This is a genomic window from Tenacibaculum lutimaris (genome assembly GCF_003610735.1).
Taxonomy (GTDB): Bacteria; Bacteroidota; Bacteroidia; order Flavobacteriales; family Flavobacteriaceae; genus Polaribacter; species Polaribacter lutimaris.
Genome location: NZ_RAQM01000008.1, coordinates 1 through 115,343 on the forward strand (window position 1 = coordinate 1; position 115,343 = coordinate 115,343).

Annotated in this window: 88 protein-coding genes (1 of these 88 running past the window's edge); 37 read left to right on the plus strand and 51 right to left on the minus strand. The window is 31.2% G+C overall.

The annotated features are described in order from the left end of the window. The 3 genes from C8N26_RS06470 to C8N26_RS06480 form a co-directional block, all read left to right on the plus strand. On the plus strand, positions 1-3,042 hold a 3,042-nt coding region (locus tag C8N26_RS06470; protein WP_147418487.1), incomplete at its 5' end, for a gliding motility-associated C-terminal domain-containing protein. An 11-nt stretch (positions 3,043-3,053) separates the two neighbouring features. Next, complete coding sequence (locus tag C8N26_RS06475; RefSeq protein WP_120186550.1) at positions 3,054-3,992, plus strand: PorP/SprF family type IX secretion system membrane protein; 939 nt, start codon at positions 3,054-3,056, stop codon at positions 3,990-3,992. An 11-nt stretch (positions 3,993-4,003) separates the two neighbouring features. Beyond that, positions 4,004-5,893 carry an OmpA family protein gene (locus C8N26_RS06480; RefSeq protein ID WP_120186551.1) on the plus strand — a complete coding sequence of 630 codons (1,890 nt, stop codon included), beginning with the start codon at positions 4,004-4,006 and terminating at the stop codon, positions 5,891-5,893. 189 nt (positions 5,894-6,082) lie between these two features. On the opposite strand, the gene C8N26_RS06485 is transcribed toward C8N26_RS06480, so the two are convergent. The 3 genes from C8N26_RS06485 to miaE all read right to left on the minus strand — a co-directional run bounded on the left by C8N26_RS06485 (position 6,083) and on the right by miaE (position 7,745). Then, on the minus strand, positions 6,083-6,526 hold the full coding sequence (locus C8N26_RS06485) for a CAP domain-containing protein (protein ID WP_245962533.1): 444 nt from the start codon (positions 6,524-6,526) through the stop codon (positions 6,083-6,085). A gap of 158 nt (positions 6,527-6,684) precedes the next feature. After that, positions 6,685-7,122: a DUF4268 domain-containing protein gene (locus C8N26_RS06490; RefSeq protein ID WP_028892724.1), complete on the minus strand. Its 438-nt coding sequence runs from the start codon at positions 7,120-7,122 to the stop codon at positions 6,685-6,687. 41 nt (positions 7,123-7,163) lie between these two features. Continuing rightward, positions 7,164-7,745 (minus strand): tRNA-(ms[2]io[6]A)-hydroxylase, encoded by a 582-nt coding sequence (miaE, locus tag C8N26_RS06495; protein ID WP_120186553.1) that lies wholly within the window; start codon positions 7,743-7,745, stop codon positions 7,164-7,166. A 253-nt stretch (positions 7,746-7,998) separates the two neighbouring features. Here miaE and C8N26_RS06500 point away from each other — a divergent pair, with 253 nt between their 5' ends. Next, complete coding sequence (locus C8N26_RS06500; RefSeq protein ID WP_120186896.1) at positions 7,999-13,494, plus strand: alpha-2-macroglobulin family protein; 5,496 nt, start codon at positions 7,999-8,001, stop codon at positions 13,492-13,494. 138 nt (positions 13,495-13,632) lie between these two features. Next, complete coding sequence (locus C8N26_RS06505; RefSeq protein ID WP_120186555.1) at positions 13,633-14,946, plus strand: DEAD/DEAH box helicase; 1,314 nt, start codon at positions 13,633-13,635, stop codon at positions 14,944-14,946. 52 nt (positions 14,947-14,998) lie between these two features. Here the strand turns inward: C8N26_RS06505 and C8N26_RS06510 are convergent, their stop codons facing one another. Continuing rightward, positions 14,999-15,946, minus strand: coding sequence for a tRNA dihydrouridine synthase (locus C8N26_RS06510; protein ID WP_120186557.1), 948 nt, complete (start codon positions 15,944-15,946; stop codon positions 14,999-15,001). A 228-nt stretch (positions 15,947-16,174) separates the two neighbouring features. Here C8N26_RS06510 and C8N26_RS06515 point away from each other — a divergent pair, with 228 nt between their 5' ends. From C8N26_RS06515 to C8N26_RS06535, 5 genes are all read left to right on the plus strand, one after another. Continuing rightward, entirely contained in the window at positions 16,175-16,570 is a 396-nt protein-coding gene (locus C8N26_RS06515; protein WP_120186558.1) for a hypothetical protein, read from the plus strand. An 83-nt stretch (positions 16,571-16,653) separates the two neighbouring features. After that, on the plus strand, positions 16,654-20,976 hold the full coding sequence (locus C8N26_RS06520) for a CusA/CzcA family heavy metal efflux RND transporter (protein WP_120186560.1): 4,323 nt from the start codon (positions 16,654-16,656) through the stop codon (positions 20,974-20,976). Between the two features lie 10 nt (positions 20,977-20,986). Continuing rightward, positions 20,987-22,111 carry an efflux RND transporter periplasmic adaptor subunit gene (locus tag C8N26_RS06525; protein ID WP_120186562.1) on the plus strand — a complete coding sequence of 375 codons (1,125 nt, stop codon included), beginning with the start codon at positions 20,987-20,989 and terminating at the stop codon, positions 22,109-22,111. 103 nt (positions 22,112-22,214) lie between these two features. After that, on the plus strand, positions 22,215-24,554 hold the full coding sequence (gene pbpC, locus C8N26_RS06530; RefSeq protein ID WP_120186563.1) for a penicillin-binding protein 1C: 2,340 nt from the start codon (positions 22,215-22,217) through the stop codon (positions 24,552-24,554). Positions 24,555-24,611: 57 nt separating this feature from the next. Further along, positions 24,612-26,438 carry a cation:proton antiporter gene (locus tag C8N26_RS06535; RefSeq protein ID WP_028892715.1) on the plus strand — a complete coding sequence of 609 codons (1,827 nt, stop codon included), beginning with the start codon at positions 24,612-24,614 and terminating at the stop codon, positions 26,436-26,438. Here the strand turns inward: C8N26_RS06535 and dnaX are convergent. Continuing rightward, positions 26,427-28,124 carry a DNA polymerase III subunit gamma/tau gene (gene dnaX, locus C8N26_RS06540; protein ID WP_120186565.1) on the minus strand — a complete coding sequence of 566 codons (1,698 nt, stop codon included), beginning with the start codon at positions 28,122-28,124 and terminating at the stop codon, positions 26,427-26,429. The two genes, C8N26_RS06535 and dnaX, sit on opposite strands and share 12 nt — an antisense overlap. Before the next feature lie 146 nt (positions 28,125-28,270). On the opposite strand from dnaX, the gene msrA reads away from it, so the two are divergent. Further along, entirely contained in the window at positions 28,271-28,930 is a 660-nt protein-coding gene (gene msrA, locus C8N26_RS06545) for a peptide-methionine (S)-S-oxide reductase MsrA (protein ID WP_028892713.1), read from the plus strand. 70 nt (positions 28,931-29,000) lie between these two features. Here the strand turns inward: msrA and C8N26_RS06550 are convergent, their stop codons facing one another. The 8 genes from C8N26_RS06550 to C8N26_RS06585 all read right to left on the minus strand — a co-directional run bounded on the left by C8N26_RS06550 (position 29,001) and on the right by C8N26_RS06585 (position 38,108). Beyond that, positions 29,001-31,262, minus strand: coding sequence for a TonB-dependent receptor (locus tag C8N26_RS06550; protein ID WP_120186567.1), 2,262 nt, complete (start codon positions 31,260-31,262; stop codon positions 29,001-29,003). A 56-nt stretch (positions 31,263-31,318) separates the two neighbouring features. Then, positions 31,319-31,600, minus strand: a complete 282-nt coding sequence (locus tag C8N26_RS06555; RefSeq protein ID WP_170141632.1) for a hypothetical protein — start codon at positions 31,598-31,600, stop codon at positions 31,319-31,321. A gap of 122 nt (positions 31,601-31,722) precedes the next feature. Beyond that, positions 31,723-32,502, minus strand: a complete 780-nt coding sequence (locus C8N26_RS06560) for a TerC family protein (RefSeq protein WP_120186570.1) — start codon at positions 32,500-32,502, stop codon at positions 31,723-31,725. Positions 32,503-32,504: 2 nt separating this feature from the next. Then, positions 32,505-32,921, minus strand: coding sequence for a hypothetical protein (locus C8N26_RS06565; protein WP_120186572.1), 417 nt, complete (start codon positions 32,919-32,921; stop codon positions 32,505-32,507). Then, positions 32,921-34,264 carry an adenylosuccinate lyase gene (purB, locus tag C8N26_RS06570; protein WP_120186573.1) on the minus strand — a complete coding sequence of 448 codons (1,344 nt, stop codon included), beginning with the start codon at positions 34,262-34,264 and terminating at the stop codon, positions 32,921-32,923. Before purB ends, C8N26_RS06565 begins: the two co-directional genes overlap by 1 nt. 298 nt (positions 34,265-34,562) lie before the next feature. Continuing rightward, positions 34,563-36,245 (minus strand): ATP-binding protein, encoded by a 1,683-nt coding sequence (locus tag C8N26_RS06575; protein ID WP_170141633.1) that lies wholly within the window; start codon positions 36,243-36,245, stop codon positions 34,563-34,565. Between the two features lie 3 nt (positions 36,246-36,248). Continuing rightward, positions 36,249-37,214, minus strand: a complete 966-nt coding sequence (locus tag C8N26_RS06580; protein ID WP_170141634.1) for an SIR2 family protein — start codon at positions 37,212-37,214, stop codon at positions 36,249-36,251. 297 nt (positions 37,215-37,511) lie between these two features. Continuing rightward, positions 37,512-38,108 (minus strand): Crp/Fnr family transcriptional regulator, encoded by a 597-nt coding sequence (locus tag C8N26_RS06585; RefSeq protein WP_120186575.1) that lies wholly within the window; start codon positions 38,106-38,108, stop codon positions 37,512-37,514. Between the two features lie 71 nt (positions 38,109-38,179). Here C8N26_RS06585 and C8N26_RS06590 point away from each other — a divergent pair, with 71 nt between their 5' ends. The 8 genes from C8N26_RS06590 to C8N26_RS06620 all read left to right on the plus strand — a co-directional run bounded on the left by C8N26_RS06590 (position 38,180) and on the right by C8N26_RS06620 (position 45,730). Next, positions 38,180-38,587 carry a group III truncated hemoglobin gene (locus tag C8N26_RS06590; RefSeq protein WP_120186577.1) on the plus strand — a complete coding sequence of 136 codons (408 nt, stop codon included), beginning with the start codon at positions 38,180-38,182 and terminating at the stop codon, positions 38,585-38,587. 187 nt (positions 38,588-38,774) lie between these two features. Continuing rightward, positions 38,775-40,793 (plus strand): VWA domain-containing protein, encoded by a 2,019-nt coding sequence (locus C8N26_RS06595; RefSeq protein WP_120186578.1) that lies wholly within the window; start codon positions 38,775-38,777, stop codon positions 40,791-40,793. Positions 40,794-40,859: 66 nt separating this feature from the next. Further along, complete coding sequence (locus C8N26_RS06600) at positions 40,860-41,252, plus strand: acyl-CoA thioesterase (protein WP_028892125.1); 393 nt, start codon at positions 40,860-40,862, stop codon at positions 41,250-41,252. 43 nt (positions 41,253-41,295) lie between these two features. After that, on the plus strand, positions 41,296-41,634 hold the full coding sequence (locus C8N26_RS06605) for a hypothetical protein (protein ID WP_147418488.1): 339 nt from the start codon (positions 41,296-41,298) through the stop codon (positions 41,632-41,634). Positions 41,635-41,732: 98 nt separating this feature from the next. Next, positions 41,733-42,668, plus strand: a complete 936-nt coding sequence (locus C8N26_RS13600) for a TonB-dependent receptor (RefSeq protein WP_245962534.1) — start codon at positions 41,733-41,735, stop codon at positions 42,666-42,668. A gap of 3 nt (positions 42,669-42,671) precedes the next feature. After that, entirely contained in the window at positions 42,672-43,886 is a 1,215-nt protein-coding gene (locus C8N26_RS13605; RefSeq protein ID WP_245962535.1) for a TonB-dependent receptor plug domain-containing protein, read from the plus strand. A gap of 69 nt (positions 43,887-43,955) precedes the next feature. Continuing rightward, positions 43,956-44,864 (plus strand): cation diffusion facilitator family transporter, encoded by a 909-nt coding sequence (locus C8N26_RS06615; protein WP_120186580.1) that lies wholly within the window; start codon positions 43,956-43,958, stop codon positions 44,862-44,864. A gap of 35 nt (positions 44,865-44,899) precedes the next feature. Then, complete coding sequence (locus C8N26_RS06620) at positions 44,900-45,730, plus strand: prohibitin family protein (protein ID WP_211327790.1); 831 nt, start codon at positions 44,900-44,902, stop codon at positions 45,728-45,730. Positions 45,731-45,801: 71 nt separating this feature from the next. On the opposite strand, the gene C8N26_RS06625 is transcribed toward C8N26_RS06620, so the two are convergent. Together C8N26_RS06625 and C8N26_RS06630 are read right to left on the minus strand one after the other, a co-directional pair. Further along, positions 45,802-47,610, minus strand: coding sequence for a DEAD/DEAH box helicase (locus C8N26_RS06625; protein WP_028892120.1), 1,809 nt, complete (start codon positions 47,608-47,610; stop codon positions 45,802-45,804). Between the two features lie 124 nt (positions 47,611-47,734). Then, a complete protein-coding gene (locus C8N26_RS06630; RefSeq protein WP_120186582.1) occupies positions 47,735-49,096 on the minus strand; it encodes a hypothetical protein in 1,362 nt (453 codons plus the stop codon). A gap of 177 nt (positions 49,097-49,273) precedes the next feature. On the opposite strand from C8N26_RS06630, the gene C8N26_RS06635 reads away from it, so the two are divergent. After that, positions 49,274-50,896, plus strand: coding sequence for an ABC-F family ATP-binding cassette domain-containing protein (locus tag C8N26_RS06635; RefSeq protein WP_028892118.1), 1,623 nt, complete (start codon positions 49,274-49,276; stop codon positions 50,894-50,896). A 31-nt stretch (positions 50,897-50,927) separates the two neighbouring features. On the opposite strand, the gene C8N26_RS06640 is transcribed toward C8N26_RS06635, so the two are convergent. Further along, positions 50,928-53,051 (minus strand): response regulator, encoded by a 2,124-nt coding sequence (locus C8N26_RS06640; protein WP_120186584.1) that lies wholly within the window; start codon positions 53,049-53,051, stop codon positions 50,928-50,930. A 209-nt stretch (positions 53,052-53,260) separates the two neighbouring features. On the opposite strand from C8N26_RS06640, the gene C8N26_RS06645 reads away from it, so the two are divergent. Both C8N26_RS06645 and C8N26_RS06650 read left to right on the plus strand, forming a co-directional pair. Then, positions 53,261-56,077, plus strand: a complete 2,817-nt coding sequence (locus C8N26_RS06645; RefSeq protein ID WP_120186586.1) for a PKD domain-containing protein — start codon at positions 53,261-53,263, stop codon at positions 56,075-56,077. 9 nt (positions 56,078-56,086) lie between these two features. After that, positions 56,087-57,022 (plus strand): PorP/SprF family type IX secretion system membrane protein, encoded by a 936-nt coding sequence (locus C8N26_RS06650; protein ID WP_120186587.1) that lies wholly within the window; start codon positions 56,087-56,089, stop codon positions 57,020-57,022. Positions 57,023-57,083: 61 nt separating this feature from the next. Here the strand turns inward: C8N26_RS06650 and C8N26_RS06655 are convergent, their stop codons facing one another. The 3 genes from C8N26_RS06655 to C8N26_RS06665 are packed head-to-tail and all read right to left on the minus strand — an operon-like array spanning position 57,084 to position 59,174. Further along, complete coding sequence (locus C8N26_RS06655; protein ID WP_120186589.1) at positions 57,084-57,635, minus strand: RsmD family RNA methyltransferase; 552 nt, start codon at positions 57,633-57,635, stop codon at positions 57,084-57,086. Then, positions 57,635-58,465, minus strand: coding sequence for a DUF3822 family protein (locus tag C8N26_RS06660; RefSeq protein WP_245962543.1), 831 nt, complete (start codon positions 58,463-58,465; stop codon positions 57,635-57,637). The genes C8N26_RS06655 and C8N26_RS06660 overlap by 1 nt, the downstream gene beginning before the upstream one ends. Further along, complete coding sequence (locus C8N26_RS06665) at positions 58,440-59,174, minus strand: hypothetical protein (RefSeq protein WP_120186591.1); 735 nt, start codon at positions 59,172-59,174, stop codon at positions 58,440-58,442. The genes C8N26_RS06660 and C8N26_RS06665 overlap by 26 nt, the downstream gene beginning before the upstream one ends. A 103-nt stretch (positions 59,175-59,277) precedes the next feature. Between C8N26_RS06665 and C8N26_RS06670 the strand changes: the two genes are divergently transcribed. From C8N26_RS06670 to C8N26_RS06680, 3 genes are all read left to right on the plus strand, one after another. Then, positions 59,278-60,705: an ATP-dependent DNA helicase gene (locus tag C8N26_RS06670; RefSeq protein ID WP_120186593.1), complete on the plus strand. Its 1,428-nt coding sequence runs from the start codon at positions 59,278-59,280 to the stop codon at positions 60,703-60,705. A 100-nt stretch (positions 60,706-60,805) separates the two neighbouring features. After that, a complete protein-coding gene (locus C8N26_RS06675) occupies positions 60,806-63,310 on the plus strand; it encodes a PIG-L family deacetylase (protein ID WP_120186595.1) in 2,505 nt (834 codons plus the stop codon). Next, the gene (locus C8N26_RS06680; RefSeq protein ID WP_120186596.1) at positions 63,300-63,971 is read left to right on the plus strand and encodes a DUF6624 domain-containing protein; all 672 of its coding nucleotides are present in this window, start codon (positions 63,300-63,302) and stop codon (positions 63,969-63,971) included. Before C8N26_RS06675 ends, C8N26_RS06680 begins: the two co-directional genes overlap by 11 nt. Positions 63,972-63,973: 2 nt before the next feature. Here the strand turns inward: C8N26_RS06680 and C8N26_RS06685 are convergent, their stop codons facing one another. From C8N26_RS06685 to C8N26_RS06705, 5 genes are all read right to left on the minus strand, one after another. Beyond that, complete coding sequence (locus C8N26_RS06685) at positions 63,974-65,584, minus strand: class I SAM-dependent methyltransferase (protein ID WP_120186598.1); 1,611 nt, start codon at positions 65,582-65,584, stop codon at positions 63,974-63,976. 76 nt (positions 65,585-65,660) lie between these two features. Continuing rightward, a complete protein-coding gene (locus C8N26_RS06690) occupies positions 65,661-66,203 on the minus strand; it encodes an NUDIX hydrolase (protein ID WP_120186600.1) in 543 nt (180 codons plus the stop codon). 57 nt (positions 66,204-66,260) lie between these two features. Continuing rightward, on the minus strand, positions 66,261-67,349 hold the full coding sequence (locus C8N26_RS06695) for a M42 family metallopeptidase (RefSeq protein WP_028892105.1): 1,089 nt from the start codon (positions 67,347-67,349) through the stop codon (positions 66,261-66,263). Positions 67,350-67,380: 31 nt separating this feature from the next. Beyond that, positions 67,381-68,184, minus strand: coding sequence for a lysophospholipid acyltransferase family protein (locus C8N26_RS06700; RefSeq protein ID WP_120186601.1), 804 nt, complete (start codon positions 68,182-68,184; stop codon positions 67,381-67,383). Positions 68,185-68,245: 61 nt separating this feature from the next. Then, positions 68,246-68,872, minus strand: coding sequence for an NUDIX hydrolase (locus C8N26_RS06705; RefSeq protein ID WP_120186603.1), 627 nt, complete (start codon positions 68,870-68,872; stop codon positions 68,246-68,248). Positions 68,873-68,973: 101 nt separating this feature from the next. Here C8N26_RS06705 and C8N26_RS06710 point away from each other — a divergent pair, with 101 nt between their 5' ends. Continuing rightward, complete coding sequence (locus C8N26_RS06710; protein ID WP_120186605.1) at positions 68,974-69,267, plus strand: hypothetical protein; 294 nt, start codon at positions 68,974-68,976, stop codon at positions 69,265-69,267. A gap of 45 nt (positions 69,268-69,312) precedes the next feature. Here C8N26_RS06710 and C8N26_RS06715 read toward each other — a convergent pair whose 3' ends face one another. Beyond that, entirely contained in the window at positions 69,313-71,883 is a 2,571-nt protein-coding gene (locus tag C8N26_RS06715; protein ID WP_120186607.1) for an endonuclease, read from the minus strand. Positions 71,884-72,053: 170 nt separating this feature from the next. Here C8N26_RS06715 and pheT point away from each other — a divergent pair, with 170 nt between their 5' ends. The 3 genes from pheT to C8N26_RS06730 all read left to right on the plus strand — a co-directional run bounded on the left by pheT (position 72,054) and on the right by C8N26_RS06730 (position 76,197). Next, positions 72,054-74,480, plus strand: a complete 2,427-nt coding sequence (pheT, locus tag C8N26_RS06720; protein ID WP_120186609.1) for a phenylalanine--tRNA ligase subunit beta — start codon at positions 72,054-72,056, stop codon at positions 74,478-74,480. Between the two features lie 64 nt (positions 74,481-74,544). Continuing rightward, the gene (locus C8N26_RS06725) at positions 74,545-75,579 is read left to right on the plus strand and encodes a quinone-dependent dihydroorotate dehydrogenase (RefSeq protein ID WP_120186610.1); all 1,035 of its coding nucleotides are present in this window, start codon (positions 74,545-74,547) and stop codon (positions 75,577-75,579) included. Between the two features lie 3 nt (positions 75,580-75,582). Then, positions 75,583-76,197: a LysE family translocator gene (locus tag C8N26_RS06730; protein WP_120186612.1), complete on the plus strand. Its 615-nt coding sequence runs from the start codon at positions 75,583-75,585 to the stop codon at positions 76,195-76,197. On the opposite strand, the gene C8N26_RS06735 is transcribed toward C8N26_RS06730, so the two are convergent. Together C8N26_RS06735 and C8N26_RS06740 are read right to left on the minus strand one after the other, a co-directional pair. Beyond that, a complete protein-coding gene (locus C8N26_RS06735) occupies positions 76,194-76,724 on the minus strand; it encodes a YfiT family bacillithiol transferase (RefSeq protein WP_120186614.1) in 531 nt (176 codons plus the stop codon). The genes C8N26_RS06730 and C8N26_RS06735 overlap by 4 nt on opposite strands. Next, entirely contained in the window at positions 76,724-77,410 is a 687-nt protein-coding gene (locus tag C8N26_RS06740; RefSeq protein WP_120186615.1) for a tetratricopeptide repeat protein, read from the minus strand. The genes C8N26_RS06735 and C8N26_RS06740 overlap by 1 nt, the downstream gene beginning before the upstream one ends. A gap of 227 nt (positions 77,411-77,637) precedes the next feature. Here C8N26_RS06740 and lon point away from each other — a divergent pair, with 227 nt between their 5' ends. Then, positions 77,638-80,094, plus strand: a complete 2,457-nt coding sequence (lon, locus tag C8N26_RS06745) for an endopeptidase La (RefSeq protein WP_120186617.1) — start codon at positions 77,638-77,640, stop codon at positions 80,092-80,094. 83 nt (positions 80,095-80,177) lie between these two features. Here the strand turns inward: lon and C8N26_RS13490 are convergent, their stop codons facing one another. Together C8N26_RS13490 and C8N26_RS13495 are read right to left on the minus strand one after the other, a co-directional pair. Then, positions 80,178-80,327: a hypothetical protein gene (locus tag C8N26_RS13490; protein ID WP_170141635.1), complete on the minus strand. Its 150-nt coding sequence runs from the start codon at positions 80,325-80,327 to the stop codon at positions 80,178-80,180. A 53-nt stretch (positions 80,328-80,380) separates the two neighbouring features. Then, entirely contained in the window at positions 80,381-80,551 is a 171-nt protein-coding gene (locus tag C8N26_RS13495) for a hypothetical protein (RefSeq protein ID WP_156025583.1), read from the minus strand. 280 nt (positions 80,552-80,831) lie between these two features. Between C8N26_RS13495 and C8N26_RS06755 the strand changes: the two genes are divergently transcribed. Then, positions 80,832-81,038, plus strand: coding sequence for a hypothetical protein (locus C8N26_RS06755; RefSeq protein ID WP_120186620.1), 207 nt, complete (start codon positions 80,832-80,834; stop codon positions 81,036-81,038). A gap of 19 nt (positions 81,039-81,057) precedes the next feature. Here C8N26_RS06755 and C8N26_RS06760 read toward each other — a convergent pair whose 3' ends face one another. Beyond that, complete coding sequence (locus C8N26_RS06760) at positions 81,058-82,767, minus strand: helix-turn-helix domain-containing protein (protein WP_120186622.1); 1,710 nt, start codon at positions 82,765-82,767, stop codon at positions 81,058-81,060. A 239-nt stretch (positions 82,768-83,006) separates the two neighbouring features. Between C8N26_RS06760 and C8N26_RS06765 the strand changes: the two genes are divergently transcribed. Continuing rightward, positions 83,007-83,441 carry a hypothetical protein gene (locus C8N26_RS06765; RefSeq protein WP_051435880.1) on the plus strand — a complete coding sequence of 145 codons (435 nt, stop codon included), beginning with the start codon at positions 83,007-83,009 and terminating at the stop codon, positions 83,439-83,441. A 66-nt stretch (positions 83,442-83,507) separates the two neighbouring features. On the opposite strand, the gene C8N26_RS06770 is transcribed toward C8N26_RS06765, so the two are convergent. The 6 genes from C8N26_RS06770 to C8N26_RS06795 all read right to left on the minus strand — a co-directional run bounded on the left by C8N26_RS06770 (position 83,508) and on the right by C8N26_RS06795 (position 89,608). Then, positions 83,508-85,736, minus strand: a complete 2,229-nt coding sequence (locus C8N26_RS06770) for a M1 family metallopeptidase (RefSeq protein WP_120186624.1) — start codon at positions 85,734-85,736, stop codon at positions 83,508-83,510. A 71-nt stretch (positions 85,737-85,807) separates the two neighbouring features. Beyond that, entirely contained in the window at positions 85,808-86,299 is a 492-nt protein-coding gene (locus tag C8N26_RS06775; protein WP_120186626.1) for a DUF6702 family protein, read from the minus strand. A gap of 30 nt (positions 86,300-86,329) precedes the next feature. Continuing rightward, the gene (locus tag C8N26_RS06780) at positions 86,330-87,127 is read right to left on the minus strand and encodes a peptidase associated/transthyretin-like domain-containing protein (RefSeq protein ID WP_120186628.1); all 798 of its coding nucleotides are present in this window, start codon (positions 87,125-87,127) and stop codon (positions 86,330-86,332) included. Positions 87,128-87,211: 84 nt separating this feature from the next. Continuing rightward, positions 87,212-88,015, minus strand: coding sequence for a carboxypeptidase-like regulatory domain-containing protein (locus C8N26_RS06785; protein ID WP_120186630.1), 804 nt, complete (start codon positions 88,013-88,015; stop codon positions 87,212-87,214). Beyond that, entirely contained in the window at positions 88,012-88,830 is an 819-nt protein-coding gene (locus C8N26_RS06790; protein ID WP_120186632.1) for a carboxypeptidase-like regulatory domain-containing protein, read from the minus strand. Before C8N26_RS06790 ends, C8N26_RS06785 begins: the two co-directional genes overlap by 4 nt. A gap of 4 nt (positions 88,831-88,834) precedes the next feature. After that, positions 88,835-89,608, minus strand: a complete 774-nt coding sequence (locus C8N26_RS06795; protein ID WP_120186634.1) for a carboxypeptidase-like regulatory domain-containing protein — start codon at positions 89,606-89,608, stop codon at positions 88,835-88,837. A gap of 135 nt (positions 89,609-89,743) precedes the next feature. On the opposite strand from C8N26_RS06795, the gene pepE reads away from it, so the two are divergent. Next, positions 89,744-90,454, plus strand: coding sequence for a dipeptidase PepE (pepE, locus tag C8N26_RS06800; protein WP_120186636.1), 711 nt, complete (start codon positions 89,744-89,746; stop codon positions 90,452-90,454). Between the two features lie 52 nt (positions 90,455-90,506). On the opposite strand, the gene C8N26_RS06805 is transcribed toward pepE, so the two are convergent. From C8N26_RS06805 to C8N26_RS06850, 10 genes are all read right to left on the minus strand, one after another. After that, positions 90,507-90,974 carry a hypothetical protein gene (locus tag C8N26_RS06805; RefSeq protein WP_120186638.1) on the minus strand — a complete coding sequence of 156 codons (468 nt, stop codon included), beginning with the start codon at positions 90,972-90,974 and terminating at the stop codon, positions 90,507-90,509. Between the two features lie 126 nt (positions 90,975-91,100). Continuing rightward, positions 91,101-92,318 carry an alpha/beta hydrolase-fold protein gene (locus tag C8N26_RS06810; protein ID WP_120186640.1) on the minus strand — a complete coding sequence of 406 codons (1,218 nt, stop codon included), beginning with the start codon at positions 92,316-92,318 and terminating at the stop codon, positions 91,101-91,103. Positions 92,319-92,471: 153 nt separating this feature from the next. After that, positions 92,472-93,920, minus strand: coding sequence for a toll/interleukin-1 receptor domain-containing protein (locus C8N26_RS06815; protein ID WP_120186642.1), 1,449 nt, complete (start codon positions 93,918-93,920; stop codon positions 92,472-92,474). Positions 93,921-94,205: 285 nt separating this feature from the next. Beyond that, the gene (locus tag C8N26_RS06820; RefSeq protein ID WP_120186644.1) at positions 94,206-95,678 is read right to left on the minus strand and encodes a serine hydrolase; all 1,473 of its coding nucleotides are present in this window, start codon (positions 95,676-95,678) and stop codon (positions 94,206-94,208) included. Between the two features lie 118 nt (positions 95,679-95,796). Continuing rightward, on the minus strand, positions 95,797-96,891 hold the full coding sequence (locus tag C8N26_RS06825) for a helix-turn-helix domain-containing protein (protein ID WP_147418489.1): 1,095 nt from the start codon (positions 96,889-96,891) through the stop codon (positions 95,797-95,799). A gap of 184 nt (positions 96,892-97,075) precedes the next feature. Further along, positions 97,076-97,705, minus strand: coding sequence for a cation transporter (locus C8N26_RS06830; protein WP_120186648.1), 630 nt, complete (start codon positions 97,703-97,705; stop codon positions 97,076-97,078). Positions 97,706-97,880: 175 nt separating this feature from the next. Then, on the minus strand, positions 97,881-98,765 hold the full coding sequence (folD, locus tag C8N26_RS06835; RefSeq protein WP_120186649.1) for a bifunctional methylenetetrahydrofolate dehydrogenase/methenyltetrahydrofolate cyclohydrolase FolD: 885 nt from the start codon (positions 98,763-98,765) through the stop codon (positions 97,881-97,883). Between the two features lie 86 nt (positions 98,766-98,851). Beyond that, complete coding sequence (gene ffh / locus C8N26_RS06840; RefSeq protein WP_028892076.1) at positions 98,852-100,180, minus strand: signal recognition particle protein; 1,329 nt, start codon at positions 100,178-100,180, stop codon at positions 98,852-98,854. A 262-nt stretch (positions 100,181-100,442) separates the two neighbouring features. Next, positions 100,443-100,910, minus strand: coding sequence for a peptide-methionine (R)-S-oxide reductase MsrB (gene msrB / locus C8N26_RS06845; RefSeq protein WP_120186651.1), 468 nt, complete (start codon positions 100,908-100,910; stop codon positions 100,443-100,445). Beyond that, positions 100,907-101,779 (minus strand): alpha/beta hydrolase, encoded by an 873-nt coding sequence (locus C8N26_RS06850; protein WP_120186653.1) that lies wholly within the window; start codon positions 101,777-101,779, stop codon positions 100,907-100,909. The genes msrB and C8N26_RS06850 overlap by 4 nt, the downstream gene beginning before the upstream one ends. A gap of 132 nt (positions 101,780-101,911) precedes the next feature. On the opposite strand from C8N26_RS06850, the gene C8N26_RS06855 reads away from it, so the two are divergent. Further along, positions 101,912-102,721: a M48 family metallopeptidase gene (locus tag C8N26_RS06855; protein WP_028892073.1), complete on the plus strand. Its 810-nt coding sequence runs from the start codon at positions 101,912-101,914 to the stop codon at positions 102,719-102,721. A 66-nt stretch (positions 102,722-102,787) separates the two neighbouring features. Beyond that, positions 102,788-104,083 carry an MFS transporter gene (locus tag C8N26_RS06860; protein WP_120186655.1) on the plus strand — a complete coding sequence of 432 codons (1,296 nt, stop codon included), beginning with the start codon at positions 102,788-102,790 and terminating at the stop codon, positions 104,081-104,083. 83 nt (positions 104,084-104,166) lie between these two features. Here C8N26_RS06860 and C8N26_RS06865 read toward each other — a convergent pair whose 3' ends face one another. From C8N26_RS06865 to C8N26_RS06885, 5 genes are all read right to left on the minus strand, one after another. After that, positions 104,167-105,789 (minus strand): pseudouridine synthase, encoded by a 1,623-nt coding sequence (locus tag C8N26_RS06865; RefSeq protein ID WP_120186657.1) that lies wholly within the window; start codon positions 105,787-105,789, stop codon positions 104,167-104,169. Positions 105,790-105,831: 42 nt separating this feature from the next. Beyond that, complete coding sequence (locus C8N26_RS06870) at positions 105,832-107,604, minus strand: AMP-dependent synthetase/ligase (RefSeq protein ID WP_120186659.1); 1,773 nt, start codon at positions 107,602-107,604, stop codon at positions 105,832-105,834. Positions 107,605-107,676: 72 nt separating this feature from the next. Then, positions 107,677-109,449 carry an AMP-dependent synthetase/ligase gene (locus C8N26_RS06875; RefSeq protein ID WP_120186660.1) on the minus strand — a complete coding sequence of 591 codons (1,773 nt, stop codon included), beginning with the start codon at positions 109,447-109,449 and terminating at the stop codon, positions 107,677-107,679. Positions 109,450-109,516: 67 nt separating this feature from the next. Beyond that, positions 109,517-110,218, minus strand: a complete 702-nt coding sequence (locus C8N26_RS06880) for a LytR/AlgR family response regulator transcription factor (RefSeq protein ID WP_120186661.1) — start codon at positions 110,216-110,218, stop codon at positions 109,517-109,519. Beyond that, complete coding sequence (locus C8N26_RS06885) at positions 110,211-111,341, minus strand: sensor histidine kinase (protein WP_120186662.1); 1,131 nt, start codon at positions 111,339-111,341, stop codon at positions 110,211-110,213. Before C8N26_RS06885 ends, C8N26_RS06880 begins: the two co-directional genes overlap by 8 nt. Positions 111,342-111,546: 205 nt before the next feature. On the opposite strand from C8N26_RS06885, the gene C8N26_RS06890 reads away from it, so the two are divergent. Next, the gene (locus C8N26_RS06890; protein WP_120186663.1) at positions 111,547-112,428 is read left to right on the plus strand and encodes an ABC transporter ATP-binding protein; all 882 of its coding nucleotides are present in this window, start codon (positions 111,547-111,549) and stop codon (positions 112,426-112,428) included. A 3-nt stretch (positions 112,429-112,431) separates the two neighbouring features. Next, positions 112,432-115,343, plus strand: partial view of an ABC transporter permease/M1 family aminopeptidase gene (locus C8N26_RS06895; protein WP_120186664.1) — the 5' portion only. 646 nt of this gene lie beyond the right edge of the window; the window shows 2,912 of its 3,558 coding nt (coding positions 1-2,912); it begins with the start codon at positions 112,432-112,434; its stop codon lies off the right edge, out of view.

The window sequence follows — 115,343 nt, forward strand, 5'->3', positions numbered from 1 at the left end:
AGTGTAGAGTGTGATCCATCGACAAATGCACAAGCATTTAGTGATTGGTTAACAAGCTTTAGTGGAAGTGATAGTTGTGGAACAGCTATAGTAACTCATAACAGTACCGGTTTAAGTGATTTATGTGGAGGAACAGGCTCAGAAACTGTAACCTTTACGTTAACGGACGAGTGTGGAAATGATATTACGAAAGATGCAACCTTTACGATAATAGATAATACAGCACCAGTTATTGATGAAACCAATAAAAATAATATAGACATAGAATGTGGAGTAGGAGATACAGAAACTACTTTACAAGATTGGTTAGATAGTAATGCAGGAGCAACAGCAACAGATAACTGTAGTAGTGTTACGTGGACTAATAATTATGGGGATGATACCTCTGTGAAATGTGACGGAAGTTATATCACAGTAACATTTACAGCTACAGATGATTGTGGAAACTTTAGTACTACAACAGCGGGATATTTAATTAAAGATGAAACACCACCAACAATAACTCAGCAACCATCTGATAAGACTGTTGAGTGTGATGGGTCAGGAAATACAACAGAATTAAATAATTGGTTAGCTAGTAATGGAGGAGCAACAGCTACAGATGATTGTAGTATTGTAACATGGAGTAATAATTATACAGATTTAACATACACATGTAGTTTTACAGGAGAGGTAGAGGTAATTTTTACAGCAAAAGATGCCTGTGGAAATACTATTAATACTACTGCTGCTAAATTTACTATAGAAGACACAGTAGCACCAGAATTTGTGGAAACATTACCAGCAGCGGAAATCACAGTAAGTTGTGATAACATTCCAGTAATGGAGACTTTAACAGCAACCGATAATTGTGATGCCTCTGTAACAGTAATTCCGAGTGAAGTAACCAGTGGAGATGATGACGCATGTGGATCAGAATACTTAATAACTAGAAAGTGGACAGTATCAGATTGTTCAGGAAATACGACAACACATATTCAGGTAATTACAGTAGAAGACACTACAGCACCAGAATTTGTGGAAACATTACCAGCAGCAGAAATCACAGTAAGTTGTGATAACATTCCAGTAATGGAAACCTTAACAGCAACCGATAATTGTGATACTTCTGTAACAGTAATTCCGAGTGAAGTAACCAGTGGAGATGATGACGCATGTGGATCAGAATACTTAATTACTAGAAAATGGACAGTATCAGATTGTTCAGGAAATACTACAACACATATTCAGGTAATTACAGTAGAAGACACTACAGCACCAGAATTTGTGGAGACTTTACCAGCAGCAGAAATCACAGTAAGTTGTGATAACATTCCAGTGATGGAAACCTTAACAGCAACCGATAATTGTGATGCTTTTGTAACTGTAATTCCAAGTGAAGTAACCAGTGGTGATGATGACGCATGTGGATCAGAATACTTAATAACTAGAAAATGGACAGTATCAGATTGTTCAGGAAACACGACAACACATATTCAGGTAATTACAGTAGAAGACACTACAGCACCAGAATTTGTGGAGACTTTACCAGCAGCAGAAATCACAGTAAGTTGTGATAACATTCCAGTAATGGAGACTTTAACAGCAACCGATAACTGTGATGCTTCTGTAACAGTAATTCCGAGTGAAGTAACTAGTGGAGATGATGACGCATGTGGATCAGAATACTTAATAACTAGAAAGTGGACAGTATCAGATTGTTCAGGAAACACGACAACACATATTCAGGTAGTGACAGTAGAAGATACTACAGCACCAGAATTTGTAGAGGAATTACCAGCAGATGTAACAGTAAGTTGTGATGCAGTTCCAGCAGCAGTGGTTTTAACAGCAACCGATAATTGTGATACTTCCGTAACAGTAAATTACTCAGAAGAATTTACAGGACAGGACGATGAATGTGTATCAGTATATGCAATTACAAGAACATGGACAGTACAAGATTGTGCGGGTAATACTACATCACATACTCAGGTAGTGACAATAGAAGATACAACAGCACCAGAATTTGTAGAGGAATTACCAGCAGATGTAACAGTAAGTTGTGATGCAGTTCCAGCAGCAGTAGTTTTAACAGCAACCGATAATTGTGATACTTCTGTAACAGTAAATTACTCAGAAGAATTTACAGGACAGGATGATGAATGTGCATCAGTATATGCAATCACAAGAACATGGGAAGTACAAGATTGTGCAGGTAACAGTACATCACATACTCAAGTTATAACAATAGAAGATAACGAAGCACCAACTTTGGTATCAACATTAGAAGATATAACAGTAGAGTGTGATAATGTTCCTGAGGTTCCAACTCTAGAGTTTACAGATAATTGTTCAGCAAACGTAACACAAACAAACTTTGAAGAAACAAGCACATTTGATGGAAGCGATAGTGACTATACAATAACTAGAACATGGACAGTTACAGATGACTGTGGGAATGTAGCAGACTTTACACAATATATTACAGTAACAGTTAATACATCGGTAACAGAAATAGCCGATTCTAAATGTATAGACGATGGTGAAATCAATTTAAATGATTATGTAGCTAACCCAAGTGAAGAAGGTAGTTGGGAAGTAATTCAAGGAAGTGTAAGATTATCTGATGATGGAAGTTTCGATCCATCAGGTTTAAGTTTAGGAGATTATGTATTTACCTATACAGCACCAAATAATGGATGTTTAACGTCAACAAAAGTTACAATTAATATAAACGACGATTGTATAGTATTACCATGTGGACAAGAAGATGTGGTAATATCTAAAGCAGTAACCCCTAATGGAGATTCATGGAATGAATTCTTTGAAGTAACAGGAGTAGAATCTTGTGGATTTATAGTAAATGTGAAAATATTTAACCGTTGGGGAGCACAAGTCTTTGAGTCTAACAATTATGCCAATAATTGGAATGGAGTTTCTGATGGAACTACGTTTGGAGGGGCTAAAAGATTACCAGCTGGTACATATTACTACATTGTAATATTAGAAAATAGTGGTTTAAAACCATTTACAGGAGCAATTTATTTAGGAACCAAATAATATTATTAGCTATGAACCATAATTACAGAATATTACAAGCAATTGTTGTGTTACTATTTGCAGGTATTTTTACCGTACAATCACAACAGTTACCGCAATTTACTCAATACATGTATAACACAATTTCCATAAACCCCGCTTATGCAGGTAGTAGAGAAGTGTTAAGTATTGTTGGGTTGCATAGAAGTCAGTGGGCAGGATTAGATAGAGCACCAGAAACGCAAACCTTATCTGTTCACTCACCTCTAAGGAATGATAAAATCGGTCTAGGCTTATCGTTTATTAACGATAAGCTTGGATACGAAAAGTTTACCTATTTGTACGGAGATTTTTCTTACACTATTAAACTAAATAGTACCGTAAAATTAGCCTTTGGTCTTAAAGCAGGTTTTACTCAATATAATATTGATGATGCTTTAATAGCTGCTGAACCATCTGATCCGGGTATCTCAGGAATTCAAAATAGGTGGGAACCTAATATAGGTAGTGGGGTACTGATGCACACCAACAAATGGTATGTGGGATTATCAGCTCCTAGATTATTAAATATTGACCATAATGACTTAGAAATTAATGGAGTGAATTATGGAGTTGTAGATAAGGTGAGTTATTACTTAACAGGAGGTTATGTGTTTGATTTAAGCGATAATGTAAAATTTAAACCAGCAACTTTAATTAAAGCAACAAACGGAGCTCCTTTATCGTATGATATTACAGCAAACTTTTTATTCAATGAAAAATTTTGGTTAGGAGGTTCGTATAGAATTAATGAAGATACAGGAGCTTTAGGAGCATTAGTAGATTTTCAAGTATCACGACAGTTCCGAGTAGGTTATGCGTATGAATACCCATTATCAGATATTAATCAGTATTCAAATGGAACACACGAAATACTATTGATGTTTGAATTGCATAAAGTAAATAGAGTTAAATCTCCTAGATATTTTTAAAAAGCATAGTTATGAAGACAAAAATTACACTTTTAATCTTAATTTTTTCATTCTCTTATTCATTTTCTCAGAAAAGAGTAGCAGATAAGTTCTTTAGGGATTATGCTTATGTAAAAGCAGCTGAATTTTATGAAAGCGCAGTGAAAAAAGGAGATAGTACTACATATACGTTAGCAAGACTTGGTGATTGCTATTATAACAATTCAGATTCAAAAAAAGCAGCTCATTGGTATCAATTAGCATCAGAAAGTGAAGAAGGGTTGAGTAATGAAAATATTCATAGATACGTACAAGTATTAAGAAGTATTGGTGAATATGAAAAAGCAGATGAATGGTTACAAAAATTACCTGACGCTAAAGGGAGTTTATCAAAAGAAGATTATGAAAAACTCATAACCTTAAATAATGATACGATTAATATCTATAATCTAGAGGTAAATACTAAAAACTCGGATTTTGGACCTTATGTAACAGGAAATAAATTTGTTTTTTCATCAGCAAAAAACAATGAAGGCAAAATTTATGAATGGAATAATGAGCCTTATTTAGATTTATATGAAGCGAAAATAAATGTAGAGAATGGAATAAAAACTATAGAAGATGTAGTGCCAATTACATCCTCAAAAATTAACACAAGTTTTCATGAATCAAGTGTAGCTATTACAAAAGATGGTACCACAATGTACTTTACCAGAAATAACTTAAACAAAAGAGATAAGTTAGATTATGATAAAGAAGGAACATCTCACTTAAAAATATATAAAGCTACATTGATTAATGGGCAATGGGATAATATTGAAGAACCATCATTTAATGATGAAGTATATTCAAGCGGACACCCTGCATTAAGTCCAGATGAAAAAACACTGTATTTTACGTCAGATAGACCTGGAGGATATGGTTTTACTGATATTTATAAAGTTGCTATTTTATCAGATGGAACTTATGGAGATCCAGTAAATATGGGTAATAAAATTAATACTATTGGTAGAGAAATGTTTCCTTTTGTAGCAAAAGATTACACACTATATTTTTCTTCAGATGGATATGCAAATTTAGGACTGTTAGATATTTATAAGTCTAGCTTATTAAATAATAACTCATCAGAAGTAAAAAACTTAGGAGCACCTTTTAATAGTGGTTATGACGACTTTGCCTTCTTTTTAAATGAAGATAATAAAACAGGATATTTTTCATCAAACAGACCAGGAGGTAAAGGACATGATGATATATATAGCTTCGAAAAATGTAAGCAGTTTATTTCAGGAAAAGTATTTGATAAAAAAACAAATGAGCTATTGGCAGATGCGTTAGTAGAACTAGTTGATGCTACAGGAAAAGTGTTAGAAAAAATTACAACACAAGCAGATGGATCTTACTTTTTTGAAGTTAATTGTGGAAAGAAATATGTTCTCAGAGGATCAAAAAATGATTATAAAGATGATTTAAAAGACGTATTAACGACAAATGAAGATAATAAGAATATAGAGCTAGATTTGTATTTAACACCTTTAATCATAGGTAATGAAATAGTAATTGATCCTATCTTCTTTGATTTTGATAAATGGAATATCAGACCAGATGCTGCTTATGAGTTAGAGCATATAGTAAGAGTGTTAAAAAATAATCCGAAAATGATTATTAAGATAGAAGCTCATACCGATAGTCGGGGAAGTGATAGTTATAACGAAATTTTATCAGATAAGAGAGCTAAATCTACTAGAGATTATATTTTCTCAAGAGATATAGACACCAATAGAATAGAAAGTGCTATTGGTTATGGAGAAAAGCAATTAGTAAACAAATGTTCTAACGGTGTTTCTTGTACAGAAGAGGAACATCAAGAAAATAGACGATCAAAGTTTATAATCATTAATGATTATAAAAGTGAAAATAAGTAATTAGTCTCCCGTAGAGTAGTTTTCTTTTGCCCTGATTCAATCTCGCACATTGAATTGGGGTTTTTTTATTTTTTTTCACTATTATCTTAATGATTATAAAAGTGAAAATAAGTAATTAGTCTTCCGTATAGTAGTTTTCTTTTGCTCTGATTCAATCTCGCACATTGAATTGAGGTTTTATTTTCTTCACTATTGTTTTACAAAGATGTTGGTAAAATACCATTTACCATCAACACTTTTTTCAGCAGTAATGTCAAAATGAGTGAAGTCACCTTCAATATTTTTCTTGTGACCATCACTTTTAACCCATGCATTTACAACAGATTCAGCTGTTGAATAACCGTAAGCTACATTTTCAGCAACACTTACAGCGCTAGCATTTTGCGTTAAGTACTCTTTGCGTTGGTAAAAAAAGTCATGAGAAACCTCATTCTTTTCAATCATATAGTTGGTATGATTGTTAGTTTGTGATTTAATAACTTCTAATTTACTTAATGAAGAAAAACCATTATTAACTCTATAGTTATTAATAAGGGTCAAAATGTCCGATTCTATTGATTTTTCACTTACTGTAATTGACATTTCAGGGTTGTTGTCAACTATTTCAGTTTCATTAGACGAACAAGACGTCAATATTAGTGCACAACAAAGCACTAATAACTTGAGGGGGTAGTTATTCATGATTAGGGGGTTAAGGGGTTAATCAAAAAACTTGCTAAATATATGTTAAAAAACCAATTAAAAGCAAATTTCAGGTGCTTTAAGTAAATAAAAAGGGTGTTTTTCCTGTGTTATATAGCTTGCTTGATAAAGTCTTCATACTCATAAAAAAACAGTTCAAACTGTGTCATAGTTTCAACATAAAATTCATAGCAATCTCGCCAAGTATCTTTATTATGGATGCTAAATTTTTTATCAAAAGGAACGTAAATTCTTCGGATAATTTTATGATTGTCTAACTCAAAATTATCATCGTAGATTACTTCTGGTAAATACTCACTTTCTAGTATTTTTTTTAAAGAAAGTAATTGATCATAAAGTAGTTCATTAGCAACATCTTCAGGGTGTTCAAAATCTAAACATACTGAAGCTTTTTTTCTGTCAGCTTGAAATTTAAAAGCAAACCCTTTTATTTTAGTATTATACAACAACCATTTTCTTGGAAAAGATTTTCCAAAGCTTGTCCAAAATTCTTTACGTAACCGGGCAGATTCTTCTTTACTAAACACTTACTTAAGATATTTATTTAAAATTGTTTGCAGTTTATTTATTATCCGTGAACTCTTGCTTCTTTTCCTCTTTCGCACATCATTTTAGCTTCAAAAGCTAATAAATTGTTCCATTTTTCATCAACAAGCTCACGATCCATATATTGACGGGCATATCCTAAAAATAAGGTGTAGTGATTTGCTTCTGAAACCATCAAATCTAAATAAAACTTAGAAAGCTCTTCATCTTCCATATTATCTGCAAAAACCTTAAAACGTTCACAGCTACGAGCTTCAATTAATGCAGCAACTAACAAGCGTTGTATTAGGGCTTCAGTTCTGTCTTTAGTATGTGGAAAAAACTTTTGTAATCGTTGAGCGTAATCATTTTTACTTGCTTGCCCTAAAACCATTCCTCGTTCAACCATTAAATTGTGTACCATTCTAAAATGTTCCATTTCTTCAATGGCAATATCACTCATATCTTTAACAAGTTCAGTTTCCTCTGAATAGTTGATGATAATTGACACAGCATTAGAAGCAGCTTTTTGTTCAGCAAAAGCATGATCGGTTAATAATTGTTCTAATCCGTTTTTAGCAACTTCAACCCATGAAGTTTTTGTGTCAAATTGTAGTCCAAGCATAATGTTTTATTGAGACTGTAAAAGTAAAAAATATAAAAACGAATTGTGTAATAAATAGCTTAAAAATAGCTAGCTTTGTTATTAAAAAATTCTCTTAGAAAATTGCTGATTAATACCGATTCTAATTACGGATACTAAACAAATTGCTACAAATTCTAAATAGATCATCTTTTAAAAAGATTTTTCAGTAGTTTTATAAAGAATAGAGAAAGTTAAAACTTCAAAAAAAATGAAATTACAGCTACTAAAAAAAATGAGAAAAACTTTAGGTTCTCTAGCATTAATCTTCTTAGTGCTTATTGCTAATTCGTGTAAAAAATCAGTTACTACAGAAAGTAATGTTAATGAATTTAGTGAGTATATTAGTGTGTTTCCTGATAAATTAATATCGGTAACACCAAATTTAAAATTTGTATTAAAAAGGAAAGCCGCTACAAATTTTGATGCGAATGAAGTTATAACAGTTTCACCAGATATTAAAGGTGAGGTTGCTGTAAACGAAAACGAAATTACTTTTATACCGGCAGAAAAGCTAAAAAGTAATCAAGAGTATTTGGTAACACTTCACTTATCAAAGTTATATGAAGATATTGATGATGAGTTGAAAGACTTTACCGTTAAGTTAAAAACCAAAGAACTACTTTTTAATGTTTCATTACAATCGCCAACTGTATATACTAAAGATTTGTATGCTGTAGAAGGTGAAATTATAGCTAGTGATGTTGTAGAAACAGCTAAATTAACTGATTTAGTAAAAGCAACTTATAACGGTAAGTCAAAGAGAATAAAATTTAGTGAAGTAGGTGAACTTAGTTCAAAAATATATTTTAAAGTTGATAGTATTCAACGTTATGATGACGATAAATCATTATCTGTAACTTGGAATGGGAGTTCTATTCAATCAGAGTCAAAAGGTAAAAGAGAACTTACTATTATAGGAAAAAATAACTTTAAAGTGTTAGATATTGATGTTGTAGATACAGATAAGCAACATATAGAAATAAGTTTTTCAGACCCATTACAGAAATCTCAAAATTTAAAAGGTCTTATTCAGTTTTTAAATACTCAAAAAAGAGAGTTTACATACAAGGTAAATAACAACAAAGTTACTTTATATCCAAAATCATCTTATACAGAAAAAATAGATATAGAAGTTTTTAAAGGAATTAAAAGTGCAGATGGATATACTTTAAAAGAAAATATTATTAAAACAGTATATTTTGAAGAGTTAAAGCCTGCTATTAGCTTTATTAAAAGTGGATCAATATTACCAAACTCAAGTAATTTAAAAATTAATTTTAAAGCGGTTAACTTAAAGGCAGTTGATGCAACTATTTATAAAATTTACAAGGATAATGTATTACAATTTTTACAATACAATAATTTAAGTAACCAAGGTAATTTACGTTATGTAGGTCGCCCAATTGCAAAATATACTGTAAATCTTGGTAATCAAGGAGTCGATTTAAGTAAGGAAAATGCTTTTGCTATCGATTTAGCTGAAATTGTAACTGTTGAAGATGGAGTAATGTATAGAGTAGAATTTTCGTTCAATAAAGATTATTCTACTTATTCATGTGCTGAAGGAACAGAAACAAAAACAATTGTTTTTGGGAAAAAAGAGATAAACACAAAAAGTTATGATAATCCACATTATTATGAAGATTATTATGACGATTATAGCTGGAGAGATAGAGATAATCCATGTACTAACTCTTATTATTACAATAAACAAATTAGCACTAATATTTTAGCAACAAATATTGGTGTAATTGTAAAGAAAGGAAATAATAATAAAACGTTGGTTGCAGTAACTGATATACTTACTACAAATGCAATTGAAGCTGCAAATGTGACTTTGTATAGTTTACAAATGCAACCAATAGAATCAGCTTCTACAAATAAAGATGGAGTTACTACTTTCAATAATGTTTCTAACGCGTTTTTTGCTGTAGTAACTAAAAATAAAAACACAACATACATTAAATTAAATGATGGTGAAGCATTGTCGATGAGTAAGTTTGATGTATCAGGAGTTAAATTACAAGAGGGAATTAAAGGCTACATTTACGGAGAGCGTGGGGTTTGGAGACCTGGAGATCAGTTATTTTTAACTTTTGTTTTGAATGATAATGCAAATCCAATTCCAAATGACCACCCAATAAAGTTTGAGCTGATTAATCCGCAAGGAAAAATTATCGATAGAAGTGTACTTCCGAAGAAATCAAACAACGTGTATGCGTATACACCTACAACAAATCCCGAAGCAATTACAGGAAATTGGAAATTACGTGTAAGTGTAGGTGGAGCAGTTTTTAATAAAGATTTGAAAATTGAAACTATAAAACCTAACCGATTAAAAATTAAACTTAACACCACAGAAGAGTTTATCAAAGCTAATTCTGAAATTACAGGAAATGTAGAAGTTAAGTGGTTGCATGGTGCTATTGCAAGAGGTTTAAAGTTAGATATCAACGGAAAATTTTCACAAACTAACACAGAGTTCCCAAAATTTAAAAATTACAGTTTTGATGATGTTACTCGCCGTTTCGGAACTGAAGAATTTAAGGTTTTAAAGGGCAGTTTAAATAATGAAGGAACGACAAGTTTTTCTGTAAAACCTAAGCTTGATAATAAAGCTCCAGGAATGTTAAAAGCGAGTTTCGTAACTAAAGTTTATGAGAACGGAGGAGATTTTAGTACCGATGTATTTTCTAATAAAGTATCTCCATATGTTTCATATGCGGGATTACAAGATGCTGAAGAACCTCAATCTAAAAATTACTTATTTACTGATGAAGAATATACATTTAATGTTGCTTCAGTAAATGAAGATGGGGTAGGAGTAACAAATAATTTAGAAGTAAACGTATATAAATTATCATGGCGTTGGTGGTGGAATACCTCTGATAATGGTTTGTCTAGTTATGACGGAACACGTTATCACGAACCTTATAAAAAATTAAAAGTAGGTACGAATGCAGGAGGTAAAGGAACTTTCAAATTAAAAGTTGATGAAAATGATTGGGGACGCTACTTAATTAAAGTAACCGATTTAAAAAGTAAGCACGTAACTTCTAATGTAGTGTATTTTGATTGGCCTTCTTGGTATGCAAAGAAAAAAGGAAATCAAGATAAAAGTAATGCTACCATGTTGGTATTTACTACCGATAAAGAATCGTATGAAGTAAACGAAACAGCAACGGTTAAATTTCCTTCTTCAGAAGGAGGAAAAGCTTTCATTACTATTGAAAATGGAACTGAGGTGTTAGATCACTTTTGGGTGCCAACACAAGCACAACAAACATCGTTTAGTTTTCCAGTAAAAGCGAGTTATACACCTAATGTTTTTGTAAATATTTCTTTATTACAAAAACATAGTCAAACGGTAAATGATTTACCGATTCGTATGTATGGCTCTATTCCTATGTTGGTAAATAACCCTGATACTAAACTAGCACCTAAAATTCAATTAGCAGACGAGTTAAGACCAGAGTCTACAGCTACCATTCGTGTTAAAGAAGAAAAAGGAAGACCAATGACCTATACTATTGCACTAGTAGATGAAGGTTTGTTAGATTTAACTCGTTTTAAAACTCCGAATCCTTGGGGAGTATTCTACGCACGTCAATCGTTAGGAGTAAGAACATGGGATATTTTTGACGATGTTATTGGAGCTTATGGTGGAAAAGTAAGTCAAATATTAAGTATTGGAGGAGATGAATCGGAAGCAGGAAGTAAAAACAGAAAAGCCAACCGATTTAAACCAATGGTTACTTATTTAGGTCCATTCGATTTAGAAATGGGAGATATTAAGGAACATAAGATTAAAATCCCTAAATATGTAGGATCTGTTCGTGCAATGGTAGTGGCTACTGATACTAAAAAAGATGCGTATGGTAGTGACGAGAAAACAGCTTTTGTCCGTAAACCAGTTATGATTTTAGCTTCACTACCACGTAAAATAACTCCACAAGAAACTGTTACCTTACCAGTTACTGTTTTTGCAATGAAACCAAATATCAAAAATGTAAAAGTTACAGTACAACCAAACGAGGCATACACAATTGTAGGAAATCGAACACAAACTGTTTCGTTTGATCAGCCAGATGAAAAAATGGCGTATTTCACGTTAAAAGTAAACGATTTCAAAGGAATTGGTAAAGTGAAAATAGATGCAAGTTCAGGAAGTGAAAACGCATCTTACGAAGTAGAAATAGATGTGCTGAATCCGAATCCTGTTACTACTGAGGTAAAAGATTTAGTATTGAAATCTAACGAACAAGGAGAAATTGATTTTACTAGTTTTGGAACTAGAGGAACTAATGAAGCTACGTTAGAGTTATCAACCTTACCACCTATGAATTTTACGAAGCGTTTAGGGTATTTAATTCGTTATCCACACGGTTGTGTAGAGCAAACAACTTCTGGTGCTTTTCCACAGCTATATTTACCTGAATTATTCGAGTTATCAAAAGATAAGATAGCTTCAACAGAAAGAAATATAAAGGTAGCTATTCAACGATTATCAGATTTTCAGTTATCAAATGGAGGACTTTCTTATTGGCAAGGAAATAGCAATGCAGATAGTTGGGGAACATCGTATGCAGGTCATTTTATGTTAGAAGCAGAAAAGAAAGGATATGTATTACCGATTGGTTTCAAATCAAAATGGATAGGGTATCAAAAGCAGCAAGCGCGTAATTGGAGAAATACTTCAAGCTATTACAATAACTCTCTTTCACAAGCATACCGATTGTATACATTGTGTTTAGCAAATAGCCCAGATTTAGCTTCAATGAACCGTTTACGTGAATCAATGGGGGTTTCAGATGAAGCTAAAACAAGATTGGCAAGTGCGTATGCTTTAATTGGTAAAAAATCGATAGCACAATCTATTTTAAAAGGTTTAACGGGGTACAGTTCTGCTAAGAGATATTACTCAAACTATGGATCAGAAACCAGAAACAAAGCAATGGCTTTAGAAACGTATACTTTGTTAGATGATGAAACTAAGGCAATAAAGTTAGCTAAAGAAGTTGCTGAAGATTTGTCTAGTAATAATTGGATGAGTACGCAAACTACAGCATATAGTTTGTTATCAATGAGTCAATATGCTTTAAAAAATGGCGGGGTTGATGGAATTAACACCAACTATATTTTCAATAAAGTTTCTGGAGAAGCAAGTACTTCAAAATCGATGTTAGCAAAAGATTTAATAGCTATCCAAAAGGAGAATTCATTAAAAATAACAAACAAAAATAACGGAGTTTTATATGTACGTGTACTAAACAAAGGAATCTTACCAGTAGGTGAAGAAAAAGTATTCCAAAAGAACTTAGAAGCGTCTATCGTATATAAAACAAAAGATGGTGCTCGTATAGAACCTGATAATTTATCACAAGGAACTAACTTTGTAGCTGAAGTTACAGTAAAGAATCCAACGAGTGAAACGATTGACAATGTAGCATTAACACAATATATTCCTTCAGGATGGGAAATTGTAAATACTCGTTTTACTGATTTTGGTAACAATACAACGTCTTCAAAAGTAGATTATACAGATATAAGAGATGCAAGTATTAGTAATTATTTTACATTAAAAAAATACGAGACAAAAACATTCCGAGTATTGTTAAATGCGTCGTATTTAGGTGAGTATTATTTGCCAGGAGTACAAGTAGAAGCGATGTATGATAACGATTACATTGCACGTACGAAAGGTGAATGGATTAAAGTGGTGAAGTAGTTTATAAATAATTAAAAGAGATAAATAAAGCTTACTGATTTCAGTAAGCTTTATTTATTTCTAAAATACTTAATCTTTCCTTCTGTAAGACTACCTATCTTTGCCCATCAATATAAAATTCATAGATATAAAAAGATTATGGTAAATACAGTTAAAACACAAGAAGATATTTTAGCAAAGCTAAATATCTATGAATTAAATGAAATGCAACAAAAAGCCATTTCAACTATTGATAAAACAACCAATATAGTAATATTATCACCTACAGGAACAGGTAAAACATTAGGATTTTTATTACCAACATTAAAGTTAATAGATCCTAATAATAAAGAGGTTCAGGTTTTAATTTTAGTACCCTCAAGAGAATTGGCTATTCAAATAGAACAGGTGATTCGTGAAATGGGAACAGGTTTAAAAGTGAATGCCGTATATGGTGGTCGTTCAATGGTAAAAGATAAGATAGAACTAAAACATACACCAAGTATATTAATAGGCACACCTGGTAGAATCTCTGATCATTTTGCGAACGATCGTTTTTCTAAAGAAAGTATTAAAACCTTAATTTTAGATGAGTTTGATAAATCGCTAGAAGTTGGCTTTGAGTATGAAATGCGCGGAATTATTAATCAGTTACCTAACATTAACAAACGTATTTTAACTTCAGCAACCCAAGAAGCTGAAATTCCAGATTTTGTACGTTTAAACAATCCTACTGTATTAAACTATTTAACAGATAAGAAACCAAAGAAATTAACTTTAAAAACGGTTGTTTCTCCATCAAAAAATAAAATTCAAACCTTAGTTGAGTTATTACATCACATAGGAAACCAACAAGGAATTATTTTTTGTAATTTAAAAGATAGTATTGCTAACGTAAGCGAGTTTTTAACGAAGAACAAAATAGCACATAGTTGTTTTTCTGGTGGAATGGAGCAAAGAGATCGCGAACGTTCTTTAATAAAGTTCAGAAACGGAACAAGTCAAGTACTATTAGCTACTGATTTGGCTGCAAGAGGAATTGATATTCCAGAAATGAAATACATTATTCATTATGAGTTACCACAAAGAATAGAAGAGTTTACGCATAGAAACGGGCGAACAGCAAGAGTAAATGCCAAAGGAACTGCTTATGTTTTAAAGTGGCAAAAAGAAAGCTTACCTGAATTTCTTAAAAACATACCCAATGCGGATATTTCTCAGAAACAAAAGTTAAAGCCTGCTTATTGGGAGACTTTATTTATTTCAGGAGGAAGAAAAGACAAAATATCTAAAGGAGATATTGCAGGTTTATTCTTTAAAAAAGGAAATCTTACAAAAGAACAGTTAGGAGTTATTGAACTAAAACAAGATTGCGCTTTTATTTCGGTTCCTGTTACTGAGTCAAAAAGATTATTAGAAGATTTAAACAATACACGTTTAAAAAACAAAAAAGTTCGTATTAGTGTTGTGTAAAGTAAATAAAAATAAACTATAAGTTATTACTGTTTGTTAGGGGAAAGTAATGTTATTTTTCACTATCTAAAATATCCTTAACAGCCGCTTGATACTTCTTAGGATTTGTCGCTTTTTTAATTTTTTTATAAGTTTTACGAGGATCAGAAAACGATTGAGAAAAATACTCCCAAAAACCTAGCATTTTCATTTTTATAGGCGTTGGTCCAGATAAGGCAGCATCATATTGCTGGTATATTTCATCATGAAACTCTCCAAATATTTTCCATCTGTCTTTTGGATATTCAGTAGTGTTATCTTTAATCATTTGTGGTAAAAACGGATCTGCAATTAAACCACGTCCAATCATAAAATGTGTAATACTAGGAAAACGCTCTTTCATGGCTTTAAAACCTGCTACTGTAGTAATATCACCATTATAATATAATTGATGTTTGGCAACATCTATACATTTTTGAAAAGCATCTAAATCAACACCTCCTTTGTACAATTGTTTTCCAATTCTTGCATGAATAGCTACGTTTTTTAACGGATACTTATCTAAAATAGGAAAAGTGTGCAATATTTCTTCACTATTTTCATAACCCATTCTCATTTTCATTGATACTAGAATGTCGGTTTCGTTATGAGCGCGATGTAGTATTTCATCTATACGAGTAGGATTACAAATTAAACCAGAACCCATACCTGATTTTGTAACCATAGGGTAGGGACATCCTAAATTCCAATTCAACTCTTTATATCCTAAACTTTGTACATATTTGGCAACAAATAAAAACTCTTCAGCATCATTGGTTATAACTTGCGGAATAACCGTTAAAGTTGTGTTATTTTCAGGGAGTAAATCACGTTCATAACTCGATTTTATTTTAAACTTCCCATTTAATCGAATGTAAGGAGCATAAAAGGTATCGATACCGCCAAAATATTTTTGTTGGGCATTCCTAAAACGAAAATCGGTAAACCCTTGTAAAGGTGAAGAAAGTAAGTTAAAACTCATAGTATAATTTGAGTTGCAAATATAACAGACTTATCGACTAAATGTTTGCTGTAAACTTTATACTTTTGAGATACATAAGCTGTTTTTGAAAATTGTTTTGTTGATAACAATTGTGTTTCTTAAAAAATATAGAGAATCATTACTATACAGTGGTGATTTTTTATTAACATAATATTAAGAGCATTAAGAGGTAGGGGATAGTATCAAAAAAAGTATCTTTGTTAGCAAGTGAGAACAACAGCTATCATATTATCTATTGTAATGCTTTTTCAAAGTTTAAATATTACATGCACTAATATTTTAAACTTAGATAAGTTAATAGAGCATGCACAGTTTCATAAAGAAACCTATAGTGATAGTTTTATTACTTTCTTATCAAAACACTATGGAGAATTAAAAGTAGCTCATTCAGAAAAACATCAAGAGGAAAAAGAAGAACATGAAAAGCTTCCGTTTCAATTTGATTATCATGTAGTAGATTTCCATAAAGTAACATTTGAAGATATAGAAGTCCCTTTGCCTTCTATATTAGCTTTTGTAGAAAGAAAGCAACTTTTTTATTACCAAAATTTTTATAACTCACCAGACGCTTTAGGGGTGTTTCAACCGCCTAGGTACATATAATTCACATACAGTTAGTAATTAAAATTATCGATTTACTTCTTGATAAATCGATATAAAATATGTAATTATTTAAATGATGAATTATGTTATCAAAAATTATAGAATTCACTATAAAGAATAAGTTTATAGTCCTATTATTTACAAGTTTTATTGTAGGCTTTGGAATTTATTCGTTATCACAACTCCCAATCGGGGCTGTACCTGATGTAACCAATAACCAGGTACAAGTAATCACAACATCACGAAATCTTTCAACACAAGATATAGAACAATTTATAACTTATCCTGTAGAGCTAGAAATGGCAAATCTACCAGGGGTAAAAGAGATTAGATCCATCTCTAAATTTGGCTTATCGGTAGTAACCATTGTTTTTGAAGAATCTATGGGAACTTATTTGCCGAGGCAATTAATAGCCGAAAAAATTAAAGCTGCTTCAGAAAAAATACCAGAAGGATTTGGAAGCCCAGAAATGGGACCTATTACTACTGGACTTGGAGAAATATACCAATACATATTAGATGTAAAGCCAGAGTTTAAAGATCGCTATAGTACAACAAATTTACGAACTATTCAAGACTGGGTAGTAAAAAGGCAATTGTCAGGTATACCTGGAGTTGTAGAGGTTAATACTTGGGGAGGTCATTTAAAGCAGTATGAAGTAGCCATTAATACCCAAAAGCTGAATGCAATGAATATTTCTGCTAAAGAAGTATTTACAGCGTTGGAAAATAATAATAGCGTTGCAGGAGGAGGATACATAGAAAAAGTAAATCAGTCTTACTTTATACGTGGAGAAGGATTAGCTAAAACGCTTGAAGACATAAAAAGTATTGTTGTAACAAATAAAGAGGGAATGCCTATTTATGTTAAAGATGTTGCAACAGTAGGTTATGGTAGCGCTACACGATTCGGAGCCATAACCGCAAATGGAGAAGGAGAAAAAGTGTTAGGGCAAGTAATGATGTTGAAAGACGCTAGCTCAAAAGATGTAATTGAAGCCGTAAAAGAAAGAGTAGCAAGCATTGAAAAATCATTACCTGAAGGAGTATTCATTAATGCATTTTTAGAACGAAGTGAACTTATAGGAAAAACCACATTTACAATTACCGAAAACCTAGTACTAGGATGTTTAATTGTAATTTTTGTGGTAGTTCTTTTATTAGGAAATATTCGCTCGGGGTTGGTAGTTGCCTCAGTAATTCCTTTATGTCTTCTGTTTGCTCTATCGTTAATGTACATTTTTGGGATTGATGCAAACTTGATGAGTTTAGGAGCGATAGATTTCGGAATTATTATAGATGGAGCTGTAATTATTGTTGAATACATTACTTTTAAAATCACCCAGCAAAAAGACAGCTTCGTTACATTAAATAAGAAAGAACAGCAGCAAGTTAAAGATTCCGTAAGTTATGAAGGAGCTTCAAAAATGATGAGTTCAGCAGTATTTGGACAATTAATAATTCTCATTGTTTTTATACCAATTTTATCTTTAAGTGGTGTTGAAGGAAAAATGTTTAAGCCTATGGCTTTGGTATTCAGTTTTGCACTAATAGGGGCTATTTTACTGTGTTTAACCTATGTTCCTGTAATGGCTTCAATATTTTTAAAACCTTCAAACATTACAGATAAAAATATTTCAGTAAGGCTTATTAAAAAACTGAACGAATGGTATGCACCAGTAATCAATTGGGCATTACATCGTAAAAAGGTAGTATTAGGAATCGCATCATCTATGTTATTACTCACTGTTATTATTTATACAAGAATGGGGGGTGAGTTTGTTCCTACATTAGATGAAGGAGATTTTGTAATTCAACCTGTTTTAAAAACTGGAACAACGCTAAGTAATACGATTGAAACTACTACAAAAATTGAGAAGATTTTAAAAGATAACTTTCCTGAAGTGAAACAAGTAGTATCTCGTATCGGTGCAGCAGAAGTACCGACAGATCCTATGAGTATGGAAGAAAGTGATGTAATGATTACATTACGACCTAAAGGTGAATGGACTTCTGCTGAAAGTAAAGATGAGCTGGCAGATAAGTTTAAAGAAGCGCTAGCGGTAATTCCAGGAATGGAAGTAGAGTTTACACAACCAATTGAAATGCGTTTCAATGAGTTGATTACTGGGGTGAGAGCAGATATTGCAATCAAGATTTTTGGAGAAGACCTGTCAGTTTTAGCTCAGAAAGGAAATGAAATAAAAAAGTTAGTAGAAAATGTAGAAGGAGCTTCTGATATCATTGTCGAAAAAATTGAAGGTTTACCTCAAATGAATGTTGCTTACGACAGAGCTAAAATTGCCAGATACGGTCTTAACATAAAAGAAGTTAATGAAATGGTATCTATGGCGTTTGCAGGAAAAGCAGCAGGAAATGTTTTTGAAGGAGAAAAACGCTTCGATTTAGTGGTGAGGTTAGATAAAACTAACCGTACTGATATCAGTGATTTAAAAGAGTTGTATATAGATTTACCTAATGGAGGAAAAGTACCGTTAGATGAATTAGCAACTATTACGTATCAAAAAGGAGCAGCAAAAATTTCAAGAGACGATACTAAACGTAGATTAGTAGTGGGAATCAATGTTCGTAACAGAGATTTACAATCTGTAGTAGATGATGTTCAAAAATTGATAAACAAAAATGTAAAACTACCAACAGGATATACAATTACATACGGTGGACAGTTTGAGAACTTACAGAGTGCTTCAAAACGTTTAATGATAGCAGTTCCTATAGCGTTAATCTTAATATTTATCATGCTGTATTTTGCTTTTAAATCAGTAAAAGAAGCGTTGATTATTTACTCAGCAATACCATTTGCAGCTATTGGAGGGGTATTATTATTATGGATGCGTGATTTACCGTTTAGTATATCAGCAGGAGTTGGTTTTATAGCGCTTTTCGGAATTGCAGTACTCAACGGAATTGTATTAATTGAACATTTTAAAGAGTTAAAACATAAAGGATTTTCTACTATTGAAGAACTGGTAAAACAAGGAGCAGCAGACCGTTTAAGAGCTGTACTACTAACGGCATCGGCAGCCGCATTAGGATTCTTACCTATGGCAATATCAACGAATGCAGGGGCTGAGGTACAACGTCCTTTAGCAACAGTAGTTATAGGAGGATTAATAACTTCTACAATTTTAACATTGGTAGTGTTACCTGTGTTATACACAATTTTTGATAATCCGAAGAAATTAAAAATCAATAAAAAAGTAGCGAGTTTAGGTGTTGTACTTCTTATGGGATTGTCTACTGTTCAAGCACAAGAAACTCCTCAAAACTTACAGAACTTAATAGATTTAGCTGTTGAGAACAATAAAGGTTTACAAGCGCAACAATTAAAAGTAGAAAAAGCCAAAGCAGCTATAACTTCGGCTTATACTTTTGATAAAACAGAGGTTTATTATAATCGAGATGAAAATAATACAGTAGCAGATCATCCTTTAGATATTTTCGGTATTCAACAAACCTTTGCATTTCCAACAGTTTACGGAGCGAATAAAAGAGTACAAAAATCAGCGTATAACATAGAAAGTAATCAATATGAAACAGCTAAAAAGAAATTGATGAAATCGGTTGTAAAAGCATATTACAGGTATCAATACACGAAAGTACAAGAGAATATTTATAAGAGTTTAGATAGTTTGTATAATAAGTTTTCGTATGCAGCGAAACGACGTTTTGAGTTGGGAGAAACTAATTATTTAGAAAAGATAACAGCAAAAGCAAAACAGAAACAAGTAATGAATGATTATCGAAATACTTTAGTTGCTTCTCGCATAGCGTATCAAAAAATTAAAGCGTTAGTTCAGGTAGAAGATAGTTTAGTAATTGAAGAAAAAGCTACTATTAAACCAATACAAGTTCAAGATGTTAATTTAAGTGAAATTACAGAAGTTCAAGGTTATTATGAAAGAGAGCAATTAGCAAAAAGGCAGTTGTCTCAACAAAAACAACAATTGTTACCAGATTTGTTTTTAGAAGTATTTAAAGGAAGTAATCAATATGTAGCTCAAGACTTTTACGGATACCAAGTAGGAATAAAAATTCCATTGTTGTTTAGTGGAGAATCTTCTAAGATAAAGCAATCAAAAATAGCGAAAGAGATTGCCGAGTATGAAACTTCAAACTATCAAAAACAGTTAGAAACGTACTATACAAATCTTAAAAATAAGTTACAAGAGCAAACAGTGTCTTTAGCTTATTATCAAGAAGAAGGAATGCCTTTAGCAGATGAAATTCTGAAAACAGCCAATATGAGTTTTAAACACGGTGAGATTGACTTTTTTCAGTACATCCAAAGTGTTGAAAATGCTTTTCAACTAAAATTAGCTTATGTAACGAGTATAGAGTCGTACAACAATATTGTGATAGATATTAACTACTTAACGTATTAAAAAAATAAAGATGAAATATATAATTTATAGTATCCTATTTATAACTGTAATAGGATGTAAATCAAAAGAAGCTGAGAGTACTACTGAAGAATCAACAGTAATTACTGACGATAGAGTTTTTATAACGAATGAACAATGGGAAAAAAACAGTATGAAATTAGTTACTGTTGAAGAACAAGATTTTCCAACTACAATTAAAGTGGTAGGAAAAATAGATGTACCTCCTACAAATAAAGTTGTGCTAACCGCTAAAATGGGTGGTTTTATTAAAAGTATTCCATTATTAGTTGGAGATAAAGTCAAAAAAGGGCAACGTTTGGTAACAATAGAAAACCAAGAGTTTGTGGCAATGCAACAACAATATTTGGAAACAAAACAAGAAATAGCTTTTTTAAAATCTGAATTTGAAAGACAAAAAGCATTATTCGATGAAAAAATAACTTCAGAAAGAAATTTTTTAAAGGCTAAGAGAGATTTTGAAGTAGCACAAACTACATTAGTAAGCTTAGAGAAGCAGCTACAAATGATTAATATATCAGCAAGTAAACTAAATAGTAATTCAATAACCTCTGTTACGGGTATTTATGCGCCTATTTCAGGAAATGTTACTAAAATAAAGGCAGTTACAGGTTCGTATATTTCTCCTGCTGATGAAATTTTAGAAATTATAGACAACAAGCATTTACATTTAGAGCTTTCAGTTTTTGAAAAAGATGCTTTAAAGTTAAAGGTAGGTCAAGAAATTAGTTTTAGGGTTCCAGAATTATCATCAGAAGTTTATAAGGCGAAAGTTCATTTGATAGGAAAAAGCATCAATGAAAATAGAACGGTAGATGTACATGCACATATTGAGGAGGAACAAAAAAGAAATTTTTTATCAGGAATGTTTGCAGAAGCGGTAATACAAACAAACAGTAATAAAGTTAATTCATTACCAGAAACCTCGGTAGTTGAGGTAGAAGGAGAAATGTATGGGTTAGTTTTAGATGAAAACTCAAAAGATGGTTATTTCTTTAAAAAACAAAAAGTAATAATCGGAAATACTTTTGAGAATAATGTGGAATTAAAAACATCAGAAATTAAAAAAGAAGCAAAATTTTTAGAAAAAGGTGTGTTTAATTTGTTAACAGAGTAACTAAATATGAAGTAAATTAAAACTTTTATAATTTTTTTATAATAAAAAAGCAAAGAAATGTATGGAAATATATATTTCTTTGCTTTTTGTTTAAAGAAGAAAAATGATTCTGACTAAGAAAAAGAAAATAGTATTGATTTTGGCTTTTATAGGAGTTGTTTTCTATTATTTCTGTCTGCCTAAAAAATTATTTGACAATCCAACATCAACAGTAGTTACCTCAAAAAATAATGAATTGTTAGGAGCTGTTATTGCTGATGACGGTCAGTGGCGATTTCCTGAATTAGATTCTGTTCCAACAAAGTTTGAACATTGTATTTTACAGTTTGAAGATGCTTATTTTTATAAGCACTTTGGTTTTAATCCTGTTTCCATAGGAAAAGCAATGGTAGAAAATATCAAAGCAAAAAGAGTTGTAAGAGGAGGAAGTACATTAACACAGCAAGTAATTCGATTATCAAGAAAGAATAAAGAGCGTTCGTATTTTGAAAAGCTTCAGGAACTTATTTTAGCTACTCGGTTAGAATTTCGTCATTCTAAAAAAGAAATTTTAAATCTGTATGCTTCACATGCACCATATGGAGGAAATGTTGTTGGATTAGAAATGGCATCGTGGCGTTATTTTGGTTTAAAACCACATCAACTGTCATGGGCTGAAACAGCAACTTTAGCAGTGTTACCAAATGCTCCATCGTTGATTTATCCAGGAAAAAATCAACAAAAATTAAAAATCAAAAGAAATAGGTTATTGCAAAAATTACAAGAGGAGGGGATTATAGATCAAATTACCTATGATTTAGCAATTGAAGAAGAATTACCACAAAAACCATATCCGTTACCTACAGTAGCACCGCATTTTGTACAAGAAGTAACGAAGCAGCATAGAGGAAAACGCATAAAAAGTTCTGTTGATATTCATTTGCAAAAACAAGTAAATAATTTAGTAAAGCAGCATTATTTCCGTCAAAAACAAAATGAAGTTTACAATATGGCGGTCTTAGTCTTAGATGTTGAAACAAGAAAGGTAGTATCTTATGTGGGGAATTCTCCAACTGATAAAATGCATCAAAAAGATGTTGATAATATTGTAGCTCACAGAAGTACAGGAAGTGTTTTAAAACCGTTTTTATACGCTCAAATGTTACAATCGGGTGATTTATTACCGACTCAGTTAGTTGCAGATGTACCAACAGAAATAGCAGGATATTCTCCTAAAAACTTCAATTTAACTTTTGATGGAGCAGTTCCAGCAAATGAAGCATTAACACGTTCGCTGAACATTCCTTCGGTACGTATGTTACAACGTTATGGATTAGAAAAGTTTAGAGAAGATATTAAAGCGTATCATATTAATGATATTAATAAATCAGCAGATTATTATGGTTTGTCACTAATTTTAGGTGGAGCAGAAGCTAGTTTATGGGATTTATGTAAAACTTTTGCAGGGTATGCAGGAATTGTAAATCACTATGAAGAATTAAAACACAATTATTACGAAAGAGAATTTATTGAACCAAGTTTTTTATTTGAAGAAACTCCAAGTTTTGGGGAAATTAAAAAAGACTATACAACTTTAGATGCAGGATCTACATTCCTAACCTTAAATACATTGCTAGATGTGAATAGACCATATACAGATCAAGCTTGGAAGTATTACGATTCATCTCAAAAAATTGCATGGAAAACAGGAACAAGTTTTGGTAATAAGGATGCTTGGTCTATTGGTGTAACACCTAAATATGTTGTAGGGGTGTGGATTGGAAATTCTGATGGAGAAGGGCGTCCTGATTTAACAGGTGTAGGTAGCGCAGCCCCATTAATGTTTGATGTTTTTGATGTATTGCCAAAATCTAATTGGTTTTTAGAACCTTATGAAGATTTGATAGAAGTAGCTATTTGTGAGAAAAGTGGTTTTTTAGCAAAACCTATTTGTTCGTCTGTAACAAAAAGAGTTCAAAAGAGCGCAATGAGAGCACAATCGTGTCCATATCATCAACAAGTTATGGTTGATAAGCTTGAAAAGTTCAGGGTAAATTCAAATTGTGAATCTATTTCAAACATGAAATCAAAATCATGGTTTGTTTTACCTCCGTTAATGGCTTATTATTATCAACAAAACAATGCTGATTATAGACCATTGCCTAATTACAGGTCTGATTGCAATCGATTAGAGAGTAATTTAATGGGCTTCGTTTTTCCGTCAAAAAGTATAACAAAAGTTTCGTTAACCAAAGGAGAAGATAATCAGTTAAATCCTATAGTTTTAAAGTTAACACACAGTAATTCAGAAACAAAGGTGTACTGGTATTTAAATGAACAATTTATAGGCATTACACAACAATATCACGAACAAGCAATTTTACCTAAAGAAGGAACTCATATTATTACGGTAATCGATGATTTTGGTAATGAACTAAAGAAGGTTTTAGAGGTAAAAAAATAAGTAAATGTAAAAGCAGTTTAATTAAAAACTGTATTTTTAGTTTTTTAAAAATAAACTATGTTAGAACTAGCGGGGATAATTATACTAGGAATTTTAGCCCAATGGGTAGCTTGGAGATTTAAAATTCCAGCAATTTTACCTTTAATTTTAATTGGACTACTTGTAGGGCCAATTGCAGCAGAATTTTTTAATGAAGATGGAAGTAAATGGATAGAACCCGTTTGGAATGGTGAAAAAGGATTATTTCCTGGTGATGGTTTATATTACTTTGTGTCATTATCTATTAGTATCATTCTTTTTGAAGGAGGTTTAACTTTAAGAAGGGGTGAAATAAAAAATATAGGCCCCGTAATTACTAAACTTATAACTTTAGGAGCCGCAGTTACCTTTTTTGGAGGCGCTATTGTTGCACATTATGTGTTTGGTTTAGGTTGGGAGTTATCCTTTTTATTTTCAGGGTTAATTATTGTTACAGGTCCAACTGTTATAACCCCAATTTTAAGAAATATACCATTAAAGAAAGATGTTTCAGCAGTTTTAAAGTGGGAAGGTATTTTAATTGATCCTATTGGAGCTTTAGTAGCCGTACTTGTTTTTGAGTTTATTAGTGTTGGAGGAGGTGCTGGTTTTACGCAAACCGCCTTATTAGAATTCTTAAAAATTATATTATTCGGAACTACTTTTGGGTTCACATTTGCTCATGCTTTAATTTTTGTTATTAATAAAAAATGGGTACCTCATTATCTGCTAAATGTTGTTTCTTTATCTACTGTTTTATTAGTATTTGTTGAATCAGAATTATTTGCTCATGAATCAGGGCTATTAGCTGTTGTGGTTATGGGAATGGTACTGGGTAATAGTAAGTTAAAAAACTTAAAAGAAATTTTATACTTTAAAGAATCGCTAAGTGTATTATTAATTTCCATATTATTTATCTTATTATCAGCAAACATTGATTATAAAGAATTAATGCTTTTATACGATTGGAAAACATTACTACTATTTGCATTAATCGTCTTTGTTATACGTCCTATAGCGGTATTTTTAAGTACATCAAAATCCAATTTAAAAACTAACGAAAAACTATTTATTAGTTGGGTAGGACCAAGAGGTATCGTTGCTGCAGGTATTGCTTCGTTATTTGGAAGTAAACTATTAAAACAAGGAATAGAAGGTGCTGAATATATTACTCCGTTAGTATTTATGATTGTGTTAGGAACGGTATTGTTGAATGCAACTACAGCACGATTATTTGCGAAAATAGTAGGTGTATTTTTAAAGCGATCTAATGCGATTATGATTGTAGGAGCATCTGATGTAGCTAGGTTAATAGCTAAATATTTAAAAGATAACAAACGAAGAGTAGTTTTAATTGATGCTAACAATGAAAATGTAGAGAAAGCAAAAGCAGAAGGTTTAGAGTCGTTAGAAGTAAATATTTATGACGAAGAGCTTACTGATAATATTGAGTTGAATGATGTAGGTTATTTAGTAGCTATGACAGGAAGTGATTCAATAAACAAGTATGTAATTTCAAACTTTTCATCAATTTTTGGTGAACAAGGCGCTTATCGTTTAGCTACATCACAAGAAGTAATTACAAAAGATTACGAAGATGAAGATCATCTATTTACAATTGAAGATGATTATATCAATATAATGGAAGCCGTAAGAGAGTTTCCAGAAATTCATGAAACTCCAGTAAACTCAGTTCAAGAGTATAAGACTAAAATAGAGAAAATACATAATGAAATTAAGTCTATTCCTATTCTAGTTAAAAATAAAAACACGAATGAAATTTTGTTAATTTCTGAGTTTGAGCATGATGTAAAGAAAATTGAAGGTTGGATAGTTGTTTATTTGGGAAAAAACCTAAACATCTAAACCAAAAGTACTTTTCAGTTTTTCAAGTAACGGATTTTTTTCTTTGAGTTTGTCATACTTCTCTTGAGGAGTATAGGCAAACTTTTTTTCTATAGTTTCGTTAACTTTTACATTAATTTGTATTCCGTAATTATTAAGTTTTTCACGTAAAAATCGTAATAATTTTGGTTTTCCTTTTTCTAATTGTGATTTCATTAAATCACTAGGTACAGCAAATATGATGGTAAAATCTTCTTGTAACTTAGGTTCGTCAGAGGCTATAATAGCCGCCATACTTTGTTCTCCTAAACGTTGTAGTTGAAAGTAGTACTTTTTCCAAGCATCTTTCAACTCATCAAGAGAAAAAGGTGTTTTAGGGTGATTATCATAGTTTTCTTCTTCATCTAAATTTACTTTAACATCTTTCTTTTGATGCAAGCTTTTTAAAGATAAAGCAGAAGTACGACGTTTAATATTCTTTAAAGTCGGCTTTGGAGTCTCATTAGTAGTAACAACTGGTTTTTCTTGAACCTTTTGTGGGGTACTAACAACAGAGGTAGCAGATTTTACCTCAGTTTTTTTAACTGAAGGAGATAAAGAAGTAAAAAATGTAGCAGGAATTATGTAGTTGCTAGATTTTTTTTTTGCTCCATCAAAAGTGATAGAGGCAATTTGCATTAAAGTAAGTTCTACCAATAAGCGTTGGTTTTTACTTCCTCGATATTTTAAATCGCAATCGTTTGCCTTATCTATTGCAGGCATTAAAAACTGCATGCTTGCTTTTGTTGCTTGTTCTAAATATCGTTTCTTAGTATTATCACCAACTTCTAATAAAGCAATAGTTGCTTGATCTTTGGCAACTAACAAGTCTCTAAAATGAGAAGCTAAACCATTAATAAAGTGATGTCCTTCAAACCCTTTACTTAATACTTCATTAAAAGCCATTAAGACTTCTGGAATTTTATTAGCTAATAATAAATCGGTAATGTTAAAATACACATCGTAGTCTAACACATTTAAGTTTTGGGTAACCGCTTCACGTGTTAAGTTATTACCAGAGAAACTTACAACCCTATCAAAAATAGAAAGTGCATCACGCATTGCACCGTCAGCTTTCTGAGCAATTACATGTAAAGCATCATCTTCAGCAGTAATATTTTCTTTGGCGCAAATTGTTTTTAAATACTCTTTAGCATCTAAAACACCAATACGCTTAAAATCGAAAATTTGACATCGAGATAAAATCGTTGGTATAATTTTATGCTTTTCGGTAGTTGCTAAAATAAAAATAGCATGTGCTGGCGGTTCTTCTAAAGTCTTTAAAAAAGCATTAAAAGCAGCCTGAGAAAGCATATGAACCTCGTCAATAATATACACTTTGTATTTACCCGTTTGAGGTGGAATTCGAACTTGATCGGTAAGGTTACGAATGTCGTCAACCGAGTTGTTTGAAGCAGCATCTAATTCAAAAATATTAAAAGCAAAATCTTCATCATCTGTAGTTGCATCTTCTTGGTTAATGCGTTTAGCCAAGATACGAGCACATGATGTTTTACCAACTCCACGAGGTCCTGTAAACAATAAAGCCTGTGCTAAATGGTTATTTTGTATAGCATTTTCTAACGTATTGGTGATGGCTTGTTGCCCTACCACATCCGCAAAATTTTGAGGACGATATTTACGTGCTGATACTATAAAATGCTCCATTAAAACTTTATCTTTATCTTTATATGAACAAAAATAGAAAACGCAACGGCAACACGCAAACAAAACTATTAAGGAAATATTAAAGTTGTAAACAATTGTAAAAAAAGAAATCCTAATACGACAAAGACAATATAAATGATAAACTTATGAAGATAGTAAAACTAGTAACAATATTAGTAGTCCTTTTTTTAATGGCTATTTTATGGAGTTTTTCTTTAGAAAATGAAGATCAACAGAATTCAGATATAAAACAAGAACAGAGAGGCACTAGAGTAGCATACTTTGCCAGTGGTTGTTTTTGGTGTGTTGAAGCAATTTTTGAAAGTGTAAATGGTGTAGAGGAAGTAATATCTGGATATGCAGGAGGTCATACTGAAAATCCAACCTATAAAGTTGTAGGAAGAGGTAGGACTGGACATGCAGAAACAGTAGCAGTGTATTACAAACCAGAAATAGTTAGTTTTCAAACATTGGTAACTGTTTTCTTTGGTTCACATGACCCAACTACGAAAAACGGACAACATCCAGATTATGGGTCACAGTATAGGTCAATAGCGTTTCATAAAACAAAAGAAGAGAAGCAGATAATAGATAAGACTATTAAAAGGCTAAATAAAGATGTTTATGACGGAAAAATAGTTACAGAGGTTAAAAAGATTAAGAAGTTTTATCCGGCAGAGGAGTACCATCAAAACTTTAAACGTTTGAATCCAGAACATCCGTATGTAAAAAAAGTGTCAGTTCCTAGGTTGAATCGTTTTAAACATAAGTTTCCGGAATTGCTTAAAAAAAGAAAAGACGGGTAACTTTATTAAGTTAAAGTTTGTTTATATAAAAGCTCCCCAGTAATATTATTACTGGGGAGTTATTTTTTGATTAAATAGTGAAATTTATTCCTAAAACAATATTTCTACCAGGGTTAAAGATGTTATCAGGTTTTAACCTTGATAAGTGATTAATATATTTCTTATCAAATAAATTATTTACAGTTAATGATGTTGTAAAGGTATACTTGCTAATTAGTATATCACCACCTACACCTAAATTAACAAGGTTATAAGCAGGAGTAGCTGTTTCAAATTCACTAATATTATCTTGTTTAAAATATGAGTGTAAGCTTACAGAAGCATATCCATTTGGTAACCATTTTTCGTTAGAAAATTCAGTTCTTAGCGTATTTTTTAACGTGTTAGCAGGAATTAACGGTAAATAGTTACCATTATCTTGTTTTCCAATAACCATTTCAAAACTACTTTCTAAATGTAACCAATCAAGAGGGTGAGGGTGTAAATGAAAACCAAATTCACCACCATACAATTTAGCATTTTCTTGTAAGTAAGTGTAAACAGGGGCACTATCCTCAACTTCACCAGTAGGAGATAAATAAATATAATCGTTTAATTTATTGTAAAATCCGTTTGCGAATAATTCAAAGTGTTCAGAATTGTAATCTAAAGATAAGTCAAACTGTAAGTTTTTCTCGTTAACTAGGTTGTTGTTACCAACTTCAAAACGATTTGTACCATGATGTACTCCGTTAGAAGTTAATTCAGCAAGGTTTGGGGCTCTAAATCCACTAGCTACATTAAAGCGAGAAGTTATAGTGTTAAAAAGCATAGTTTTTGCTCCGAAAGAAGCGGTAAAACTATTGTAAGATTTATCTATAGCTTCAAAAACGTGTATTTCATCTTCATGAGCTACTTCGTGTCGTTCTGTAGTAATTCCTCTATTATCGTAACGAATTCCGGCTTGTAAAGAAGTATTGTCATTCCATTCGAAATTAGCAGTAGTAAATACACCAAAATCGTTTACAGTTGCATTCGGAATTAACAATTCTTCACCAAAGTTTGTATTGGTTTGATGCAACCCTTGTACTCCTAATAAAACTTCAAATTTTCCGAATTTAGGAAGGTGGTATTTAGTATTGTAGCTAAAAGTTTTTAGCTTCATATCTAAAGCAGCTTCAGCTTCTTCATGCTCTTCGTGCTCTTCTTCAGTTTCACCTTCTGCATGATCGTGATGTTCTTCAAACTCTTGACGATTATTAATCGTGTACCCTAAATCGATGTCTAATTTTGAGTTTTTAAAGAAAACATGATTATGTAAGCTAATAATATGATTATCGATGTCTTGATACGGAGTTTCTAAGTGAGTTTCTTTAGTTTGTTCACCAATTCCTTCAGTTAACCCTAATTTAGAGTTATTGAAGTTATAACGTAATTCAGAAGAGAAGTTTTTTTCATGAAAACCAATACCTAGTTTTAAATCTTTTTCATTAAAACGAGTATTTGTAACTCTGTAATCAGGTGTTTTATAGTCTGCATGTTGTGCATAGGTACCTCTAGCTAAAAATTGCCAATTTTTTAAAGAAGATTTAAAACCAAGAGAAGTATTTGTACCTAAAGTATTGCTAAAATAACGTTGACTAACATTTAGTTTTGTAGTATTTTCTGGAACAAATTTTTCTGGTTGAATGTATAAAACACCACCCAAAGCATCAGAACCATATAAAAGAGAGGCAGGGCCTTTAATAACTTCAACACCGGCAACACCAGCATCGTTAATTCCTAAACCGTGTTCACCACCAAATTGTTGGTTTTCTAATCGAATTCCTTGTGTGTAAACCAATACTCTGTTTCCACTTAAACCTCTAATAACAGGCTTTCCAATAGATGTACCTGTAGAAACTTGGGAAACTCCAGCAATATTGGTAATTCCTTCAGAAAGTGTTGTAGCACCTGTTTTTTGAATAGCTCTAGCCGAAAGACGTTCAACTTTCATTACGTTTTCAGACTGTAATTTGTTGAAAGGGGTAGAGATAATAACTTCATCAATTTTAAAAACTGATTCTTCTAATTGTACATCAAAAGAAATATTTTTATTGTTAAAAATAAACTCTTTAGCTATTGTTTTAAATCCTAAAAAAGAAAAGTTAAAAGTTACTTTTCCGTTAGGAATGTTTTGTAGGTTGTATGTACCATCTTCATTGGTAATGGTTCCTTTATGTAATTGGTCAGAGTATATTTCAACTCCTAAAAGAGGTTGGTTATTAGTATCTGTAATTTTTCCTGATAAGCTGTTTTGTGCATATACAGCAGATATTCCTATAAAAAATAGGAAATTAATAATTGTCTTCATTAAAAATGAATTTTACTGTTTTAACGATAATTTTGTTGGTTGTTTGTTGCAAACGTTTAAGATACAGTAAAATAAGGGGGTGCTCTTGAAGATTTTTTATCAGTATATACAAATGAGATTAACTGTGGTTGTGTGTTGTAATCTAATTTGTAGAAATGTTGTGGAATTACCGCATAGTTTTCTACGGTTTGATACGTAAATGTACTGAATTGAAAATGAGCAAGAGAACAATCAAGCTCTTGTGCGTGATAGTGTTGCTCATCAATAGAAGTACATACAACATGCTCGTGATTTTCAAATAAGTGTATTGTTGCTATTACCGTAGGTAATAACAACATGAATATACTGAGTACAGCAATATGTTTTTTGAATTGAGCCACTGGCAGCAAAAATAGAAAAAATAAAAAAACCGATAGCAATAAGGCTATCGGTTTTTATTTTATGTAATCATAATATTTTCTTAACTCTTCTTTGAATTACCTCTCATTTTCATGTTTAGCATTTCTACAAGAAGCGAAAAAGTAATAGCAAAATATAAATATCCTTTAGGAATTGCACCCACTGATTGTCCGAAAACAACTGTGTGAGATAAATGCGCACTTTCTGTAATTAGCATAAACCCAATTAAAATTAAAAAGGATAAAGCTAACATTTGAATTGTAGGATGTTTGTTTACAAAATTACTGATAGGAGTAGCAAACATTAACATAATTAATATTGATACAACCACAGCAATAATCATAATAGTTAAGGCTCCTTGTATTCCGTTTGTCATACCTACAGCTGTTAACACAGAATCAAAAGAGAAAACAATATCAATTAATACTATTTGAGTTACAACATTTAGTAAAGTAACTCTCTTTTTAGAGTTGTTAGAAGCATGTGCTTCATCTCTTCCTTCAACTTTATGGTGAATCTCACTAGTACTTTTGTATAGTAAAAATATACCTCCGGCAAATAAAATTAAGCTTTGACCTGTAACACCTACTTGTAACCAAGATAAATCAATATTCCAGATTGGATCTTTCATGCTAATTAAATAAGAAACTCCTAGTAAAAGAAGAATTCTAAAAATCATTGCTAAAAGAAGACCTATTCGAGTGGCTTTTTTTTGCTGATGTTCTGGTAACTTATTAGATGCAATAGAAATAAAGATAATATTATCAATACCTAATACAACTTCTAAAAAAGTTAGAGTTAGTAAGGCAACCCAGGTATCAGCCTGTAAGAAAATTTCCATAGTTAATTTACTTTATAAACAGTTCCTTCTTGTTTAAAATTAGAGTAACCAATTCTTGCAGTAAAAGTATAAGAACTATCAGTTACTTTAGTTATTTGAACAAATATAGGATCTTTATCTAAATCAGTTTTTGGGCTTTTCATTCGCAAGGTATATGCGAAGTTATTTTTCCACTTGATGTAAAGCGTATCTACGTGTTTTATTTCTTTTTCAGTAACTAAACTGTCAGTTGAAATACTTACTTTTTTAGTATACTCTTCAATTTGGATACTATCTTTTCTTACGATAGTTGTTTTTCCGTAGCTGTCACCAGCAGGAATTTCAAAGGTTCCGTGAACAAAACGTGTAGGATCTCCTTTTTTCTCTGGAGTACACGAAATAGCTAAAAATAAAACTAAAAAAGTAAGTAAATATCTCATTATATACCTGTGTAATTAGATGGTGTAATTTGTTTTAACTCGTTTTTAATCGCATCAGAAACTTCTAGAGTATCAATAAAATTAGCGATAGAATCTTTGTTTATTTTTTCGTTGGTGCGTGTTAATCCTTTTAACGCTTCGTATGGATTAGGGTACGCTTCACGACGTAAAATTGTTTGAATAGCCTCAGCAACTACTGCCCAGTTATTTTCTAAATCTTCAGCAAATTTAGCTTCGTTTAATAATAACTTGTTTAATCCTTTCAACGTAGAAGCAAAACCGATTAAGGTATGTCCAAAAGGAACTCCAACGTTACGTAATACCGTGCTATCAGTTAAATCACGTTGTAATCTTGAAACTGGTAACTTAGCAGATAAATGCTCAAAAATTGCATTGGCAATACCTAAGTTCCCTTCAGAGTTTTCAAAATCGATAGGATTTACTTTATGTGGCATTGCAGATGAACCTACTTCACCTTTTTTAATCTTTTGTTTGAAGTAGTCGTTAGAAACGTACGTCCAAACATCGCGATCTAAATCAATTAAAATTGTATTTACACGCTTTAATCCGTCGTATAAAGCTGCCATGTGATCGTAGTGCTCAATTTGCGTAGTAGGGAAGGAGTGGTGTAAACCTAACACTTCTTCAACGAAATGAGTACCGAAGTTTTTCCAGTCGATATCTGGATACGCTACTTTGTGTGCATTGTAATTACCTGTAGCTCCACCAAACTTCGCAGCATGTGGTGTATGTTGTATGTGAATAACTTGATTGTTAATACGTTCTACAAATACAAAAAACTCTTTTCCTAAACGAGTAGGAGAGGCTGGTTGCCCGTGAGTTCTTGCTAACATTGGTACGTTTTCCCATTCTTCAGATAAATCAGCTAATTTGCAAACTAAGGTATCTAAAGTAGGGTAGTATACTTCTTCCATAGCATCTTTAATAGATAATGGAATAGCAGTGTTGTTAATATCTTGAGACGTTAATCCGAAGTGGATAAATTCTTTATATTTCTGTAAGCTTAAAGCGTCAAACTTTTCTTTAATAAAGTACTCAACAGCTTTTACATCGTGATTGGTAACGCTTTCAATTTCTTTGATTTTTAAAGCATCTTCAGCAGAAAAATCTTCATAAATTTTACGTAACTCAGCGTATAAATCTTTGTTGAAATCGGCTAATTGAGATAATGGAATTTCACATAAAGCAATGAAATACTCAATTTCTACTTTTACACGATATTTAATTAAAGCTTCTTCTGAAAAATAGTTCGCTAAGCTTGCTACTTTGTTACGGTATCTACCATCAATAGGAGAGATGGCGTTTAATTCTGTTAAGTTCATGTTTTGTTGTTGTGTTGAAAGGCACAAAAATAGAAAATACTTCCCTTTTTTTAGAGATAAACTACAGGAATTTTAGTACTAAATAAAAGCAATCTCATTTAGGGACAAAGAAGTATGCCGTTGTGTTAACAGAGCATGCCGTACTATCAGCGAGCTTCACTAAGCTTTCCTCACAGATATGTATATACAATAAAGTGTGGTTTACCGTATGATATGAACTATAAAAGTACTTTGGTTTAAAAAAGTATAAAATGTACTTGTTTTTTACCTCAGTTCTTTGTTGTGGGTATGTGCTTAATTACTTCTGTTGTTTTCTTAATGATTCAATTGCTTGTTCAATTCCAGATTCAGTTTTATTTTTACTCCACTCATCCCAAAAATTAACTGTAGCACTATCAGGTTGAATCACTGGTTTGTCTATTATTACTCTGCTAGGAAGCAAACACGCATCCCCTACAATTAGAGCTTCTCCAACATCCAATATTGGTAACATATCCGAAAAGCCACCAAGATTATCAGGGAACAATTTCTTTATTACATTTTGATCGTCTGGATTTGTTAATCTCATAGCAACAAAATTTCCACATTGGCTAAGAATAGTTTTATTAACATCTGAAGGTCTCTGACTTATAACAACTAAAGAAACTCCATATTTTCTTCCTTCTTTGGCGATACGTTCAAAACTTTGTAATCCTTTTTCTTCAATACCTCCTTTAAGATTAGCAGGAATATATAAATGTGCTTCATCACAAAATATGGCAATCGGATGTCTTTTTTCTATTTCCATCCATTGTTGAATTGAAAATATTAGCCTACCAATTAAACCAGTTATTAGAGGAAGTATATCAGAAGGCACTTCTGAAAAATCTATAATTTTTAATCCTTTATTATTTCCGAAATCTAATAAGTTTTTGATAAGAGAAATAAACCAATCGTATTGAAGTAATTCATCTTCTGAATTAAATATAAAGTTTAATCTTTTATCTGCTTGTTTACTTTTTAATCTTTGAATAAATCGAGTAAGCTTTTTAGCTAAAGGTCCATCTCTACCTGCTTTACTTGAGGAATAATCTCTTTCTGTATCTAATTCTTGAAGCGAGGTTAATACATCACTGATTTTGTAAGGAATAGGGCTTTCAACAGTGAAGTTATTCAAAACATCCTGTTGGTCTTCTTCTTCAAGTTTCTCTTTTTTGTATTTTATTATTAAATCAAATAATGCTCTTGATTGATTTGGTGCGTTACTATCACTTCTGTCTAAAAGCATTGATTCAATTTCCTCATAGGATAAAAGCCAATAAGGTAGAAACATTACATTTTCATCTGTTGGTTTATCAGAAGGACCAGCAATTTTTAATAATGTTGTGTTTTCTAATTTAGCTAAAGGCTTGTATTCACCATGTAAATCGAAGATGACACTATTAATAGATTTTAATTTAGTTGCTTTTTCTAAAACATTTGCTACTGTCCATGATTTACCAGAGCCAGTTCCTCCAACAATTACTGCATGTCTTTGAAAGAATTTATTTCCATCAAGGTTTGCGTCAGATTCTTCTGCAATAGTATACTTTCCAATTTTAAGTGGATTTTCGCTATTAGAGGAAATAATATTCATAAAAGTAGAAAGGTCATTTCCTTGGAGTAAAAAACAATCTGCATTAATACTTGGTACAGTGTTTAATGTTCGTTTAAAAATATTTTTTTCAGACCCTATTTTCTCTATTAAAGTACCTACTAGATTTACCTTGATTAGGTTTTCTATTATAAAATCAGGTTCGGAATTTTCATCAATTTTATCGGCAATACCTTTTCGTATTATTTTAGAAATCAAGCCAATTATTTTTTCACCAGTTTTTGTAGAGCGAATTTGTACAATTTGATTTATTTGAACATTATTAAGAAACTCTTCTTTATCAACCTCTATTGATACATTTCCTGTGTCAACACTTTGTACTTTTCCAATTAAAAAATCTGTTTCCATAAATTATAATATTTCCATGAATTTATTTAGTTGCCAAAAATCACCTTGGATAATCTTTTCTATTTTTTCTGTTGAGTTACTTTCTTTGTAAATTACTCTAGTTTTACCTATTTCAGCTTCTTCAAACAAGATATATTTTTTCGCATTTTCCAACTCTTTGAAGGTGTTTGAAGTGATTTCTTTTGTTATTAAAACAAGAGGCACTCCTTTTTTTATATTGGCTTGAATTTTTGGAGTTAGATGCTTGTCATTAAAACCAAAACCTATCACAAGAAAACTTAATGTATCATTGATTAGGATATCGGATTTTTGAATTAGTTCTCTGTAGGGTGTATTGTAGGTCTCCTCAAATTTGTTTTTACTTGGAACAACAATTTGCGGTGCCTCTGTCGTTATTTGATTTGACAAATATCTAATTTCTCCATTTACATTAAACCAATTTAAAGAACCATGTACTTTAACAATATTAACAATATTCTTGTTTTGAAAGTTTGTTTCATCAAATGCGGATAAAGTTTTGCCTTCAAATCCATCTGTAAAGCAAATGTTTTCATAAGCTAATAAATGCTCTAAAACTCTATCGTAATTTGTTGTAACAATGTTTAATATTTTGGGGTGTGTTTCAATGAATTTTTCAATTAGTAGTTTAATACCATTAAAAGTATCAGTTTCATTAGAAGTAATTTTTTTTAAAACAGACACATCTGCCTTGTTTACCTCATTCCATATTGTTTTTTTTATTTGGGGTAATTTCTCTCGATATTTATCTTTACTAAGTTCTTCTTCTAGATTATCATTTGAAGTGTCAAAATCTGTTATTTCCTTTTTTAAAGACTCGTTTAAACTCCACATACTTGGAAGTCCAAAAGAAACAGTTGCTCCCGAACCCCAAACTATTAATGGTGGATTTTTTAAGAATTTCTGAACAATTTTGAAAACTTGTTCTTCGATATCATTTTGTTTCTTCATTCAGAGCATTTTTTTTGCATTACCCACAACTATTATATATCAAACTTTAGTTGTTTTATCCGGAGAATAGTATGGGATATCGTAAAGTTTAGCAATTTTTATACGTTTTCAAATATAATAAAACTGATACTTTATCTAAAGGTAAAGTTATTAACGAGTTATAGGTATTTGTTAATTAATTATACAATTCTAGCGAACTTATTACAAAGTGTGTACAAATTCTTACGGAATTCCATAAATCAATTAATTTTTATGATTTATGAGAGGTTTTATTGAATAGTATCTTTAAAGAAGGTTTTAACGATATACCTTTCGTTTGCTAATTTTTACGTCTCCCTTTTTTTCTAAAGATTTTATGACCCGAATAACCGTTTCTACACGTAAACCTAAAATATCGGCTATTTGTTGACGTGTATAGGCTACTTTAAACGAGTACTTTCCTTGTATTTTATGCACATCGTATTTTAAATAATCAATAAAGCGGAGTACTCTATGCGCAGGCTCTTGGCTCGATATTTCGGAAGCAATTATAGCTTTGTAGTACAAACGTTTAGCTAAACTTTGGGTGATTTTTAAGTGAATTTCAGGGTTATCTTGCAGTAATTTAAACAAATCACTTTTAGCTAAAGTTAGAATTGTACTATCAGAAATTGCCACCGCATTGGCAGGATACTTTACATCTATAAATAAGGGTGGTTCGCCAAAACTTTGGTTTTTATAAAATATCCCTTGAATAAACTCTTTACCATCATCATTAAAATTATTCATTTTTACAGCACCACTTACTATTTGGTAGTAGTAGTGTGCGGTTTGTTTTTCAGAAAAAATAATTTCGTCTTTTTGAAAACTTTTGGTTTCAGCGTGGTATTTTAATAAGAGTTCTTCTGGAATCATTATGATTTAAGTCATAAATTGCAATAGCATAAAGATATACTTTTGTAGTGTATTTGAACAACGATTTGTAAATGGATAAAAGAGACATAGAAAATAGAGAAGATGTGTATACATTAGTATCAACCTTTTATAATGATAAAATTAGAAAGGATGATTTTATAGGTCCTATATTTTTAAAAACAATCCCAGAAGAAACCTGGGAACCTCATTTACAAAAGCTCACCGATTTTTGGGAAACGAATTTGTTTTTTGTTAGAAAGTTTAAAGGAAACCCAATGAAAGCACACAAAGATGTAGATAGAGATTTTGAGTATTCTATTTATCAAGAGCATTTTGGACGCTGGCTACAATTGTGGTTTGAAACCGTAGACGAACTTTTTGACGGAACAAAAGCACATGAAGCGAAAGAAAGAGCACGAAACATAGCCTCTATGCTCTTTTTTAGAATGTTTGAAGCTAAGCCTACAACTACGACATAGTAAAATCTATCGTATTAATTAGTGTAAATACTTTTCTATGGTTATATTTAGTAGTCACTAATAATTGTCTTAATTAAGTTTATTTGGTTTATAACTAGTTATTTATGATTAAAGTCATAAGTGAAAATAAAGAAAAGGCCTTTTTATTTGTTAGATATTTTTATCTTCACATACTAAAATAAGCTGAGTGGAGTCGATAACTATAATTTACATTGTATTAGCCGTATTAATAAGCGTAGCCATTGCTTTTTTTCAATATTTCTATAAGGTAAATAGAACTCCGAAAGTACATATCATACTTTTTAGCTTAAAGGCACTAAGTCTCTTTTTAATAGGGTTGCTATTGATTAATCCGAAGATAACAACTCTTGAAACAGAAAACATAAAACCTGTGTTATCTGTATTGGTAGATAATTCGCTGTCTACTCAGTTTTTCAAAGAAGAACAAAATGTTAAAAATGTACTGTCAGAAATTCAAAAGGAAGAAGCTATTCAAGATAAATTTGATGTACAGTATTTTTCTTTTGACAAAGAGGTAAGTGTTTTAGATACATTGTCTTTTTCTGGAGTTCAAACGAATATATCAAAAGCGATTACTGCTGTTAATGAGTTGAATAAAGGGAAGGTTTCGACAACGATTTTAGTAACCGATGGAAATCAAACCCAAGGAAATGATTACGAATTTACCACATCAACAAACAAAATATTTCCAATAATTGTAGGTGATACGACACAGTATCAAGACATACAAATAGCTCAGTTAAACGTAAATAAATACAGCTATTTACAAAATAAGTTTCCAGTTGAAGCTTTGCTGTATTACGAAGGAAAAGATAAAGTAAATGCTACTTTTTCTATTCTTCAAAATGGGCAAAAAGTGTTTTCTAAACAATTAGAGTTTTCTCCTAATAATCCAGCACAAACAGTTACCGCTAACCTGTTGTCTAAAACAAAAGGATTACAGTATTATGCGGCGTCAATTAGTAAAATAAGTAATGAAAAAAATACGAAGAACAACTATAAAAGCTTTTCAGTAGAAGTTTTAGATGAGCAAACTAAGGTTTTATTATTAGGTTCTTTTTTACATCCTGATTTAGGAGCTTTGAAAAAAGCTATTGAAAGTAACAAGCAACGCAAGGTTGATATTTCATTAATTTATGATAAAAACATAAAATTTGACGACTATCAGTTATATGTGTTGTATCAGCCTACTAGTTATTTTAAAAATGTATTTGATAAAATAAATTCAAATTATTTAATCATAACAGGAACAAAAACAGATTGGAATTTTATCAACCGTCAAAATTTAGGAGTTCAAAAGAAAGTAATTAATCAAAAAGAAGAGTATAGTGCTCTTTACAATGCTGATTTTTTACCTTTTTTACAAGAAAATATTGGTTTTGACCATTTTCCTCCGCTACAAGATAAGTTTGGAGAGGTACAGTTGAAAAATGAAGCACAAAATTTATTATATCAGAAATTTGCGGGAGTAGAAACCACACAACCATTGCTGTCTACTTTTGAAGAAAACGACAAGAAATATGCTATGTTATTTGGTGAAGGTATTTGGAAATGGAGAGCATCAAGTTTTTTAAAAGAACAAAATTTTGAAAGTTTTGATAGCTTTATAGGAAATTTAGTACAGTATTTAGCTTCTAATAAAAAGCGAAAACGATTAGAAGTCACTTCTGAACGCTTATATCCAGCAAATGCTCCTATCACTATTTCTGCTTTTTATGTTGATAAAAACTATCAATTTGATAACAGAGCTAATTTAGAAATAACCTTAACAAATAAAGAAACAAAGGAGCAAAAGAAGTTGCCATTTTCGTTAGTTAACAATTCCTATCAAGTATCAGTAGAAGGATTGATGTCAGGGGAATACACCTACAAAGTTTCTGTTGCAAATCAAAATATTACAAGTAATGGGCAGTTCAAAATTACTGATTATCAAATAGAGGAGCAGTTTACGAATGCAAATCAAAAAAAGTTGCAGGCTTTAGCTTCTAAAACAAACGGAGTAGTTTTCTATCCGAATACAATAAATCAATTATTACAAGATTTGGTAAATGATAAAACGTACTATACCACACAAAAGTCAATTACTAAAGAACAAAATTTAATCGACTGGAAATGGATTTTATTTTTAGTAGTTGCTTTTTTAAGTATTGAGTGGTTTATCAGAAAATACTATGGTAAAATTTAAGAAACCAATTAATATAAATTGGTTTTTGCTAGATTCTTGTCGAAATTTGTATCAAAAGAAAAAAATATGAGATTTCACACACGTAAATGGGTAAAACCAGAAGATTTAAATCCTAACGGAACCCTTTTTGGAGGTAGGCTATTACAATGGATTGATGAAGAAGTAGCATTATATGCTATTATTCAGTTAGAAATTCCAAAAACAGTAACCAAGTTTATGTCTGAAATAAATTTTGTTAGTTCAGCAAAACAAGGAGATATTATTGAAATAGGAATTGATGTAGTAAAGTTTGGAACAACGTCTATCACCTTAAGTTGTGAGGTTCGTAATAAGATTACTAGAAAAACAATTATTGCAATTGATAAGATTATCATGGTAAGTTTAGATGAAGAAGGGAAACCTTTAGCCCATGGTAAGAGTAAGATTGAATATGTTAAAGATAGGTTAGAAGAAGAGTAACATCTTTTAAATTTTATACTTTTGTATTTATAAAATTAATGTATTGAAAAATTTCTGCATCATATTATTAACTTTGTTGTTAATTGTTCCTCCAGTTCAGGCGCATACTGATGCAGTAGTTTTTGTAGATGAAACCGAAGCTCATTTTGATGCACTAAATGAGGAACATCAACATGAACATCATCAAAATGATACAGAAGAAGAAAAAAATAAAGAACACCATCATCATTGTACGATGGTGAATCTTACGGCAGAATTTGTGCCTGTTGAATATTTCTTCGAAATTATTCCTTTTTTTGAAATAAGAGAAACAATTGGTTTTTACCAAATTCCTTATAATTTTTCTTTCTTAAATGGGGTTTTCCAGCCACCTAGAGTTTAAATTAATTATTTAGTATTCGCTTTCAAAAAAGAAAGCTTCTAAGCATCTTTTTAGATAAAGGGATGTCTTCTTACATATAATTAATTTAAAAATAACACATGTTAAAAAATATAATAGTAGCAGTAGTTCTTATGCTATCTGCAATTAAAATAACTGCACAAAACTCAGTAGAGTTTAAAGTAATTTCTGATGAAAAAGAGGCTATAGTAGGTGCTTCAGTTTATATGAAGAACACAACTATTGGGGCAGAAACCAACTTAGATGGAATTGCAATTATAAATAATATTCCTGACGGAAAACAAACCTTTGTAGTATCGTTTATAGGTTTTGAAACGATAGAAAAAACAATTCAATTTCCTACTTCAAAAAAACAAATAATTATTGAGCTTCATGAAAATGAAGAAACGCTAGATGCTGTTGTAATACAATCAACAAGAAGTAAAAGAGCAATTGCTGAAATTCCGACTAGAATAGAGGTAGTAGGAGCTGAAGAATTGGGTGAAAAAGCGGTTATGAATTCAGCAAATATAGCCATGGTTTTACGTGAAAGTACAGGGATACAAATGCAGCAAACATCTGCAAATTCAGCCAATCAAAGTATACGTATTCAAGGGTTAGATGGTCGGTTTACACAACTGTTAAAAGATGGTTTTCCTTTATTTGGAGGTTTTTCTAGTGGGTTGAGTATTATGCAAATACCACCATTAGATTTACAACAAGTAGAAATTATTAAAGGAAGTTCATCTACCTTATATGGTGGAGGTGCGATTGCTGGTTTGGTGAATTTGGTGTCTAAAAAACCAAAAGACGAACGAGAAATTAGCCTAATGTTCGATCAAACTTCTCGTAACGGAAGTACTTTAAATGCTTTTTATAGCGAACGTTTCAATAAATTTGGAGTTAGCTTGTACGGATCTGTAAATAGGCAGCAAGCTATCGATGTAAATGACGATCATTTTTCTGATATTCCAAAAGTGAGAAGTTTTAGTATCAATCCGTCATTATTTTATTATCCAAATGAAAAAGAAGAGTGACGTTTGAATTTTGGTACAACTATAGAAAATCGTATAGGTGGAGATACTGATGTAATAGCAGGAAATATGACTCCTGATCACAGTTTTTTTGAAGAAAACAAATCGGAACGTTATTCAACACAATTGTCATATTCTAATGATATTTCAGAAGATAAAAGTTTTCATTTTAAAAACAGTGTAAGCTATTTTAAAAGAAATTTAACTTCACCTGATTATGAATTTGATGGAAAACAATGGGCTACTTTTACTGAAGCTACATATAACATATACAATATGAACTCTGACTGGGTTTTTGGAGGGAATATTATTACTGAAAACTTCACAGAAAACCCTACAACTGATTTAGATAGAAGCTACGAGCAGTTTGCTTTTGGAGGATTTGCGCAAAATAACTGGCGATTATCAAACAGTTTAACTTTAGAAAGTGGTTTACGAACAGATTATAACGATCATTACGGAGCATTTGTACTACCAAGAGCTTCTTTATTTATTAAGTATAATGACAAAGTTTCAAGTAGAATAGGAGGAGGGTTAGGATATAAAATCCCTACAATTTTTACAGAAGATGCTGAATTACGTTCATATCAAAATGTAATACCAATTAACCTTACCGATTTTGAAGCGGAAACTTCTATTGGATTTAATGCAGATGTAAATTACAAAACAAAAATTTTTAATGATAATGTATCACTGTCTTTTAATCAATTAGTGTTTTATACGCAATTAAAAAATACACTTTTATTACAAGAAAATGGAGCTAATTATGAGTTTGTAAATGCTTCAAGTTCGTTAAATAGTTATGGAGCAGAAACTAATTTAAAGTTAAAGTATAAAGATTTTATACTGTTTACAAACTATGCTTATAATAATGTAGAAATTAATAACAACCAAAAAGCGCTAACACCAAAACATAGTTTTGGAGGTGTGTTAATGTACGAAGTACATGATAAATGGCGAATAGGATATGAAGCGTATTATAAGAGTTCTCAGTTGAGAAACAATTTGACCAAAACCCCAGATTACTGGACAATGGGCTTTATGGTAATGAGAACGTTTGGTAAAATTAGTTTGTATGCTAATTTTGAAAACTTTACAGACACCAAACAGCAAAACTATCAAGATATGATAGAGGCGCCACATAACGATCCTTCTTTTACAGATATTTGGGCACCAACTGATGGGTTTATTTTTAATGCTGGAATCTTGGTGAAGTTATAAGAGAAAGAGGAGTTTTTAACTCCTCTTTTTTGCATCTTTTTTATACATTTAAAGTCAATTAACAAAAACATGGGACACAACCATCACCATCATTCACACGGAAGTTCTACAGAGAATATAGCCGTTGCCTTTTTCTTGAATTTAGCATTTACAATTATTGAACTCATAGGAGGCTTTTATACCAATAGTTTGGCAATTATGTCAGATGCGTTACACGATTTAGGCGATAGTTTAAGTTTAGGATTGTCATGGTATTTTCAAAAGAAATCGACAAAAAAACCGACAAAAAAATATTCGTATGGGTATAAACGATTTTCATTGCTAGGAGCTATTATTAACTCAATTGTATTAGTAATAGGTTCTGTATTTATTATAAAAGAGGCAATTCCAAGAATTATTACTCCAGAAAGTGCTGATGCCAAAGGAATGATGTGGCTGGCAGTTTTAGGAATTGTTGTAAATGGAGCAGCTGTTTTTAAATTGAAAAAAGGGACATCGATCAACGAACGAGTAGTATCGTTACATTTATTAGAAGATGTATTAGGTTGGGTTGTAGTTTTATTAGCAAGTATTGTAATGCAGTTTTGGGATGTACCTGTGTTAGATCCTGTATTATCAATTGCAATTGCAGGTTTTGTATTGTTTAATGTATACAGAAATATAAAAGAAAGCTTGCGTATTATTTTGCAAGGTACTCCTGAAGGTATTTCTGTGGATGATATTAAAAAAAACTTATTGTCTTTAAATGAAGTAGAAGGAGTACATGATTGTCATTTATGGACTATGGATGGAGAATACAATGTTTTTACAGCACATTTAATTTTAAAAGAAAGCAGTTTTTCTTGGGATGAAGCCACACAAATTAAACAAAAGGTAAAAAAGTTATTACACGATGAATTTCATTTAGAGCATATTACTTTAGAGCTTGAGATCTCAGCTCATGAATGTGAATATGAAAACTGTGGTTCTTTAATTTAGTTGTACATTTGAGTAGAGTATAAAACACAAAAAAAATGACAAGAAATCAAGTAGAGTTAAAGTTTCCTAAGTTCGGTATGCTAATACCTGTAGTAATTGTTTTAATAATTTTTATAGCAAAATCTACAGTAACAATCAATTCAGGTGAAGCAGGAGTGTTGTATAAAACGTTTGGAGGAGGAGTTGTAACAGATGAGCCACCATTAGGAGAAGGTTTTCATGTAGTTGCTCCTTGGAATAAAGTACATGTTTATGAAGTAAGGCAACAAGAACTTTTTGAAAAGATGAAGGTGCTATCGTCTAACGGATTGGAGATAAAAATTGATGCTTCAGCTTGGTATAAGCCAGTTTATAATGACCTAGGGAAATTACATCAAGTACTAGGAGAAAACTATTTACAACGTGTAATTCAGCCTGCAATTCGCTCAGCTGCACGTAGTGTAGTGGGGCGTTATACACCTGAACAATTATATTCAAGTAAAAGAGATGCTATTCAAGATGAAATTTTTATAGAAACAAAAAAGATTTTAGAATCTCAATATGTTCAGTTAAATGAAATTCTTGTTAGAGATGTAACATTGCCTTCAACTATTAAAGAAGCTATTGAGCGTAAATTAAAACAAGAACAAGAGTCATTAGAATATGAGTTTAGATTAGTTACAGCTCAAAAAGAAGCAGAAAAACAAATTATTGAAGCAAAAGGTAAAGCAGATGCTAACAAAATTTTAAGTGCTTCATTAACTGATAAAATTTTACAAGATAAAGGAATAGAAGCTACGAATAGATTAGCAAATTCTCAGAACAGTAAAGTTGTTATTATTGGTTCAGGAAAAAGTGGAATGCCAATTATTTTAGGGAATCAGTAAGAAAATAAAATAGTCTTATGTAAAAAAGCAGCTCAATTGAGCTGCTTTTTTTATTGTGATTTGTTTATGTTTTAATCTCTTCTGCGTTTTCTACCAAAACCAGCAGCAGGTTTATTATCACTTCTTCTAGAAGTACTATTTTCACTACGCCTTCTGCCAAAACTTTTTTTACTATCAGTAGGTTTGTCATTTCTATCACCACTTCTACGTCCTCTTCCGCTAAAATTACCTCCGCCGCTTCTACGAGGTTTTCTACCGCCTCCGTTACCACGATCTGTTTTGGTAATTTCTATATTTACTGAACGTCCGTTAAAATCAGGGTCATTAGTAGCAAAAGCATCTAAAGTTTCTTTTTCGAAGTTTTTATCTATTTCAAAGAAAGAGAAAGTATCTAAAATATCAATAGCACCAATTTCAATCTTATCACCAATATTTTGATCGTTAATTAATCCGATTAATTTAGCTGGATTTAAACGATCTTTTCTCCCTAAATTGATGAAGAAACGTGTCATATTCTCGCTAGAAGAACGACCTCTTGAGTTATCTTTTGATGATAAATTATTTAAATCAGCAGCATTCTCGTAGTATGATAAGAAAGTGTTGAATTCTAATGATACAAATTTTTGAATTAACTCTTCGCGAGTTAAGTCTTCTAATTTTTCATAAATACCAGGTAAAAAACCTTCAATTTGATCAGTATTTACTTCTGTATTATGCACTTTATCAATTAAATGGAATAATTGATTTTGACAAATTTCTTTACCAGAAGGAACAGGAGTATGGATGAATTCCTTTTTAATAATACGCTCAATAGGGCGTAATTTACCTTGTTCTTTTTTTGTAACTAACGCAATTGAAATTCCTTTATTACCGGCTCTACCAGTTCTACCACTACGGTGGTTATAGTTTTCTATCTGATCTGGTAACTTATGGTTAATTACGTGTGTTAGGTTGTTAACATCTAAACCACGAGCAGCAACATCAGTTGCTACTAATATTTGGATGTTTTTTTGACGAAACTTTTCCATTACCGAATCACGTTGTGCTTGTGATAAGTCACCATGTAACGCATCGGCATTGTAACCATCTTTAATTAAGTTGTTAGCAACCTCTTGTGTTTCTCTACGAGTTCTACAGAAAACAATTCCGTAGATATCTGGATTTAAATCAGCAACCCTTTTTAAAGCAGGGTAACGTGTTCTTTCAGTTACTAAATAGTATTCATGACTTACATTATCTGAACCTTGGTTCTTTTGTCCTGAAGTAATCTCAACAGGATTTGTCATGTAGTTTTTTGCAATAGCTTCTACTTCTCTAGGAAAAGTAGCAGAGAATAATAAGGTTTGCTTGCTATCAGGTGTCGCTTCTAAAACTTGGTCTAATTCTTCTTTGAACCCCATGTTAAGCATTTCATCGGCTTCATCAAGTACTAACCATTGTACATTACCTAATTTTAAAGCTCTTCTTTTTATTAAATCGACAGTTCTACCAGGAGTACCTACAACAATTTGAACCCCTTTTTTAAGTTTTCTAATTTGTTCTTCAATATTAGCACCACCATATACCGTTGCTACTTTTAAGTTAGGGAGGTATTTAGAAAAATCTTCTATGTTCTTTCCTATTTGAACTGCTAATTCACGAGTAGGAGACAAGATAATTGCTTGTGTATTTACGTTCGTTTGATCTATAAGTTCTAAGATAGGTAAGCTGAATGCAGCTGTTTTACCGGTTCCTGTTTGTGCAAATGCTTTTAAATCTTCGGTAGAAGAAATGATTTGTGGAATTGCTTTCTCTTGAATTACTGTTGGCTTTTCGTACCCTAAATCGGTCAAAGCCCTATTGATAGGTTCTTGTAAACCTAAATCTAAAAATGTTGACATACTGTGTTTTTAGAGAACCCACAGATGCCCCTCCGCGAATTCTATAATTAATATTAATTAAATCGTTTAGTACGATTTTTTTGGACGGTGCAAAAGTACACTAAATAAAATGAATAGTAGCTAACTATTTAAAATTTTGTAAGTTATTGATTTCTTGATTGATATTAGAAGAAGATAAGCTGGTATATCCATTCTGGATAATTCCATTTTTATCAACTAAAACCAAACGAGAAAATTTACTAGAAGAGTATTCGCAAGTAGGACTTTCTTCAGGAAGCGTATATTGATACTTAATATCTATGTTTTTAGTGTACCTTCTAGAGGTATCGCATAAGTTTACTAAAACAAAATTAACATCAGGGTTATTTTTGATTAAGTGGTTAAACCTAGAAGATACCCAGTCGTCAGAGGCATATTTATAATTTTTAAATAATACAACTGTATTTTTTCCTTTAGCTACGTTTTTAATATCAACAAGTCCTCCATCTGCTGAAATCAAATCAAAAGAGGGAAGTTGTTCTCCTTTATTTAAAAGTTTTAAATCGTTAATTAAACGTTGTATTGTTTTCTTTTGTTCATTGTTTGTATTAAGTTTAAAGAAAGTAAAGAAAGTTTCATTCTTCTTTTCGTAATTAGGCTCTTTAAAAAAGTGACCTACAACAGCATTGTATAATAATCTGTTTTTAACTTCTTCAGAATCAATGTTTTTATTAATAGAGTTAAGTAGCTCAACAGTAAAGTTATCTAGTTTTTTAATACTGTTTTTTTGATACACATCACTGTAAATTTTTTCAATGACAAACCTGTAATATGGCCCAAAAAACATTAAAGAATCATTGCAAACATTTGTCTTATTACGGTAACTAAAGTAAGAGTTTGCTAAAGTTTCAGGTTCTTTTTTAGTCGCATTTTTAATTGCATACTTTTCTAAGTTTGTATAAATAGGATAGTTTAAAGCGATGTTTAAAAGTTTAGAAAATTTTTCAGAAGGATTTACATCATTTTCTTCATACTTTGTTAGAATAGCATTCTTAATTTGCTTTAAAGAGTCCATTTTGTTGGTGAAATCTTTTTGAGGTAAATGAAAGTACCTAGCAATTGATTTCTCCTCTTGTTCATATTGTAAGAAAGCATCTATCAATAAATTGTTTCTTTCAGCATTACTACCACTAAAAACTAAAGATTCATCAAAATCCCAAGTGTTTAACCTTATTAAGGTACTATCAGTAGGTTGTAAGAACACATATTGATGTTCATTTCCATGATAAAAGACATATAATCCTTCCTTAATATTAGTATAGGTTCCTAAAAATGTATTATTCTTATTTAAAGGGATAGTGTCTTTAAATTCGTAGCTGTCAGACAAAATAACGAAGTCAGATTTAGGATTGATAATCTTACCCCCAAAATAGGTAGGCTTTTGATTATCAGATTTTTCACATCCAATAAATATAACTAATATGAGAGGTATTAAATACTTAATCATGTTTGAAAATTACCCTAAATATCAATGTTCAAAAATAGAGAACTCTTCACAATAAGGCTGTTAATTCGTTGTTAAAAGAATTAAAAAGCCTCAAAAGTAATGTGTTAAAAACTTTCATGCAAATTCTTTTATACTCTTTAGTTTTTATACTTTTGCACGGAATTTAAAATACTATACATGTTATCAGTTTCTAATTTATCAGTTCAGTTTGGAAAACGTGTTTTGTTTGATGAAGTAAATACAAAGTTTACACAAGGAAATTGCTACGGAATTATCGGAGCAAACGGAGCAGGTAAATCTACTTTTTTAAAGATTTTATCAGGAAAACAAGATCCAACATCAGGAAGCGTTCACCTAGAACCAGGAAAAAGAATGTCTGTATTAACGCAGGATCACTATGCTTTTGATGAATATACAGCTCTAGAAGCAGTATTAATGGGGAACAAAGAACTGCACCAAATTAAATCGGAAATAGATGCCTTGTATGCTGACTATACAGATGAAAATGCAGAAAAAATTGGAGAGCTACAAGTTCGTTTTGAAGAAATGGACGGATGGAATGCCGATGCATCAGCAGCAAGTTTACTATCAAACTTAGGAATTAAAGAAGAAGATCATTATACGTTATTATCTGAGTTAGATCCTAAGAAAAAAGTACGTGTATTATTAGCGCAAGCGTTATTTGGAAATCCTGATGTATTAATCATGGATGAGCCTACAAACGATTTAGATTTTGAAACAATATCTTGGTTAGAAAATTTCTTAGCAAATTATGATAACACAGTAATAGTAGTATCTCACGACCGTCACTTTTTAGACGCAGTTTGTACACATATTTCTGATATCGATTTTGGAAAGATTAACCATTTTTCTGGTAACTATACGTTTTGGTATGAGTCTTCTCAGTTAGCTGCTAAACAAAGAGCACAACAAAACAAAAAGGCAGAAGATAAGAAGAAAGAATTAGAAGAGTTTATTCGTCGTTTCTCTGCGAATGTTGCAAAGTCTAAGCAAGCAACTTCTCGTAAGAAAATGATTGAAAAATTAAACGTTGATGAAATTAAACCATCTTCTCGTCGTTATCCTGCAATTATTTTTGAAAGAGATAGAGAAGCTGGAGATCAGATTTTAAATATTGAAGGTTTATCTAAAAAGGATGCAGAAGGAGAATTATTATTTTCGAATGTAGATATTAACTTGAATAGAGGAGATAAAGTTGCTATTATTTCGAAGAACTCAAAAGCTACTTCAGCATTTTATCAAGTAATTTCAGGAAATGAAGAAGCTGACTCTGGAAAATATAGCTGGGGAGTAACCACTACGCAATCATATTTACCAGCAGATAATTCTGAATATTTTCAAAATGGAGAATTAAACTTGGTAGATTGGTTACGTCAATATGCTCAAACTGAAGAAGAAAGAGAAGAAGTTTTCTTAAGAGGTTTCTTAGGGAAAATGATTTTTTCTGGAGAAGAAGCCTTAAAGAAAAGTAATGTATTATCAGGAGGAGAAAAAGTACGTTGTATGTTATCTCGTATGATGATGACTAGAGCTAACATTTTAATGTTAGATGAACCAACCAACCACTTAGACTTAGAATCTATTCAGGCATTAAACAACTCGTTAATTAACTTTAAAGGAACTGTGTTGTTTACCACGCATGACCACGAGTTTGCACAAACGGTTGCTAATAGAATTATAGAAATTACACCAAAAGGAATCATTGATAAGTATTCAACTTTTGATGATTATTTAGATGATCCGAAAGTAAAAGAATTAAGAGAGCAAATGTATTCTTAATTCCTTTAAGTTATAAAAATAAAAAGGAAGCCTAATTGGCTTCCTTTTTTATTATGCTTTTATTTAGAGGAAGCAACCCAAAACGCTGTTTATATATTTTAGAAAAATGCGTTGTGTGCAGGTAACCTACTTCTAAGGCTAATGTTTTTAATAATATAGAAGGATTTTGTTCTATGATAATCCGAGCTTTTTGTAGTTTAACTTCTGTAATAAATTGATTAGGGGTTAATCCAGTAACAGCTTTTATTTTTCTGTTTAAAGAGCTTCTAGAAGTATTAAAATGTTGAGCAATGTCTTCTTGTGTCATGTTAGGATCAGAACATTGTTTGTTAATAAATTCTTCTACTTTTTTAATCCATAAATTACTTTCATTCAATTCTTCCTTTTCAATAGTATTTTCTTTAATAAAGGTTGTTCGGTTTATGCTATTGTTTAAGGCATTTTGTATTCGAATAAGTAACTCTTCTTTTTCAAAAGGTTTGTTTAAATAATCATCAATACCTAATCTCAGAACTTCTAATTTACTTTTAGTGTCAGTACGGGCTGTAAGCATTAAAATAGGAACATTTATTTTCTTTTTTTTAATGTTTTCTACCAAAGCTAAACCATTCATTACAGGCATCATATAATCGGTAATAACAAAGTCAATTTTTTCTTTAGAAAGAAAATCTAAAGCTTCTTCTCCATTTTCAGCTTCAAAACAAGTGTAATTACTTAGAATCCTCTTTAAATAAGCTCGCATTTCAAAATTATCATCAACAATAAGAATTCTATAGTGACCTGATATAGGTTGTTTAATTTTGTCTTTAGAAATTAAAGTACTTTTATGCGTATTCTTTTTTGAGGGTTTTTCACGTTGTATTTCTTTGTCAATTTTAGTTGTTTCTGGTAAAGAGATTATAAATGTGCTGCCTTTACCCAATTCACTTTTTACAGTTAAACTTCCTTGGTGTAGCTCAATAATTTCTTTGCTAAAAGCTAAGCCTATACCGCTACCTCCAGCTTTATTAATATCATTTTTTACTTGATAAAAACGGTTATAAATGAGTTTAATATCTTTTTCAGAAATTCCTATACCAGAGTCTTTGATAGAGATAATAATTTGTCCGTTTAGCTTGTTTAAAGAAACTGTAATGTTTCCTTTTTTAGGAGTGTATTTAATAGCATTGAGGATAATGTTATTTAACGCTCTTTCTAAAAAAATAATGTCAGATGATACCCAGCACTCATCTTTTTCTTTTTTAACAGTTAAAACAATGTCTTTTTGGTTGCATAAAGGTTCAAAAGAGGTATAGAGTTTATCAATTAACTTATTTATTAAGTAGGGAGTAGGCGATATTTTAAAATTGGCCTCCTTCATTTTAGCTAAATCAAGTACATCATCAACTATGGTTTTAATTTTATTAACTTGTTTGTTTAAACGGTTTTTAATATCAAAACCTTCTTTTTCGTATGTGGTGCCCTTTAAAAGTTCTAATCGGTCCACTTCACCTTTAATTAAGGTAAGAGGAGTTCTAATTTCATGAGAAACATTGATGAAAAATTGAGATTGAAACTCATTTAACTCTTCTAGTTGCTTTCGTTGATTCTCTAGAATTTCCTCACTTTTAATATTGGCATTTTTAAAGTACTGTACTAAAAAAAAGAAAATAATAAACTGAATTAAAATAAGTATTGGAGAACCAAAAGTTCCTTCTGGATAAATAGGAAAAAGATGTATAGGAATAACAAAAAGCAAGTAAGAAATAATAAAAACACTATAAAGTAAGTATTTGTTATTGGTAAAAAGTAACAGAAATACAGGTACAACAATGTAAAAGTATTCAATATAACCACCTCTTTCAGCAAAATTACAGAACATAAAGTTACTGTATAGGATTAACGAGAAAAACAAGATTCTAGCAAATAAAAACTTACGTTTATATTGTAAAAATAGAGTGGTTAATAATCCTATAATACTACCTGAGTGTATAAAGACTTGTAAAGAAGGATCCACTCTACTTAAATAATCTTCAGTAATTAAAACAAGTTCTATCAAAAACCAATTTGAAATAAAAATATTAAGTAAACGAACCCTTTTCATTTCTAATTTAGAAAGTTTATCTGTTACTCCAATATTAGTTATGTCACTATATAGTTTAGTTATTTTCCCCATTTGAATAATTAAAGTTCAAATATATCAATCTATAAGTAAAAGAGTTAGCTTTTTAATGAATTCTATTAATAGTATGGTTTTTTAAGAGGTTCATAACAAGTGTTTTACTGGGGTTGACACAATAGTGAGTGTGTTTGAAACAATATTGACTGATGTAGTATTTACTTTTACAGACTATTAATAGAATGTAGTAAAAATAAAATTAAAGAATGAAATTAAAATTACTATACATACTTTTATTGTTTAGTTATTTAAGTTTAGCTAAGTCTCTAAACGAAGAAAAAAACACTTCAAATTTTGAGTTAATTAACTTTACAGGAGCGAATAATAAAACAGTACTGTTAAAGCATAATTATTTATATGAAGGTATAAGTACAAAAAAAAGCACCTATTTTGTACCTCCAGCAGCTAATTTTACAATTTCAGGAGGATATTGTATTGGTAACATAGTTACTTTTACAGACAATTCTTCGTCTCCTAATGGAGCTATTGTAAGTTGGGAATGGGATTTTGGTGATGGTACAACTTCTACCGAACAAAACCCAACTCATAGTTACACTGACTTGGGTAGTTTTACAATATCATTAAAAGTAACTGATGTTATTGGGGAAACAAATTCTATAACAAAATCCTTTAATGTACAATCACCAAAAGCTAGGTTTGTTGCTAACCCTACAAGAGGGCAAGCAACACCACATACTGTATTCTTTACAGATCAATCAACATTACCAGATTTATGGTTTTGGGAATTTGGTAATGGAAATACTTCCACATCACAAAACCCAATACATACATATACTGCTGCAGGAGATTATACGGTAAACCTTACAGTAAGAGATACTATGAATGGGTGTGTTGACAAAGCAACAAGTTTAATAAAAATAGTAAAACCAAAAGCACAATTTAGTGTAGATGATACTTTGGGTTGTGGACCTTTTACGGTAAACTTTACAGATGAATCTACAATAGAAGGAAATGACACAGTGGGAGAATGGTTATGGAATTTTGGAGATGGGAATACTTCTACCGAACAAAATCCTACCCATACTTACGAATCAGTAGGAGTATATAATGTAAGTTTAACTATTAAAACGGCTATAACAGGATATACAAGAACAGAAACTAAATCAAATTTTATACAAGTTATAGGTCTCACTCCTGATTTTTCTTCAGATGTAACAACTGGCTGTGCACCTTTAACAGTTAGTTTTACTGATAATACTGTTTTTTATGGTCCATCATCCGACTGGTTTTGGGATTTTGGAGATGGTACTACGAGTAATGCAACAAGCCCTAAACATACATATACAACAGTAGGTGTTTTTGATGTAAGTTTAACAGTTTCTGATATTGACGGATGTAGTAAAACAATTATAAAAAAAGCATATATAAATACTACAGAAACTATAGCACCTACGGTCTTAATCCAGAATGTAACAGTACCGTTAGATGCTTCAGGAGTTGCAACGATAACTGCTGCTGATATAAATAATGGCTCTTATGATAATTGCGAGGTAGCCTCCATGAGTTTAGATAAAACTTCTTTTGATTGCTCAGATGTTGGAGCTAATACGGTAACATTAACAGTAACAGACACAAGTGGTAATAGCAACACAGCTACAGCTATAATAACCGTAGAAGATGTAACTCCACCTACAGCAATATGCCAAGATATTACAGTACAGTTAGATGACACAGGGCAAGTAACAATTATAGCTATAGATATTGATAACGGAAGCACCGACGTTTGTGGAGTAGCTGCCATGAGTTTAGATAAAACAACGTTCGATTGTACCAATGTAGGAGTAAATAATGTAATCTTAACCGTTGAAGATATCAATGGAAATACTAATAGTTGCGGAGCAACAGTAACCGTAGAAGATGTAACTCCACCCGAGGCAATTTGTCAAGATATCACGGTACAATTAGACGCTTCAGGAATTGCAACTATTACAGCTATTGATATAGATAATGGTAGTTCAGATGCTTGCGGAATAGCTTCAATGAGTTTAGATAAAACAACTTTTGATTGTAGCAGTGTAGGCATAAATACAGTAACCTTAACTGTTGAAGATACCAATGGAAATACTAATAGTTGCGCAGCAACAGTAACCATAGAAGATGTAACTCCACCCGAGGCAATTTGTCAAGATATCACAGTGCCGTTAGACGCTTCAGGATTTGTAACTATTACAGCTGCTGATATTAATAATGGTAGTTCAGATGCTTGTGGAATAGCTTCAATAAGTATAGACAAAACAACTTTTGATTCTACTAATGTGGGAATTAATACGGTAGCCTTTACTGTTGAAGATACCAACGGAAATACAAATACATGCACAGCAATTGTAACTGTAGAAGATGTTACCCCGCCAATAACTATAACAAAAGATATTGTAGTTAGCTTAGATAGTAATGGAAACGCTATTATTAATCCAGAAGATATAGATGATGGGTCTTATGATGCATCAGGAATAGCAAGTATGAGTTTAAGTCAAACAAATTTTAACTGTCCGAATTTAACAGACTATACGGTTACTCTAACAGTTGTCGATTCCAATGGTTTGTCTAATTCAGAAGAAGCTGTTGTAACTTTTATATCAGATGACCTGGATAATGATTTAATAGCAGATGTGTGCGATGATGATATAGATGGTGATGGAGTATTAAATATAAATGATAATTGTCCAAGAATATCAAATCCAGATCAAAAAGATTTAGATAAAAACGGAATAGGAGATGTGTGTGACTCGTCTGATTTGTCAGTATCTAATGGATTTTCACCTAATGGAGATGGAGTAAATGATACGTTTATTATACAAGGATTACATAACTATCCCAACAATAGGTTAGAGGTATATAATAGATGGGGGAACAGAGTGTATCGTTCTTATAATTATCAAAACAATTGGAATGCTATTGGAAACAAACAAGATAAAAAACTTCCGGTAGGAGCTTATTTCTACGTATTAAATATAGAAGGGGATAAAAGAATATTAAAAGGGTGGGTTTATATAAATTACTAAACAAAATAAATGAATTTAATAAATAAAATAAGTGTATTATTATTTGCAATAGTAGGTGTTAATACAGCATATAGTCAACAAGAACCATTATACTCTCAGTATTATAACAATTTTACTTTATTAAATCCTGCTTACGCCGGAACACATGATTTTTTTACTGTAACATCAAGTGTAAGAAGTCAATGGGTAAATGAACCAGAGAGTCCAAGAACAGGTTCTTTATCTTTTCATGGAGGACTTGGAAATAATATAGGTTTCGGACTTTCTGCTGTGTTTGATAAAGTTTACGTACTAAGCGAAACGCATTTGTATGCAGATGTATCTTATGCGATTAAAACTTCAGAAAAATCAATGCTTTCTTTTGGGTTAAAAGGAGGCGGAAGTTTTGTAAATGTAGATTTATTAAGTTTAGGAATTACTGATGATGTATTATTTAGCGAAAACATAAATGACTTTAAGCCAAATATAGGTGCAGGAGCTTTCTTTTATACCAATCAATTTTATATTAGTTTGTCTGCTTTGAACTTATTAGGAAATAAATTTTATGATAGAAGTGACGGTTTAATAACATCTGCTACTGATAATATGATTATCTATTTATCGTCTGGTTATAATTTTAAACTCAATGAATATTTAAGTGTAAAACCTTCATTTTTAACAAGATATACAAAAGGAGCTCCTTGGTCTACAGATGTTTCTTTGGCAGTTTTATTTAATAAACAAATAGAATTAGGGGTATCACATCGTTTAGGTGATTCTTTTGCAGGACTATTTCAGGTAAGAATAAAAGACAACATTCGATTAGGATATAGTTATGAAAGCTATTTATCAAATGCGAGTCCATACAATAGTGGTTCACATGAAATAAGTGTAGCGTTCGATTTAGGAAAAACAGAAGCAAAAAGAAACAAAAGAAAGCCTCCGTTTTATTGGGATGGAAATTAAAACAAAGCTAACTAAAACCAATAAAAGATGAAAAATGAGGGTGGATAAAATTTCAATCTATTTATTCGTCCTCATTAATAACTTCAAAAAAACTAAAAACATTCCCTCCGTAGCGTTTATCATAACTGTGATTTGGATGCTTGGTTAAATCGGTATGTTTAGAGTGTTCTATAATTAAAACACCATCTTCATTTAGTAAATCACGTTCAAAAATAACATCAGCTATTTTTAAGAATTGCGCTTCTTCAAAATCATATGGTGGATCAGCAAAAATAACATCCGTTTTTAGCGGAGTTTTTTCTAAAAACTTATATACGTCGCTCTTGTAGCTAGTAATATCCATATCTAACTCCTTAGAAGTTTGATTAATAAACTTGATACAAGCAAAATGAGCATCAACAGCATATATAGTTTCTGTGCCCCTTGAGGCAAATTCGTAACTGATGTTTCCTGTTCCTGCAAATAAATCTAATACTGAAATATTATCAAAATAATACAAATTATTTAAGATGTTAAATAACGATTCTTTAGCCATGTCGGTTGTAGGTCGTACAGGTAAGTTTTTAGGAGCAGAAATTCTTTTACTTTTATATTTTCCAGAAATAATTCGCATTAGGCAATAAGTATAAAGTTTGAATGGTTCGAAAAATCATCACTATCAGCAAAGAAATTATCAATAGGATTCATAAAGTGAATATTTCGAACGTAAGTATAGGTTATGATGTACAACTCTGATTCTTTTTCAATATCACCAATAAAAGTTAATTGAAAATTGTTTGGATCCATTTGTAATTGTTCAGCAGTAAAAAGTATGTAGTATATAAAATCTTCTTTACTACTGTATGAAAAAGAGTTATAAAATATAAGTTTTCCTTCTTTACAAACAACAACATCTATATCGTTTGGAGAAACATGTACAAAGAATTGTTGTTCAGAGTTTTCTTGAGAATAGGAGAGAAGTTTGTCTATTAACACGGTAGAATGGTGTTTGTATTCAAACTCTCCAAAATTTTGAAACAGGTAGTTATTAATATTTACATAAGGTATATAAACTGTGTTAGCAGCTATAATGTTATGCAAGTCATAAGTAATAAAATCTGTTTTTAAGGTTTTTACAGTATATTTTAAATACGGAGCTAAATTGTTTCGGTCAAAAAGTTTATTAGGTACGAGTGTAGCTAAATTATTTTGATGAATGGCAAAAACAGAAGAAAAGTCTTGTTGTAAATCTTTATCGGTATTAAAAATACGTATAATTTCTTCTAGCAGTAACTCAGGAGAAGTGATTGAAGCTGGAAAAGCATACTTAGTAAAAAGTAACGGAGCTTTATTCTCTGAGTTAGAAATACAAAAAGAAAATCCATCCAAACTAAATTGGATGGATAGATCTTTATAATGCGCTATAGCGCTTGTTTTTTTAGTCTTCTTTTGCAATTGCTTCACCTTTATCATAAAAAGGAGGCCAATTACCACCAGTAGTAACTTCATTTAAAGAACCTACAGAAACAAATTCACCTTTAATTTGATCAGATTCAATAGCTTCTAATTCAGCTTTGATTAAAGAAGGATTCATACCAGTTAAAATAGGCTTTTTTGAAACTTTAGCTTCAAATACAGGAACTTCTAATCCAGCCACTTTTTCAACTCTACCAGTAGCTAATTCAAATTGCTTATCAGTACCAGGTACGCTAAACATGTTTTTATAATCTTTACCTTCAAAGTATTTTAAAACAGGCTCGTATCCAATAGTATCAACTTGTTTTTTAGAAACTTTTACTTTAATTCCACCACCTCTGTCTTCTTCTACTTCAATGTTTTTAGTTTCTGTTAAAGCTAATTTACCATTTTCAACAAACTTAACTAAAGAATCTTTACTGTTAGTATATGTTCCGTAAACCTCTTTATATTTTACTTCGGCATCACGAATTAATTTTAAGTTCTCAATAACTTTAGCATAACGCACTTTCTTGTCTTTGTTAAATTTAATAGGCTCCATAATACCACCGTAAATTTTATATACTAAAAAGACAGTTGCACCTAAAAGTAATATTGAAACTAACCATCTCATTTTTAGAGGTACAAATTTAACTACAAGTACAGCTAAAAGAAAAGCAACCACTACAGCTACTAAAATCATTAATAATAAATTCATTTTTTTAATTTTTAATATATGATATTCGCAAATCTACAATTTTTTTTCAATGATGAAAATAATTATTTTGTAAATACATTTATCTTTGAGCATTATTTAAAATATGATACAAACCGCCCCAAAATTCTACAAAGAGATACTACAAAAATTTCCTTATACACCCACACAAAAGCAAAGTGAGTTATTAAATGTTCTAACAAACTTTATTTTTTCTGATGATAATCGTGCGTTATTTTTATTAAAAGGGTATGCGGGAACAGGAAAAACTACTATTATAAGTACTGTGGTTCATAATTTATGGAAGATTGGTCAAAAAGCAGTTTTATTGGCTCCTACAGGGCGTGCAGCTAAAGTGATTTCAGGGTACTCTAACCGACAAGCGTTTACCATTCATAAAAAAATATATTTTCCAAAGAAGCAAAGTAGTGGAGGTGTAAGTTTTGTTATGCAACCTAATAAACATACAGATACTCTTTTTATTATTGATGAAGCTTCGATGATTTCAGATGAAAAGCAGAATGCAAAATTGTTTGAAAATGGCTCGTTATTGGATGATTTAATCTCTTACGTGTACTCAGGAAAAAATTGTAAAATTATATTTATAGGTGATACAGCTCAGTTACCACCAGTTAAATTAACGATGAGTCCTGCGTTAGAAGCAGATAACTTATCGTTTGAGTTTAATAAAGAAGTTACCGAGATAGAGTTAGATGAAGTAGTAAGACAAGAAGAAGGTTCTGGTATTTTAGCGAATGCAACAGACTTACGCTTACTAATTCAGAACGATTCAACACACTTTCAGTTTGATGTAAATTATCCTGATATTATTCGCTTACAAGATGGTTATGATATTCAAGATGCCATAACAATGGCTTACGATGGAGATATTGGAGTAGAAGATACTGCTATTATTGTACGTTCTAACAAAAGAGCCAATCAATATAATCAACAGATACGAACGAAAATTCGTGGACAAGAAAATGAGATTTCTACAGGAGATTATGTAATGGTAGTAAAAAACAACTACTACTGGTTAAAAGACTCTTCTTCAGCAGGGTTTATTGCTAATGGTGATATTTGTGAAGTAATGCGTATTAATGCAATTAAAGAGTTATATGGGTTCAAATTTGCTGAAGTAGAAGTTCGTATGATTGATTATCCTGATATGAAGGCTTTTGAAACCGTTTTACTCTTAGATACTCTTACAAGTGAAAGTCCATCATTAACGTATGAAGAATCGAACCGTTTGTATGAAGCTGTAAAGGAGGATTTTGCGCACGAAAAATCAAAGTATAAGCAGTTTATGGGAGTGAAAAAGAATAAATACTTTAATGCGCTTCAAGTGAAATTTTCATATGCAATGACTTGTCACAAGTCACAAGGAGGGCAGTGGAAAACGGTGTTTATAGAGCAACCGTATTTACCAGATGGCGCTTCGGTTGAGTATTTACGTTGGTTATACACCGCAGTTACGCGTGCACAGGAAAAATTGTATTTGATAGGGTTTAAAGATGAGTACTTTTTAGATTAATGAACAGTCTTTTATTTTCCTTTAAACGTTAGCATTTTGTTAATGTAACTCGTTTTTTCGTTAAAAAAGTTACATTTGTGTAGTATTCAAACTATTAAAAATGCACAAAAAAGTACTGTTTTCTCTTTCTTTTTTATTGATTTCACTAACAATAAACGCACAAAAGCCACAAAAGTTAACTTCTAATCAGATTTACGAAAAAATACAAAAACTAAACTTTTTAGGTTCAGCTTTGTATATAGCAGCACATCCTGATGATGAAAATACACGATTAATTTCCTATTTATCGAATCATGAAAATGCAAGAACTGCATATTTATCGTTAACTCGTGGTGATGGTGGTCAAAACTTGATTGGTCCAGAAATGCGTGAATTATTGGGAGTAATCCGTACACAAGAACTTTTAGCAGCAAGAGGAGTAGATGGAGGAGAACAACGTTTTTCTAGAGCAAACGACTTTGGGTATTCAAAGCATCCTGATGAAACTTTAGAAATTTGGAATAAAGATAAAGTGTTAGCTGATGTAGTTTGGGCAATTCGTACTTTCAAACCAGATGTTATAATTAACCGTTTTAACCACAGAACGCCAGGTTCTACGCATGGACATCATACATCTTCGGCAATGTTAAGTGTTGAAGCATTTGATTTGGCGGCTGATAAAACAAAATACCCGGAGCAGTTGCAGTATACGAGTACATGGCAACCTAATAGACTTTTTTTTAATACTTCGTGGTGGTTTTATGGAAGTGAAGAAGCTTTTGAAAAGGCTGATAAAAGAAAAATGCTAAATTTTGATATTGGGACATATTATCCCTTAAAAGGATTGTCAAATAACGAGGTAGCTGCCATTGCGAGTAGTCAACATTTATGTCAAGGATTTGGTAGATTAACAACCAGAGGAAGTCAAACCGAGTATGTTGAGTTTTTAAAAGGAAATTTTCCGAAGGATAAAAAAGATATTTTTTCAGGAATCAATACTACTTGGAATCGTATTGAAGGAGGAGGAGAAATTGGAGCTATTTTATATAAAATTGAAGGTAATTTCGATTTTGTAAATCCTTCAAAACATCTACCAGAATTGTTACAAGCGTATAAAATGGTTAGACAATTAAAAGATTCACATTGGAGAGCTATTAAAACCAAAGAGTTAAATGAAATTATTAAAGCTTGTGCTGGTTTGTATATAGAAGCATCAGCTGTAAGTTCTAGCGCAACTCCTAGTAGTACGATTGATGTAGACTTTGAAGTACTAAATAGAAGTGCTATTTCTATGGAGTTATCGTCAATTACTATCCTTCCTGAAGGGAAAAATATCAAAAAAGAACTAGATTTAGCTCCTAATAGTAAACAAAACTTTAAAAATAAAATTAATATAGGTAAAGATGTTTCTTACTCTTCACCGTATTGGTTAAATACTCCTTGGGACTTGGGTATGTATAAGGTAAACGACCAAAAATTAATTGGAAATCCAGAATCTCCAAGACCTATTCAAATTCAATACAACCTTATAATTGAAGATCAACCGATTGCTTATACTATTCCGGTAGTGCACAGATACGCTAAAAGCGATGTTGGAGAAATCTATGAGCCTTTTGAGGTTTTACCAAAAGTAACTACAAAATTAAATGATAAAGTATTAATTTTTGCTACTACGGAAGCTCAAAAAATTTCTGTTGAAGTAAGGGCAGGGGAGACAAATATTAAAGGAAAAGTAAGCTTACAAGCTCCAAAAGGATGGAAAGTGTCTCCAACAGCAGTAGATTTTTCAATTGCACAAAAAGGAGATATTCAATTTGTAGATTTTATGGTAACTCCTACACAAAACGAATCAGAGGGAGCGTTAAAAGCGATTGTTACAGTAGATGGTAAAACTTACGATAAAGAATTGATAGAAATCAATTATAATCATATTCCAAAGCAATCAGTATTGTTACCATCACAAGCAAAAGTGGTTCGTTTAAATATTGAAAAGAATGGAAAACGAATAGGTTATATTCAAGGCTCTGGTGATGCTATTCCAGAAAATTTACAGCAAATTGGTTACGAAGTAACGGAATTGAATGTAAATGAAATAAACGGTAATTTAAATCAATTTGATGCTGTAGTTATTGGTATTCGTGCTTATAATACGAATAAAGAATTACAGTTTAAGCAGAAGTATTTGTTAGAGTATGTAAAAAATGGTGGAAACTTAATAGTTCAATACAATACAAATAGAGGAGTAGATGTACAAGCTCCGTATGAATTACAATTGTCAAGAGATAGAGTAACTGATGAACATTCTAGAGTAACCTTGTTAGCTAAAGAACATTCAATTTTAAATTATCCGAATAAAATTTCGGAAGCTGATTTTGAAGGATGGGTTCAAGAACGCGGGTTGTATTTTCCTAATAAATGGAGCGCTGAATACACACCGATATTATCAATGCACGATAAAGGAGAACCTGCTAGAGATGGAAGTTTATTAGTTGCTAAATACGGAAAAGGAAACTATATCTATACCGGATTAAGCTTTTTTAGAGAATTACCCGCAGGAGTACCCGGAGCTTATAAGTTATTTGCGAATTTGTTATCCGTAAAAGAAAATTCTGTTGATGAAAATTAAAATTCTTACAGCCTTAGCAATAACGCTATTAGTTAGTTGTAAAACCGAAAAAGAAAATTCTGTTAAAAAGGAATACAATCAAGAGTTGGTTGATGAACTTACTAGCATGGTAGAGATAGACCAAATTGCTGCAGGAGTTCCTTCTGGAAAATATAAAGAATTAACTAAAGAAGAATGGCAATCATTCAAAGACAGTGTTTTTACTGTAACTCATAAGAAAGCTGCAGAAATTTATAATAAATATGGTTTTGTTGGTTATGACCTTGCAGGAAAAGAAGGCTCTAAAAAATTTTGGCTTTTAGTACAACATTTAGATTTTGATCCTGATTTCCAAGAAGCGGTTTTAAAAAAGATGAAAATTGAGGTAGAGAATAAGAATGCTAACCCTGAAAACTATGCCTATTTGCTAGATAGGGTGCAATTAAATATGGGAGAAAAGCAAGTTTACGGGACTCAAGTATTGTATAATTGGAAAGTTTGTCAAGCATATCCAAAACCATTAATAGATAGTATAAACGTAAACAAGCGTAGAAAGGAAATAGGTATGGAACTTTTGGGGGTATATTTAAACGAAATGTCTAAAATGCACTTTGAAATAAATAAAGAAATCTTTTCAAAAGTTAATATTACTGAACCTAAACTGTATGAATTAGAAAATTAGTTCTATTTAAAAAGATTAATAGAAACTGTCGCTAATTCAGAGTTAGGGAATTTTTTAAAGGTGTTTTTATCTGAATATAAACCAATGGCTTCCATTGCATTCATGTACTCGTCTAGTTCAATAATATATTGATCAGAATAACCATGTGTGGCATCATAAGCGGTGGCTGCTGTTTTTCCTAAGTTTTTAGCAACCAATTCAGGTTTTGAGGTATGTAATTCGATTAATAACAATCCAAATCGATTGATATAAGGTTTCCATTTGGTAAAATGCTGTTTTAAGGATTCAACTACCAGATTGTTGTTCAAGCGTTTTCCTCTATAGGCATAAGCTCCTGTAGAGTTTGTAATAGCTAGATTATTAGTAGGTTCTGGTTCTTGCCAGATTCTGTTATGATCTAAAAATGTACGGACATTCAATAAATCAGAAAGGTTGATGCCGTATTTTTTTTGTAAATCTTTTGATAGCGCTTTTGGGTTACCAATATCTCCCCAAATCACTTTCGCCCAAATATCTGCTTGTACTAAGTTTTTACGAGTAATTTTTAACGCAGCTTCGTTATAATCTACACCAATAAGTAAGAGCGGATAATCTTCTAACATGGTACCTCTCAAAGTTTGATGTTCAATCACATTAAATAAATGTTTTAAAAAGGCACCATTACCACAGCCAACATCTAAAATTCCTTTGGGTTGTTCATTGATAGGTTTGTTAAATAGATTAATGATGATTTCATCAATAACTTTAAAATAGGTTGAGTGTGCGCCTCCGCTTCCCCAAACATTCATTTCCCTATCTACATGAATTTCGTCATTACCTATGTCAGAAGTTCTAAAAATATCAGGGTTTCCAAATATAAGCTTGTCTAATTTTCTAAGGGTAGGAATGTACGATACTGTAACTCCATAAGCACTTGCTCTTCGAGCAAAAAATAAACCTTCATCAGTAAATTCATATGAGTCTTTTGTTTTGGTAAACCATTTTAAGTTGGTTAATAAGTCTAACAACCGACTAAAGTTCTCAGCATCTTTGTGGAATTCTTCTGCTTGGAATTTGGTTTGCATAAAGTATTTATGAAACATACCACTCATTCCTAACAAAACCGTTGTAGGACCAACAATAATTCCTTCAATATGTGTAAGGATTTGTGCTACAATTTCTTTTTCTTCAGAGGTTGAAGGAGGCTCGATTCCGAAGTTATTGGTAAAATTTTTATAGAGATTTTCCAGTTTTTCGAAAGGCTCAATTTCAAACTTTCTCGCACTGTAATTTTCAGAATATTTTAATAAAGAAAAGGTTTCTTTATACATATGAAAGTATGAAAAAGCAATAGCAGATGCTTCATTAATTTTATATAGAACCGTGTTTTGAGTATTGTCAACATGTTGTGTTAACCAACCTTGTGAACAGAGTGTTCTTAAAGCGACATTTAAATAACCATCGTTGGCATTAAATTCGGAAGCAATTTGAGTTAAACTGACAGATTTTTTCTCTAATAAGTAATTGGTGATTCCTTTTTCATGTAAGACATATGCTGCTGGACAAGTTACAATTCCATCTAAGTGACGAAACAACCTACTTCTTAAGGCAGATTTTTCTTCTTTTGATAACATAGTTTGATAGTTTTCATTCTAAAGGTAACTATTTGATTTTTAAAATTAAAACTAAATTATCGAAGCTGAAAAAGATTTAAGTCAAAGCGTTTATAATTTGGTTATACACAAAGGCATAATAGTCTTGGTATTGAGGAAGAAGTAAGTTTTCGTAATCTTTAGTGTGTAAAATGACATCTAAATTAAATAATTTAAGCTCTTCAACTTCTTCTTTTTGAAGCGTTAAAGTTTCAAAAGGAACAGTTAATTCGGTAATAAATACATGATGGAATTCATTATCAATAATTCCGTTAGTGTGATTTACCATGTGTTTTCGAGTGCCTATTTTAAATAGGTTTTCAGAGAGTATGTCAAACCCAATTTCTTCTTTAACTTCTCTAATAGCTCCTATTTTTACATCTTCTCCAGCAGCAATATGACCTGCAACTGAAATATCCCACATACCAGGAAATACTTTTTTGGTTAAAGCTCTTTTTTGAAGTAATATTTGTTTATCAGAAGTATATAACCATACATGAATAGTAGGGTGGAAGTAGCCATATTTGTGAGCTTCGGATTTTAAACAGGTTTTACCAGTGTAGTTTCCGTGTTCATCAACAATGTCTATAAGTTCATCCATAAGAAGTGAGTAAAAAAAACGTCATTATGAGAAATAATGACGTTTGATTGTTTTTTATTATTTAAAGTAAGAGAAATCTTCTCCGTCTTCAATTTTTAATAAACTTTCGTAAATCATTTTAATTACGTTTTCAACATCCTCACGGTGCACCATTTCAACCGTAGTATGCATATAGCGCAAAGGTAATGAAATTAAAGCTGAGGCAACACCACCGTTACTGTAAGCAAAAGCATCAGTATCTGTACCTGTAGCTCTGGATAATGCTGAACGTTGGAAAGGAATCTTGTTAGCTTCAGCAGCTTCGATAATTAAATCACGTAATTTTTGTTGTACAGCAGGAGCATAAGCTACTACTGGCCCTTTTCCTAATTCTAAATGACCTTCTTTTTTCTTGTCAATCATAGGAGTAGTGGTATCGTGTGTTACATCGGTAACAATGGCTACATTAGGTTTAATGGTTTGGGTAATCATTTCTGCACCACGTAAACCTATTTCTTCTTGAACAGAATTGGTGATGTATAATCCGAAAGGTAATTTTTTCTTGTTTTCGTGTAGTAAACGAGCCACTTCAGCAATCATAAATCCACCCATTCGGTTATCTAATGCACGACACACAAATTTATCTCCATTCAAAATATGAAACTCATCAGGATAGGTAATTACACAACCAACATGCACTCCTAATTTTTCAACTTCTTCTTTAGTTGCGCATCCACAATCGATAAAGATGTTTTCAGGTTTAGGAGCTTCTTCAGAAGCTTTATTACGTGTATGAATCGCTGGCCAACCAAAAACACCTTTTACAATTCCATTTTTAGTATGGATGTTAACTATTTTACTTGGTGCAATTTGATGGTCACTACCACCATTACGAATTACATAAATTAATCCGTTGTCAGAAATATAATTCACATACCAAGAAATTTCATCAGCATGTCCTTCGATAACTACTTTATATTTTGCTTCAGGATTGATAACTCCAACCGCACTTCCATAGGTATCTGTAATAAATTCATCAACATACGGTTTTAGGTAGTCCATCCATATTTTTTGACCTTCCCATTCATACCCAGTAGGTGCCGCATTGTTTAAATATTTTTCTAAAAAGTCGATAGACTTTTTGTTTAAAATTGATTTTTTAGCCATAACTTATATGATTAAAAGTTTTATATCTGAATTAACTCCAAAACTTTCGTTTTTCGTTTAATTCTTCTTGTTCTTTAATTTGCTCAGGTGTTAATACCTTTAAAAATGAAGGATGTTGCTCAATAGCGTATTCAATTTTTTCAACAATATTAGCTACTGGTTCATTTTCGTAATCAATATCTAAAGGTTCTTTTATAACCATTGATTGTAGTACGTTACGCTTTTTAATTAAAAGTCCTTTTTTATCAAAAGAACGTCTAAATCCGTCAATAACAATAGGAACTACAATAGGTTTATAGGTTTTAATGATGTGAGCGGTACCACGACGAATAGGTTTAAAAGGAGTAGTAGTACCTTGTGGAAAGGTAATTACCCAACCATCATCTAACGCTTTACCGATATTAGAAATGTCAGACATTTTTACTTGTCTATTAATATCTTTACCAGCGCTTCTCCAAGTTCTTTCAACTGAAATAGAACCCACATAGGCAAATATTTTAGGAAGTAAACCTGAACGCATTGTTTCGCCAGCCGCTATATAGTACATGTTTAACTTAGGCTTCCATAAGTAACCAATATTTCTAATATTATCATCACGTCCTTTTAAGGCAGCGTTGAAAACATGAAACATAGCAGCAACATCAGCAAAGTAGGTTTGGTGATTAGAAATAAAAAGTACTTTTTGATCTGGAAGATTTCTTAAAACATCCATACCTTCTATTTGTAAGTCGTTAAATTTACGATAACGACCGTGGGAAATTAATCCTAAAGTTTGTATTAAAAAGCGTTTAATGAATAGTATATGTCCGAAAGGGTTCCTTTTAAATAAAGGCATTATTATTATTGGTTTTTATTAGTCGAATAAGCTAAATTACAAAAGAATTATAGAATAGCCTTTATTTTAATAAATCTTTAATTTCTGATAGCATCATTGCTGTTGCTCCCCAAACAATGTAATCGTTTAATTTAAAGCAAGGTACCTCGATGTTTTTCATGTAAGAAGTTTCCATTTCTACAAATGTTAAATTTTTATCGTCTAATAAATCGCTTACTAAAACCTCTATTACTTCCGCTACTTCTTCATTAGGAATAAAAAGAGGTGTTTTTTCAGAAATTCCAATAAAAGGAGCGACTAAAAAATTACTAGGAGGAATGTAAGCATTTGATGTTTGCCTGATAATTTGTATAGCCTCAAAAGGTACGCCAACTTCTTCGTAAGTTTCGCGTAGAGCTGTAGTTTTTAGGTTATTATCTGTTTTGTCAAGCTTACCACCAGGGAAACTAATTTGTGCAGAGTGCGCACCATTATAACTAGCTCTTTCGGTTAATAAAAAACGTGTTTGATTATCGTTATCAGGATAAAACAAGGCTAATACAGCTGCTTTTTTCGGGTTTTTGCTAAGTATTAATTCTTCTGAATAACGCATTCTAAGTTTAGGAGCTAGTTTAAATTGTGAGGTTAAACCACCTAATTGCTTTCGCTGTAATTTTTCTATTTGATTGATGAAATCAGAAAAAATCATTTGTTTTTTAGTATTTTAGAACAAACTTATCAATTTGCCAGATAAAAATAAGATGTTTTGGCGTGAATTTTGATTTGTAGTGTTGAATTAATTTTAGATAAATGAATAAGGAAAATAAATACCAAAAACTAGCATTGAGTTTGTTGTTTGACGCGATAGGATATGTATCGTATTTAATTCCTGGAGTGGGAGAGTTGTCTGATATTGTTTGGGCTCCAGCATCAGCATACTTAATGACAAAAATGTATAAAGGAAACAAAGGTAAAATAGCGGGAGCTATAGCTTTTGTTGAAGAAGCTATGCCTGGGTTAGATGTAGTGCCAACCTTTACATTAATGTGGTTGTTTACCTATGTGTTTTCGTCAAAAGAGTCAAAAAAAACAATTGAAGTATAATTAAAAAAACAAAAGGCTACCGAATTGGTAGCCTTTTGTTTTGTGTTATTTTTTGATAATCTTTTTAGTGAACGATTTTTGACTGTCGTTTACTTCAAGAATATAAACCCCATTTTTTAAGTTTGAAAGATCAATAGTATGGTGTGTTACTTTTCCGTTTAAGACAGTTTGTCCTGTTAAAGTTGAAATTTTAAAAGAAGCATTTCTGTTATCTCCTAAGTGAATTTTTATTGTTTTAGCTGTTGGATTTGGTGAAACACTAGCATTAAATATAGAAGCTTCATTTTCTAGTTTACCATCAATAGTGATATTATTATCTCCTAATCCTTTTGCACTAGCACCTATGTTTACCGTATAATCTTCAACTTCACCATAAGAGAATGTCTCACAAGCTGATGGTGCAGCATTCCATTTCATAGAAACGCGCATTCTTGTAGTTCCTGATAAAGCAGAAGTTGGTACAGAAAAGGTATATGATAAATTTCCTGAACTAGAAGAAGAACCACTAACTATTTCTTCTGAAGATTCAAAAGTTCCATTTTTGTTAAAGTCAATCCAAACTTTCCAATATTCTGTGTAAGAAGAGCTAGAAAATCCAGCGCTCACAATAATAGTATTATTTCCATATGGAAGATTCGCTGTAAGAGAGGTAAAGTCACCATATCCACCATTAGCACTAGTAGCATTTGAAATTCCACCAATAACAATATTGTCTATCCATTCATAATTAACATTATTACCTTTAGTACTACAATAAGAAATTGTGTTAGCTAAAGTAGTTACATTAACTGTGTTACTTGAAGAAGAAATATTATTGGCAGCATCTTTAGCTTTAACAGAAAAACTATAATTAGCAGCAGCAGTTAATCCACTAACAGAAAAGTTTGTTGTGGTAACAGAGGCTATTTTAGTACTTCCTTGATACACATCGTATCCTGTAACTTCAATATTATCAGTAGCAGCAGTCCAAGTTAAATAAACAGAGGTTTGTGTAATGTTAGAAGCAGCAACATTAGTAGGAGCTGTTGGAGCGGTAGTATCAGGAGTTGAAGTACCTCCATCAATGTTGTGGTTTCCCAAGCCACTAAAGGTATCTTTCGCTAACGTATTCCATTCAGAAGTTGTGTATGTACTATTTGGAGAGGTAACCGAAGATTTTCTTTGTAAAGTTACATCTTGAGCAAATGTAGATGAACTATTAGGGTTACCTATTAAGTCAATAAGTGTACTACCTTTAAATAAACCTATGGCATCATTTCCATTAAAAGAGAGTACACTAGTGTCTGTTTTGTCTGCTTTATTTAATACAGTACTAGAAGCACTACTATTGGCAATTACATATACATTTCCAGTTGTTAGCTGTCCGCTTAATATTAATGTGTTAGTCCATCCACCACCATTAGCAGCTTTCTTTAATGAGTATCCAGATAGGTTTACAGAGCTTCCTGTAAAATTAGCAATTTCAATAGCTTTATTGTTAGATGAACCTTCTATATATTCAGATATTAATAAGTCAGTAGTAGTTCCATTTCCTCCACCAGAGGTTGAGTTGGTAGTTATAGAAACTGTATTACTAGCAGTAGATTCGTTACCAGCCGCATCTTTTGCTTTAATAGAAAAAGTATAATTTGTAGCAGCAGTTAATCCTGTAACGTTATATGTAGTATTTGTTACTGTAGCAATTTTTGTAGCTCCTTGGTAAATATCATACCCTGTAACTCCAGTATTGTCAGTAGAAGCAGACCAAGCTAAACTTACAGAAGTTTCAGTAATGTTTGAAGCAGCTAAGTTAGATGGTGCTGTAGGAGCTTGTGTGTCAGAACCACTACCACCTCCAAATAAATCTTCTGCTTGAGGCCCTCCCCATATTTCAGTAGCAAATGCAGGATTATCAATAAAAGGGTTTCTATTTCCTTGAAGATTTTCAAGAATAGGATTACGTTGTTTTTCAAAATCAGAAACAGGATCGTCTACGTTCCATTGAATAAATAACGTAAGCATATTAGCATCAGATGCCATTGTAGAACCAGTACCTACACCAGTAGGTAAACATTGGCTACCATAGCGTAAATACATATACATCATCATGCGGGCAACATCACCTTTCCATTCATCTCCAGGATACCATCCACTAGCTACATCACCAGCATTTCCAGAACCATCAGCAAATTTTTTACTACTTCTTTGTGAGTTGAATGAGATATCAGCAGATCTTAAGTGATGAGCATCTGCTCCAGGACCTGAAGTTCCTAAATTAGGGTTACCTAAAGATTTAGCGTATACGTGTTCTCTGTTCCATTGCGTACCTGCAGTACCTCCATTAGCATTTTTATCTCGTGTTCTGTCGGTTACATAGTTACCATCTGTATCACTATAACCATAAATTAATAATACTTTACTAGGATCATTAGGATCTAGATCTGTTTGCTTTAAAGCATCCCAAACACCAGGTGTATAAGATAAGTTAGTTGTATGTGTATTAATGATTTTAGTTGCTAGCTCATTTTTTAAAGCAGTTCCTGATAAGCTTAAATTTACATCATTATAGTATGATGGAATTTGAGCAAATATCGATAACGAAGTTATCAGTAAAAAGAAGGGTAATAGTTTTTTCATGTAAATGAATTTATGTTAAAACTTTGTTAATTCATTACAAATCAATAAAAAAAGAGAATATTCAATGTTACCAAAATATTAACAATCAATAACGTAGCAGCTATAAGAAACAAGATGATTTTTTTTCCTTTATTTTACGTAAATTTGCAGGCTAAATTCAGAGATTGATTATGAAGATATCATACAATTGGTTAAAACAATTTTTACAAACAGACTGGGAGGCTGAAAAGACAGGTGAATTACTTACTGATTTAGGTCTTGAAGTTGAAGGTATAGAGAAGGTTGAAAGTATAAAAGGTAGTTTACAAGGTGTAGTTGTTGGTGAAGTAAAAACATGTATTAAACACCCTAACGCAGATAAACTAAAAATTACTACGGTAGATTTAGGAAATGGTAGTCCTGTACAAATTGTTTGTGGAGCGCCGAATGTAGATGCTGGTCAAAAAGTACCTGTTGCAACTGTCGGTACCATGTTGTATGATGATAAAGGTGAAGGCTTTAAGATAAAGAAAGGAAAGATTAGAGGAGAAGAAAGTCACGGAATGATTTGTGCCGAAGACGAATTAGGTCTAGGGAAAAGTCATGACGGTATTATGATTTTAGACGAAAGTTTAGCTCCTGGTACACCTTGTTCTGATGTGTTTAATATTGAAACAGACTATGTTTTTGAAATAGGGTTAACACCAAACCGTTCTGATGCAATGAGCCATTATGGTGTTGCACGTGATTTACGCGCAGGATTAATTCAACAAGGAACAAATATAGAATTAATATCTCCTTCTGTTTCTGATTTTCATGTTGACGAGCGTATTCTTAAAATAGATATTGAAGTAGAAGATAAAGAATTAGTACCACGTTATTGTGGAATTACGATTACCGATGTTGAAGTTAAAGATTCACCAGAGTGGATTCAAAATAGATTAAAAGCAATAGGTTTAGCTCCTAAAAATAACATTGTAGACATTACTAACTATGTGTTACATGAATTAGGACAACCATTACATGCTTTTGATGCTTCTAAAATTAGAGGAGGAAAAGTAGTAGTGAAAACCTTAGAAGAAGGAACTAAGTTTACTACATTAGATGATGTAGAAAGAGAACTATCTTCTGAAGATATAATGATTTGTGACGCTGATAACAAACCATTATGTATAGGTGGTGTTTTTGGAGGAGCAAATTCTGGAGTTACTGAAAGCACGCATACTATTTTCTTAGAAAGTGCCTATTTTAATCCTGTATCTGTTCGTAAAACAGCAAAGCGTCATGGATTAAATACAGATGCTTCTTTCCGTTTTGAAAGAGGAATCGATATTAATACAACAAAATATGCTTTAAAGCGTGCAGCTTTATTAATTGAAGAGTATGCTGGAGGAAAAATGTCGTCAGATATTTTAGATTTTTATCCTGTAAAGCTTGAAGATTTTGAAGTGTTCTTATCATTTGAAAATGCGTATAAATTAATAGGTCAAGAAATTCCTAAAGAAACTATTAAAAAGATTTTAGCTTCTTTAGATATTAAAATCAATAGTGTTACAGAAGCAGGTTTAGGATTGGTAGTACCATCTTATAGAACCGATGTGCAACGTGAGGCAGATATTATTGAAGAAATTTTACGTGTTTACGGGTATAATAATGTTGAGTTTTCTCATAAGTTAAACACCTCTATTTCTTTTGATAGTGATATCAATGTAAAAGTAGAAAACATTGTAGCAGATCAACTATCATCACTAGGGTTCAACGAAACTATGGCAAATTCGTTAACCAAAGCAGATTATCTTGAGTTATCTGAGAATTTGAATCCAGAGCATAGTGTAGAGATGTTAAATCCGTTAAGTAACGATTTAAAGGTAATGCGTCAGTCATTATTATTTAGCGGATTAGAGTCTGTTGCTTACAACATCAATAGAAAACAAAATTCATTAAAGTTTTATGAGTTTGGTAAAACCTATCATAAATACGAAAGTGGATATCAAGAAGATAAACATTTAACCTTATTTGTTACAGGAAACAGAACTCAAGATAGCTGGAAAGTAGCTTCGCAAGCGTCAGATTTCTTTTATTTAAAAGGAATTGTAACAACATTATTAAGTCGTTTAGGAATTGATAATTTAAAAACAACTCCAACAAAATCAGATGTGTTTTCTGAAGGAATTATCTTAAGTTTAGGAAAAATGAAGTTGGTAGAGTTAGGAGTTGTGAAAAGAGCGATTTTAAAAGAATTTTCTATTAAACAAGAAGTATTATTTGCTGATTTTAACTGGCAAACTATTTTAGGTCTAGTAGGTAATAAGAAAATAAAAGTAACAGAATTGCCTAAATTCCCAGCGGTAAAACGTGATTTAGCATTGTTATTAGATAATAAAGTTGAGTTTAAAGAAATTTACAACTTGGCATTTCAATCAGAAAGAAAATTGTTGAAAGAAGTAGATTTGTTTGATGTATACGAAGGAGATAAATTACCAGAAGGTAAAAAGTCGTATGCGGTTAGTTTTGTATTACAAGATGAAAACAAAACGTTAGAAGACAAACAAATAGATAAAATAATGCAGAAACTACAGCAAACATTCGAAAAGAATTTAGACGCTGTATTACGATAATTCAGAAGCTCCATTTTTGGAGCTTTTTTTATATTTAATAAACGAAAGATTATAATTAAAACCAATGTACAAATTACTTATTCGCCCAATATTCTTCCTTTTTGATCCAGAAAAGATTCACCATTTTACTTTTTCGCTAGTTAAATTTTTATCAAAAATACCAGGTGTTCCATCTATTTTTAGAGGAATGTATCAAGTAAACGATAAAAAATTAGAGCGTAATTTATTTGGTTTAACTTTTAAAAATCCTGTAGGATTAGCAGCTGGGTTTGACAAAAATGCAGTGTTGTACAATGAACTGGCTAATTTTGGATTTGGTTTTGTTGAAATAGGTACCGTAACACCAAAAGGTCAAGTAGGAAACCCTAAAAAACGTTTATTTCGTTTAAAAGATGATAAAGGAATTATCAATCGAATGGGTTTTAATAATGAAGGTTTAGAAGCAGCAATTGAACAATTAAAAAAGAACAAAGGAAAAATAATTATTGGAGGAAATATTGGTAAGAACACGAATACAGCTCCTGAAAATTATACTGAAGACTATGTAGCTTGTTTTAAAGGATTACATCCATATGTAGATTATTTTGTATTGAATGTAAGTTGTCCAAATGTATCTAGTCATGCAAAACTTGAAGATGCTGATTATTTAAAGGAACTAATTACTGAAGTTCAAAAGTTAAACAACGCTGAAGCACAACAAAAACCCATTTTATTAAAGATTGCGCCAGACTTAAATAATCAACAGTTAGATGAAATTATTGAATTAGTTGCTGAAACAAAGATCGATGGAGTGATAGCGTCGAATACTTCAGTAAATAGAGATAATTTAAAAGCTTCTAAAGAGCGTTTACAAGAAATAGGTAATGGAGGAGTAAGCGGACAACCAGTTAAAGATAGAAGTACGAGGGTGATTCAATACTTAGCAGATAATTCTAATAAAGCATTTCCTATAATTGGAGTAGGAGGTATCCATTCTGAAAAAGATGCTTTAGAAAAGCTTAAAGCAGGTGCAGACTTAGTACAAATTTATACAGGCTTTATTTATGAAGGACCAAGCTTGGTAAAAAGAATCAATAAAGCTGTTTTAGCTGAAAGTTAATTTATGCTAGAAACTCTCATTTCTTTTGTATTTGCTACGGCTACTTTAGCTATTTCGCCAGGACCTGATAATATTTTTGTGTTGACACAAAGTATCGTCAATGGAAAAAAATATGGGTTAGCCACGGTTGCTGGTTTAATGACGGGATGTATTATTCATACAACTTTGGTAGCTTTTGGAGTTTCAGAAATCATAAAACAGAATCCGAATTTATTTTTCATTATCAAGTTATTTGGAGCAGGATATTTACTGTACTTGGCTTATCTAGTATTTAAAAGTGATGCTAAAATTGCTTTTTCAACTGAAAATGTAGAGCGAAAATCAACCTTACAATTATATAAAAGAGGTTTTTGGATGAATGTATTAAATCCGAAAGTGACAATCTTCTTTTTGGCGTTTTTTCCTCAGTTTTTGTTTTCTGACACCTTGTCAAACGTTATTCAGTTTTATGTATTAGGAGGATTATTCATTTTGACATCTTTCTTAATATTTTCTTCCATTGCTATTTTAGCAGGAAAAATTTCCGATTATATTAAACAACACAATAAAGTAGGAATATACTTAAAGTGGGCACAAATTGTAGTGTTTGTAGGTATTGCTCTGTTAATTTTGGTTTAACACCAGCCTTTTCTAATTAATAATTGTTCAATATGTGCATAATGATGGTTGCAATGCCAAGCATAAATTCCAATATTTTCTTTTAAGCCAACTTCTTCATTTCCGTCAGGATGGATAAACGATTTGTTTAAGTCTTCTTCAGTTAAACCTTTCATAAAGTAAACCCATTTGGCATGTAATGCCTTTAGAGTATCTAACGAAAGTTGAATAGGAGCAGTTTTAGAATCAAATAATTCAGCCCAACGATCTTCAAAATAAGTTTTAATAACTGGTTTATCTTCTGTTAAAGCCCATTTAAAGCGAGTATAAGAATTATGATAACTATCAGCACAGAGATGTATCACTTGCCTAATTGTCCAACCTTCTTCTCTGTACGGAGTATCTAATTGTTTTTCGGATAAATCAGAAACTAACTTATTCAGTCTTTTTGGGAAGTCTTCTATAGTTTCAATCCATTTAGCAATATTTTTAGAAGAAATGTTATTTGGAATTTTAGGTTTACCAATAGGATATTTTAACTTTTCCATTACTTTTCTTTTTTAGAAGTTAGTTTTTCTAAATTTCGTTTAGAACTACTGTTTTCAGGATTGATAGCTAGTGCTTTTTTATAGTATTCTATAGCTTTTATAGTATCTTTCATTTTAGCATAAGCGTCACCAGTGCTATCATAAGTATTGGAGCTATTAGGATATAACTCAATGTTGATTTTAAAAACATTAATAGCATCTTCGTATTCATTATTTCTAAGGTACTGATAACCTAATCTATTTAAGTTTCTTTCTCTAATTACAGGAGTTAAGCTATCTTTTTCTTTAATAGCTTTATACCCTTCTAAAGCAGCTTTAAAATTGCCTTCAGCTAAGTATTCACTAGGTGTTTTTTCTCCCTTTTTTAATTTATTGAAAACATATTTTTCTCCCTCATGTTCTCTCTTTTCAGCTAATTCTATTTTATTCTCAGCAGTATTAAAAATTAGTTTTTCGTTTAGTTCTCGAACATAAAAGGAAGTATCGTCAACCCTTAAGGGTTCTAAATCTTGGTTACGCCATTTTAAGAGTAGTTTTTTGTCTTCATCAAAAGTAACTTCTATAATTTCATCAGCATTAAAATAATAACGTCCAGCAGCTTTTTCTATAAACTCAGTTGTATTTGTCTTAGAAGTACAGTTAATGATTAAAAGTAATAAAGGGAGGAATAAAAGTTTAGTTTTCATTTCTTGATTAGTTTTAGTTGATAAGATACCTATATGACGAATGATATCAAAAATAGTTACAAATTAAATTAAACATAGTTTTTATTGGCATAAGAATTGACTTATAGTTAAGACGATAAACATTTAGTTGTTTTTATCTTTTGTTTATCAGTGTTTTACGGTTTTAAAAAAGTGGTATTCCTTTTTAAAAATATTTAAAAGTGCCACTATGACAGAATATATAAGATATGAGCAAATCAAAAATATTACATTTAGACAATTTGTCGCTTCAAGATGTTTTTAATGAAGATTCAGAATTAATCCCTTTATTAACGCCAGAGGATGAAGAATTAATAAATCAAGAAAGCATTCCTGAAGAGTTACCAATTCTTCCTTTACGAAATACAGTACTGTTTCCTGGTGTGGTAATTCCTATTACTGCAGGTAGAGATAAGTCTATTCAGTTAATTAAAGATGCTAACAAAGGAGATAAGGTTGTTGGAGTAGTTGCACAAAAGGATAGTGAAGTTGAAGATCCAGGAATAGATGATATTTATCAAACAGGTGTAGTAGCGCAAATATTACGTGTGTTAAAAATGCCTGATGGTAATACAACGGTTATTATTCAAGGAAAAAAGCGTTTTGAAATTGAGGAAGTTATTCAAGAAGAGCCTTATTTAAAAGCAAAAGTAAAAGAAGCGGTAGACGAAAGAGAAATTGATGATCAAAAAGAGTTTGATGCAATTATTGATTCTATCAAAGATCTAGCTTTAGAGGTAATCAAAGAAAATCCAATGTTGCCATCAGAAGCGTCATTTGCAATTAAAAATATTCAATCAAGTTCATTTTTGGTGAATTTTATTTCATCAAATATGGAGCTAAGTGTATCGCAAAAGCAGGTATTGTTAGAGAAAGACAATTTAAAAGAGCGTGCGTTATTAACTTTAAAAAATCTTGATAAAGAGCTTCAAAAATTACAATTACGTAACGATATTCAATCTAAAACACGTTCAGATTTAGATAAGCAGCAAAGAGAATATTATTTGCATCAGCAATTAAAAACGATACAAGATGAGCTAGGAGGAGTTTCTCATGAGCAAGAGCTTGATGAAATGCGTTTAAAAGCGAAGTCTAAAAAATGGAGTAAAGAAGTTGCTGAAACTTTTGAAAAAGAGTTAAGTCGTTTAAAACGTATGAACCCTCAAATGGCTGAGTTTGGCATTCAACGTAACTATTTAGAGTTAATGTTAGAGTTACCTTGGAATGAGTTTTCTAAGGATAAGTTTGATTTAAAAAGAGCTCAAAAAATCTTAGACAGAGATCATTTTGGGTTAGAAGAGGTAAAAGAACGTATTATTGAGCATTTAGCAGTTTTAAAGCTTCGTGGAGACATGAAATCACCTATTATATGTTTATACGGTCCTCCAGGTGTTGGTAAAACATCATTAGGAAAATCGGTAGCAGAGGCTTTAGGACGTAAGTATGTTCGTATGTCGTTAGGTGGTTTACGCGATGAGGCTGAGATACGTGGTCACCGTAAAACCTACATTGGTGCAATGCCAGGGCGTTTAATTCAGAATATTAAAAAGGCAGGAACTTCCAATCCTGTTTTTGTATTAGATGAAATTGATAAATTAGGACAAAGTCATCAAGGAGATCCTTCATCAGCGATGTTAGAAGTATTAGATCCTGAGCAAAATACTCATTTTTACGATAATTATTTAGAAGTAGGGTACGATCTTTCTAAGGTGTTATTTATTGCTACTGCGAATAACATCAATCAAATTCCTTGGGCATTACGTGATCGTATGGAAATAATCAATGTTACAGGGTATACGATTGAAGAAAAAGTAGAAATAGCCAAGAAATACTTGTTTCCGAAACAATTAACAGAACACGGATTATCAAAAGAACACTTGATAGTTGGTAAAAAACAGATAGAGAAGATTGTTGAAGGATATACTCGCGAATCTGGAGTTCGTGGTTTAGAAAAACAAGTAGCAAAAGTGGTTCGTTTTGTAGCAAAATCTATTGCTATGGAAGAAGAGTACAATGTTACGCTTACTAACGAGGATATTGAAGTTATTTTAGGACCCGCTCGTTTAGAACGCGATAAATATGAAAATAACGATGTTGCAGGTGTAGTTACTGGTTTAGCCTGGACAAGTGTTGGAGGAGACATTTTGTTTATTGAATCTATTCTTTCTAAAGGAAAAGGAAACCTTTCTATTACAGGTAATTTGGGTACAGTAATGAAGGAGTCTTCAACGATTGCAATGAAGTATATTAAATCAAATGCTGAAGAGTTTGGAATTAACCCTGAAGTATTAGATAAATATGATGTACATATTCACGTTCCAGAAGGTGCAACGCCAAAAGATGGACCAAGCGCTGGTATAACCATGTTAACATCGTTAGTATCGGTATTTACTCAGCGAAAGGTTAAAAATAAATTAGCAATGACTGGTGAAATTACATTGAGAGGAAAAGTATTGCCAGTAGGAGGAATTAAAGAGAAAATATTAGCTGCTAAGAGAGCTAACATTAAAGAAATAATTCTTTGTGCCGATAATAAAAGAGATATTGATGAAATAAAGGAAAGTTACTTAAAAGGATTAACCTTCCATTATGTAACAGATATGAGTGAGGTAATTGATATTGCACTTACCAAGCAAAAAGTTAAGAATGCTAAGAAGCTTTTATAGTTTTTTTGAAAGTAAAAGAACCGTCCATTATAGCTCGATGTAGTGGACGGTTTATGTTTTAAATACTAAATAAAATATAGTGTTTAAGGTAGTGCGAATTTATCTACAGGATCTTCTTCAAGTTTCATACACCAACAAGAGAATTGTGGATGTGCACCTAGACAAAAATATACAGTACCTTCTGGACATTGTAATAATCCTCCGTTAATTTCTCTTTGTTCTGATTTATTCAAAACGTTTCCTAATTTTGAAATTGATTTTAACATGATTAATTAGTTTTTTAGTTTTAATGATCAAAGTCTTCAGGTAACTCAACAACATATTCTGGTTCACACCAACATCTTATCCAGTTACATTTTAAATAAGTTCCTCTAGGGCAAACAATTTGTCCTCCATTAACTTCTCTTTGTTCTGTTTTGTTTAAAACGTTTCCTAGGTTTGAAATAGATTTTAACATGGTTAATTAATTTTAATTTTCCTTACTCTATTGTATGCTTTTCAGGTTCCGCATTTAAGAAATTTCTCATACAAATATTGCAGGTTTTAGGCCTTATAAGAAGTTTATACAGTTACTATTTAAGAAAAAAACGGGTACTATTTTTAAAAAATAGCACTCTTGTTTTTATGTTATTTTACTGGTTATTAATGTTTTAGTTTTGTTTTTGGTGCGTAAATATGTTAAAAGACAAATTGATGGATAAAAAAAATAACTTTACTTAAACTAAAATTAAAAACTTATGAAACGTTTATCTATTGAGTTGTTAAGAGAGTATAAATTAACACAAGAAGAAAAGTTTAAAATATTTGCAGGAGACCCAATTGCAAAACCAAACACAGAAGTATTTGGTGGACCTGATACAGATGGAGAAGAAGATTGTTTACCTCCACTTCCAGGTGATACTAGTAAAGATAAATGTTATCAATATGAGTACTTTAAAGTTTAAAGTTAAAGAATAAATAGTATCATAACGCCTTATCAATTTTTTCTATAAATTGATAAGGCGTTATCCCCATATGTTTTTTAAATATTCTAGTAAATGATTTTGCGTTTTTATATCCTGCTAATTCTCCAATAGCTTGAGTAGTATATGACCTAACTTTTTTATTATTACTTAATGCTTCAATAATATAATTAATACGTAATTCGTTTGTATAATCATTAAAGCTCATTTTTTTATAATCTTTAATAATTTTTGAAAGGTAGGTGGTGTTTGTTCCAATTTTTTTAGCAGCATTATATAAATTAAATTCTTCTTTTAAAAAGTATTCTTTTTCTTCAATCTTTAATAGGCCTTTAATAATTTGTTCGTGCTGTTCTCCTTTTATTTTTATATCATTAGAAGTCGAAAAAGATTTTTTGGTTAGTTCTTCTTTTTTTGAAATTTTTGCTAATAATTCATGTAATTTTTCATTAGCTTTTCTTTTTTCTTTAGAGTTTTTAACAACTAGTAAACTAATAATTAAAAGGATGAGGACTAGTATTATAAAAATTGTTTTGTAATAAAAACTTTTGTTAGCAATGTATTCTTTTAACTCCTTTAATTCTTTTATTTTTTTATCAAGATCAATTTTATAGGCTCCATTAATTTGCTGTTTTTTTCTTGAAGTAAGTTTACCATAATCAGTAATAAAAGTGTTTAAATGATATTTAGCAGAATCTATTTTATTTTGCTTAGAGTGAATTTTAGAAAGATAATAATGTGTGTGTAAATAATTGTAATCTAGAATTGTGTCTTTTTTTATTTTTAAAACCTTTAGAAAGTTCTCTTTTGCTTTGTTTAGATTATTAGACATGTAATAATTATAGGCATTATTATAATAACCTTTATACAAGTACGATTGTGATTTACTTTTTTCAAAGAATTCTAAACTTTTTTCAAGCAAAGAGCTGGCTTTAAAGTATTCTTCTTTTAAAGTATAAATTGTCCCTTTACCATAATAAACTTTACCAGTGTAATAGTTATTAAGATTGAATTCTTTTGTTTTTAATATGGAATTATAGTAATGTAAAGAAGAGTCTGCGTATTGATGTTGCTTTTTGTCATTTTTATATAAAGTGGCATAAATAGCGGCAACATTAAACATTCTTTTATATTTACTACTATAGTATTTATTAGAAAGAGCTTCTTTATTTATTTCTATAAGTTCAAGAGCTTCTTTAGCTTTATTAAGAGCTTTATCAAGCTCTCCCATATCTTGATAAATAAGAGCTATGTTACCTTTAATTTTAATAGTTCGTTCAATATCATTTGCCAGTAAAGCATAATTTTCAGCAGTAATATAATCTTGTAATGCAGGTTTAATTAAGCCTTTTCTTTTGTTAGAATTTCCTAGTAAGATATAAATATCAAACAGAATAGGGTAGTTGTTGGTTGTTTTTAAAATACTTGGAAGGTACTTATTAATGCTATCAAGGTAGAAAGAAACATTTAAAGATTCTTTTTCTCTAATTTTTAAATATTCAGAAGCAGCATACCCAAATGTTTTATAAGGAATGCTTGTACTTTTTTGTAGTTTATCCATAAAAAACAGAGTGCTGTCTATTCCTGTTTCTTTATTTAGATAAAATTTTTGTTTAAATTTTTTAAGATCATTTTCGCTGTACTGATTTGTTTGAGAAAATACTTTTGAGAAAGTAATAATAAGTACAATAGACAAGGCTTTTTTTAACATGATTTTTTCGAGGGATAAAAAATTAATGTTTACGCAAAATAAAAAAAATATAAATGTTAATTGTTTAAAAGTTAACTAACTATGAAGTATAGAAAGAAAAATATTTTGAAGAGAAATTATAGTACTGAGTTTTATAAAAGAAATAATGAGTAATTAATACTTTTTACAAGTATAACTCGTTGTTGTTTTAGTTATATTTAAAAAATTAAAATTTAATCAAACTTTAAACCCTTAAATTTATGAAAAGACTTCTTTTTTTAACCGCGTTTTTATGTTCTGTTGTATCGTATTCACAGATTGAATTTATAGAGACTACTAAAACAGAAATTGTTGGTAAAATTGAATATGTGTATTTAGAAAAAATAGGTAACGAAGCTTATAATCTATATTATAAGAATATTAACGATCCTATACATGAATATGTTCATTTTTCTTTTAAAAACCTTGATAATGATGTAGAAAAGCTATATCAAATAATTGTAAAAGGTTTTGAAGAAAACCCAAGAGATCCATATAAAATAAAGGCTAATGGGGATGTTATTTGGTTAAAATATACCAAGGAAGATGGAGTTGTAAGATTACAAATTCAGCAGTATGTAAGTAGAGATCCAGATATTATGACAGTTTCAAAATTACTTACATTTAATGATGTAAATAGATTATTTAATAAGTAGTATACTTCTTATAAAACATGAAAAAAGCAGCTTTTAAAGCTGCTTTTTTATTTTAATACTGTTTTATTAATTCTTAGCTTTATTTTTAAAAGCATCAAATTTATTTGTTGTTTGCTTTGGCCAGCTATTGTTAGAAGTATCAATATCAGCTGTTTCTAGATCAGGATCTACAACAAAGCTTTTAATTTCTTTTGAAGATGTAAATACTCTAAAAACTTGATGCTCATTTTTCTTCCAAATTTGAGCAGGGAAAGTTTGACGTTCTTTTGTTCCGTCAGCATAAGTCATTTCTAAAATAATAGGCATTACTAATCCTCCAGGTTTTTCAAACTCTACTTGATAGATATATTGAGGTAATTCCTTTAAGCTTGTTTTTTTATCGTTTGGTAAGCTATTTATATATGCTTCAACTTCAGATTTATCTGCATCTTCTTTATCACTAGTTAAGTATACTAACTTTCCTAATTGCGCAAAGTAAGAAGGGTATTGTGCTTGTAACTTCTTTGTTTCTTCATTAGGTTTATTAGTTACATATAAAGGTTTTACTTCTTTAATTCCAATATCAGTATAATCTGTAGTATAGAACCAACCTCTCCAGAACCAATCTAAGTCCATACCAGAAGCATCTTCCATTGTTCTAAAGAAATCAGCAGGAGTAGGGTGTTTAAACATCCATCTTTTTGAATAGGTTCTAAAAGCATAATCAAATAATTCAGGTCCCATAATTGTTTGACGTAACATATATAACCCAGCGGCTGGCTTAGTGTATGCATTAGGTCCGAAATTATGAACGTAATCACCTTGAGACATAATTGGGCTTAATTTACTTTGGTCTAAGCTCATATAACGAACAATGTCTTTAGGTAAGTTACCAGTATTAAAGTTTGGATCGTAATCTAACTCAGCTAAAATTTCTACAAAAGAGTTTAAGCCTTCATCCATCCATGTCCATTGACGCTCATCAGAGTTTACAATCATAGGGAAGAAGTTATGACCAATTTCGTGTGTAATTACTCCAATCATTCCATTTTTAACTCTATCTGAATAGGTTCCGTCAGGATTTGGACGTCCGTAATTAAAAGAAATCATTGGGTATTCCATTCCTTGACGCTTTGCATGTACAGAAATCGCTTTAGGATATGGATAATCAAAAGTCATTTTAGAGTATTCTTCTAAAGTATTAGCAACTACACGAGTTGAGTGCTCTTCCCATAAAGGATTTCCTTCTTTTGGATATAAAGATACTGCCATTACAGTTTTACCGTTGATATTAACAGCCATGGCATCCCAAATATATTTTCTTGAAGAAGCAAAAGCAAAATCACGTACTTGGTTAGCTTTAAAGTGCCAAGTTTTTGTTTTAAAAGTACCCTTCTTCTCATTTTCTTCAGCCTCTTTTTGAGAAACGATAAATACAGGGTTTTTAAAAGACTTTCTAGCTTTTGCCCAACGGTTACGTTGCTCTTTTGTTAGTACATCTTTTTCATTTTGTAAAACACCTGTAGCGTCTAAAATATGATCTTCAGGAACTGTAATTTTTACATCGTAATCACCAAATTCTAAAGCCCATTCACTACGCCCCCAAAATTGCATGTTTTGCCAACCTTCTACATTGTCATACACACATAATCTAGGAAAAAATTGAGCAATGGTATAGTTTTTATTTCCATCAGGGAATAATTCAAAACCAGATCGACCCCCGTCTTCAACAGAATTATTAATCAAATAATTCCATTTTATTTTGAATTTAAAAATTTCTCCTGGAGCTAAAGGTTTAGGTAAATTAATACGCATCATTGTACGATTAATAGTATGAGAAAGATCTCTACCATCAGCATATTTTACAGCTTCTATTTTAAAACCAAAATCTTTTGGTTTATCCATGTTTTCAGCTACAAATTTATTGGGTGTTTGAAAATCACTAGCTTTTTTAGATTCAGCTAAAGGAGATTTTGAATCTGGAGCTCTTACGTTTTGATCTAATTGTAACCATAAATATTCTAAATGATCTCTAGAATTATTGTGATAGGTTATGTCTTCTTCACCATAAAGTTTGTTTGCAGCTTCATCTAATCGTAAATCCATTACATAGTCAACTTTTTGTTGTGTATATGCATGACCAGGAGCACCTGATGCGGTACGTTGATCGTTAGGAGTTGCTAGTACATCTTTTAATTGTCTGAATTTGTTTTGATCAGTATGACCTTGTTGATGTTCTTTTTTTGGTGCCTCTTGAGCAAAAAGAGAAGCCGATACAAAGAGTGCTGAAAATAGAAGCGTAGAATATTTTCTCATTATATGCTTATTAGTTTTTGAATAAATAAGCGGAAAGTTAATGAAAACTTATTATTAAAAAAGTGTGAATGTTAAAATTTTAACAAACCTTTATCATTATTGCTAGATAAAAATAAACTTTTTCGTTTTTTATTTACGGTAGCTTTTATCAAATTTTGTTGATCTGGAAAGTGCTCTACTAAAATATTATTTTCTATTTTTATTGATTTAGGAAGCGAAACATTTTCAATCTCTAAATAAAAGTAAACGATATCTCCATCATATTCTTTACCAATAAATTTGTATGAGGTTTCTTTGTTGTTGATAATTACTTTAAAATGTTGTTGTAAGTATTTATAAAAGTAATCATCAATATTAACAAGTTGGTTTTTAGATGCTATTTGTAAATTGGTATTATAATCTTTATTAATAGCTAATTCTATATCATCCATAAAAACATTCATAATCATTTGAATACTTTTAGAGTCTTCTTTGTATTCTATTTCAGTTAAGGCAACGTAGTATTTATGCAGTGTAAATGATAGCAACGGAAGTACTAAAAGAATGATAATAACTTTTCTCATGAGGTAGTTTAAAACAATTATTGCGCCAAATTACTGTTTTTTGATAATTTCTAAATAGCCAGTGTGTTCTTTTCTTAAAATTTTAATAACCTCTAACACTTCACGATTTTGATATAGCTTTTCAATACCTAATGGATTACAGTATTCAAGAAAATGATAATAATTATTCACTGGGATTTTTAGTTCGACAAAAAAGAAATCTTCTCCTAATTCACTTAATAATTTAGCAGGTAAATTTTCTTTAAAAGCCAATTCTTTACGGAGCCTTTGTATTTTTTCTGAGTCTTTTATAGGAAATGTATTGGTGGTACCAAGCCCTTCAAAATCTTTAGTAGGATCAACTCTAACTATATTTGGTTTTACATGCAAACTTATATGATCATCAGAAGCGTAATTGTCGTAATTCACTTTAGAGAAATCAGTAGCATTGCTAGCAATTTCTAAATTTTTATCACGTTTTACTTTTCGTAAATCTTTAGAGAGTTCTCCTGATAGTTCATTGTTTCTCAATAAAATTTCATCTAACTCGTAATCTTGTTTTTCTAAAGTAGTTCTTTTTCGATAGGTGTTAAAGTCTTCTTTGGTGAGTACATCAAAAATTGTTTTGTATCCGATAGAGGTATATCTGATTGAATCATTTGGTTTTGCAAAAATTCGATACTCACCATTTTCGTTAGAAAAAGTAGCTTGATTAGTAGAAAAATTAACAATATGAGCGTTTTCTAAAACACCATTTTCATCATAAACAATTCCGAAAAGTGTTTTTCGTTCTTCTTGTGAGAATGCTACTTGTGATAAAAGAAGTAAGGCTATAAAAAATCGCTTCATAATGGTAAGTATTGTAGGTTAGTGCTTACTTATAAAGATACAAAATATTTTAAAATCAATAATTTAAATTCTTATCCACTATTGTTAATTTGGTTTGTAATTTTGTGGGTTTAACTTTTTAAATTCTTCAGATTTTAATTTTAAGAATGAAATCATAGTTATTTCATCAGCTAATAGTGAAGGATTAAAATTATTAGAGTTTTCAATAAAGTAGATGAATCTTGTAAGGTCTTCAGGTATAATTTTTAATTCATGCAGTATATAAACTCGATAATTGTTGCATATATGTTGTATTCTCTTTTCTGTATCCTCAATAGCTTTTTCTTTTTTTAGTTTTTTGAGCCTACCTGATATGGAGTTAATAATATAATCTGTTGAAAAAATAAAACCGAAACCTTCAAGTTTTAAGGGGCGTCCACCCATTCCTGTGTATAAACGTCTTTCAGCGGGAGTTAGAATCCTTGATCCAGCATTAGGGAGTTTTAAGGTTTTAGCATTAATCTCTTTTTCAGTTTTAATATGTTTAGTGTCAGAAGAAATATATCCAAGTAAGTTGTGTTCTTTTATAGTTACTTCATCTAGCTCTATTGTTACTTTTTTAAGTTCAATTTTGTTTTCTTGCATGCCAAAATGTTTTGATTCTACCTTGAAAATTTTAGATTCATAACCAATGAAAGAGATTTGTAAAGAGTCGTTTGGTTTAGCTAAAATCCTAAATTCACCATTATCATTCGTAAAAGTACCTTGTTTGGTATTTAAATTGATTATATGAGCATTGGGTACAGAAGCTATTTCATCATAAATTGAGGCATATAAAAAAGTTCTTCGCTCTTGGGATAGAACTTTAATAGATGAAGTAAAACATAGTATGATTAATAGTTTCTTCATTCTTTTTCATGAATAATGTTTAAATAACTGATACTTTCTTTTCGTAAAACATCAATTACTTTAAAAATATTCCCATCTCTGTATAACTTTTCGATGCCTTTAGAATTACAGTATTCTAAAAAATGTAAGTACTTGTCTTTAGGAATTTTTAATTCCAGAAAGAAGAAGTAGCTACCAAATTCAGAGAGTAGCATTTTAGGGAAATTTTCTTTATAGCTGATTTCTTTTCTTACTTTTCTTTTGTTTTCAGAATATTTATCTTTTCCCAAGCTAACTCCACCACCAATGCCTGCAAATTTAGCTGTCGGATCAGTCGTTTTTCTAGCATTGGGTGCTTTCATTCTATCAATTTCATCAATAGGCATAATAACAGGGGCTTGAAAATTAATCATAGAAAAATCGATAGCCTTTTTAGCTTTATCCATCCCAATATCTTTAGGAATTTGTTTAGCATCTATAGCAATAGAACCTATTAAGTTGTGTTTTTTTACTTCTATTTCATCTAGTTCAATAGCTATTTTTTTAAGTTTTATTTTATGTTCTTCAATTCCAAAATGGGTCGTTTCAACTTTAATGATTTTCGTTTCGTAGCCTACGAATGAGATTTGTAAAGAGTCGTTTGGTTTTGCTAAAATCCTAAATCCTCCATTATCATTAGTAAAAGTACCTTGTTTCGTATTTAAATTGATGATATGCGCATTGGGTACAGATGCTATTTCATCGTGGACAGATGCATATAAGAATTTTCGTTTTTCTTGTGCAGTTATTTGTAAGGTAAGTAATAAAAGTAAAGTGATGGGTAGTTGTTTGATCATGCAATTATTTTTGAGTGAGTCTTATATGTTCATTTTCTAATAGGTAAGGAGAGTGTTTACTGTTTTCAATTAAAACGGAAGTTAATTCAAGAACTTTGTCTTTTCTATACAGATTGATAATACCTTTTGAAATACAACTTTCTAAAAATGAATTAATATGTTCTTCTTTAATTTTTAGTTGTCTTATAAAAAAGCCATCTGTATAATGTTTTCGGATGTTAGCTATGTTTTGATCTTCTACTTTTAGTTTTTTAAGTAATTTTTTCTTTTTATTATTTCCATTAAGGGCATTTACAAGTCCAGAGAGCCCTATAGTTATTCCCGATTCAATTTTTACTGTTTTATCATCTTTGGGTTTTACATTGGCATAGGGGAGTTTTAAGGTCTTTGCATTAACAACCGGAGCATTAGCAAGAATATCTTGATCAATTTCTAAAATATTTTTTTGTTTTTCCAATACCACTTCATCAAGCATATGTGTTTTACTGTCAACATAAATAACTATGTTTTTAGCTTTTATATTTTCTTTACTTACTGTAATTTCCTTGTACTCTAAATTTAGATGAGAAATTAATAAGATGTTATTTTCTTCTGCCAAAATTTCAAATTGCCCGTTTTCGTTAGAAATAGCTCCGAGAGTTAATTTTTTGTTGATGATGTGTACATCTTGCGTAGGAATACTATCAATAAAAACAGTCCCTTTAATAATTTTAGTAGGATTTTGTGCATGAACTACACAAGAAAATATAGTAAAAAAAATAAGTAAAAAGTTTCTCATATCACAAATAAACCACCTACTTGTCTTAAAAATGTTTTAATGACATGGTAAATTTTTGTTAATTTGAAAAACAAAAGCACTAATTGTTCTTTCAAAATTTAGTGCTGATACTAAGAATAATAGCATTTATAACAAATGAAAAAACTTATCGTAGCAAGTACATCTACAGTACACGGAAGTGGATATTTAGCATATATATTACCAACGTTGACAGACTTTTTTAAAGAAGTATCTACAATTTTATTTATTCCGTATGCACGCGCAAGTGGTAAAACGTATGATGAGTATACTGAAATAGCTCGAAATACTTTTGCTACTATTGATAAAGAAGTAGTAGGGATACATGAGTTTGACAATCCGAAGGAAGCTGTTTTACAAGCTGAAGCAATTTTTACAGGAGGAGGTAATACGTTTGAACTGGTAAACCAATTATATAAAAATGATATACTTCCAGATTTAACAACGGCAGTTGAAAATGGAACTCCGTATTTAGGTACCAGTGCAGGTAGTAATATTTGTGGGGTAACTATGATGAATACTAACGATATGCCTATTGTGTATCCGCCAAGTTTTAAAACCTTAGGGTTTATTCCGTTTAACATCAATGCACATTATTTAGATCCGAACCCAGATTCTACGCATATGGGAGAAACTAGAGAAACTCGTATTAAAGAGTATCATATTTTTAACGAAACGTCTGTACTAGGGTTACGTGAAGGTAGTTGGTTAGAAGTTAATGGAAATTCAATTGTATTACGAGGAAATTATACAGCGCGTTTATTTCAACAAAACAAAGAAGCTGTAGAGTTAGAAAGTGATAAAGAAATTAGCCAGTATTTTAACTAAAAACAAGAGGCTTTTAATTGAAAAAATTAAAAGCCTCTTGTTAATATTGTTATTAATCCTTTAAAAGAGCAATTTTTTCATTTACCTTGTCCATAAATTCATGAAGGTATTCGGGAACGTTGTTTTTATCTTGGTCTATTCTCCAACTTTTTACATTACCATTTTCTGAATACTGAATAAATAATCCGCCTCCATCTGTGCAATCTGGACATCCGAAAAAAGTTTCATCCTGGTTCATAAGTTGATTAGGGAAAAAGTTTATTAAGTCTTTTGTTTGCTCAAACTTATTATCATTTAATTGAATGAATTCCATATTGAGTCCACTATAGTCATCAATGGTATCTTCGTAAAGTGAGCTATTAGTTATTTTGAATGTTTCAACACAATCTTCTCCGCCACACATCCCGTAAAAATGACCAAAAACTAGATAATTCTGTTCATTTATATCTGTTTCGTTAAGGTCACTACTACAAGAGAATAAAATTCCGATAACTGATAAAACTAGTATTATTTTTTTCATTTTTTTTGCTTATTTACATATAAGATGTTGTAATATTGATTTGGTTGCGTCAAATTATTTGTTTTTTATACATAAAGAACTTTATTATTATATATGAGTTGGTATATTAATTATTTCTTATTAAATTCAATTGTTTTTTTTAAATGCTTCAATTTCTTTAAGGTAACTTATTCGATCAGATTTCGAGATAGATTTGTCATTATTAATGAGCTCAATCGACCTATTAAAAAACTGAAGTCCCTTTTCATAATCTTTTCGAGTCATATAGATTTCTCCTATCCAACTGAAATAGCTAAAATCTTCAGGGTATTTTTCTATTGCTTTTAATATAATTTCTAGCGTAAAATTTAGTTTTTTATCACCATATATACGATCATAATCATTGTAATATTCTGAGGCAATACTGTTGAAGAATAACTCAGACGGTTCTATTTTTAAATCTAATTCAGTTGAAATTGATGTATATAAATCTTGAAAATCATTCCATGGCACTTTATTTTTCGATGATTTTGCAAGTTTAAAGCAAAGATCTATTCTTCTGCCATAATCTTTGAAAATTTGACTTAACGAATTACTCACTGTAATTCCTGGGGTAAGATCATGAGCAACTTTATGTTTGAAGTATTTCCATTCCAGGTTTTTAGGTAGTTCTTTAGAATTTAAATAGTGATTTAAACTATCTACAGCTGATTCATGTAAGTCTCCGTATGCTTTTTCTCCAACAGAAAAAAAGTAAAAGTATTTATTGGGGCTTGAAGAAATTTTGTTCAAGAAAGTGTCAAACTGTTTTTGCTGCACCTTATCTCCAAAGTCGAAATTGGAAACACTATTTGCTATTGTGCCATTAAAAAAATCAGGTTTCTTTGAAAGAGCATAAGAGGAAAAAATAGCCGTACGTGAATGTCCTATCAATAAATTAAAATTAGAAACAGGGTATTCTATTTTCAATTTATCATTCAACTCTTTACTAATAAACAATATCAAATCATCCGCTTTTCCACCATTTTCATTGGGAACGGTCCATGAAATTCTATTTTTACGAGAAAAAGTAATTCCAACAATAATTGCTTTGGGCATCCATTGTAACGAGCTTAAATAGTCAATAGTTTGTAGATTGTATGTATAGTTATTATGTAGCTGCTTGTCTAGAAGATATATAATAGGATATTTTGTATTTATTTGATTCTTGAACTCTTTAGGTAAGGTTATTTCCAGATTTACAGAATCGTTTAATACTTCTGAATACAAATTTATATTCAAAGGTTTTTCGTAAGAAGTGAATTCTTGAGCCTTTGCATAGTAGTTTATAATCAGTAGTGAAAAAAATATGAAACGTGTTTTCATTTATTGTTTTCTAATATTAAGTCTTCGTTTAATTTGTTATAAAGCATTTTAAGTAACTAATTTAGCAAATACAAACTGAATAGAAAATCCGCGAGGATTTTCAGAAGTAGGCGAGAACAAGCAATTACTTATAGCCAATGTTGGGCATAGTATTTATAAATTATTCAATTCCACATATGCTTCTATTTGTTCATTTCGAGAATGAACTTGCATAGTATAATCTGTTGGCCATTCAGATATTGCCTTTTGTAATATGCTTTTGAATACATCTTCTGGAATATCCAAAGGTTTAAAAGTCTCAATATCCCTTTTCGCTTCTCTTTGTTCTTTTATACAATGTACTCGCATTGTATAATCATTAGGCCATTCCTTTTCACAATAAGATTTTATCTTATCATCATCTTTCTTTGAAGGACTATTATTCTTTTGTACTGTTTGCTTAATTGACGATTTACTTTCTTCAGCAGATGGAAGAAGCTCTTCTAAACAGTGCTTTACTAATAAGTCAATTTTCTCTTGATATACTGCTGGTGATTCACCTGTTATTTCTAATTCAGATTTTAGATCTGATATTAATTGTTGTAATTGAGCGGGTTCACAGCAATTTAAAGCATTAATTCCACTTAAAGGTCCTTTAAGAAGTTCACTCCCAAGCTCACTTGTGATTAAAGGTATCAGAGGTAAAGATGCTCCCCATCTTGCTCCTAATTCAAAAAGTACGTAGGCTGAATTAATACTTTTAGGTGAAATTAAACCTATTAGTATTTTGGAATCGTGTACTTCCTTCTTTAGTGTTTCATCTGTAGATGCACCGGCAGGAAGTCGGTAGCCATTTACACTTGTACATCTAATTTTAGAAGAACTTAAATTAAGAGATGTTTTAAGCAAGTCAATTAGCAGTTTTGCAGTATCTGCATCTTGACTGCTATGGCTAATAAATATATCCATAATCTTTTCAGTTTCTTTTTTACTAACAGTTTTAGAATTCTCTTCCCAAAATAACTTACCCTCTGAAGTTATTTTAGCTGATAATCCATCTTTAGTTCCTATAGCCTCCACGTAGCCATTATTTTCTAATATTTTTGTAATTCCTCTAGCCTCATCATAACTATCTAACTCTATTTGATTGAACTCAAAAATCATTTTGGTATCCCAAAGCCTATTTGTTTTTCGTAGAGAATAGAGTTTAGATAATAAAAATGTGGCCTTTTCATTTGTAGTTAGATTTGACCTTTCTTGCTCGAATGACTTTCCTAAAAATAAGGGGTCACTTAACTCCACTATTTGAACTAAATATTCAATATTTCTAATTCTTTCTTTAATTCTACTATTTAGATTCTTGGTTTTTTGGTTTAGCGGAATTTCCATTCCGATATTGTAACGATTTTCATATCTGATGAGATTTGAAAAATTTAAACCAATGTCTTCTGAAAAGACTGATTCAATGTAGGTGGCACAATTATCTTTGAGTTCGATAAACGAACTTTCTAAATTTTCATATTCAGATGCATTCTTAACATTTTGCTTTGTCAACTTTTCTAGGTCATTCTTATAAGAATCAATTCGCTCTACAAATTCTGAATATTGTATGTTTAACTTCATTTAGTTCATATTATGCCCAACTCGTTATATGCCAAACTTTAGTTGTTTTATCCGGAGAATAGTATGGGATATATAAAGTTTAAGCAATTTTATTTCTGTTTTTATAGCATTAGCAAGATAGAATAAAATTTGTAATTTAAAATAGTTTTTGAGTACAAATCATAAAAAAAAGACCACTTAAAAGTAGTCTTTTTAATTATAGAAGAGTTGGTATATTAATTGTTTCTTGTCTTAGTAAATAAGTCAAATAGGGTGTTTTTAAGTTAAAGGTGAACTCACGCAAGTTTAATGTGTCTTATTAAATTCAATAGGTTTTTTTTGAGAGTACATTTTTAATGATGTAATTTTTCCTTTAACATTATTCATAAATTGGATATCAAATTGAGGGTTAAATAGGTCTTTAAACTCTTTAGTAGGCTTTAAGAAAAATGAATTATAGTTTAAATGTTCCAACTGAAATTTATAGGTAGGTAAAATAGCATATAGTTTATCCTTTTCTTTTACAATTTCTATCTTTCCAAACCCTTTAGCCTCATAAGTACCACAGAATGAATTTAAAGAATGGGTTGGCATTTTATCCTTATTAAATTGCTTATAAGGCAGAGGCTTATATATTTCTTTTACTTTAACAGGATAGTTAGCTCCTGGGGTAATATTAAATAATCTTCTTGTAATAGTGTCCACTATCATATAAGGTAAGAGAGAGTTATCTTGGTTGGTTAAAACCACAATTCCTATGTTTTCAAAAGGAAATAGTGCCAGATCTGAACTAAACCCGTAGGTATTACCTCCGTGTTCAACTCTAAAACGTCCGTAGCTAGATCGTAGACGCCATCCAAAACCTTCTCCGAATAAAAAAGCGTCTTTTTCATAATTTCCTTCGTTACTATTTTGAAGAGTTGTTGCTTTCTTTATATACTCTTTAGGAATGATTTGAGAGTTTTTATATACGCCGTTGTTTAACCAAGTTAATATCCAATTAGACATATCATTTACAGTACTCTTAATAGCACCTGCAGCATTAATGGTGTTAAATTCTTCGAAGGTTACTTTCTCAATTTCTCCTTTATATATACCATAAGGTAAAGAGTAATTAGACGTTTTTTTCATTTTATCTAATATGGTATATGAATTAGTCATTTCTAGTGGAGTAAATATCTTTTCTTTAATATTGGTTTCCCAACTATCTCCTGTAACTTGTTCAATAATTGTTCCTGCAAGGGTGTATGCCATATTACTATAGGTAAAACTATTTTTTACTTCAGCTTCAGGTTTTAAATATTTGAGACGTTGTACCATCTTTAATCTGTTTTTCTCTGGAAAGAATATTTGTGTAGTTCCTTGGTTTCCTATTCCGCTTTTATGGCTTAAAAGGTCTTCAATGGTTATTAAATTGTTCATGGTCTCGTTATAAAACTCAAAATTTGGAAGATAAAATGCTGGTTTGTTTTTTAGAGATACTTGATTTTTAGATGCTAAAATACCTAAAACAGATCCTGTAAATGATTTAGTAACTGAACCAATAGGGAAAAGAGTATTGGTAGTAACAGGTAGTTTATTTTCTAAATCTCTGTAGCCAAATCCTTTTGAGTATATCACTTTGTTATTCTTAACTACAGCCACAGATACCCCGACTGCCTTGTATTTTTTCATCAATTGATTAATCTCACTTTCAATATCCTTTAGTTCTTTTGGTGTTTGTTGACTAAAGCAGAATTGAATAGATATTATTAATATCAGCGTGTTAATAAACTTCATGTTTGTACAGTTTTAATTTGAGGCAAATATGAATTATTACGCGTTTATAAACGTCCGAGTAAAGAAAGTCGGACTCATTTTTATGTAAAAAAGAGTACAATTAAAAGTAATACCAAGTTTAAATCCTTGATTTTCTGTATTGTGTTGGAGTTTGGTTTGTTGCTTTCTTAAAAGTACTATAAAAAGAAGACTTAGAATTAAAACCTACTTCGTATAAGATTTCTAATACCGTAAGGTCTTTTTTAGAAGGGGTTTGTAGCAGTGTTTTTGCATCATTTATACGATACTCATTTATAAAATCAAAAAAATGTTTTCCTAAATGATGATTAATTAATAGCGATAATTCTTTTTCTGGAATCTCGGTTTTAACAGATAGTTTTTGCAAGGTTAATTCAAAATCTAAATACGGTTTTTTATCATTCATAAACGTGATGAGTGTTTCTAAGTACTGGCTTTCAACCTCGCTTTCTTTCGCACTTAATGCCTTAGTTTTCTTTTTTGAAGTAGTACTAAGTGGCTCTAAGTTCATATTTATACCCGTAAAAAGTTGTGGATAGTACAACGCTTTTAACACAAAAAAGATAGTAATAGATAAAACAGAAAAACTTATTAATAGATTAATATTTAAAACGTATTCTTGATAGATAGAGTTGGATAAAAACCATCTTACCAATACAAATGAGTGAGCTATGCAAGAAAATAATGTAATTTGAAAAAGCCATTTATAAACGGCATAATTGGCGTTTGAATAGTTTTCAAGATAGATTGTTTTGTATTTTTTCAAAACTATAAATATGGCAATGATGTAACTAATAAATTGTATTTCACTGACTATTTCATAAAGTAATAAGCTCTGATTAGATGCATCCGTAATATAAAAAATGACTAAAAAAACGATAAATAAGAAGAAATGAATAGCATGCTTTTTTGTAATCTTAAAATTTGAATAACAAGCTGATAATACATAGAGATAGAACAAAGGTAATTGCAGTAGGCTAGAGGCAACTTTTAAATTTTGAATAGCAGGATATTGTAGAGTTTTGTTTGTAAATAAACCTATTAAATCAAATGTAATAACCAGTAAGTAAATACCAAAAATTGTATTTGGCACTTTATTTTTTGTTTTAACAGTAAAAAGAAAAACAGAAAGAAGTATCATCATAAATACAATAATCTTTCCAATACTTTCAATAAGTTCTATTTTACTTTCCAATAGCCTTGTGTTTTTATGAGTAATCTCTCTGTACGCTACAAAAAGCAATATTTATATTTATTGTACAATCGTAGCCAAAGGTGGCTAATATAATAAAAAAGGTAATTAAACAGGTGTTTAAGAAGTAGAGGGTTAGAAAGGAGGAGAGTAGTAGTTTTATATTTATTGTACGTTGACTTTTTATTTAATCGCAACAGCAGTTTTTATCGCTTTTAGCTTTTTCAAAGCATTCTCTTCCTTCTTTAAAGGCAAAGTAAGAAAGTCCAAGTGTTCCAATACTGTCTATGTAAGGAATATTAAACAATTCATAAACTCCGCTACTCACAAGTAAAATTATAGACATATAAACACAGACCATTGTACAATTTGCATCGGCTAAAATTGGTACGGAATTAAGTTGATTACCAACCTTTCTTTTCCAAATTACCAATATCCACATTATTAGGATAGAAATTATAGAAATAACAACACCCCAAAAAGTTGTAAGTGGTTTATGTCCTGTCCAGATATTATAAATACTAGTTACTACAAGTCCAAAAACCAATATATAAAAAGCAATTCCGGTTATTTTTAAAGCTGTTCGCTCAAAATTATCACGTTTACTATTAGGATTTTTTTGAATTCTTACTATCATATGGGCAATTCCAAGTCCTGAAATAACCTCTATAAAACTATCTGATCCAAAACCAAAAAGAGCAAGACTTTCATCTTCAAACCCTAAGTAAGTTGAGATAATTCCTTCTGCAATGTTATAGATTATTGTAAATATTGCAAGTCCAAATGCTATTTTATATAGTTTTTTGTTATCTGCCATAAAAATCTATTTTATTTTGTTTTTTCAAGCTTTTGTACAACTTAACCCTAAACAATATAACGAAAAGATAATTAAATATAGTTTATAAGTGTTTTTAATAGAGGTTAATATAATTTTACTACAAAAAAAGACTGCTTTTAAGGGCAGTCTTTTGTGTTATATATAATGTGTGTTTTTAATCTTCTTCTTGTCTACGTTCACAAGCTAATAAGGTGTTTTTTAATAGCATTGCAATTGTCATAGGTCCTACACCGCCTGGTACAGGCGTAATGTGAGATGCTTTTTCTTTTACCTCATTAAAAGCTACGTCACCAACTAGTCTGAATCCATTCTTCTTAGAAGCATCAGCAACACGTGTAATTCCAACATCAATAATTACCACATCTTCTTTAACCATATCACCTTTTAAAAACTCAGGAATACCAATAGCAGCTACAATAATATCTGCTTTTTGAGTAATTTCTTTTAAGTTTTTAGTTCTACTATGTGTTAAGGTAACGGTAGCGTTTCCTACTTTTCTTTTTTGAGATAATAAAATACTCATCGGACTTCCTACAATATGACTACGTCCAATTACTACTACATCTTTACCAGAAGTTTCAATATTATAACGATCTAATAATTCTAAAATTCCGAAAGGAGTAGCCGAGATAAAGGTTGGAAGATTTAAGGTCATTTTACCAACGTTCATTGGGTGAAAACCATCTACATCTTTATCAGGATTAATTGCCATTAAAACTTTTTGCTCGTCAATATGATCGGGTAGAGGAAGTTGTACGATAAAACCATCAATATCTTTATCGATATTTAAAATAGCAATTTCGTTTAATAATTCTTCTTCAGTAGTTTCTTCAGGAAGACGAATTAAAGTAGATTCAAATCCAACATGCTCACAAGCTTTAACTTTTGCATTTACATAAGTTAAACTAGCACCATCGCTACCAACAATAACAGCTGCTAGGTGAGGAGTTTTCTTGTCATTTGCTTTTAATTCTGCTACTTCTAAAGCAATTTCTTCTTTAATGTCTGCTGATGTTTTTTTACCGTCTAGTAAAATCATTTTTAGTGTGTTGTTGTGTTATTTAGTGTGTTGTTGTTAGTCTAAAAAAGAAAAAAGAGAAGCCGACAAAACTTCTCTTCTAAATATTATCTCATGCCTTTCATCATTTGCATCATTTTTCTTCCGCCACCACCTTGCATCATCTTCATCATCTTGCTCATTTGGTCGAATTGTTTCATCAGCTGATTTACTTCTTGAACCGAAGTACCCGATCCTTTCGCAATCCTTTTTTTACGACTCGCATTAATCATAGAAGGTGTACTTCTTTCAGCAGGAGTCATAGAGTGTATAATAGCCTCAATTCCTTTAAATGCGTCATCATCAATATCAACATCTTTTAAGGCTTTACCCGCACCAGGAATCATTCCAACTAAATCTTTCATGCTACCCATCTTTTTGATTTGATTGATTTGATTTAAGAAATCATCAAAACCAAACTGATTTTTAGCAATCTTCTTTTGTAGTTTTCTAGCTTCTTCTTCGTCGTATTGTTCTTGGGCACGTTCTACTAACGAAACAACGTCTCCCATTCCTAAAATACGATCAGCCATACGACTTGGGTGGAATACATCAATCGCATCCATTTTTTCACCCGTACCGATAAATTTGATTGGTTTATCTACTACCGATTTAATCGATAAAGCAGCTCCACCACGTGTATCACCATCTAATTTGGTTAATACAACTCCGTCAAAATTTAATACGTCGTTAAAAGCTTTGGCTGTATTTACCGCATCTTGACCTGTCATAGAGTCAACTACGAATAAAGTTTCTTGTGGGCTTACCGCTTTGTGGATGTTAGAAATTTCCGTCATCATTTCTTCATCAACAGCTAAACGACCTGCGGTATCAATAATCACCACATTTTTACTGTTAGCTTTTGCATGCTTAATAGCATTTAAAGAAATTTCAACAGGATTTTGATTTCCTTCTTCTGCATATACCTCTACACCAATTTGTTCACCAACTACACGTAGCTGATTAATTGCCGCAGGACGATATACATCACACCCAACTAATAAAACCTGTTTTGATTTTTTAGTTTTAAGGTAGTTAGCTAATTTACCAGAAAAGGTTGTTTTACCTGAACCTTGTAAACCAGACATTAAAATAACTGTTGGCGAACCACCTAAGTTAATACCTACTGTATCACCACCCATTAATTCGGTTAACTCGTCTTTAACAAGTTTAACCATTAATTGTCCAGGGTTTAATGTAGTTAATACATCTTGACCTAAGGCTTTCTTTTGTACAGTTTTGGTAAACTCTTTTGCTATTTTAAAGTTAACATCGGCATCTAATAAAGCTCTACGAACTTCTTTTAGCGTTTCTGCAACGTTAACTTCGGTAATTTTTCCGTGTCCTTTTAGCGTATGTAACGCCTTATCTAACTTTTCGCTTAAATTATTAAACATGTATCGGCTTCATTTTTTAGAGGCACAAATTTAGTTATTAGTTGTTAGTTTTTAGCAATTTGTTGATAGAAATTTTTGGTAAAACCTTACTATTTATGATTGACTTTAATTATAAGTAGAGAATTAAAGAGTAAAACGTTTTTTTAAACTATAAATCATCCGTAAAATGTTTACGTGTTTTTCTTCAGATGCCAATAATTAAGAACAGTCTCTATTTCTTAATTCTAAAGAGTAAAAGTAAAGCGGTTTTGTATCTAAAATCTTATTTCTTTGGAATAAATTCTAAAGCAACCCCATTAATACAATGACGTTTACCGGTGGTTTCTTTTGGTCCATCATCAAAAGAGTGACCTAAATGTCCACCACAATTAGCACATTTTAATTCTGTTCGTGCATATCCAAGTTTATAGTCGGTGTCTATCTCTACATTTCCTAAAATAGCTCTATCAAAAGATGGCCAACCACTACCTGAGTCGTATTTATTTTCAGATTTATAAAGCGGAGTTTTACAAGCAGCGCACACATACATTCCTTTTTTATGATTAAAGTTTAAAGGGCTAGAATTAGGACGCTCAGTACCTGATTCTCTTAGCACAAAATACTGTTGTGGTGTGAGTAACTTTTTCCATTCACTATTCGGTTTATTGATTTTATATTTTTTATGTTTCTGAGCGTTTGCAGAATATGATAAGAATAAAGTTAGCACGAATAGAAATATTATTTTTTTCATGATGGTTGTATAATAAAATCGACAATTTTAGAAGCTACTTTTGCATCACGAAGAATTTTGGTGTGCCCTAATCCTTCAGTAATTAAAAGTGTTCCGTTCTGTAAGTTTTGACGAATTTCTATAGCACAACTTACATCCACATCGCTATCAAAAGAATCATGAACGACTAAAGTAGGAATATCTACATTTTTAGCTTTCACACTCGATGAGTGTAAATCGATATTACGTTGCCATTTTTTATCAAAAAAATGTTTCATTTTGTGGGCTATAACTGGTTTTACTTGCAAATTCTTTGTAAAGTTTAAAATAACATCTGATATTTTATCTGCTGCTCCCACGGTAACCAATTTGTTTACAGTAAAACCTTCTGAAAATGCATTATACAAGCATACACCACCAAAGGAATGACCAATAGCTGCTTCAAAAGGTCCATATTGCTTGTCAATTTCAGCAATGGTTTCTAGAAAATCTGGCATTTCCGTTGTTTTTCCTGTAGATTTTCCATGTGCAGGACCGTCAAAAGAAATAACCATGTAGCCTTTTTCTAGTAACTTATCAGCAATCATATATAATTGTGTGCTTCTTCCAGCCCAACCATGTACCCACAATACTTTTTTAGCTGAGTATCCGTAAGATAATATTTGAATGTCTCTTGAAATAGCAGGAATATTTATAGTTTTAGTCTGAGCACTTTCTAACATTACTTTTTCTCTTTTGGGTATCGGAAAGCTAACAGGAGTTGTAAATAATTTTACTCCAAATTTTGTAGCTAAATTGTTAGAAATAGACTGTAAAACTTTAGCGGATAAAATAATTGGTTTTGGAATTTTAATACTAGGTAAAGCGTTTTTTGAATGTATAAAATTCATGAATTAGTTTTTTAGATAAAGATAGAATTTGTAGCTTTAAACTCATAATTTATTGCCAGTTTTGTGACAAATAAATTAATTTCGTGTCACAAAATATACAACCAAGAACATAGAACTTTAAACTATTAAACAATGAAAAAAATTATAGGTCTAACACTATTAGCTATTTTTTTAGCGGAATGTAGTACTGTACCAATTACAGGAAGAAAAAGATTAAACTTTGTAAATGATGCTGAAATACTACCAGCGAGTTTTGCACAGTATCAAACTTTTTTAAAGGAAAATAAATTGTCGACTAATACTAAACAAACGAATCAAATAAAACGTGTAGGGAAAAATATTTCTGAAGCGGTTGATCGTTTTTTAAGGGCTAATGGTAAGTCAGCTGAAGCTGATGCCTATAAATGGGAATTTAATTTAGTAGAAGATAAAACAGTTAATGCTTGGTGTTTACCTGGAGGTAAAGTAGTTTTTTATACAGGTATTATGCCTATTTGTGCTAATGAAGATGGAGTAGCTGCAGTAATGGGACATGAAGTAGCTCACGCATTTGCGAAACACGGACAAGAACGTATGTCTACAGGACAATTACAACAATTAGGAGGAGTAGCTTTAGCATTAAGTACTCAAAATAGTAAAAATGCTGAAATGTGGAATATGGCTTACGGATTAGGAACGCAAGTAGGAGTTATGTTGCCATTTAGTAGAGAACATGAAACCGAAGCAGATAAATTAGGTTTAGTTTTTATGATCATGGCAGGGTATAAAGGAGAAGAAGCTGCTGAAGTATGGGTACGAATGAGTGAAAGGTCTGGAGGTGGAGCACCACCAGAGTTTATGAGTACACACCCATCTAACCAAACGCGTATTCAGACATTAAGAAACTTTTTACCAGAAGCTAAAAAGTTAGCGGTAAAATACAATGTGGCTCCGACTAAGTAAGATTGATAAATTATAGTATATTGCGAACCGTTCATTAAAAAATGAGCGGTTTTTTATTATAAGAATATGTATAAAATAGGCGATAAGAAGTTAATTAATGGATGGGCATTTTACGATTGGGCCAATTCAGTATATTCATTAGTAATTAGTACAGCTGTTTTTCCGTTGTATTACAGCGGAATAACGGAAGGTAAAATTGTAAGCTTTTTGGGTATGGATTGGGAGCATCCAGATAGTTTATATAGCTATGCTTTATCGTTTTCTTTTTTAGTAGTAGCTTTTATTTCTCCAATTTTATCAGGTATTGCAGATTATACGGGAAGTAAGAAAAAGTTTATGAAGTTTTTCTGTACACTAGGATCATTATCGGTAATGAGTTTGTACTTTTTTGATGGAATAGACACTGTGTGGATTGGAATCTTATTTACTGTTTTAGCAAGTATAGGTTTTTGGGCAAGTTTGGTATTTTATAATGCTTATTTACCAGAGGTAGCTCATCCAGAACAGCAAGATAGAGCCAGTGCCAAAGGTTTTGTATATGGGTATATTGGTTCTGTTATTTTGCTACTAATAAATTTAGCTATGATTATGTTTCCTGAAACTTTAGGTATTAGTGCAGGAATGGCGTCTAGAATTTCATTTGTTATGGTAGGTTTATGGTGGTTAGGATTTGCTCAAGTTACTTTTAAACGTTTACCAGGTAATGTATACAACAAAAAACCTGAAAAAGACTATATATGGAAAGGGTACAGAGAGTTACAAATAGTAATTAAAGAGCTATTAAATTACCCAACCTTAAAACGCTTTTTAATTTCTTTCTTCTTATTGAGTATTAGTGTACAAACTATTATTTTAATGGCAGCTATTTTTGGTTCATCAGAATTAGGGTTGTCTTCTACGAGTTTAATTATTACCATTTTATTGGTGCAAATTGTTGCAATTTTAGGAGCTGTTTTATTTTCAAGGTTTTCAGAAAAATGGGGAAATATAACTGCTTTAAAAGTAACGATTGCAGTGTGGATGTTAGTTTGTTTTTGTGCTTTTTCTTTAGATAAATCTCAAGAGTATGTTGATATCTATTTTTATGGGTTAGGAGGTTTATTAGGGTTGGTACAAGGAGCTATTCAAACCTTAACACGTTCTACGTATTCAAAATTATTACCAGAAACAGAAGATCATGCCACGTATTTTAGTTTTTATGATGTTACCGAAAAAATAGCAATTGTTTTAGGAACAGCTGTATATGGAGCATTAAATGCAATTACAGGTTCTATGCAGTGGAGTGTGTTGTGTTTAGCTATTTTCTTTTTAGCTTCGTTTATTATTTTAAGCACACTTAAAAAGACAAAATATGTAGTATAAAATTGTGCAATATTAGCTACACAAATAATACTTAAAACTATTTTAAAATAAGTTTAAGGGTTTTTTGGGCTATCGCACTGCGATTAAAAAGGTGCAGGAGCAATAAAGCTTACTTGTTCTTTTGAAGTAGGGTGTACAAACGTAATTTTTTCAGCATGTAAATACAACCTATCTGCTTTCTTTCCGTATAAATCATCTCCAACAATAGCTGTGTTTAAACCTAAATGATGAGCTGCATGAACTCGTAATTGATGTGTACGTCCTGTTACAGGATAAAAGTACACTTTGGTTTTATTGTCTAAAGTTTCTATAGTTTCCCATTTAGTGAGTGCTTTTTTTCCATGTTTATAACAAACAAGCTGTTTAGGACGATCATTTAGGTCTACTCTAAGTGGTAACTCAATAATCCCTTTTTTATCTTTTAAAACACCTTCTAATAAAGCTACGTAGCGTTTCTGTACAGTTTTATTAATGAATTGTGCCTGTAAAGCTTTATAAGTGTCTTCATTTTTTGCTATTAATAGTATTCCAGAGGTTGACATATCTAAACGATGTACAACTAACGGACCTGTAGCTTTTGGATATAATTTTTGAATACGACTAAAAACAGAATCTTTAATTTCTTTACCAACAACTGACAATAATTCATGGGGTTTGTTGATTACTAATAAATCTGCATCTTCATGAATAATAGTAATTTCTTTTTCTTCTTTTAATTGCGCCACTAATGGGTTTTCTTCTACAGTTACTCCTTGTAACATGTGTGTTAAAATAGGTTTACATTTACCAGTACAAGCAGGGTAGTAGTTTAGATGTTTTCTTATAGAGGTTTGCAAAGGCTTACCCCACCAAAACTCGGCCATACAAATAGGTTTTAGTTGATGTTTGTATGCATATTGAAGTAATTTAGGAGCGCAACAATCACCAGCACCAGCAGGAATATTTTGTGTAGAGTCAGTAAAAATATCTAATAAGTTTTTAGTTTCTCCTCGATAATTAAGAAAAGCATACTTTTTAAATATTTCTTGTTGAGCCCAGGCTGAAATATTTGCTCGTTTCTGCTTTAACTCCTCAATTTGCTGCTGTTTTGTGTCGTATACTTTTTTTAAAGGAGCTATTTTATCGTTTAAATACACTTCATATTCACGTAAGTAAAACTCTTCGTTAATATTTAACTGGTTGTTTTGTTTTGCTAATTCTTTTCTAAGTTTTCTACGTTGTTTAATTTTAGACTGCTCTTTTGTTAAAAGGTTGTCGTGTAGTTGTTGTGTTTCTTGATATACTTTTTTTATTTCAATAAAATCAGAAGCGTTTTCTAAGCTTACTATTTTATGAGTTAATTCATTGAGCTGTTCTTCTGTTTTAATATAAAATTCATTTGCATCTAACACATCAAATATTGGCGGAACAAAATATTTATGTTGTGTACTTTCAGCTAGTTTTCCTGAAAAAGCGGCTACATATCCTAAATTTCCATCTTGTTGCTCTATAACTAATACTCCAAACATTTTTCCAAGCGCTTTTACATCCTCAGGTTTTTTGATTCCGAAGTTGTGAGAAAAATCGGTTTGGTTTACTAAATACTCTTGTAATTCTTTAGTAGCTATTTGAGCTAAGGTGTGAGGTGAATAATTATAAGGATAATCGAATTTTTTAGGTAATTCAATAGTTGAAATATCCGAAGAAAAAGAAATAATTTTACTCATCTTAAAAAAGAAAAAGTGTTGCTCTCACAACACTTTAAACAATTAATCTCTATAAATCTTGTCGTATAAGTCTTTATACATTTCTTTGATAATATTTCGTTTCATTTTCATGGTAGGGGTAAGCTGTCCTCCGTCAATAGACCATTCTTCTTCGGTTAATTCAAACTTTTTAATAGTTTCCCATTTACCAAACTTAGTATTTGCATAGTCAACTTCTTCTTGAATACGTTCTATTACTTTAGGGTTGTTTACCAAGTCTTTGTTATCTCCTACGGTAACGTTATGTCTTTGTGCCCATTCACGCACAAACTCAAAGTTTGGTTGAATAAAAGCAGCAGCCATTTTTTCGCCTTCACCAATAACCATTACTTGCTCAATAAAACGAGATTGTTTTAATTGACCTTCTAACAATGGTGGAATAATATACTTACCACCTGAGGTTTTAAACATTTCTTTAGTACGTCCAGTTATTTTTAAGAAACCATCTTCACTTAATTCACCTTTATCACCTGTATGGAAATATCCGTTTTGTAATGCTTCAGCGGTTTTCTCTAGATCTTTGTAATACCCTTGCATTACGTTTGGTCCTTTTACTAGGATTTCTCCATTATCGGCTATTTTAACCTCAACACCATCAATTAATCTACCTACAGTTCCTAATCTAAAACCTCCATCACGCATATCGTTTACAGCAATTACAGGAGAAGTTTCAGTAAGACCGTAACCTTCCATTACTGGCATTCCAGCAGCAGTAAATACTCTAGTTAAACGTGGTTGCAATGCAGCAGAACCAGAAACCATTATTTTTAACTCTCCACCTAAGGCAGCTTGCCATTTAGAGAAAATAAGTTTTTTAGCAATGCTTAGTTTCTTTTCATACCACCATCCGTTAGCTCCATAAGGTTCATATTGTAAACCTAATTCTATAGCCCAAAAGAACAATTTCTTTTTAATTCCAGTTAAGTCAGCTCCCTTGGCATAAATCTTATCGTAGATTTTTTCATACAACCTTGGAACAGCAGTCATAACATTTGGTTTGATTTCTTGAGCATTTTCACTCAATTTATCAATAGCCTCTGCAAAGTAGATAGAAATACCACAGTATTGATATAAATACAAAATCATACGTTCAAATATGTGGCAAACAGGTAAGAAACTTAAAGCTCTACCTTGGCCATATTCTAAAGGAACACGTTTTTCACTACTTAGTACATTTGAAACTACATTTTTATGACTTAGCATAACTCCTTTAGGACGACCTGTTGTTCCTGAAGTATAAATTAAAGTTGCTAAATCATCTGTCTTAATAGCATCTTTACGTTCTTCAACTTCATTTTGATTGCTATTATCTTCACCTAAGGCTAAAACTTCTTGCCAGCTTTTTTCTCCTTTAATATCGTCAAAAGTAAAAACTTCTTTCAGCTTAGTATTCGCTTTTATTTGATTTAGCTTTTCTAAAATTGTATCATCAGAAACAAAACAATAAGTAGCTTCAGAGTGGTTTAGAATATATTCGTAGTCTTCTTTAGAAATGGTAGGATAAATAGGGACATTTTGTGCTCCTGTTTGTAATACACCTATATCACAAATATTCCATTCAGTTCTATTATTAGTTGAAATTACAGCGATTTTATCATTAGGTTGTACTCCTAGTCGCAATAAACCTCTACTTATAGCGTTAGCTTTATTAATATACTCTTCTGTAGATATTGATTGCCATTTACCGTTATATTTTGTGGTAAAAGCGTTATCTAAATTGTAATTTTCTTGTTGATAATAAGGGAAATCAAAAAGACGCGTAATTTCAATCGACATATGTTCAAATTTTTGGGCTCTGCAAAGTATGAAAAATACCCCGATTGCACAAGTTGTAGGTTACTGGTTGATTTATTGAGGATTATATATTTTTAGGTAGAGATTATTGTATTTTTCTAAGATAATTTTTCGTCTCATTTTTAATGTTGGAGTCAAATGCCCCGAATTTGTCGTCCATTCATCAGGAGTAATTTCAAAACGTTTTATTTGCTCCCATTTACCAAACTTCTCATTACAAAAATCAATTTCTTTTTGAATTCGTTTGATTAGTTTTTTATCTGTAGTTATATCTGTAATAGTATGGTTATGTCTTTTAGCCCATTCTTGAACAAATTCTGAAGCTATTTGGATTAATGCTGCAGGCATTTTTTCTCCTTCACCAATAACCATTACTTGTTCTATAAAACGTGATTTTTTTAATTCACCTTCTAGTATAGCAGGAGCAATATATTTACCTCCAGAAGTTTTGAAGATTTCTTTTTTTCTATCCGTAATCTTTAAAAAACCTTCATTATCTAGTTCTCCGATATCTCCCGTATGAAAATAGTCGTTTTCAATAGATTCGTCAGTTTTTTCTAAATCTTTATAATAACCCATCATTACGTTAGGGCCTTTAACTAAGATCTCTCCATCATCAGCTATTTTTACACTTACGTTTTCAATAACTTTCCCAACTGTTCCTATTTTAAAGCCATTATTTCGCATATCGGTTACAGAGATAGCAGGAGAAGTTTCAGTAAGTCCGTAGCCTTCAAAAACAGGAATTCCTGCAGCTGTAAATACTCTAACAAGTCTAGCTTGTGTAGGAGCGCTTCCCGCTAACATAAATTCTAATTGTCCGCCTAAAGCTTCTTTCCATTTTGAGAAAATAAGTTTACGGGCTATAGAGAGCTTAAACTCATACCACCAACCATTTTCTTTGTATGGTTTATACTGTTCTCCTAGTTGCAATGCCCAGAAGAATAGGCGTTTTTTTATACCTTTTAAATTACTTCCTTTATCAACTATCTTATCAAAAACTTTTTCTAATAATCTAGGAACAACTGCCATAAAATGAGGTTGAATTTCACGTAAATTATCCCCAACTTTATCAATACTTTCAGCAAAATGAATTTCAAAGCCCATATATTGACAATAATAAGATGCTGCACGCTCAAAAATGTGACAAATAGGTAAGTAGCTAATAACTCTTTTTTTATTTCCTTGTAAATCGAGTCTTTTCCCTACAGCAAAAACGTTACTAACAATGTTATTGTGTGAAAGCATAACTCCTTTTGGAGTTCCAGTAGTACCTGAGGTATAGATAATAGTAGCTAAATCGTATGGTTCTACAGCTTTTTTTAATTCATTCACTGTTGTTTGATGGGTTTCATCTTTGCCAAGGTTTAGGAAAGAGTTCCATCCATAGTCTGTCTCTAGATCTTCAAAAGTAAACACCTTTTTAAGTTGTGTTTGTTCTTGAACTTTTATTACTTTTTGATAAAGTTCATCATCAGAAACAAAACAATAAACACTATCAGAATGATTTAAGATATAGGCATAATCTTTTTCTGAAAAAGTAGGATATAAAGGTACATTTACAGCTCCTATTTGCATAACTCCTATATCTAAAATATGCCACTTTGGTTGATTTACAGAAGTAATCATAGCTATTTTATCTCCAGGTCTAACACCAAGGTTTAGTAAAGCTTTACTTATGATATTGGCGTCTTCAATGTATTTTTGAGTAGATATACTTTTCCATTCATTGTTTACTTTTGAAACTAAGCAGTGTTGTTGAGGATAGTTTTCTAGTTGGTGATAGGGGAAATCAAAAAGACGTGTAACTTTTGAAGATATATGCATTTAAATGGTTTTGGTTGATGCATAAATCTATGAAAATAAAAGAGATAATTAAAAAAATAAATTGAGGTTAGTTGTAAAGTTTACTAACACTGTTTTTATAGGTTTGACCAATAGGAACCTTATGCTCATGAATTATAATACGATTTCCTTCTATAAACTTAATTTTATCAATAGCAACGATAAACGATTTATGTACTCTTAGAAAATTGTTCTCATTTAACATAGTTTCGTAATGAGAAATCTTTTCATGGCTTATAATCATTTCATCTGTTAAAAATAGTTTAGTATAATTTCCATAAGCTTCTATAAATAACAAATCACTTAAATCAATTTGATGGTGTTTTTTATCTCCTTTAATAAAAAATCTGGTATTGACTTGACTTGGTTGTATGCTTTCTTTTTGGACTGTTTTTGTAGATACAGTATCTGATACTTTATTTACAGCTTTTACCAAACGATCAAAACTAAAAGGTTTTAAAAGATAGTCTACAACATTTAGCTCAAACCCTTCAAGAGCATATTCTTTGTAGGCGGTAGTAATAATGGTTTTTGGAGGATTAGACAGCGTCTTTAAAAAATCCAATCCTTTTAATTTAGGCATGTTGATATCTAAAAACATAAAATCAACTGTATGTTTATTTAAAAACTGCATAGCTTCCATAGCATTATAGCAACTTTTTTCTAATTGAACATGAGGTAGCATGCTACAAAATTCCGTTATGATTTCATGTGCTAAAGGCTCATCATCAATAATTATATATTTAAGCATGCTTCGGTATTTTTAAAAGTGTTTTGTAAATGTTGTTTGTAATATCAATATTTAGTTCATGTTGTTGCTTGTACAACAAAGATAATCTTCGTTTTAAATTTTGCAGTCCAATTCCTTTAGAGTTAGTTATTTCATTAGGATCAAAATTGTTTTCTATTTCAAAGTAAATAAAATCATCATTATCATATAAATTGACATGAATAAAAGCATTTTCTGCTAGTGTTTCTATACCGTGTTTAAAAGCATTTTCAAGTAAAATAATGTATAGTAGTGGCGGAATATTTAGATTAGTACCTATGTTATGGTTAAAGGTAATTTCAACAGACTTTCTGTAACGGATTTTATGTAGTTCAATGTAATTATTTAAGTATGCTATCTCTTCTGAAATTTTTACAGTTTCTTTTTCCCCGTCATAAATTGTGTAGCGCATCATATCAGATAGTTTTAAGATAACTTCTGGTGCTTGGGGTGAGCTTTTAACTGTTAAGGCATACAGGTTATTTAGAGTATTGAAGAAAAAATGCGGGTTTATTTGTGTTTTTAAGAGTGATAATTCTGTTTTAGACTTTTCTTTTTTTAGCTCCTGTATCCATTTCCATTGTTCAAAAACCCAAAGAAAAAAGAAGATAGGAATGGGTATGAAGAAAATATAGAACGGAGTTTCTTGCTTTACTTTTAAATAAGCTTCTAAGTCACCAGAAAATAATCGTAGGTATAAAAAATATAAGAGTAGAGGTGTGTATAGTAGTGCTATGAATTTCCAGTATTTTTTTATGAAGTTGGGCACTAAAAAATAAGCTAGCCCACACCAAAATATCATTAATAGAATGAAGGTGATAGGATTATCTGGAAGCTTCATAAATGAATCAATAAGCACAGTAATAAAAAGTAGTACAAAAAGAACAGCAATACCAAATACAGCTTTCTTTTTCCTTTTTAAGTATTGATAATTATGTATGGGTAAAGCAATAACAAGTGCCCAAAAAACAGTAATTACAATAACCTCAACAGGTTGATCATTCGGTATATTTAGAAAATTCAGATAATCTAATAAGATGAATAATGGAACAATAATTAAGAATCCAATAAGAAAAGCTTTGTATTTCTTTAAAAAATCTATCATACCTCAAAATTACTCATGTAAAACTGTTCTCACAATTATATTGATAAACACTGTTGTTTTTTAGATGAATGAATAGTTTTTTTAGTCAAACATAAGTTAGCTATTAAAAGAATATGGTGTGTGCTGAAAAGAATATAGTACATCATTTTTAATTTATAAGAAAGGTAAGATGCTAGAGATTTGTTGCAAACAAAACGAATCTTATATGAATACATTAACTATAACAAACCTTACTAAAACATACCCTAACGGAGTTAAAGCACTAAATGGAATAAACTTAAAAATTTCGAACGGAATGTTTGGCTTATTAGGCGCTAACGGAGCAGGTAAATCTTCTTTAATGCGTACCATCGCTTCTTTACAAGAACCCTCATCTGGAGAAATTGTATTTAATGATTACAATATTATTAATAAACCAGAGGAGATAAGAAAACACCTAGGGTATCTGCCTCAGGAGTTTGGAGTGTATCCTAAAATATCAGCAGAAAAATTGTTAGATCATTTAGCTATTCTGAAAGGTATTACTAATAACTCAACACGAAAAGAGCAAGTAACTTCTTTATTACAACAAGTAAACCTTTACCAACACAGAAAAAAAGCAGTACATACGTTTTCTGGAGGAATGCGCCAACGTTTTGGGGTAGCTCAAGCCTTATTAGCCAACCCCAAACTAATTATTGTAGATGAACCAACAGCTGGGTTAGATCCTGAAGAAAGCAATCGCTTTTTAAATCTTCTGAGTGAAATAGGAGAGAACGTAATTGTTATTTTATCTACTCACATAGTAGAGGATGTTAGAAATTTATGTACACAAATGGCAATTTTATCGGAAGGTCAAATCATTTCTCAAGGTAATCCAAAAGAATTAGTAGCAAGTATTGAACATAATATTTGGACAAAAATTATAACTAAAAATGACCTTGAGCACTATAAAACAATGTACGAGGTTATTTCAACCAAACTAGTGTCAGGAGAAACACAAATAAGAGTTTTTTCTGAGACTTCACTATCTAACGGGTTTGAAAGAATCACTCCGAATTTAGAAGACTACTACTTTGCTACATTGTTTCACCATAAAAAAGCCTAACCTATGTTTAAGAAATTATTGCAATTTGAAATATATTATCAGTTAAAACAACGAGCTTTTCCCATATTTGCAGTCTTGTTTCTAGGCTTAGGATATTTTACAGGAAGCCAAGGACATGCTCCTACAGGAGTTAATTTTAACGCTGTTTATCAAGTTTATTTTCATACAGGTCTTTTTACTTTAGGTAGTGTTTTTATAACCATGCTTTTCGCGGTAACAGCTATTATAAGAGATAAGCAGCATAACATGGAAAGCTTAATTTACAGTTCATCCATAAAAAAGAATAATTATTTTTGGAGCCGTTTTTTAGGCACTTTTATTTTTAGTGTAGTTGCTTTTACCCCTTTTGTTATTGGCTATATTTTCGGGAATCATTTTTCTAATTTAGACGCTGAAAGACTAGGGAATTTTAATGTATTAAACTACTTACAGCCTTGGTTGTATTTAGTGTTACCTAATATTTTTATCTGTACCTCTTTAATATTTTCAGTCAGTACACTTACTAAAAACAGTATAGCCACTTATGCAAGTGCAGTATTTATTTACATGTTGTATTTTGTAAGTTCTATTTTCTTAAACTCACCATTATTAGCACAATCTGTTCCAGCATCACCAGAAATGATGTCGGTAGCCGCAATAGCAGATTCTTTTGGTATGGCTGCTTTTTTTGAACAGACTCAATATTGGACAGCATATCAAAAAAACATACAGTTGCTTTCTTTTTCAGGGTTGTTTTTATTGAATAGAATACTTTGGATAGCGCTTTCTATAGGAGTGCTGTTACTAACGTATAAAGCCTTTTCTTTTAGAATGACTACAAAAAAAGTTAAGAAAGAAAAGACAACAAGGAAAGAGAAAAAACAGCTTATATCATACAAGCCTATAAATGGAACATACGGAGTAGCTACACAAATAAAATCACTGTTATCGCTAATACGGTTAGAACTAAAGAGCGTATTTAAGAGCTTACCTTTTTTAGTAATACTAGGTATGTGGTTAATTATTGTTTTTTCAGAATTGTATGCAACTGTTCTTGAAGGAGGTGAATACGGAGTGAGTATTTATCCGGTTATAAATCAATTAATCGAACTCATAACAAGTCCGCTAACTCTTTTTGGATTGATACTACTAATCTTTTACGGTTCAGAGATTGTATGGAGAGAGCACAGTGTCAATTTTAATCTGATTATGGGCGCTACTCCTGTAAAAAACTGGGTGCTTTTTACTGCTAAGTTTACCAGTCTATCATTACTACCAATCTTACTAATAGCATCAGGAGTGCTTATGTGTATAGCTTTTCAAGTAAGTTTAGGCTTTACTGATATTGATATCAGTATGTACACATCTTTGTTTTATTATTATGGTTTACAATTGGTTATTTATGCTATGCTAGCCATATTTATAAATAGTATTACTAAGAGTAAATATATAGGAATGGGAGCTTTCGGTCTGTTTGTTATAATAAGTATGAAAGCTAACCTTTTAGGATTAGAACACCCTTTAACAAGTATAGGGTTTATGCCTAGAGTAACTTTTAATGGTATGAATGCCTATGCCTATAATGCTAAGTTGTTTAATCATTTAGGTTTGTATTGGTTAAGTATAGGGGTACTATTAATCTTATTGGCTTTTAAGATATGGAACAGAGGAATGGTAAAAGACTTTTCTTATAAAGTAGAGCAACTGAAACAAGGATGCAACTTAGGCGAAAAGGTATTGTTTTTAACTTTCCTTTCCGTAGCTATTGGTATGGCAAGCTTGGTCTTTTACAATACAAACTTTGTTGGTGATTATCAAACTGAAAATGATTATTTAAATTTTAGTGAAAATTATGAACGTATGTATAAGCAATATCAAGTATTAGAAAAGCCTTATCCAACCTCACAAAAAACGGAAGTAGCTATTTTTCCAAAGGAAAGAAAATATACTGTAAAAGCAAATTACATTTTAAAAAACACGAGTAATGAAGTAATATCCAAACTACTAATAACAGAACGAATTCCTGTAAAGCATATTAATATAAAAAATGCTCTTTTGACTACGAAAGATACAGTACATGGAGCGTATGTATTTGAATTTAAAGAAAAACTCAAACCCAATGATTCAGTAGTATATACTTTTGCTATTGAAAAAGAACTAAAAGGGTATGAGGAAGATAAAAGTATTGTTTATGACGGAACGTATATAACATACAGAAATTTTGAACCTATTATTGGGTATGCTTCTGGATATGAAATAGTAGACAGAATTGAGCGTAAAAAAAGAGGATTACCTGAGAGAATAGAAGAAGATAATTCAGATGCTCATATAGCTCTTGAAGATATTAAAATTGAAAAAGTACAATTTGAAACTATTGTGTCCACAAGTAAAGACCAAATAGCTATAAGCTCTGGAGATTTGATTAAGACTTGGTCAAAAAATAATAGAAATTATTACCATTATAAATCTCAAGGGAAAATATTGCCCATGGTAGCCTATTTTTCGGGGAAATATCAAGTTAAAAAAGCAAAGTATGAAGGTATTTCTATTGAGCAATATTATCATTCAAATCATAATTTTAATATTGATGAAATAGAAGAGAGTACCAAAGAAACCTTAGCGTATTGTCAAGAAAATTTTGGTACATATAACTTTAATCATGTTCGTATAGCAGAAGTGCCTTCTCATTGGTCATTCGGAGGGTATGCGCATCCAGGAGTTATTAGTATGGTGGAAGACCGTTTGTATTTATCAGATGTTCGTGAAGAAAACACATTTAATTTAGTTTCAAAAAGAACAATTCATGAAGTAGCGCATCAATGGTGGGGACATACATTAACAGCTAAACCTGTTGCAGGAGGGGCTTTATTTGTAGAAGGATTGGCAAAGTATACTGAAGCTGTAGTAATGGAAAAAATGTATGGAAAACGTGCTCT

What these genes read in the sequence shown, in the direction of transcription:
- C8N26_RS06475 (WP_120186550.1), top strand. Translation starts at nt 3,054, where the DNA reads ATGAACCATAATTACAGAATATTACAAGCAATTGTTGTGTTACTATTT.
- C8N26_RS06480 (WP_120186551.1), top strand. Translation starts at nt 4,004, where the DNA reads ATGAAGACAAAAATTACACTTTTAATCTTAATTTTTTCATTCTCTTAT.
- miaE (WP_120186553.1), bottom strand. Translation starts at nt 7,745, where the DNA reads ATGCTTGGACTACAATTTGACACAAAAACTTCATGGGTTGAAGTTGCT.
- C8N26_RS06500 (WP_120186896.1), top strand. Translation starts at nt 7,999, where the DNA reads ATGAGAAAAACTTTAGGTTCTCTAGCATTAATCTTCTTAGTGCTTATT.
- C8N26_RS06505 (WP_120186555.1), top strand. Translation starts at nt 13,633, where the DNA reads ATGGTAAATACAGTTAAAACACAAGAAGATATTTTAGCAAAGCTAAAT.
- C8N26_RS06510 (WP_120186557.1), bottom strand. Translation starts at nt 15,946, where the DNA reads ATGAGTTTTAACTTACTTTCTTCACCTTTACAAGGGTTTACCGATTTT.
- C8N26_RS06520 (WP_120186560.1), top strand. Translation starts at nt 16,654, where the DNA reads ATGTTATCAAAAATTATAGAATTCACTATAAAGAATAAGTTTATAGTC.
- C8N26_RS06525 (WP_120186562.1), top strand. Translation starts at nt 20,987, where the DNA reads ATGAAATATATAATTTATAGTATCCTATTTATAACTGTAATAGGATGT.
- pbpC (WP_120186563.1), top strand. Translation starts at nt 22,215, where the DNA reads ATGATTCTGACTAAGAAAAAGAAAATAGTATTGATTTTGGCTTTTATA.
- C8N26_RS06535 (WP_028892715.1), top strand. Translation starts at nt 24,612, where the DNA reads ATGTTAGAACTAGCGGGGATAATTATACTAGGAATTTTAGCCCAATGG.
- dnaX (WP_120186565.1), bottom strand. Translation starts at nt 28,124, where the DNA reads ATGGAGCATTTTATAGTATCAGCACGTAAATATCGTCCTCAAAATTTT.
- msrA (WP_028892713.1), top strand. Translation starts at nt 28,271, where the DNA reads ATGAAGATAGTAAAACTAGTAACAATATTAGTAGTCCTTTTTTTAATG.
- C8N26_RS06550 (WP_120186567.1), bottom strand. Translation starts at nt 31,262, where the DNA reads ATGAAGACAATTATTAATTTCCTATTTTTTATAGGAATATCTGCTGTA.
- C8N26_RS06555 (WP_170141632.1), bottom strand. Translation starts at nt 31,600, where the DNA reads ATGTTGTTATTACCTACGGTAATAGCAACAATACACTTATTTGAAAAT.
- C8N26_RS06560 (WP_120186570.1), bottom strand. Translation starts at nt 32,502, where the DNA reads ATGGAAATTTTCTTACAGGCTGATACCTGGGTTGCCTTACTAACTCTA.
- C8N26_RS06565 (WP_120186572.1), bottom strand. Translation starts at nt 32,921, where the DNA reads ATGAGATATTTACTTACTTTTTTAGTTTTATTTTTAGCTATTTCGTGT.
- purB (WP_120186573.1), bottom strand. Translation starts at nt 34,264, where the DNA reads ATGAACTTAACAGAATTAAACGCCATCTCTCCTATTGATGGTAGATAC.
- C8N26_RS06575 (WP_170141633.1), bottom strand. Translation starts at nt 36,245, where the DNA reads ATGGAAACAGATTTTTTAATTGGAAAAGTACAAAGTGTTGACACAGGA.
- C8N26_RS06580 (WP_170141634.1), bottom strand. Translation starts at nt 37,214, where the DNA reads ATGAAGAAACAAAATGATATCGAAGAACAAGTTTTCAAAATTGTTCAG.
- C8N26_RS06585 (WP_120186575.1), bottom strand. Translation starts at nt 38,108, where the DNA reads ATGATTCCAGAAGAACTCTTATTAAAATACCACGCTGAAACCAAAAGT.
- C8N26_RS06590 (WP_120186577.1), top strand. Translation starts at nt 38,180, where the DNA reads ATGGATAAAAGAGACATAGAAAATAGAGAAGATGTGTATACATTAGTA.
- C8N26_RS06600 (WP_028892125.1), top strand. Translation starts at nt 40,860, where the DNA reads ATGAGATTTCACACACGTAAATGGGTAAAACCAGAAGATTTAAATCCT.
- C8N26_RS13600 (WP_245962534.1), top strand. Translation starts at nt 41,733, where the DNA reads ATGTTAAAAAATATAATAGTAGCAGTAGTTCTTATGCTATCTGCAATT.
- C8N26_RS06615 (WP_120186580.1), top strand. Translation starts at nt 43,956, where the DNA reads ATGGGACACAACCATCACCATCATTCACACGGAAGTTCTACAGAGAAT.
- C8N26_RS06620 (WP_211327790.1), top strand. Translation starts at nt 44,900, where the DNA reads ATGACAAGAAATCAAGTAGAGTTAAAGTTTCCTAAGTTCGGTATGCTA.
- C8N26_RS06625 (WP_028892120.1), bottom strand. Translation starts at nt 47,610, where the DNA reads ATGTCAACATTTTTAGATTTAGGTTTACAAGAACCTATCAATAGGGCT.
- C8N26_RS06630 (WP_120186582.1), bottom strand. Translation starts at nt 49,096, where the DNA reads ATGATTAAGTATTTAATACCTCTCATATTAGTTATATTTATTGGATGT.
- C8N26_RS06635 (WP_028892118.1), top strand. Translation starts at nt 49,274, where the DNA reads ATGTTATCAGTTTCTAATTTATCAGTTCAGTTTGGAAAACGTGTTTTG.
- C8N26_RS06640 (WP_120186584.1), bottom strand. Translation starts at nt 53,051, where the DNA reads ATGGGGAAAATAACTAAACTATATAGTGACATAACTAATATTGGAGTA.
- C8N26_RS06645 (WP_120186586.1), top strand. Translation starts at nt 53,261, where the DNA reads ATGAAATTAAAATTACTATACATACTTTTATTGTTTAGTTATTTAAGT.
- C8N26_RS06650 (WP_120186587.1), top strand. Translation starts at nt 56,087, where the DNA reads ATGAATTTAATAAATAAAATAAGTGTATTATTATTTGCAATAGTAGGT.
- C8N26_RS06655 (WP_120186589.1), bottom strand. Translation starts at nt 57,635, where the DNA reads ATGCGAATTATTTCTGGAAAATATAAAAGTAAAAGAATTTCTGCTCCT.
- C8N26_RS06665 (WP_120186591.1), bottom strand. Translation starts at nt 59,174, where the DNA reads ATGAATTTATTATTAATGATTTTAGTAGCTGTAGTGGTTGCTTTTCTT.
- C8N26_RS06670 (WP_120186593.1), top strand. Translation starts at nt 59,278, where the DNA reads ATGATACAAACCGCCCCAAAATTCTACAAAGAGATACTACAAAAATTT.
- C8N26_RS06675 (WP_120186595.1), top strand. Translation starts at nt 60,806, where the DNA reads ATGCACAAAAAAGTACTGTTTTCTCTTTCTTTTTTATTGATTTCACTA.
- C8N26_RS06680 (WP_120186596.1), top strand. Translation starts at nt 63,300, where the DNA reads ATGAAAATTAAAATTCTTACAGCCTTAGCAATAACGCTATTAGTTAGT.
- C8N26_RS06685 (WP_120186598.1), bottom strand. Translation starts at nt 65,584, where the DNA reads ATGTTATCAAAAGAAGAAAAATCTGCCTTAAGAAGTAGGTTGTTTCGT.
- C8N26_RS06690 (WP_120186600.1), bottom strand. Translation starts at nt 66,203, where the DNA reads ATGGATGAACTTATAGACATTGTTGATGAACACGGAAACTACACTGGT.
- C8N26_RS06695 (WP_028892105.1), bottom strand. Translation starts at nt 67,349, where the DNA reads ATGGCTAAAAAATCAATTTTAAACAAAAAGTCTATCGACTTTTTAGAA.
- C8N26_RS06700 (WP_120186601.1), bottom strand. Translation starts at nt 68,184, where the DNA reads ATGCCTTTATTTAAAAGGAACCCTTTCGGACATATACTATTCATTAAA.
- C8N26_RS06705 (WP_120186603.1), bottom strand. Translation starts at nt 68,872, where the DNA reads ATGATTTTTTCTGATTTCATCAATCAAATAGAAAAATTACAGCGAAAG.
- C8N26_RS06710 (WP_120186605.1), top strand. Translation starts at nt 68,974, where the DNA reads ATGAATAAGGAAAATAAATACCAAAAACTAGCATTGAGTTTGTTGTTT.
- C8N26_RS06715 (WP_120186607.1), bottom strand. Translation starts at nt 71,883, where the DNA reads ATGAAAAAACTATTACCCTTCTTTTTACTGATAACTTCGTTATCGATA.
- pheT (WP_120186609.1), top strand. Translation starts at nt 72,054, where the DNA reads ATGAAGATATCATACAATTGGTTAAAACAATTTTTACAAACAGACTGG.
- C8N26_RS06725 (WP_120186610.1), top strand. Translation starts at nt 74,545, where the DNA reads ATGTACAAATTACTTATTCGCCCAATATTCTTCCTTTTTGATCCAGAA.
- C8N26_RS06730 (WP_120186612.1), top strand. Translation starts at nt 75,583, where the DNA reads ATGCTAGAAACTCTCATTTCTTTTGTATTTGCTACGGCTACTTTAGCT.
- C8N26_RS06735 (WP_120186614.1), bottom strand. Translation starts at nt 76,724, where the DNA reads ATGGAAAAGTTAAAATATCCTATTGGTAAACCTAAAATTCCAAATAAC.
- C8N26_RS06740 (WP_120186615.1), bottom strand. Translation starts at nt 77,410, where the DNA reads ATGAAAACTAAACTTTTATTCCTCCCTTTATTACTTTTAATCATTAAC.
- lon (WP_120186617.1), top strand. Translation starts at nt 77,638, where the DNA reads ATGAGCAAATCAAAAATATTACATTTAGACAATTTGTCGCTTCAAGAT.
- C8N26_RS13495 (WP_156025583.1), bottom strand. Translation starts at nt 80,551, where the DNA reads ATGTTAAAATCTATTTCAAACCTAGGAAACGTTTTAAACAAAACAGAA.
- C8N26_RS06755 (WP_120186620.1), top strand. Translation starts at nt 80,832, where the DNA reads ATGAAACGTTTATCTATTGAGTTGTTAAGAGAGTATAAATTAACACAA.
- C8N26_RS06760 (WP_120186622.1), bottom strand. Translation starts at nt 82,767, where the DNA reads ATGTTAAAAAAAGCCTTGTCTATTGTACTTATTATTACTTTCTCAAAA.
- C8N26_RS06765 (WP_051435880.1), top strand. Translation starts at nt 83,007, where the DNA reads ATGAAAAGACTTCTTTTTTTAACCGCGTTTTTATGTTCTGTTGTATCG.
- C8N26_RS06770 (WP_120186624.1), bottom strand. Translation starts at nt 85,736, where the DNA reads ATGAGAAAATATTCTACGCTTCTATTTTCAGCACTCTTTGTATCGGCT.
- C8N26_RS06775 (WP_120186626.1), bottom strand. Translation starts at nt 86,299, where the DNA reads ATGAGAAAAGTTATTATCATTCTTTTAGTACTTCCGTTGCTATCATTT.
- C8N26_RS06780 (WP_120186628.1), bottom strand. Translation starts at nt 87,127, where the DNA reads ATGAAGCGATTTTTTATAGCCTTACTTCTTTTATCACAAGTAGCATTC.
- C8N26_RS06785 (WP_120186630.1), bottom strand. Translation starts at nt 88,015, where the DNA reads ATGAAGAAACTATTAATCATACTATGTTTTACTTCATCTATTAAAGTT.
- C8N26_RS06790 (WP_120186632.1), bottom strand. Translation starts at nt 88,830, where the DNA reads ATGATCAAACAACTACCCATCACTTTACTTTTATTACTTACCTTACAA.
- C8N26_RS06795 (WP_120186634.1), bottom strand. Translation starts at nt 89,608, where the DNA reads ATGAGAAACTTTTTACTTATTTTTTTTACTATATTTTCTTGTGTAGTT.
- pepE (WP_120186636.1), top strand. Translation starts at nt 89,744, where the DNA reads ATGAAAAAACTTATCGTAGCAAGTACATCTACAGTACACGGAAGTGGA.
- C8N26_RS06805 (WP_120186638.1), bottom strand. Translation starts at nt 90,974, where the DNA reads ATGAAAAAAATAATACTAGTTTTATCAGTTATCGGAATTTTATTCTCT.
- C8N26_RS06810 (WP_120186640.1), bottom strand. Translation starts at nt 92,318, where the DNA reads ATGAAAACACGTTTCATATTTTTTTCACTACTGATTATAAACTACTAT.
- C8N26_RS06815 (WP_120186642.1), bottom strand. Translation starts at nt 93,920, where the DNA reads ATGAAGTTAAACATACAATATTCAGAATTTGTAGAGCGAATTGATTCT.
- C8N26_RS06820 (WP_120186644.1), bottom strand. Translation starts at nt 95,678, where the DNA reads ATGAAGTTTATTAACACGCTGATATTAATAATATCTATTCAATTCTGC.
- C8N26_RS06830 (WP_120186648.1), bottom strand. Translation starts at nt 97,705, where the DNA reads ATGGCAGATAACAAAAAACTATATAAAATAGCATTTGGACTTGCAATA.
- folD (WP_120186649.1), bottom strand. Translation starts at nt 98,765, where the DNA reads ATGATTTTACTAGACGGTAAAAAAACATCAGCAGACATTAAAGAAGAA.
- ffh (WP_028892076.1), bottom strand. Translation starts at nt 100,180, where the DNA reads ATGTTTAATAATTTAAGCGAAAAGTTAGATAAGGCGTTACATACGCTA.
- msrB (WP_120186651.1), bottom strand. Translation starts at nt 100,910, where the DNA reads ATGAAAAAAATAATATTTCTATTCGTGCTAACTTTATTCTTATCATAT.
- C8N26_RS06850 (WP_120186653.1), bottom strand. Translation starts at nt 101,779, where the DNA reads ATGAATTTTATACATTCAAAAAACGCTTTACCTAGTATTAAAATTCCA.
- C8N26_RS06855 (WP_028892073.1), top strand. Translation starts at nt 101,912, where the DNA reads ATGAAAAAAATTATAGGTCTAACACTATTAGCTATTTTTTTAGCGGAA.
- C8N26_RS06860 (WP_120186655.1), top strand. Translation starts at nt 102,788, where the DNA reads ATGTATAAAATAGGCGATAAGAAGTTAATTAATGGATGGGCATTTTAC.
- C8N26_RS06865 (WP_120186657.1), bottom strand. Translation starts at nt 105,789, where the DNA reads ATGAGTAAAATTATTTCTTTTTCTTCGGATATTTCAACTATTGAATTA.
- C8N26_RS06870 (WP_120186659.1), bottom strand. Translation starts at nt 107,604, where the DNA reads ATGTCGATTGAAATTACGCGTCTTTTTGATTTCCCTTATTATCAACAA.
- C8N26_RS06875 (WP_120186660.1), bottom strand. Translation starts at nt 109,449, where the DNA reads ATGCATATATCTTCAAAAGTTACACGTCTTTTTGATTTCCCCTATCAC.
- C8N26_RS06880 (WP_120186661.1), bottom strand. Translation starts at nt 110,218, where the DNA reads ATGCTTAAATATATAATTATTGATGATGAGCCTTTAGCACATGAAATC.
- C8N26_RS06885 (WP_120186662.1), bottom strand. Translation starts at nt 111,341, where the DNA reads ATGATAGATTTTTTAAAGAAATACAAAGCTTTTCTTATTGGATTCTTA.
- C8N26_RS06890 (WP_120186663.1), top strand. Translation starts at nt 111,547, where the DNA reads ATGAATACATTAACTATAACAAACCTTACTAAAACATACCCTAACGGA.